We start from the raw sequence: 115,343 nt of genomic DNA, 5'->3' as shown, positions 1-115,343 counted from the left end.
GGAAGTTCTGCCAAAAGTGCGCCACAATGAATTCTGACTACCCTAGCCGTGTCCCGATCGCCAATAAAAACATAAAAGCTATGGAAAAAGAATTTACAATTGGTCAAAAAGTCCGAGTTGTGGCGATGCCGCCATACGTCAAAACTGCCGAACCGATGCCGGTGCTGCGGGCTGCGAATGTAATTGCGATCGGCGCTGAGGGTGTTGTGCTCGATCGGCGTCCCGGCAATTATTGGGGCATTCGCTTTGAAAAAGGTGCTTTTCTCTTAGACAGTCAGTACATCGAAGCTGTGGAAACTACTGTAGAAGGTAATGGGTAATGGGTAATGGGGAATGGGGAATTGATATCACTTTTGATAGGAGCGGGAAGCCCCGGGCTAACTCTATGGGTCGTCTGCGGTTGCGGTTTCAACCGCCTTTAATATACAGGCTCTCAGAAAAATGAGGTGTTGATTAATTAATTAACTATTCCTCAATTCCCAATTCTTTAATCGTTCTCCTCTCTTCGGCTCCACCCTGGCGCAGGCCGAAGTCTCACGCCGAAGTCGCAAATCTAAAATCTAAATCAGTACCTGATATACCTGCATAGCTTGGGTTAGCTAAGGGTGTCCCCATAGAACTCTTTAGCGTTAGCTTTTGCGAGGGACACGGAAAGCAATCGCGGAGACTTTCTTTGGTTCTCAATTAACAGCAGGTGCGGGGGAAGCAATTACCTTTTCAACCCAAGCATCATATTGTCATATACCTGAAAAAGACTATATTCCTTAAATCCTCTTGACAAACCCCGGATTGTTTTGATATATTCTTCCCAAAGGTAGTTTAAACAAGAAAAATTTACTATGAAACCTTCAGAGCAGGAATCAGTACCTTCAAGCATTTTTGATGAAATTTTTAGCGGTTCTGCCGATCCGTGGGGATATACATCGAATTTTAATGAAATCAGTAAATTCCGAGCAACGATCAAAGCTTTGCCAAAAGTCCAATTCAAAAATGCTTTTGAAATCGCCTGTGCTATCGGTGTACTGACAGAGCAACTAGCCAAAAAGTGTGACAGATTGCTCTCAGTAGATTATTCAGAATTAGCATTAGTGGAAGCTAGGAAACGCTGTAGGGATCTCCCACAAGTACGATTTGAGAATATGCAGATTCCCCAACAGTTCCCCACTGAGAGTTTCGATTTGATTTTATTTTCAGAAGTTGGCTTTTTTTTGACGCTCGAAGACCTGCATAAAACCAAAGAAAAAATTATTGCTGGATTAGTTCCTGGGGGTTATCTCTTAATGGTTCATTATCGGTTGACAGCGGGGGATTATTTTATCCTGGATGGGGAGACAGTTCACGATACTTTTATCCAAAATTCTGCATCGTCTTTAAAACATCTTGGCGACCCGCGCAAAAAGTTTTTGATGCTAGATTTGGCCCGTCATCACAAACGCTATCGGATGGATTTATTTCAGCGATTGTAAATGGCGTAAGTAGACAATTGTGAAAAGCGATCGCCTTTAATTATCCGCTTTGCTCTTAGGTAAAAAAGAGCGATCGCATTACCCTCAAGCAAATTCCTCAAAGTCGCATCCTCCCCCAAAACCTTCAACACTTGCTTAATCTCCTGCGTCCACTGTAGAAGGTAATGGGTAATGGAATGGGAAATATCGTGTCCGGTCAATTATCCGACATAAAATATGTTCGATCGTTCGGACGGAGAGTCATTTCTATACTTTGAAGAAGGAGAAGAAGGACTTGCATTCCTTACTACGAACCTGAGAATGGTTAGATATCCACACAATACAATCCGTTAAATCCGTAAAGAATCCGTTGCCGAACTTCCCTCTTCAAGAAGCCAGCTTGGCCTCAAAAGCCAAAGAATTAACCGGAAAATCCCCCAAAACTTCCTCTAAACTAGGATAGCCGAAATTACAAGGTTGAGGCTTTCCTAAATAATAACCTTGGGCATAATCTACCCCAAGTTCCTTGAGTTTATCCATAACTGCTTGACTTCCCACATACTCGGCAATAGTTTTAATTCCCATGACGTGAGCAATTTTGGTAATCGCTTCCACCATTGCGATATCAATAGGATTGTCGGCAATATTTTTAATAAAATTGCCGTCAATTTTGAGATAATCAACCGGCAAACTTTTCAGGTAAGCAAAGGAAGACATCCCGCTGCCGAAGTCGTCCAAGGCAAACTGACAGCCGAGTTCCTTGAGTTTCCAAATTAAGCTGGCTGCCTTGCTGAGATTAGCAATCGCCACGGTTTCTGTAATTTCAAAACAAATTATTTGCGGCGGTATTTGATGGATGGAAAACTGCTCCTGAATAAAGTCGATAAACTTTTCTTCGTTGATGCTGTCCCCAGAAAGGTTGATTGCATAAAGGCTGGGATGTTGGGCAAATGAGGATTGTGAATTAGACAAGGGGCAGCAAGCAGGCAATGTAACTATTTTATCGCTGTCTGCCCCGGGGTTTTGGACTAATAAATTAGTCGTGAAAGTTTTAGATAAATTGCTAAATAAAGTGCCAATTACCCAGCGATCGATCGCGTGCATCAAATTATAGCGTTCGGCGGCCGGAATAAACGCCATCGGCGACACCAACTGACCGTTTGCAAGCTGGAGGCGGAGCAGGATTTCGCAGTGGGTGCCGGTGGTGGGGAGCCCTCGCAAATGTACGATCGGCTGAGAGTACAAGCGAAAGCGATTCTCTTCAAAAGCTTGATTGATTTGTACCACCCACTGGGTTTCGCCGTGCTGTTTGATTAATTCTCGATCGCCCGCTTGATAAACCTGCACCCGGTTGCGGCCTTTATTTTTAGCAGCGTAGCAAGCAAGATCCGCCGCGCTCAAAACCGCAGATGTCGATACTGTTTTGGGATTAATTGCCACCAAACCGATACTAACGCCGATCGAAAAAGTTTTATCCTGCCACCCAAACCGGAATCCCTGAATGCTTTGCAGCAGCAATTCTGCCACCTCTAAGCCGTGTTCGGGGGAACAGTTGTACAGGAGTACGGCAAATTCATCACCGCCCAGACGCGCCAAAATATCGGTTTTCCGGATATTGCTTTTAAATAGCTGGCTGACTTGGCGCAGCAGTTCGTCGCCTGCAACGTGACCGGAAGTATCATTAACGATTTTGAAGCGATCGAGATCCAAGTAAAGCAAAACGTGTTCTTGACCGTAACCTTGAGCGCTGTGCAGGGCGTGTTCTAGCTGGTACTCAAATTCGCGGCGGTTGACCAATTGCGTCAGGGGGTCGTGAGTTGCCTGCCAGGTGAGTTGCCGTGCTTGAGTTCGGACTTTCGTGACATCTCGGAACACAACGACTGCGCCAACAATTTCGCCGTTGCAGGCGTGGATGGGGGCGACACAGTGGTCGATCGCAAATTCGCGGTTGTGGCGGGCAATCAGCAAGCTGTTGTGTCCTTGGTCAACAATCCGACCTTCGTACAAAGCGATTTCGGCGATATTTTCGATCGGCATCCGGGTAGTTTCGTCAACTATTCTCAGCACACCGCCGAGGGGCAAACCTTTAGCTTGCGAGGTACACCAACCCGTGAGTTTTTCGGCAACTGGATTGAGGGTCAAAATGCAGCCGCCACTGTCAGTCGTGATGACTGCATCGCCGATCGATTGTAGAGTCACCTGAGCGAGTTCTTTTTCATCAAAAAAGGCTTGTTCCATGCGTTTGCGATCGCTAATATCCCGCTGCACAGACACCCAGTGCGTGAGGTTCCCGAACTCGTCAGCAACAGGCACGCTGTTGAGTTCCACCCAATAAGTGGAACCATCTTTGCGGTAGTTAATCAATTCCAAGCGCAGCGGTTCTCGGCGAGAGAAAGCGCGGCGAATTTTGGCAACTTGAGCGCCGTCGCTGTGGGGGCCGCGCAGACAACTGGGGGTTTGCCCGATAATTTCTTCAGGGCGATAACCGGTCATTTGAGTAAAAGCTTCGTTGACGTAGATGATGGCGGGATCGGAGATATCGCTGTATCCCGCATCCATAATCACGATCGCATCGTTAGCGTTAACTACGGCAGATTCTAGGAGTTGCAGCCGCACCTCGGCCCGCACGCGGGTAGCGATTTCCCTTTCTAGTCGGGCATTAGTCAAGCTGAGGGAGGCGATCGCTTTTTGCAATTCGCTAGTCTGTTCTTGGACGCTGGCGTGTAAAATGTCGATCGCCCCAGACATTTCTCTGGGATCGAGCACGCGCAGCAAGGTGCTTTGAGTAACTATTCCCAGCAGTTCTCCGCGTTCCCCGGTTACTACCAACCTGCGGACTAAACGCTGCTGCATTTCTTGATGAGCTACCCACAGCGAGTCTTCAGGCTTGAGACTAAATAAAGGGGTACTCATCACAGTTTGGGCGATCGTCTGCGACAAATCTATATCTAAAGCCTGAAATTCCACAATATCCCGTTCCGTGACGATACCTACTGGAATCGGGAACGGCAAATTCATCGATAATTCTGTGGATTCTGTAATTACCACGCAGCTAACGCGGTGCTGCGCCATCAACTCGGCCAAACTGATCACTGACGCGCTAACAGGCGCTTGAATGACTTTTGTGGTCATTACTTCTTGCACGCTGCGCATTTTTAAGATATTTGTCGGTTGCACCATCGCTTGGCGAATGCTTTCCGGCGTAATTACTCCTAGGAGTTGACCGCTACGATCCAATATCGGCAGGTGGTGAATTCTTGGTTGACCCAGCAGAATTATGGCGCTGAAAATGTCTTGCTCTTCACCTTGAGTCAGAGTTGCAGCAGGCTGTTTCATAACTTCTGCGATGGTAACATTTTTTAAGTTTTTGCCCGATGCAATCAAATCGACGAGATCCCTCTCGGTGAAGATGCCTTGCAATTGAGAATTTTGAGCAGATTGCGACTCGGATGTTGCGAGGGATGTTTCGACTACAAAGATGCAAATACCTGTGGCGTCTCTGAGAGCGCTTGAGGTAGGGGGATTTGCGATTTCTGTGAGTTGCTGGTAGATATCCATCCCTGCAAGGTCGGGGTTGAGAGAGCAACTGCTGCGCCGTTGGCCCATCAGAGTAATTACTTCTGCTAGGGGGGTAGCGGGTGCAACTGTCAAGGAGGAGCGGTCAATTACTCTATCTAAAGTTGGCAGGTACTGGGGGGAATCGTGTTTGAACATATTTAATTATTAATTTTTGCGATCGCGTTGACTGTGCGACATTCCTAAAAAGCGCTGCTTTCCTAGCAATACGTGGATTTTTACAGCGTTGCTGAGACCTAATTAAAATTTATTGTTAAAAATGCACCCCGATCTTTGGCTAGGGAACTGGCCGGTGAGGGTTCTCCCTCTACCTATAAAGTTATAACCGGCTCTTGATTTTAAATGTAAAAATTCTGTCCCGTGACAGTTTTATTAAAAAATATGTATTTTTTTTTCACTTTTTGCGCTCAAATCACTTAACATCATCCATCGCTCATCATATCCATCTTTAGAAATAAACTTCAGTTGGCAGTCCCAGCTAACCTAGAAAAGGTAACAGCCAAAAGACACTGTATTAAGTTCGGCAGTGTTAAGTTTTGCGACATTAAGTTTTGCTAGCTTTTCGATACCGCGTGTGCGTTGTCGAAGACAATCAATATCACAGCCGGTCTGTGAATTCGATCGCAACTTGCGAAAACAACAGTGGTAAGATTGTAGATATAAACAGAAGAAATTAAACAGCCAGTCTGCTGAGGAAAAAAGATTATGAAACGCTATCTACTAGCCGCCACTATTTTAATTACTCCCTTACTGTTGGCCAGCCCCGCTCGGGCGGCAAATCCTGTTCAGGTCAAACAGTTACTGTCAACTGGACAATGTTTTCAGTGCGACTTGTCGGGAGCAAATTTGGCCGGGGCTCATTTAATTGGTGCAGATTTGAGAGAAGCAAATTTGCAAGGCGCAAACCTCTCTAACGCCAATCTCGAAGGTGCTGACTTGACGGGTGCTAACTTGACGGGTGCTAACTTAACGGCAGTTTTCCTGACTAACGCCAGTTTAAATGACGCAGACCTCGATCGGGCAAATCTGACCGCCGCCATCATCAACACCGCCGACGTATCCGGCGCATCAATGCAAGATATGACCATCACTGATGCCAAAATCTACAATACCCAAATCGGCGTCGGCGGCAGCTACGACCAATAAACTCTTTTAAATAATGCAAACAGCCAATTTTCAGTTTAAAAACCCGGTTTCTGAGTAGAAACCGGGTTTTTAATTGATACGTCGTATTTGGACTCAGGTGCTAAATTAAAATTAGTATTGCTTTAATGCTCATAATCTTAATTCAAGTTGTACAATACAGCCATGTCCAAACGACTCACCATTGCCCAAGCACAGCAGCAGCTTCCCAACCTACTTCAAGAACTCACTGATCAGCCGATCGTGATCACTCAAGATGGTGTTCCCGTTATGGCGGCAATCAGCTACAACTATTTGACTGAACTCCTCGAAACCTTGGATATTCTCACCGATATTGAATTCGTTACCAAACTTCGCCAAAGCATCACCCAAGCAGACGAAGGAAAAACTGTTTCCTGGGAAAATGCTAAGACCAAACTGGGACTATGAAAGGCGAAGCAAATTCAATCGAATACGACATCCAACTTACGCCGTTGGCACTGGAAATGTTGGCGGAAGTCAAAGATAGACGAGAATAGGAGAAACTGCGCGATCGCATCGATAAACTCAAAATTGAACCAGAGAAGCAAGGCAAAGCGCTTGTTGATAACTTATCTGGATTTCGCAGTATCCGAGCCGTTGGACAGCGTTATCGCATTGTTTACAAAGTCGAGCAAGAGCGAGTTATGGTTGTTGTTGTAGGACTGGGGAGACGTAAAGATGGTGACAAAAAAGACATTTACTCTATCCTAGAAAAACTGTCAGATATATAACAGAATTACCTCCCAATCCATAAGTCCTGAGTTAGAAATGGGGCAACCTGTGTTGCCACATTCCTCCTAGAACCCCAAATCCACAGCAATTCGGTGCGCGCAAGCAAACCCAGAAAACGCCACCGCATTTAAACCCTGTCCCGGAAATGTACTATCGCCCACACAATACAAACCCGGCATAGAAGTTCGATTAAACGGCATTCCCAACAAACCCATTAGCTTCTGCCGAGGAATCGGCCCATAAGTTCCATCTTCGCGGCCCAAAAAGCGGCGGTGAGAACGCGCAGTCCCCACTTCCATATAATCCAAACCAGCATCTAAACCGGGAAAAATTGTTTCTAATCTGTCAATAATTCTCCCTGCCGCCTCTTCCTTTTTATCCTCGTATTCCTGCGGCGAAAGTCCTTCCCACTCTTCCATCCAACTCGAAGTAAAAGCGTGAACGATCTGATATCCTGCGGGAGCTAAATCCGGGTCTAGCATGGTCGGAATTGATACCAAAATAGTTCCTTCTGGCGCTTCCATTTTGTCCCAATCTTCTAACAAAATGTGGTGGCAGGCAGTACCAGCAGGGATGACGCTGGCTTCAACTCCTAAATGCAAACTCAAAAAACTGGGGGCTTTTTGATAGCGCTGCTGCCATTTCTTCTCGCTAGCTGGCATTTCTTCAGCAGGCAGCAATTTCTCGAAAGTATCCCACCGCGTGGCGTTAGAAACTATGCGCTTGGCGCGGTAAACTTCGCCGGTTGTGAGTTCGACTCCGACAGCGCGGCCGTTTTCTGTGATAATTTTTTTGGCTTTAGCTTTGTATTGAATTTTGCCGCCGCATTTTTCTAATCCTTCGACTAATTTTTGGGCAATTTGACCGACTCCGCCTTTGGGATAATTGATGCCGCCGTAATGTCTGTCGGAAAATACCATTCCGGCGTTAATCATCGGCGTTAAGTCTGCGGGTACTACAGACCAGTAGTAGCATTCCATGTCGATAAATTTCAGCAAAGTAGCGTCTTTGATGTAGCGCCGCGCTATGTCGCCAGTATTTTGAGGCAGATATTTGACTAATCCCAAACAGGCTAAAGGATTTTGAAAAAAGACTCGCACCAGATATCCGGGTTCTTCTAGGGATAGCAATTCCATGCCGTTGAGGCAGTTGAAGACGTTCCAGCATTCCCCGTAAAATTTCTGGATGCCTGCGCGCTCATCAGGGAATCTGTCAATTAATTCTTGCAAGTATTTGTCATAAGCTTGGGGTACTTCCAGATCCAAGCCGCTGGGTAGGTGATAGTGAAGCTGTACGGGGTCGGGAATTGTTTCTAGGGTGACGTTGACTGCTTTCAGGGCGCGGGTGAGGAGGTTTGTGGTGCCGCGCTGTCCGAATCCAAATATCATGGATGCCCCGACATCGAATCTGTAGCCTTCTCGATCGAAATATCCAGCACTCCCCCCCGGAATTGTGTAGCTTTCGAGCACTAAAACTTTGGCTTTCTTGGCGGCTAGCTGGGTGGCTGTCACGAGTCCGCCAATGCCGGAACCGATGACAATCACATCAAATTTTTGCTCTGTCGGGCGGGAGTTGGCAGAAAATAACTGGGATTGGGTAGGATCTGACATTAGGTTAAAAATCTTAATATTTCTACAATTTTACAGTCGATCGCCCTCCCTGATCTCTTGCCTCTGCCATTTCCCCTCTGCACCTTGTGCCTTCTAGCTTCTAGCTTATGCCTTCCCAAAAAAAATGCGGGAACAGTCTACCATTGCCGACTGCCCCCGTCTGCCGATCCTTTGAGAGGAGAACACTAAAAATTACTATAGCCTTGTTGCTAATCTATGTCAATACTCTTGAAAAAATATTTCAATAAGCTGACGGAGCTCCGTAAATAAAGAGACTTGTAGGATTTTAGATTTGAGATTAAAGAATAGAAGATTGTGATAAGTTGCACAGAGCGATGGTTAGCGAAGCCCGCCCCTACGGGAGGCTCATCAACGAAGACGATCGCACCGTACAAAATCCCTCAAACCTAGCAATCTCACCAATTTCCTCATGCCCCTGCAACTGCGCGTTTACGTTCCGCCCCACCCGTTAATTAAACATTGGCTGGCTGTCGCCCGCGACGCCGCCACCCCATCGGTACTTTTTCGTTCTGCGATGACAGAATTGGGACGCTGGCTGGCCTACGAAGCAATTCGAGATTGGCTGCCGACAGTGGACACAACGGTGCAGACGCCGATGAGCGAATGTCCGGCGACTTTTATCAACCCAGAAGCTCCGTTAGTTGTGGTACCGATTTTGCGGGCGGGTTTGGCACTGCTGGAAGGAATTCAGACGGTTGTGCCGCTGGCTTCGGTTTACCATCTGGGAATGGGGAGAAATGAGGAGACGCTGGAACCGACTTGTTATTTGAACAAATTGCCGGCACAGTTTAACCCGGAAACGCGGGTGATAATTAGTGAGCCGATGCTGGCGACTGGCGGGACGATTGTGGCGACAATGCAGGAGTTGACTGCACGGGGAATTGACCCGAGTTTGATTCGGATTATCTCTGTGGTGGCTGCTCCTCCGGCTTTGAAGAGGCTGAGTGCAGAGTACCCGAGTTTGATTATTTACACGGCAACGATCGACGAAATAGTCAATGAACAGGGTTTTATTGTACCTGGTTTGGGTGATGCGGGCGATCGAACTTACGGTACTTGAACCGGGCGCAGGTAAAAGCAGGCACAGAGAAAGTTAAAATCAAGACTAGAAGTCAAAAATAAATAGCGTTTAGCACTCATTGCCCGTGAAACTTGATTCTGTACCGAAAAGCTTGTCTGCTTCCGACTCAGCAAACCCCAATTCCGATTTGCCGCCACAGGTACAACTACAAAAACTCACAGAGACTTCTGAGATTTGTGCTGCTTTAACCCCGGAGCAGGCGGAAGTTTCTGTGAGTGCAAATCCTGATATTTGTCAGGAAGAAAAGGGACTGAAGCCGAAGCACTGGGCAATTTTTGCCTCGACTTTTGCAACTATTTTTTTGGCTGAAATTGGAGACAAAACTCAGCTTGCGATTTTGCTGATGACGGCTGAATCTCGGAATCCTTGGATTGTGTTTGCGGGTGCGGGTTCGGCTTTGATAGCAACCAGTTTGCTGGGAGTTTTGCTGGGCAGGTGGCTGGCGACTCGCATTGCTCCGAGAACTTTGGAGAGAGCGGCTGGAGTGATTTTGATGGCAATTTCGGCGGTTTTGCTGTGGGAAGTGCTGGGTTAAACGATTTTAGATTTTGGATTTTAGATTTGGGAATTACTGATTATGTTTGGGTATGTGGAAAGAAACCGGGTTTCTGGCTAGATTTAGCGGTTAAATCCAGGATTTTGGAGAGAAACCCGGTTTCTGGGAGCTTGTGGGTAAGTGGTAGATGTCTGCAATAGCTAACTGATAACTAAAAAAATATGGATTGGCAACTTTTAGGCATAACTTTTATTACGGTGTTTTTGTCAGAATTGGGTGACAAAAGTCAATTAGCTGCGATCGCCCTTGGTAGCAGTTGTGACTCGCCGCGGGCTGTATTTTTCGGCACTGCATCGGCGCTGTTGTTGGCGAGTTTAATTGGCGTTTTGGTTGGACAAGGCACGGCAGAGGTGTTACCAGAGCGATTGGTAAAGGCGATCGCGGCGATCGGATTTGCGGTGATGGGTTTGCGCCTGCTGTGGCCGAAAGCTGAATTATCAGATGTGTCAGAAGAATCCGAATAAGAGGACACGGCAGTGCCGTTTCCCTACCCCAATTCATTGTAGGGAAACGGCACTGCCGTGTCCTAATTTTTATCGTTGATTAAACTTGGTTTTGGTAGCACCAGCCGAGAAGCGTAGCGCCTACAGCCAACTTCAGCGCTTCCAAGAAAAAATATCCTTGGTGGAGTGAATTCATTCCGGCGGGCAATTCCGCTGCGGCATCGAACAGATTTAGCTGCATTCCCAAGGCGCTCATGTGAGGTGTGAGGCCGTAGGTGTCAATCAGGGCGATCGCCAGAAGCACCAATGATAATAAGATTGCTGTATGGCTGCGCTTGCCGAAGTTACCGAGTGAATTGCTCAAAACCATCAAACCCGTTGCTACCAAGCCCGAACAGATTAACTCAACGCGGTTGAATCCCCAGAACATTAAATTTCCGGCTGCTGCAAAATCAGGAGATACCATCATCCCAGATACGTAGAGACTGGGCATGACTAATAGATCCAAAATCACGCTACCGCTGAGCCAGAAAATTAAGGCTACCATGACAATTGCTTGCCAGCGGGGTCTGATTGATTCCACTCTCGATGTAGTAATAGCTGTCATATAATTAGACCCTCTAAAATTTTCTTCTGCGCTTTTCTTGAGCTTAACTAACTTTTTCCTAAAATCGTGTTAAGTATTTTTAAATTAATGGTAACTTTTCTTTAACTGAGTTAGAAGAATTGTTAAGCTTGCGGGCTGTAGGGTGTGTCAGCAGCGGATTGTTCGATAGATCGCTGACGGCTAAAAGCTGAAGCAACTACTACTAAATTAGCTGGTCGGGCGATCGCACAGCAACAGTGTAAAAGTTTTGGCGATCGCCAAAAACTATTGATAATTACTCATGCCAGCGATATACCGATAAAATTTATAGCGGTTCTCAAAAAAGTGAGGAGAGCCTCATGCCCTATGCCCTATGCCCTATGCCCTATGCCCAGTCGTACCTCATCTTTCTGAGAAAGGCTATATGTGTTATTATTACAGTTAAATTGCCAAATATCAAAGATATTAGCCAATGATTGAAATGAACAAAATCCTGGAATTGAGTGCGGCAATAGCCAATCAATTTAAGCCTGAAAAAATTATTTTGTTCGGCTCTTATGCGTATGGAAATCCCACAGTGGATTCGGACGTTGATATGTTGGTAGTTTTATCTTCAGAAGGTAATAATTTTCGCAAAACTTGGGAAATACTAAGTCAAACTCAGCCGAAGTTTGCTGTAGATTTATTAGTGCGAACTCCTGCTGAGATTGAACAACGACTAGCTTGGAATGATTTATTTGTAAGGGAAATCATCGAGAAAGGCAAGGTGATTTATGAATCCGCTGACACTTGAATGGATTGATAAAGCTGAGGGCGACTTTACTACAGCTTTGCGGGAATTGCGAGCGCGAAAATCTCCGAATTATGATGCGGCGTGTTTCCACGCTCAGCAGTGTGCTGAGAAATATCTCAAAGCGCGTTTGCAAGAAGCAGTAATTGCTTTCAGTAGAACTCATAATTTGACGGTATTGTTAGATTTGCTGTTGCCCGTTGAGCCTGGGTGGGACAAGCTTCGCGCAAAACTTTTAGCATTAACCGCTTTTTCGGTTGCCTATCGCTATCCCGGGGCTTCTGCTGATAAAGATACAGCGCGCGAAGCATTAAATTTTTGTCGCGAAGTTCGCGAACAAGTACGGTTGAGTTTGGGTTTGACTCCATAATACAAAATCCGGCTTTAATAATATCCTATTAATTCTTGATTCCCCCTCTGCTGGGACTCTTGGTTTGTGTAGTGGCGGTTTCAACCACCGAGTCTTATAAAGAATAATGCCTAAACTTCAACTATCATCTTGGCTTCCCCGCCTCCCCACTCAAGTCTGGATTCTCGCCGCCGGCAGATTCCTCTCCCAAAGCGGCACCGGTTTTACCTTATTTTACGCGCCGATCTTTTTTGTCGATCGCGTCGGCTTATCTGCAACTGCGGTTGGGATTGGTTTGGGTAGCGGTTCAATTTCGGGAATAATTGGCCGCGTTTTGGGCGGTTCTTTTTGCGATTCCAGATTTTGGGGAAGGCGGCGAACTTTATTGTTGGCGGCAATTATTTCGGCTGTGGCTTCTTTTCTGTTGGCGGCGACTAATGATTTTGCAGGTTTAGTTGCAGCTAATTTACTGATGGGTTTTGGTGTGGGTTTATATTGGCCTCCAACGGAGAGTATGGTGGCAGATTTAACGGAGGGCGATCGGCGACAGGAGGCTTTTGCTTTGACGCGGCTTGCTGATAATTTGGGTTTGCAAGTTGGGATTATTTTGGGCGGTGTTTTGATTGCGGTAACGGGGAATTATCGATCGCTCTTTATTATTGATGGTATCTCGTTTTTAGTGCTGTTTGCGGTGGTGGCGATCGCAATTTCGGAAACTTACAAGCCAGCTAATCCAACGGATACAGGCAAAAAAAGTCTGAAAAATGGCTGGATGGTAGCGCTGGGCGATCGCACTTTGCTAGTCTATGCTTTAGTCAATACTCTGTTCACTCTCTACATTTCCCAAATTCAAACCACGATGCCACTGTATTTTAGCAAGTTCGTGCAGGTGGGGACATCGGGAACAGGCTTTTCTACAGGTACAATTACCGTTTTGTTTGCTTTTAGCACATTTTTAACTGTGGCTTTGCAAATGCCGATTGTTAAGGCTTTGAGGCGGTTTTCCCATCCGAAAGCTTTGATGATTTCGGCGCTACTGTGGGGAATGGGTTTTATTGCGATCGGCTTGACGGGAATGGCTGCAACTGGGAATCTATTTTTAGCGGTTGTTGGGTTGAGTTTTTTGTCGGTTGCTACCGTTGCTTATACGCCTTTTGCTTCGGCTTTGGTGGTGGATTTAGCGCCGGAGTCTTTGCGGGGCGTGTATTTGGCGGTTAATTCTCAGTGTTGGGCGATCGGGTATTTAATCGGCCCACCGCTGGGCGGTTTGGCTTTGGATCAGGGTAAGTGGGCGGCGGATAATTTTTGGTTGGGTTTGGCTTTAAGTGTCAGCGTGGCTGTGGTTATTTTGCAAAAGGTCGATCAAATGTTGAAGAAGAGGACTGAAGTCCTCACTACGAACCTATAATCAATTATTGATTATTTTCTGCGATCGCCCAATTTGCGATAAACTTCTCTCAAATCAACCTGATGGTGAGCCAAAGCAACCAAAGCGTGATAAAATAAGTCCGCAACTTCCCCAGCAATTCCATCTTTGTCGTCATCTTTGCAAGCCATTACAACTTCCGCCGATTCTTCGCCAATTTTCTTGAGAATCTTGTTGTCGCCGCCCGCGAACAATTTACAAGTATAAGAACTTTCGTTCGGATTGTCCCGCCGATCGCAAATCACGTCAAATAATTGAGATAACATATCCCCCGGTGGTGGCGAAATTTCCCCATCAACTTGGTGAAAACAACTTCTTTCGCCCGTGTGACAAGCAATATCTCCCACTTGTTCGACTGTCACCAGCAAAGCATCGCTGTCGCAGTCGTAACGCAGCCCTTTCACATTTTGAATGTGTCCCGAAGTTGCGCCTTTGTTCCAAAATTCGGCGCGCGATCGACTCCAGAACCAAGTTTGACCTGTTTCGAGGGTTTTTTGCAGCGATTCGCGATTCATCCACGCCATCATCAACACTGTACCGTCTAAGTAATCTTGGACGATCGCAGGCACTAAACCGCGATCGTCGTAACGGATCTTTTCAATTGGGATCGATCGGCTCAAACTAGACACATCATTAACAGACATAATTTTATTGCAGCTTTTCATATAAATTAACGCTTTCCTGTCGGATATTTTTTTTTGATTAACCGCAGAGAGCGCAGAGGACACAGAGAGAAGAGAGGAGATTAGGCAAGTGATGGGCAAATTGTCAAGAACTATTTTACAAAATATTACACTTTAGGGCGATCGCTACCAGTGCGATCGAGCCTAAAAAACCCAAGCTAGTATTGCTACTCATTGGTTTGTACCCTAAAATCTATTAACATAGTTTCCTTGAATCGACCTAACCATTATCCTGAAGTCGCTATAAAAGTATCCTACCAACAACAGACGTTCACTAAGGAGAAAACATTGGTTTCCACAACCTTGAAAACGACCAAATCAGAAGAAATCTTTGCCGCCGCCCAGAAATTGATGCCCGGTGGCGTCAGTTCCCCCGTCCGCGCCTTCAAATCCGTAGGCGGACAGCCCATCGTCTTTGACAGGGTAAAAGGAGCCTACATTTGGGATGTTGACAGCAACCAATACATAGACTACGTGGGTACTTGGGGCCCCGCCATCTGCGGCCACGCCCACCCGGAAGTCATCAAAGCCCTTCACGAATCCTTAGAAAAAGGTACGAGTTTCGGCGCACCCTCGCTGTTGGAAAACGTGCTCGCCGAAATGGTCATCGATGCCGTTCCCAGCATCGAAATGGTGCGATTTGTCAATTCCGGCACCGAAGCCTGCATGGCCGTTTTGCGGCTGATGCGAGCCTTCACCGGACGCGACAAACTGATTAAATTTGAAGGCTGCTATCACGGGCACGCCGATATGTTCTTGGTAAAAGCAGGTTCCGGCGTCGCAACTCTCGGCCTTCCCGACTCTCCGGGCGTGCCAAAATCCGTTACCGCCCACACCCTCAATGCTCCCTACAATGACTTAGAAGCAGTCAAAGCTTTATTTGCCGAATATCCGGGCGAAATCGCAGGCGTAATTCTCGAACCAGTTGTAGGGAATGCCGGATTTATTGTACCGGATGCGGGTTTTCTCGAAGGTTTGCGGGAAATTACCAAAGATAACGGCGCTTTGTTAGTTTTTGATGAAGTAATGACCGGTTTCCGCATCGCCTACGGTGGAGCTCAGCAAAGATTCGGTGTCACCCCAGATTTGACGACTTTGGGTAAAGTTATCGGCGGCGGTTTGCCCGTGGGAGCTTACGGCGGACGGCGCGATATTATGGGGATGGTTGCTCCCGCAGGCCCGATGTATCAAGCTGGTACGCTTTCGGGAAATCCTTTGGCGATGACTGCTGGGATTAAAACTTTGGAATTGCTGCAAAAACCGGGGACTTACGAACAGTTGGACAGGATTACGAAAAAACTGTCCGACGGATTGCTGAAAATTGGGAAGGAAGCGGGACACGCGGTTTGCGGCGGACAAATTAGCGGAATGTTTGGCTTGTTTTTTGCGGCGGGCCCGGTGCACAATTACGATGATGCGAAGAAGTCGGATTTGACGAAGTTCAGCCGTTTTCACCGGGGAATGTTGGAGCATGGTATTTATCTGGCTCCTTCGCAGTTTGAGGCGGGGTTCACTTCTTTGGCTCATACTGAGGAAGATGTCGATCGAACTTTAGCAGCCGCCCGCGAAGTAATGGCAAGTATTTAAGGTTTGTAGTGAGGATATTCATCCTTAAAACTCAGGAATAAATAATTAAAGTCCTTACTGTTTTTTGCAGTTAGGACTTTAATTTTTAACTGCTACCCACTCCGGCTTAAAAATCTCTTGATCAGGGCTTATGCAGGGGGCTAGAAACCTAGTTTATACGAGATTTGGCGACGAGTCATATCAATTCCGGTTGCACTTATACTTGATGGGGAGTGGAGGAATATGGAATTATTGACCGAGACTCGATCATTCCCATCCAAGCGGAAACAATATCAAGTAAAGTCCTGAATCATACAGAGTGTTCAGGAGTCGCTTTTAATAAGGCTTACAGGCTTTTTTAGTAAATCTGCACGGGGTAATTTCAGCTTAATGGTGTGAGGAAAATAAAAATTAGTAATTATAGGATATCTCTACTTTGTGGTAGCAATCCCTAACTTAGCTCCCTTAATTCGGCGCAATCGATCCATAACTTCCACAACATTTCCGTGATTGACACCTTTATCCGCGTTCAAAATAATTAAAGAAGTCTGATTTGACCCCATAACCTGCCGCACCGCACTCTCAATCTGCTCTAAGTTGACTGGCTTTTTATCAACCATTAATTTTCCCGATTCCTCAATGGTGATGGTAATTTTAGAAGGCGCTTCCTGAGCCTGAGAAGTTGATGCTTTCGGTAAATTTACCGGCAAACCCTCGGATTTGGATAAAGACAGAGAAGAAATGATTAAAAACGTCAATATAGCGAATACCACATCAATCATTGGCACGATATTGATCTGAGCAATGTTATCGGGTTCATCGGGTAGACGCATAGTTAGATTCTCTCGGTAGTTTTTCGTAGCGGTGACGGTACAATAATTCTAGTTGCCCTCCAGCTTCCTGAATAAAAGCAATTTGTTGTAAGTAAAACCCGCGAAACATATTGGCAAATAGGAGCGTAAAAATTGCCACCACTAACCCCGTTGCGGTAGATACCAGAGCTTCGCTAATCCCACCGGTAACACCTGCTGCATTGCTGCTCCCGGCTTCTCCCAGTTTGAGCGAGCCAAAAGTGGTAATTAATCCCAAAACAGTGCCGAGCAACCCAAATAGTGGGGAAAGGCTGATAATGGTATCAAATATTGTATTGAATCGCTTCAGGATGGGGATTTCGGCCTGAGCGCCACTTTCTAGGGCCAAACGAAATTCTTCGATGTTGGGCGAGTCTAATTCTAAGGCTTCTAAAAAAATCCGGGCCAAGGGCAAATCGGCGTTTACTTGTAATTTTTTGAGGGCGGAATCGGGGTTGTCGCGGTAGAGATTTAGAACTTCTCGCACGACTCGCCGCTGCCGCCGATTTACCCGAAACCAAAAGGCAAGACGCTCTATAATCAACGCGACTGCTGCGATTGACGAGGCAAACAGGGGCCAAGCAACAATGCCTGCGGCGCGAAAAATGTAAATCAAAGTATCCATTAGAAAGTATCCATTAGTTTTTACTCTCGCTAGCTAGCTCCGTCGAGTGATCGCAGGCTGTCTAATGCTGCAACCCCTTGCGACAGAAGGCTGGTAGAGTTTCTGCGTCAAGTCGGCACAAGTGATTCAGACGGAGAATTGTTTCACTCCTTGGCGCGATCGCGATCGCACAAACGCACTACCTGTATGTGAGTATCTTTGCCTGTACTCCAAATGCTCCTAGTGTTATCCCTACCGATTTTTCTGTCAGTGCTTTGTTGCTAAATCTTTGCGTTAGGAGTTGACAATAGTATTCAATAATTAAAAAGATTCTCAACTAGATTTTCACGATTTTTAGGAAATGTCAAGCGATCGCACCTCAAATAACATACAAATAAATTATCGTATGTTAAAAAAAAGATAAATAATATTTATAGTCAAAAAGGCTTGAGAATACTGATTTTTTTTGGTAAAGTATGGCTTAGAGTATTGCGGTTAAGGAATTTTGGAATTTTCTCTGCCAGAATTCGACTGCGGACAGCGCCCGCGTGAGTAACACAGACAGCAAAACAGAATGCTAGGTGATAGGATAAACTCGCTATATAAAAAATAAATAAATGAGAATAATTACAATCTAATGAAGGAGATTCATCAGGCATGAGTTTTTCAAATATTTCGGCGACGCAAAGACAACAAGAAGAAGAGGCTCTCAAAAAATTTCTGGCGATCGGTCTGCTAGCCTCAACCATACTGCACGCTGTTGTACTGCCGTTGAGCCTCAAGTTGGTCAAACCTGCTGAATTTGCAGACGATGCCATCGAAATTGTCATGCTGGATGAACCTAAAGTAGAGGAAATCAAGCCAGAGCCAGCTATTCAAGAAAAGGTATCTCCCCCGCCTGAGACATTCAAACCAGAACCGCCACCAGAGCCAACTCCCCCAGAAGAGCCACCCGTAGCGGTAGCGCCACCGCCGATTGCAGAAGAGCCACCCGTAGCAGCAACGCCACCACCGATTGCAGAAGAGTCACCCGTAGCGGTAACGCCACCACCGATTGCAGAAGAGCCACCCGTAGCGGTAACGCCACCACCGATTGCAGAAGAGCCACCCGTAGCAGCAACGCCACCACCGATTCCAGAGGAAGCCCCGGTAGCAGCAACGCCACCGCCGATTCCAGAGGCTCCTTCTGCGATCGCACCTAAACAGGATTTGACTCCCCCAGAAACTCCTCCAAGCCCGATCGCCAACGAACCCAAAACCCCATCGCCCAATCCTCCCAAAAATGATAGCCCGATCGCCAGTGAGGAACCTCCTAAAAGCGAACCACCCGTTACCCAATCTCGCCCCAAGGGCGCTGAGAGTGCCGCAGATTTTACTGCTGATGCTGGAAATCCCAAGTCCTCGAATAGTCCTGAAAACAATAACTCGCCCTCGCCTTCCTCAGAGCCATTAAATCCTGCTTCTGGCCCCATAGCTCGATCGCCCGCAGCGGGCCCACCAGTCACAGCTACCAGGCCTGGAAGCGGCCGCAATTCGGGAAGTGCGATCGCGGATCTCACAAACCCAGCAGGAAATCCCGCCCAGAGTGAAAGCGAAATATCTTCCTCAGAGCCATTAAATCCTGCTTCTGGCCCCATAGCTCGATCGCCCGCAGCCGGCCCGCCAGTCACAGCTACCAGGCCTGGAGGCAGCCGCAATTCGGGAAGTGCGATCGCCGATCTCACAAACCCCTCCTCTGGCCCCGGAGGCGGAAGCCCCCAGAGTGAAAGCGGAAGCTCTTCCTCAGAGCCATTTGCGGCGGGTTCTGGCCCCATAGCTCGATCGCCCGCAGCCGGCCCGCCAGTCACAGCTACCAGGCCTGGAAGCAGCCGCAATTCGGGAAGTGCGATCGCCGATGCCACAAACCCAGGAGCAAGTCCCTCGAACTCAGCATCCGGTGGGAGTGAAACTGCTGGGGGGGGTTCTTCAGAGCCCTTTGGTAGTGGTTCGCGCTCAGTGCCAAAACCGAAAAACCCTGGTGGAGGGGGGAGTCCTTCCCGTCCTTCGGGCCCTGCACCAGGGACTTGCATTAGCTGCGGTAAACCTGAATATCCCAGCGCCGCCAGAAAAGAAGGGCGGCAGGGTCAAGTGAAAGTCAAGTTTGATATTGACCCCAACGGTAAGGCATTCAACATCGCGATCGAGATTTCTAGCAAATACGACGACTTCGATAGCGCTGCGATTAAAACAGTAGAAAGATGGAAATTTGCCTCATCAGAAAGCGGTATTCAAGGAAAAGTAGCATCCATTACCTTCCGGCTCAATGAGTAGGAATTCTCTGGAAACCTAGCAATTTGACTGGGAATTCAATAGCACCAAGAAAGCAACTGCCAAGTTAAAAATTGAATTTTGTGTAAATTATGAATTTTGGAATGTCGCCAGCAACATTAAGTAAACTTCAGCGATTTGGATTCGCTCTATTACTTGGCTCCAACTTGGGAATGGCTGAGTTATTCGTAAACCCTCACAGCGCAATGGCCGGAGTGATTACTTTACCCGATGGCGGACGTTGTGAGGGAGAATTGAGCGAGGGAAAACTCAGCGGGCCTGGTCTCTGCCAATATGCCAATGGCGATCGCTATGAAGGGCAATTTCTCAACGGCAAACCTCACGGTAAAGGCATCTATACGTTTAAAGAAGAAGGTCGATACCAAGGAGAATTTGCCGATGGTGAATTCAACGGTCAAGGTGTCCGCGAATTTGCTAACGGCAACCGCTACGAAGGAACTTTTAAAGACGGTGAATTCGACGGTACAGGTATTTTTACTTCCACTAACGGCATTCGTTATGAAGGCTCTTTTACCAATGGTTCTCCCAGCGGTAGGGGGGCTTTTACATTCAGTGATGGCACTCGTTGCGAAGGAGATATTAAAGAAGGCAAAGTTAACGGTAAAGGAGTCTGTCAATATGCTAATAAGAACCGCTACGAAGGAGAGTTGCTGAGTAATTTGCCTCACGGACAGGGAACCTATACCTTTGCTGAAGGAGGTAGTTATCAGGGGCTGTTTAGTGAAGGGCAATTTGATGGCAAAGGGGTTCGCGAATATCCGAACGGCAACCGCTATGAAGGAGAGTTTGTCAAGGGCAATGCTCAAGGTCAGGGATTGTTAACTTTTAAAGAAGGGGGACGTTATCAAGGCCCGTTCGAGAATGGAGAATTTAATGGTGAGGGTGTCCGCGAGTTTGCTAATGGCAATAGCTATAAAGGCATTTTTGTCAAGGGTAAGATGAGTGGGAAAGGTGTTTATATTTTTGCCAATGGCGATCGCTGCGAAGGCGAATTTCGCGAGGGTCAGTTTAACGGCAAAGGTGTCTGTACTTACGCCAATGGCGATCGCTATCAAGGTGAATTTCTCAACGGGCAGAAACACGGTCAAGGTTCCTACATTTATGCAGATGGAACTAAGCTAGAAGGAAATTGGCAACAAGGTCAAATTAAAAAATAATTGTTTTTCCTGTTTTGCGCTACTCTTTTTTTAAAGATAAGCGATTGATGGGATTTATACCAATTTCATAAAGTAGTGCTAGATATTAGCCCCCAACCCCCCCGATGCTTTGGGGGGCTAAAACTTCATCAGCACATCTTTAGAAAAATGGTATTATAATTCAGAGATTAGGGACTTTTCAGCAGAAAAATGACACTTGCCTATATCAACAGGTCGAGCTCGTTAAAACCAAGGCCATTGCTGGCTAAGTGGAGATAATTTTTCATATTGCTGTCTCGCATCCTTACGGTAAAATTTCGCCAAATGCCGCTGCCGCCACATCAGTACACCCGTCATAAACAGTACGATCGCTGTTAATCCTGCGATCGCGTGTACAAGTCGCAAGTAAATTCCGCCATAGCTGCCAATATGTAGCGGATAAAGCGAGTTGAGAATTCGATTTGCTACAGAAGCTGAATTTACACTGTCAGCCCGCAATATCTCGCCACTGTATTGGTCGAGATAAATGGTGCTGCTCCCGTTTGGGTGCGGGTCATTGGGAAATTTTTTCCTGACTTTAAAAGTTGCTTCAGGTGTCAAAGGCAGAGAAATAAAAGTGGTTTTAGCTTCTGTCCAAACGGTATTAACTTGCTGTAATATTTCATCAAGGTTTTGCCTTGAACTGCTAGAGTGGGGATGAGAAGTCAATGCTGGCTGTGGCTTTTCATTGGTTAGCCAATACAAAGTCGATTCAACAGGCGCGTAAAAAATTATCGCTGTCCCTGTAGCGGAAATGAGGACAAGAAAAACAACCGATACAATGCCAGAAACGTTATGTAAATCAAATACAGTCCGCTGCCAGTGAGCTTGCCAATTAATAGAAAATCCGCGAGCCAAATTGCGCCAACCAGTCCACAATACCAAACCAGTAAAAGTTAGTCCTAGCATTACCAGACCGCAAATACCGACCACAAGATGACCAAATTCTCCTCCAGCTAATTCCGCGTGTAACGTAAAAATAAAACCTGTAAAAGTTTCTTTATCAAGGCGCGCACCCTTAATTTCGCCGCTGTAAGGATTGACATAAACGCTCACTACTTCCTCACTTTTTGACAGCATCGAAACTTGACAAACTTCCTTCGCTGATCGCGGCAGCAAGATACTAAGAGTTTGATTTTGCGGATAAGCTTTTTCGACAATTTGCAGGACATTTTCCAGCGGTATCCGTTCGGCTTGAGGAATAACTTGCAGGAGTTGGGGATTGAAGAACCGCTCGATTTCGGGACTGAAAACCAGCAAGCTGCCGGTTAAAGCAATTGCTGCTAGAAATATTCCTACCACCAACCCCAAATACAAGTGCAGTTTAAATGCGAATTTGCGGAACTTCATCTCAAAATTTTCCTCGAAGCCGTTAACTGTTCTCATTATCTAACCCAAGTTGCTATTCATAACTAGACGCCCCAACCCTGCAAATTTAGGAGTATTTTAGAGTATTCTTCCCAATTTTCCGGAGGGCTTTTAGAGTTACCCCCAAAGCTTGGGGGCAGATTTGTAACTAGCAACTTGGGTATCTAGAGGGAGAGCCACCTGGTTATTAGTCCCAGAAAAACACCTGATAGATACAGTTAGGTAGCCAGCGCTTCCCTCGCAATTTCCAACTTTTTCATCAGCCTGAAATCCCCAGCCGATAAATAATTACCAGTTAAGGCGGTAATTAACACTGAGAGTCAAACCTCTGCCTGCATAATTAGAGCTGTCCGAGCCAAATCCAGCTAAGTATTGCGACAGCACGGGAAAATATTGATTATTCAATAAATTCTCAACTTTGACTTGTAGTTGCCCCGATCCAATTTTTACCGAGCTGATGTAATCCAATGTGAGATAGCTGCTAATTGGGCCACCATCCGAGCCGTCTTTGAAGGCTATATCGCGATTTCCAGAATATAATAACTGTAAGCGATTGTTCCATCCCTGCAAAGTTTCGTTTTGGACATAAGCTGTTAGCTTGAGCGGTGGAATTCGGCTGCTATCGAGGGCGATGTAACGGTTGTCCTCCTCAAATTCGCCTTGAATATAAGTAGCAGTCCCGCCGATCGACCATGCTCGTGCAGGTTGCCAATCCACAGTCCCTTCTAAGCCGTAAATGCGTTCTGGGGAGCGCTTTAGTTCCAGGCGACCTGTGTTGCCAACTGGTTCAAAACGGACTCCTAAATCGGAGGTATTGTAAAAAGTGGCAAGCGACATTTGCACGGATGGCCACCCTCCTCGAATGCCAATTTCGTAGTTGTTGACTTTTTGCGGTTGAGTTACTTCTAACGAAGATTCAATTCCGACAAAATTCTGGGGGGGTTGGCGGAGGATGCGGCCGAAATCGGGAACTGAGAAACCTTGAGAAAAGTTGCCAAATACGTTGAAGTTGTCATTAATTTTATAGACAGCCCCTGTATTAAATAGGGTGGCGTTAAAATTGCGATCGCCTCCTTGGATCTGGCGCTCATTAAAAGTGGTATAATCATTGACTTCTAACCCGAGGCGTTCGTGACGTATCCCGCCACTTAGAATGACGATATCGTCAATATTCCATTCCAATTGACCGAAAAAGCCAAGGCTGTCGTAAGTGTAAGGAGGGACGAAAGGACGCTCGGAAATTTTCCGGTAAACCCGGCCACCACTTGCGTCAAATCTAGCCGGGTCGTACAGGTTGAAACGCTGTCTGCTATCTTCAGTAACATAGTCAGAACCCCAAGTTAATCGAAGATTTTCGGCACGGGATAAAGGAGTGGCGATCGCCAGTCTACCTCCTATTTGTTCGGTCTGGCCTCGCGAACGAGCAACGCCGATAAATGGGCCAAAGAAAGTGGACGTGCGAAAATCAGAGGGAACACTTGTATTGGAATTCGTTCGATAGTAGATTTGACTTTGAAGGCTGCTGCCAAAAAGGTTTTGGTTGGTGTAACTTAGGTTGACCTGTGTAGTTTTATTTCCCGGTGTTTCCCCGGCAATATCGAAATTTCCGGTTCGGATGGCGCGGGCTTTTTGCCGTCCTTCCTGTTCGTCAACGCTAGAGTCTGCGATTACATTGGGAGCTTGGGTTTCCCAATAGTTATTGACAGTTAGTTGCAGCCGCTGTTGGCTGCTCAAATCTACCCCGACTTTGCCCATCACGTTGAAGAGGGTGCTGCTATCTCCGCCGAGTTCATAAAAGGGAATGCGATCGCCTTTGGCATCGTAAAAAGCTCCACTTCTGGCGAGAGAGACAGTGCCGGTAAAATCGAAATTGCCACTTCGGCCAGAAATCGTCTGCTGAGCGTTAAAGCCTAGAGCATCTTCTGTGTTTGTTAAAGCGCTACTGACGCCCACTTCAGTAATAGCAGTTAGCCTTTCCTCAGTTGGCCGACGAGTAATAATATTAATCACGCCACCTGTAGCCTGAGCGCCGTAGATTGCGGTAGACCCCCGCACTACTTCAATGCGTTCGATCGCGCTGGGATCGATGGTTCTAAATTCTCTGCCATAAGATTGAAGATTGGTCGTTTGCGGCACGCCGTCAATCAGAACGGAAACGTCGCGACCTCGCAAAGTTTGTCCATAAGTGGCAGTCAATTGAGTCGGGGGCGCGAAACCGGGAACCTGCTTTGCCAGAGCTTCCCCGATATTTCTCGATGGCCCTACCTGCTGCTGAAGTTCTTCTGAGTCTATCACCGTTATAGAGCGCGGCACGTTTGTCACTCTTTCTGCGGTTCGTGTTGCAGTGACAACGATTTCAATCGCGTCTCTCCCCACCTGTGGCGTTGCGGGTGGCTGTGTCGGTGTTCCTGGTGGCTGTGCTGTAGGCGGTAAGGGTTCTCCGGGTGTCCCTGGTGGCTGCGCTGTCGGTGGCAAGGGTTCTCCGGGCGTTCCTGGCGGCTGCGCTGTAGGCGGTAAGGGTTCTCCGGGCGTTCCTGGCGGCTGCGCTGTAGGCGGTAAGGGTTCTGCGGGTATTTCTACCGGCCGCCCTGTCGGTGGCAAGGGTGCTGCGGGTGTCCCCGGCCGCTGTGTTCTAGGAGCCGGTGCAGGCGGGCGAGCCGTCGTGTCCGAGGTGGATTTCAAGCTGAGAATCAGACCCGCAGCGTTAGGAATCACCCGTGCCACTGGTTGACCCCTCTCGCCAATGACTTTGATTCGGATGCTGTTGTTATCTAAAGGAGTAACGGTGACAGAAGCAATTCCCGCAGCCGGCTTGTCTTGACGAAACTCATTTCCCCCCGGTAGTCGCAGTTGAGCGGTAATGACATCAACTTGTAAAGTTTCGCCAAAGCTGGTGGTGAAGACTTGCAGGGGTCTTCCATCTTCAGTGTCTAGGATGATTTCAATGCCTTCTGACGTGGGGTTGAGGCGAACGCCCGTCACCTGCGCGATGTTGGAAGCGCACGTCGGCCCAGCGACTAACGCCGATACGATTCCTGCCAGCCCAAGGCTGCTTAATAATAGCTGCGATCTTTTCATTACTTTTGAATCAACAATTAATAGAACTTCGGATATGTGGTTTGCGTTGCTTACACAACACGATTTGTGGCAGCGTTGCTGCTCTTCTGGGCAGGAGTGAAACTGACCTGCGGAAGATCCGGCCCAGTTGTCGGGCGCAGTTCGATCCGATTCTCCCGTCGCTAGCAGCCTTTGTCTGGCAGGAAGCGCGTGAGGGCGAACGCCTCAGTCCGGTGCCAACCGTGGACGATCGCCCACGGTTGGCACCTTCCTCGGTTAAAGGAAGTAGTCGCTGGATGCTTAATGAGAAAGTCCCTTAATTAGATAACAGAGCACTTGCATCTGTCAAGAGTTAACTAATGAAAACTTATTGCATTTCAAGATAGGGGGTGTCACCCCTCTATCTAGTTAGGCACCACTTGCCTATTATGGTTGCTTGTCAGGGCTAGACAAACGATCGCCTAAAATGCTATGGCAAGAGTTAAAAAAATTGTCATATAGGCAAGGAAAGGAGTCAATAAATTCTCTCAACAACTCTTGACAATAAATATCATCTAGCCTACTATGCTTAAAGTCGATAGCCGTAAAGCCCCTGAAGCTGATATCAAAGCTGGCTCGGACTGAAATCGCTCCGGAGCCATTGCCGAATAGCGCGATCGACAACCAAACGTGAAAAGCAGCGCTAATACCCGGATTGAAGACTCAAACGCGCTGATAGGAGACTCGTAACGCCCGAAAACTGTTCACAGAACGTCTATGTGGAAAGAATTTGGCGGAACTGGTTGGCGTACTGCAAACAAGATTTATAGGTAAAAAAGAATCGATGAGTGACGCAAACATTAAGGGAAACCAACTCACCGAAAGTTGTACCAATTTAGTAGAACTTCTACAAAACAGAGCGTTACACCAACCTGAGCAGAAATATACATTTCTGTTAGATGGAAAAACTGAAACCGCCTGTTTGACTTATCGAGAGTTAGATGCGATCGCCCGATATTATGCGGCGCGGCTTCAGACATTGGGCCTGGGCGGCGAACGAGTCTTACTGCTTTTCCCACCAGGATTGGACTATCTCGCTGCCTTTTTCGGATGTTTGTACGCCAAAGCGATCGCGGTTCCCCTCTATCCGCCGAAGCTGAAGCGGAATTTAGCGAAAATTAGTGCGATCGCCCAAGACGCAGGAGCAACAGTTGCGATCGCTCCCGCACGACACTTGGAAAATTTAGAACAGCTATGCGAGCAAGCGCCGGAACTCAAAGGGCTGCATGGAGCGCGTCGCTTTTTCTAATACCGGCACTGAAGCGGTGATGGCAGCTCTACGATTAGCTAGAGCGGCAACTAAACGCAATAAAATTGCTTTGTTTTCTGGTTCTTATCACGGTCATTTTGACGGAACTCTCGCAGTTGTAAAAAAGATAAATGGCGATTTACGCACCATTCCCAAAGCGCCAGGAATTCCCGCTAATTTTATTGAAGATGTTTTAGTTTTGGATTACGGAAGCCCTCATGCCCTGGAAATTATCAAAGCTCATCAGCACGAATTAGCGGCGGTTCTCGTGGAGCCGGTGCAAAGCCGCCGTCTCGATTTGCAACCCAAAGAATTTCTCCAGCAACTCCGGCAATTAACAAAAGAATCAGAAATTGCACTGATTTTTGATGAAATGGTCACTGGTTTCCGAATTCATCAAGGTGGCGCGCAGGCGTGGTTTGGCATTGAGGCAGATATTGCAACTTACGGTAAAATTGTCGGCGGTATGCCCATTGGAATTATCGCTGGAAAAGCTGCTTATATGGATAAAATTGACGGCGGTTTGTGGAACTACGGTGATGATTCCTACCCCCAGGTAAAAACAACAATTTTTGCCGGCACTTTTTGCAAGCACCCACTTGCTCTGGCCGCTGCGCGTTGCGTGCTGCGCTATCTTAAAAGTCAAGGCCCAGCCCTTCAGCAGCAGTTGAATCAGCGAACTTCGCAGCTAGTTGAAACCCTGAATGCTTATTTAAAAGAAAATGAAGTTTCTGTCTCGCTTGTAAATTTCGGATCGCAATTTCGCGCTGTTGCCTCGGTTGAGATAGATCCGCTACTTTTTCACTTACTCGAAAAGCGTATTTTCATATGCGAAGGTCGTAGCTGCTTTCTCTCCACCGCTCACACTCATGAAGACACAGAGCGCATTATTCAGGCGGTTAAAGAGAGTATTCAAGAAATGCGCGAAGGAGGCTTTTTCCCGATTCAGCAATAAACTTGGTTTTTGATCTCGCGCATTTTTAACGGAATTAGATTTAACTCACCGCCGAACCTCAATTTTTAGGAAGGGACAACTGGGTGATCCTTAGGGACAGAAATTATTGAATATTTCTACTTACCATTGTCTCGGAGGATTCACTTTGATCTACTCAATCGGTGTATGCTGCCCGTTGGGGGGTGCGAAATGTGGGTTTAAATGCCTGTGCGTTGCATCTGCAGTTTCCCTGTCGCTCAAAGATTTATGCCATAAGTCTAAGGACTAATGGCAACTGACTACTGACAAATTTACTCGTTGAGAAATTCACCTTCACATATAATCGAGTCTCGGTTCTCCAAATCTTCTTGATTCCAGACCGCGTTTAATGCTGCGGAACTTAAGGAAGTTGACATTGTATTTAATGTTGTGTTGTAGTATTCGACAGCATTATTATGTTCCATCTGCGGCGCTTCCTTGAAGTAGGAATTAATATCAGGCGTGCACCGCTGGGCTTGATAGTATAGATAAGCTTCCGCATTAAGGCACATTACGTGGTAAAAATCCTTGTTTGCTGTCGCCACATCTCCGAGTTTGTACAGCGCTAAACCCCGATTGAGATACGCTTTAACGTAGTTCGGATCGAGTTCCACTGCTTTGTTAAAGTCCTCAATTGCCAACTGCATTTGTTTTAATTTATAGCGAACGCATCCTCTGTTATAATAGGCATAAACATTGTTTGGATCGATGCCGAGTGCTGTGTTGTAATCGGAGATCGCCTGCGTATTGTCTCCTAGTTGGTGGTAAGAGAGACCGCGATTTATGTAAGCTTTGATATATCTAGGATTCAACCGCAGCGTTTCGTTAAAGTTCTCCGTTGCTGCCTCTTTTTCTCCCAATAGGTAGTAAGCGCGACCCCGGTTGTAATAGGTTTTATAATTGTTGGAATTGATAGAGAGAGCTTGATTGTAGTCTTGAATTGCTTCTTCGTAGTGTCCTAAATTAGCAAGTACGAGTCCCCGGTTGTTGTAGATAGCGTGGCTGTCAGGCTTGCTTACTAAAGCGCAGTTGAGATCGTCAATGGCTTTGTCGTTTTCTCCGAGATGGCGCCAAGCATTGCCTCGATTCAAGTATGCCTCGAACAAATTAGGATTGATATCTAGGGCTTGGCTGAGGTCGGCGATCGCTTTCTGGTAGTCTTTCATGTAATAGTAAACCAAGCCGCGATTGTTATAGGCTTTGGCATCGGCGGGATTGACTTGGAGTATCTGATCGAAGTCCTGAAGTGCTGCTTCGTAGTTGCCTTTCTTGGCGCTGTGCAAACCGCGCTTGTAAAAATGCTTGAGGTTCAATTCTGTGAGGTTCATAGGTCAACTTTCATTCCTTGCTTGATTCTGGGGATTGATTTCTTTGCACTCAGTGTTGAGTTCGACAGCAGTTAATCTGTGGAAAGAGTATCTACCTGCACTCAGGCTAACTCTAGACGTATTCGAGGGAAATCTACCCGAAACAGGATTTTAGGTTGATCTTAACAGCAGTTGAATCCTGTGGAAAGAGGCTGAATCTCGGCTGGATTTACTTCGTCTGTTCGATTGTTTACCCGATCGACTTTCGCTGAAAAATCAAGTTTTGGTTGGTACTCTGTGTCTCTCAATGCGGATGCGACACGCTCGATAGCCAAATTCAGCTTGACGCAGCTACGAGCGCATACATTTTTCACGTACTCCGCCAGAGTAAAAATTATATCTTGATGGTCAAACTTCGTCTCAGTATTTACCGCAGCACGTCTCTACAAAATTTTGTTGCCTAATTACCGATTACCGACGATAGATTACCAATTATCGATTGATTTCCTCTTCCACATATACAGTCAATTTTTCCAAATCTGGAAGTTCGATCAATTCTTGTTCCTTTTCCTTAACAGAGATAGGCATCATCACAGGTTGACGCTGTTCTATCCAGCAACTCGCCAGCGGCAAAGTTTGTTCCAAATCTTCCAAAGGCCTCGGAATTACCATCACCGCGTTCAACTCGCCAATGCGCTCAGCTTCGTACATCCCCGCTTCTACCGCTACTGCGACATCTGCGACTGCACCGCGAATAATTGCCGTGCACAAACCTGCGCCAATTTTCTCGTAGGCGGCCAAGTGTACGTCTGCGGATTTGAGCATAGCATCGCAAGCACCGACCATTGCCGGAAATCCCCGCGTTTCGAGCAAACCGATCGCCTGATTGCTCAGCCGAGAAAAACTGCCGCTTTCCGACAGTTGAGTCAGGCGAAAGCCGATCGGCAAAACCACTTCCAAATTAGCCAAAGGTCTAGCAATCACCAACTTAGAAACAAACTGTCCGAACTGTTCAGCAGTCTGAGCTCCGGCTTCCACAGCCAAACGCACGTCGGAAATTCTGCCGCGGACAATAGCCGTACAGTGACCGGAACCAATTTTTTCGTATCCTACTAAAATCACCCCTGCCGACTTCAGCATCATGTCAGCAGTCCCGACAATTGCCGGAAAACTCTTGGTTGATACCAAACCCAAAGCAGTGTCTTTGAAGTATTCCTGATGCTGCGAATGCGATTCGCTACTATGATTATCTGTTTGTCCGTCCATCTTCTATTACCCTTAGAAACTTCCAAAAATAAAAATTTGTTGATAGTTTTAGTTTCTCAGATGAGAAGACAGACTGCACGAGCTGCAAGACACACATTTCTGCTGCAAGGTATTAAAAATTGTTGAGCTACCAATAATATCAGATTACCTATTTATATTTTTCGATTCTGCCTTCAGCATAGCTGCCTTTTGCTGAAATGACCGCTACCCGGAACCGCCCGAGAGAGTTTGACCGTTTTCTTGCGATCGATTAAAAGCTTGCCGGTGCGGAAACAGCGTTCCCAGCAACTGATTGATGTGAGCTTGGCCGTACAAAATAGTTGGCGTCTCCCCTGGTTGGGTGGGCGGCGGTGCGGTGTCTGACGGCGGCTCTGCGGGAGTCTCCGGCGGTGTTTGGGCGGTGTCTGACGGCGGCTCGATCGGTCGATCGACCGATGGGGCAGTAGCGGACGGAGTTTCCGCTTCTGCGGTTGTTTCTGCTGCAACTTGGCGGCTGCTATCTCCCATCACAGAGCCTGCTGGCAAAATTTGCATTTGAGGAATACAAGGATTAATCAGCGTCGCCGCCGAGCCAATACAGGCATTGGCACCGATCGTCCCCGCACCTACCACCAACACTCCTGCACCCAGAATCACGCCCGCCTCGATGTCCAGATTACCTTCGCGGGCGTGAAGGATAACTCCCATGCCGATGCAGGCACCGGCGGCGATCGAGATCCGGCTGCCCGGATCTGCTTGCAGGATGACTCCTGGGGCGATCGCCGCACCTTCATTTACAACCACATCGCCACTCATCAAAATCTGAGAGTTGCTACTTAATTGCAGTGGCGATAAATACATTCAACTTCACCATGAAAAGATCTATGATTTTAGATTAAATGACTTTAAATTATCCGTTTTCTAGACTGATAAAATTAAACCATATCCATCTAAGAAACGAGAATTTACTAATACTGAAAAGCTCGATCTGAACTTAGGATCAACCTAATTACGTAGGGCGAAGCACACCGCACCTTACCCACATAAGTAACGCATCCAACCAGTTTTTGAATAAGTTTTGTTCATGCTTTAAGATTTTCTCTAAAGTTTCCGAAAATCATAAATTTTGACCAAAAGTTCTCAATCGAAGCTTCTAACTATCTAAAATCCAACTTAAATCGCAGGGCTGATTCTCCCGCCAGCCCAACGCGAGAACTTAACGGGAGAAACCATTTAATTACCAGGCCTTCTTAAGGGCGCTGGATAATTTCTTCGAGCACCCGGCGCTTGGCCTTAGAGTCGATACCGAGCAAGCGGACGTACTCGCCGCTGTGTTCTTTGAGACAGCTTTCGAGAGCCGAAATTACTTCGGATTCGCGGTTGGAGGCGATCGGCGCGCAACTACTCCAAGAACCGGTACGGAAACGGCGCGCGTCGGCGTGTTCCGTGCCAATTTTGTAGCCTTGGGAGAGCAGGTTGCGGATTTGGTCGATCGTCTTGCCGGTCAAGATGCCGCTGCTGGCGACCGAACCTGTGTAAGCTTCTTTAATTTTCCCTGCTTTGAATCCCGAGGTTGCAGCCGGCTGAGCCGATTGAGCAACCGGGCCGTCGGGACGCTGAATAATTTCTTCAACTACGCGCCGCTTGGCTTTCGGGTCAATCCCGATGAAGCGCACGTATTCGCCTGGGTACTGGTTCATCACAGATTCTAAAGCGGCGATCGCCTCAGATTCGTTTCTGGTTTGCACCGAAGCCCCGCTTTGCCAAGAACTGGTACGGAAGCGGCGCGCATCGGCGTGTTCCGTCCCCACCTTGTAGCCTTGAGCTAGCAAGCCGCGAACCTGAGCCACTGTTTCGGCACTCAATTTTCCGCTGGACACGGAACCGCCATTGTGGTTGGCAGCTTGTGCAACTTTACCGTTAGATTGGTGAGTTTTCGCACCGTTAGAGCCGTTAGAGCCGTTGTCTCCCGGTCTTTGGACGATTTCTTCTAGTACGCGGCGCTTGGCTTTGGTGTCAATCCCGATCAAGCGGACGTATTCTCCTTGGTGGTCAGCCATGCAAGCTGACAAAGCCGCGACTACTTCAGATTCGCGGGTTGAGGAAATCGGGCCGCAAGTGCGCCAAGAACCGGTGCGGAAGCGGCGCGCGTCGGCGTGTTCTGCTCCCACGCTGTATCCTTGGGCTAGTAAATTGCGGATGCTATCGGCTAGAGAAGAACTCAATTGGGTGCCGGTTTGGGTAGAATAATTCATTTGAGTGATATTTGGGTTTTTAGCTTGCTCGTTGCGAATTGGTGCTAGACAAGCGATGTTGTCAGCGCAGCGATAACCCGTTCTTAGAGCGTCATTGATGCCGATGACGTGGGTCGCAAATTTAACATCTGAATCTTGAACGTCAGGCAGGCGATCGGCTTGCTGCTGATTAGTGATGATGGCTCCCGAAGGTATGTACTTACCGGGGGGAATCTCCACATCTTTAATTAGCACGTGCATCATGACAATGCAGCCGTTTCCTACTCTGGCGTTGAACACCGTAGAGCGAAAGCCGATAAAGCACTCGTCGCCCACGTAGGCCGGGCCGTGAATTAAACTCATGTGAGTGAGGGAAGTATTTTTCCCCACCCACACGGAATAGGATTTGTCGTCGTCTCCTTCGACTCTGCCTTGTTCTAGGCCGTGAATCACTACTCCGTCTTGAATATTGGTTCCCGATCCGATAAAAAACGGAGTGCCTTCATCGGCGCGGATAGATGTCCCGGGGGCAATCATCACATTTGAACCGATATGCACATCCCCAATAATGTTAGAAAAGGAATGTACGTAGGCGGTGTCGTGAATTTTCGGCTCAGCCAAGTTTTTCGACCAAGGCGTCGGGGGAGCCGCAACGCTGCGGGCTGCCATAAATTAAGTTCTCCTAAGCTGAAAATTTTTTTTGTTAGTTGTTAGTTGTTAGTTGTTAGTTGTTAGTTGTTCACTGTTCACTGTCAACTGTTCACTGTTAGCTGTTAGCTGTTCACTGTTCACTGCCAACTGTCAACTGTCAACTGTCAACTGTCAACTGTCAACTGTCAACTGTCAACTAGCGGTATGGGTCGTCTTTTTTACTGTAAATGAGGCGATTTTCTACATTGACAGTATCTATAATGCCTACTACTAGAGCATCGATCGGACGGTTTTCGCTCCCCGGCGCGATCCGGGCTGCGCTGCCGCGGGTCACTAAAACCCATTCATCTATACCAGCGCCCACACAGTCAGCGGCTACCTCATAGCCGGGAACTGGCGAACCTTCTTCATCGATGAATTGCAGCAGTAGAAATTTCGATCCTCTCAGCGTCGGCTCTTTTTGGGTACTGACAACTGTGCCGAGAACTTTGGCCATTTGCATTTTAGGTAATTGGTAATTGGTAATTGGTAATCGTCATTTTTTCACCGTCACTTGTCTTTTTTTTATGAGCTTTATTCAGTCCCATGTCTTCATTTTAGAATTTTTCGTCTAGTAACTAATGACTAATGACTAATGACTCGTGACTCATGACTAATAACCAATATCCCATGCCCGCCTTAATTAAAAATTAAAAATGCTAAATCAAAAACATCGCGATTTTTAATTTGTGATTTTTAATTTTTAATTACCAAATGCCCCTAACAGCCTCGATCGCGTATTAAGATCTGTTGAGGGGGCGAATGCCGCTCACGCCTTCGCGGAACTGTTCTACAGCTTCGGTGTAGCGAATGGGTAGCACGTACTCCAAGTTTTCGTGAGGGCGGGCGATAATGTGGGTGGACATCACTTGTCCGCCGTTAACGCGCTTCACTGACTCTACTCCGGCGGCGACGGAAGCTTGCACTTCCGAGACATCTCCTCTTACAATGACCGTAACGCGAGCGCTACCGATTTTTTCGTAGCCTACTAAGGTGACGCGGGCTGCTTTGACCATCGCGTCAGCAGCTTCTACCACTGCGGGGAAGCCTAAGGTTTCGATCATGCCAACTGCAATTGCCATTGGTTTTACTCCTGATTGAATATTTGGGGAACTAAAGTGTTAATGTTTGACGATCGCACTGCTTTTCGTCAAACATTTCGTCAAACGAAATTTCAGTGTGCTAAAAACTTAGTAGCCTCGGAACTGTTCTACTGCTTCTGTATAACGAATCGGCAGAACGTATTCTAGGTTTTCGTGGGGGCGAGCGATGATGTGGGTAGAGACGACTTCTCCGCCGTTCACCCGCTTGACGGACTCCACTCCTGCTGCAACTGAGGCTTGAACTTCCGACACGTTGCCGCGCACAATTACGGTGACGCGGGCGCTGCCAATTTTTTCATAGCCCACGAGGGTAACGCGAGCAGCTTTGACCATAGCGTCGGCAGCTTCCACAACAGCGGGGAAACCTTTTGTCTCAATCATTCCCACGGCAATTGACATTTTTGAATCTCCTTTGAGGATTAGTGAAATTACCGTTACAAATCTTTCAGAAATCTAAAAATTTGGACGGGGAGGCCCACATTATTTAGGAATGCAGTGTAAAGCTTCCTATACTATAAGAATAGGGCAAGCTGTCCACCTTGACAATATAAACTAACATCATAATGTTTAATAACAAAAATTAAAAAATTTTATGTTACTTAAAATAATTTAATATTTATTTAATAATCTTAATATAGAGCGGAGTAGATGCGGGCGGCGCTCGGGGAGTCAAGTAAGTACAAATACCTGTAAACTAGAGTTCGGTGGGTGAAGGCGGGGGATCTCGCTGTCGGGAAACTTGGGGATTTCAAGGGGGGGGATCGCGGGGAAACTGGCAAAAAAGGCAGTCTTGGCCCAGCGGCGGGCGTTTTTTTTCAGTGAGTGCCGATTCTGAGAAAGATGTATTTTTCTAGGGAGAAAATTATCAGTTTTGATGCTTTAATGTATAGTTAATTTTAGGTGCAAATTATTTTGCCAGAACTATTAAGGTCTGGTTTAATCAAAGTTTTAGAGTGTGGCGCGATCGCACGACACGACTGCTTTTCTATAAAGACAGCCAGTAATTTGAAGTTTCAGGGATAAATTAAATGACTGAATTTCTCCTCCAAGCCTGTTGGTGGGTACCTTTATATGGCTTAATAGGCGCAATTTTAACTTTGCCATGGTCTACCGGAACCGTTCGTAGAACAGGGCCCAGACCAGCGGCTTACTTCAATTTGCTGATGAGTGTGTTGGCTTTCATCCACGGGTCAGTTATTTTTACAGCAACTTGGGATCGACCACCCCAACAGTTGCTGGTGCACTGGGTGCAAGCAGCAGACTTAGATTTGTCTTTTGCCATAGAAATCTCCACGACCAGCGTCGGAGCAATGGAGTTAGTTTCTGTTCTGAGTTTGCTAGCACAAATTTACGCTCTCGGCTACATGGAAAAAGACTGGGCGCTAGCTCGATTTTTTGGGCTGCTCGGTTTTTTTGAAGCGGCAATTAGCGGCATTGCGATTAGCGACTCGCTGCTGCTAACTTACGCTTTGCTAGAAATGCTGACGCTTTCAACTTACCTGCTAGTCGGGTTTTGGTACGCTCAACCGCTGGTAGTAACAGCGGCTAGAGATGCGTTTTTAACAAAGCGTGTCGGAGACGTGCCGCTGCTGATGGGAGTAGTGACGCTTTCCACTTTAGCCGGAAGTTTGAATTTTTCCGATTTGGAAGCATGGGCGGAAACTGCAACGTTGTCTCCTTTAGTTGCAACTCTTTTAGGTTTAGCTTTAATCGCCGCACCTACAGCCAAGTGCGCTCAATTTCCGTTTCACTTGTGGCTCGATGAGGCGATGGAAGGGCCCAACCCGGCTTCGATTATGCGGAATACGGTGGTTGTGGGCGCTGGGGCTTATGTTTTGATTAAACTTCAGCCTGTTTTAGCGCTGTCGCCGGTGACTGATGCGGTGCTGGTGGTTTTGGGTGCGGTGACGGCGGTTGGCGCTTCATTGGTGGCGATCGCCCAAATCGACATCAAAAGAACACTATCGCATTCTACCAGCGCTTCAATGGGTTTAGTGTTTATCGCCGTGGGGCAGAATCACACTGACATTGCTTTGCTGTTGCTGTTCGCGCACTCGATCGCCAAAGCACTATTATTCATGAGCGTAGGGTCAATTATTACCACAACTCAGACTCAAGATTTAACAGAAATGGGTGGGCTGTGGTCGAAGATGCCTGCCACCACTACGGCTTATTTAGTAGGCGCTGCGGGGATGGTAGCGCTATTGCCGATGGGCAACTTTTGGGTAATGCGGCGCTGGCTCAACGGTTTTTGGACAGTGCCTTTGTGGCTAGTAGTTGTGCTGCTTTTAGTTAACGGTTTGACGGCGCTAAATTTAACTCGCGTATTCGGTTTAGTGTTTGTCGGAAAACCGCAGCCCAAAAGTCGCAGAGCTCCAGAAGTCGGTTGGCCGATGGCTTTACCGATGGTAATTTTGACGGTGATTGGGCTGTTGGTGCCTTGGATTTTGCAGCGGTGGCAACTGTTAATTAGTTGGACTGGGCCTTGGGCGACAACTGGGGATTTTGATACTTTAAATTTGCTGTTGAAGACTCTGGATACTCCGCTGTTGGTGTTATCTGGGTTGATTGGCGTTGCGGTTGGGGTGGCGATTTATTGGTACGGTGTTTTACCTAGACCAGTACGGCTGCCGATTCCAGCGGTGCAGAATTTGTTTGCTTACGACTTTTATATCGATCGAGTTTACCGCTTGACTGTGGTTTGGGCGGTGGCTTCTATTGCTAAAATCAGCGCTTGGACTGACAAGTATGTGGTAGATGGGGCGGTTAATTTGTTCGGTTTTGCCACAATTTTCAGCGGCGAAGGGTTGAAGTACAGCGGCACCGGTCAGTCGCAGTTTTATGTGTTGACTATTGCGGGCGGGGTTGCTGGGTTGTTGGGGCTGATTATTTGGCAGTTTTGAACCGCAGATGTTGGCAGATGAACGGGGATAAACGCAGATGAATTTCTTTGGGGTTTGTCTGCTTTTCTCGGATTTTATTCAAAGTCTATCGGCCATAATTCCACAACCGGAACTTCCCAACCGGGTAAAAGTTCGGGTATTGAAATCATGTCGCCGTCTCTCAATACAACTGGCTCGGCTGTCGGAGTGTAAATGGTTACGGTGTGTTTGTCTGGATCGATTAAAATTCCTACTTTCGCTCCGTTTTCGATAAATGATAGAATTTTGTCTCGGAGGGGTTTGAGGCGATCGGACTGAGACTTGATTTCTACAACTAAATCTGGAACCATTTCGGCAAAATACCGTTTGCTTTGTTTGAGACGTTCCGCTAACACAAAAGAAACATCGGGTGCTGTAAGGTTGGAATTGGGAAGAATAAACCCGCCACTCGACTCAAAAACTCGTCCGAGTTTCCGGGGCTTGACCCAGTTGAGTAAAAGACTGGCAAACTCGGCCCCTATTTCGCTCGATACAATGTCTGATGGGCCCGTAACGATAATCTTCCCGTCTACCAGTTCGAGTTGGTAGTCTAGATGTGCTTCCGAGAGTATAGCTTGCACTTGTTCCAAGTGGGCAACTGTGAGGCGCGTGGAAGGAGAACCGGATTGAATTTGCAAATTTTCTCGATCGGTAATAATTGAGGTCATAGGACGATTCCAAAGACATTTGCATCTATGTTAACAAGAAAATGGGCCGATCGCTTTTTTATGCAGTTGGTTTGCGTTAAGGTTAAATATAGTTCTAAAAACTGTGTAATAAAGGAAAGTTTTAATTGATGCTCAGTGCTTTAATCTGGATACCTATGTTAGCGGCTGCTCTGATTGGGTTTTGGCCCGGTGCGATCGGTTCTAAAATAGTTCGGAATGCTGCGATCGCCATTGCGGGCGTAACTTTTATTCTCTCGGTGATTTTGGCAGCTCAGTTTGATGCCAGTACGAGTCAGTTGCAGTTCTCGGAATTTATTCCTTGGATAGATACTTTGGGATTGAATTACAATCTCGGCGTTGATGGTTTGTCTCTGCCTTTGGTAATTTTAAATACTCTACTGACAGGGGTAGCTATTTACGCGACGGATGAGTCGATCCGCAGACCTCGACTTTATTATTCTTTGATGCTGTTAATTACTGGCGGTGTCACAGGAGCTTTCTTATCTCAAAATTTGCTGCTATTCTTCCTGTTTTTCGAGGTAGAATTGATTCCGCTTTACCTGTTAATTGCGATTTGGGGAGGGGAGCGTCGGGGTTATGCTGCTACTAAGTTTTTAATCTATACTGCATTTTCAGGGATTGTCTTGCTGGCTGCTTTCTTGGGTGTGGTTTGGCTCAGTGGTGCTTCTAGTTTCGATATGGTTGGTGCAGCCGGTGCATCGCATTTGCAAGGAGGCTCGCCATTACCTTTGGTAAGACAAATTGTGTTGCTGGCTGGGGTGTTGCTGGCTTTTGGAATTAAGATCCCTTTGGTGCCTTTTCATACTTGGCTGCCGGATGCTCACGTAGAAGCTTCGACTCCTGTTTCGGTGCTGCTGGCGGGGGTGCTGTTGAAGCTGGGAACCTACGGGATGCTACGCTTTGGTTTGGGTTTGTTTCCCGATGCGTGGGCGGTGGCGGCGCCTTGGTTGGCGAGTTGGGCGGTGGTGAGTGTGCTTTACGGGGCTAGTTGCGCGATCGCCCAAAAAGATATGAAAAAAATTGTAGCTTATAGTTCGATCGCTCACATGGGCTACATTTTGTTAGCCAGCGCCGCCGCGACTCCGATTAGTATGCTGGGAACAGTATTGCAAATGATCAGCCACGGTTTAATCTCGGCGCTACTATTTTTGAGTGTCGGCATTGTTTACAAAAAATCCGGCAGCCGCAACATCGATGTGCTCAAAGGTTTGTTCAATCCCGATCGCGGTTTGCCGATGATTGGCAGTTTAATGATCCTCGGCGTGATGGCGAGTGCCGGCATTCCGGGTTTGGCGGGATTTATTGCTGAATTTTTGATATTTCGGGGCAGTTTACCAGTGTTTCCCGTGCAAACTTTGCTCTGCATGATCGGCACTGGTTTGACTTCAGTTTACTTTTTAATTATGGTCAACCGCGCCTTTTTCGGCCGCCTTTCCGATTTGGTGGTGAATTTGCCGCAAGTCCGCTGGGGCGATCGCATTCCTTCGCTGGTTTTAGCAGTAATTATCGCCATCATGGGAATACAGCCGGGAGTTTTAATTGGCTTGAGCGAGAAAACTGCGATCGGTTTAGTATCGAATGTGCCAGCGCAAGTTCAACAACTTGCTCAAAACTTGGAGTGAAATATTCCATAAGTTTGTAGTGAGGACTTTAGTCCTTATAAACTTCTGAGGACTAAAGTCCTCACTACAAACATTACTCTGAATTCTGACTTTTTTGGTAAGAAAATAGTTATTCAATTAAGGTTGAACTAAAATGACAAGTACCGTATTAAAACCGTCTACCCATCCCCTGGCCGCCTACATTGACATCTTGGAATCAGGCAAAGCTTTGCTACCTGAATCTCCGGAAAATGTAGTAGAAGTTGTCGGCGTTCTCAAAAGTTACGCTATAGTTCTCGATGCCTACTCCCGCAATCTTAACTACATCGCCCAAGAACAATTTTTAGTGCTTTTCCCGTTTTTTAAATATTTCAACGGCGAGGTGACGCTGCCGAAATTGCTGCGCCATTTGTCCCATGACCGGATTAATTTTGAGTATGCTGAGTATTGCATGAGAACCATGCTTTGGCACGGCGGCGGCGGTTTGGACAGTTATTTGGATTCCCCGGAATTTAGCAGTTTGGCCGAAAAGGCGATCGCAGCTAAATTGAAAGGCGATTTTATGATGCAGGGACTCCACAAAATATTTCCTAATTTTTTGCCGGAACAAGTGCGGATGCTGGCTTATTACACTGGTTTGGGGCAGTTTTGGCGGGTAATGAGCGATTTGTTTATTGATTTATCCGATCGCTACGAAGCCGGGACAATTAAGTCGATCGCAGATATAGTAGATTTCGTCTTAGCAGGTTTGGTGGGCGCCGCCAGTCTACCAATTACCTACACCGTCAAGATTAGCGGTCAAGTCTACGATATCATTCCGGCGGCGGCGGGCTTGACATTTTTACCAGATGTAGCAGTGCCTTATGTAGAGTCAATTTTCTTTCGTGGAACAGCGTTTTTTGGAGTAGTTTCCTACAACGCCCAAGCGCATCAAATCCCCGAAAACCAGGGAGAATTTAACTATGGGGCTTTATTTGCCGATCCTTTGCCGATCGGAGGTGCAGGGATTCCCCCAACTCAATTGATGCAAGATATGCGGCATTTTCTGCCAGATTATTTGCACGAAGTTTACCGCAGTAACTGTCGCGGCGAAGATGATGTGCGGGTGCAAATTTGCCAGAGTTTTCAGAAGTCAATGTTTTGCGTGACGACAGCGACTATTTTCGGTCTAGCACCTCATCCAATGAATACCTCCGATCCAGAGGAGAAAAAGGCTAATCGGGCTTATTTAGAAGGTTGGATGGATCGATTTAGCAATTCTCGATTAGATTGGGCAAATCAGCCAACTATCATGGCTTGTCAGTTGTTCCCGGAACGTTAGTCAGTTGACAGTTGACAGTTGACAGTTGACAGGAAAGCAGTAGTCATTGGCAGCAATTACCAATTCCCAATTACCAATTCTCAATTCCCAATTCCCAAAGTATTTCGTAGGGTGTGTCGCTACTAAAAATCTGTGAATTTAATCGACAATCTCATAGCGACGCACCTTACACATCTTATGGTGCGATCGCCTCCTGCTTCGTTATTCCCGAATTATCTAGATTCGGACTAAAAGACTCAGGCCATGAGAATCAGTTCCGCAAGTTCCCAGCAAACCATAAGTTTCTGCTAAGTCTTTAACTAAAGCAGTTTGTTTGGGACTCGGTTTCCAAGGATTGGGATTAGTATAAGCATAGTAAGTTTCTACGCCGTCAATGCCGAGACAGGCTGCTTGTGGGATGAGTTTATCTGCGGTCGATCGATAGCGGCAAGGATGTGCTAGAACTGCTAAACCTCCTGCTTCGTGAATCGCTTCAATTACCCTGGCTGCTGCATAATAAGCGCTACCTTCAGTAGCTTTACCACGCAAGTAAGGTGTGAGACTGGGATGTTGCGGATCGAAGGCGTAAGCGAGAATGTGTACCTCGTTGTTGAGCAATTCAGCATTGAATTCAGCGCCTGTCCAAAGACTTGGTGCTGCGATGTTGCTGTCGCGATTGTTTAATTTCCAATTATCCAGCCAAATTTGAGCTTGAATGTAGCCTTTGGCGCTGTGGTGGTCGGTGATAGCGAAGCCTTTGAGGCCTCCGGCTATGGCTTGTTCCATCAATTTCTCTGGCTGCAATCGCCCGTCGGAGTAGACTGTGTGCAGGTGGAAGTTATAGGAACCCGGACAGCTATCGGCATCAATCGTCTGCAAGACTTGTTTGAGTGCTGAGATATTTTGGGCTTCTGGTTTGAGGCTAGAACTTGTTGAGGAAGCGAGATTGACCGTCATAAGCATTATTATAAAAAAAACTAGCTTTGTTCACTATATCTAATTTTTTATTGAATTGTTGGGGTCTGATACCCACACTACAAAGCGTTAGTCGCATTTTAAACCTGCGGCTGCGGCTGTGGGAAATTCGATCGGCACAAAAGTCAGGCCAAATTGTTCTCTAGCACAAGGCACAATGTGCGCCACTCGTTTAGGAGGGTTTTTCCGATTTCCCGTTGTCGAGTCAAATTCAATTATACCGGTGGCTCCATCAGCTTTAAAATCAGGAGAGGCTAAGGTTTTTTGCATTCCTTCGCGGCTGGGTTCTGGCTGGATTTCTAGGGCTTTAATCAGGGTTTTGGCAGCATCGTAGGTTAAAGCCGATCGAGTATTGACCGGGCCTCCCCACAATTTTTCAGCGTTGACCGGAAACTTTTGGTCAAAACTGATTGTCGGATGCCAAAACACGGATATGCCGAGCTTTTCAACGGATTTTAGCTGTTTTGCTACTTCTAAAGTTCTGGGTTCGTACAGCGTCCAAGGCCCGACAATCCAATTGCGATCGCCGTTAGCTTTAATCATTTCTAGCGCATTTTCTACAGCCTTAGTAACTTGACCATCGGGAAAGACAGCTATGGCTGTTTTTCCGGCTTTCTCAACTTCTTTCATTGCTGCTTCGGCGTTAAAATCATTTTTGGATAAGTCGTAATTACTGGTTCTAAAAGTCGAGCCTCCTTTGGCTTCAAATTGCTTTTTGAATTCTTCCCATAAAGAAGCGCTGAAGGGACTGTTGGGATTGTAAAAAACGGTAACTTTTTTCTGACCGACTGACAGCAGTTGATTTACTAAACCTTCAGCTTCTATACTGGTTGTCGGAGCCGTCCGAAAGAAGAATTTTCGAGGTTTGCGCGTTAGTTCTTCTGTTGTACTTCCTGGAGAAATAGCGACCAGTTTATTTTGATTGTAAATATCTACTGTTTCCACTGTCATGTCGCTGGTGTAGTGTCCGATTACTGCTATAATATCGGGTTGAGCCACCAGAGAATTTGCTCTTTTCACAGCGTAGGATTTGATATTGCCATCATCCGCGATGATGACTCTGAGACCTTTTCCTTTAATAGCTTTTGGTTCGAGAAAGCCTTGACCTGGAAAATCTTTATTACTGTCCTTGGCGGGAAGGAGACCTAAATTAACTTCGGTTTGAGCTTGAGCAAGGCCGCGCAGCAGTTCTTCGGCTAAATTTGCGTTGAGAATGCTACCGTCATCCTTTCTGCGGATGGGAACAACAATTGCGATCGTGTAATAGTCTGCATTGATTGATTTCAGCAGAGCATTGTTCATGTAAATTAAAGTTTCGGGGTCTCTGCGGTCGTCTCGCCAAGACTGCTTGAGCAATTTTAAAGCTTCTGAATAATTTGATTCCGCAAACTCATTAATTCCCCTTTGTTTTGACCAAAGGGCGGAGGTTTGTACTAGGAGTTTTTCGCCGGAACTTACACCATCTGGAGAGGGTGTGCGCTCGGAGATTGGTGTTTTTTCGCCGACAATTTCTGGAGAGGCTTTAGGCGTGGCGGGTGGCTGGGAAAGTATGCGGATTAAAAGTACGATCGCCAACCCTGCCGCAATTCCCGCAACGCCTAACAGCGCAGGCCTGCGATTGTGCTGGCGCAACATCCGCCCAGCTTTGAGTAACCGGGGGTTTGGGTTTGTCGGCGACGAATTCGACTCTGGCAAAACTTCATCAGCCGCATCCAATTCTTGCAAAACTTCAGAAACAGATTGGTAGCGCTCTTTAAAGTCGAAGCGTACCATCTTGGTTAAAATAGTTTTGAGACGGTCGCTAACTTGTACCGCAGGGCGATCGGGCGTCGAATAATCCCAGACAATTTCACAAGTTTCGGGGTCTTGTGGCAGATTGGTGGGACGTTTGCCGGTGAGAGCTTGGATGGCGATAATTCCTACGGCGTAAATGTCGTTGTAGGGTTGCGGGACTGACCGGGGATTGTATTGTTCCGGAGGCATATAACCGCTGGTGCCGATCGCCTGCGATGTTAATATTTCACCCGTAGAGTTAGCCGTAAAAGTGCTGATTTCTTTGACCGCCCCAAAATCAATCAAAACAATTTTTTGATCTGTTTCTCGCCGAATTAAGTTAGAAGGTGTAAGATCGCGGTGAATAATATTTTCTTTATGGACGGACTTTAAAATTTCCAGAATTTCTCGCAACAAGGCAACAGTTTTTTTCTCACTCCAGTGATCGCCCGCCGCGAGTTCTTGACTGAGCGGATGTCCTTGAACGTATTCTTGAACTAAGTAAAAATGGTCATTTTCTTCAAAGCAAGCGAATAATGCGGGAATGCAGGGGTGATTGCCGAGACGGCGCAAAGCGCTAGCTTCCCTTTCAAATCGCCTCCTTGCCATCTCCAAAACGCGCGGATCGTTCGATCGGGGAAAAGGAATTTCTTTAACAACGCACAGGGGATTTCCCGGTCTGCTGAGATCGTTAGCCGTGTAGGTGATCGCAAACCCTCCGCATCCCAACGGAGCGATAATTTGGTAGCTTTCGCGCAGGATATGCCCTAAGTTGACACACATATATTTCCCAACTCCTCTTGACAGGCTGCGATCTTTAATGTTAATTATACGCTTTTTCGATTCCAGATACAGCTTGGCAGTAGATCATATTTGTCTGGAGCGATATCAAAAACATTATAAATGTATTATTATAACTGTGACTAATTCCTCATTCCCTATTCTCCATTACTAATGACTAATGATTGGTGACTGATGACTGGTGACTTCTGCTATGTCAATCGCATTTTAATCCTGCGGCGGCGGCTGTCGGAAATTCGATCGGCACAAACGTAAGACCAAATTGTTCTCTAGCACACGGAACAATGTGCGCTAAGGCTTTCGGAGTGTTTTTCCGATTTCCAGTTGTCGAGTCAAACTCAATTATACCCGTTGCTCCGTCAACTTTAAACTCTGGAGATGCTAAGGTTTTTTGCATTCCTTCGCGGCTGGGTTCTGGCTGTATTTCTAAGGCTTTAATCAGCGTCTTGGCGGCATCGTAGGTTAAAGCCGATCGAGTATTGACCGGGCCTCCCCACAATTTTTCAGCATTAACTGGAAATTTTTTATCAAAACTGATTAACGGATGCCAAAACACGGATACGGCGAGCTTTTCAATAGACTTTAGTTGTTTTCCTGCTTCTAAAGTTCTCGGTTCGTACAGAGTCCAAGGCCCAACAATCCAATTGCGATCGTCATTTGCTTTAATCATTGCGATCGCATTTTCTACAGCCTTACTAACTTGACCATCGGGAAAGACAGCTATGGCTGTTATTCCGGCTTTCTCAACTTCTTTGATTGCTGCTTCGGCGTTAAAATCATCTTTGGATAAGTCGTAATTACTGGTTCTAAAAGTCGAGCCTCCTTTGGCTTCCAATTGTTTTTTGAATTCTTCCCACAAAGAAGCGCTAAACGGACTGTTGGGATTGTAAAAAACAGCAACTCTTTTCTCACCGACCTCAATCAGTTTATTTACTAAGCCTTCAGCTTCTGTGCTAGTTGTTGGTGCTGTCCGAAAGAAAAATTTTCGAGGTTTGCGTGTCAGTTCTTCTGTTGTACTTCCCGAAGAAATAGCTAGCAGTTTATTTTGATTGTAAATATCTACTGTTTCTACAGTCATGTCGCTGGTGTAGTGTCCGATAACTGCTAGAATATCTGGCTGAGTGACTAGGTAATTTGCTTTTTCCTTTGCGTAGGATATGACATTTCTGTCATCAGCAATGATGACTTTGAGACCTTTTCCTTTAATCGCTTTTGGTTCGAGAAAGCCTTGACCGGGAAAATCTTTATTGCTGTCCTTGGCGGGAAGGAGACCTAAATTAACTTCGGTTTGAGCTTGACCAATGCCACGCAGCAGTTCTTCGGCTAAACTTGCGTTAATCATGCTACCGTCCTGATTTCTGCGGATGGGAACAACGATCGCGATCGTGTAATGTTCTGCCTTGATTGTCTCCAGCAGAGCATTGTTGATGTAAATTAAAGTTTCTGGGTCTCTGCGGTCTTCTCGCCAGGACTGTTTGAGCAATTTTAAAGCTTCTGAATATCTTAAGTCGGCAAACTCATTAATTCCTCTTTGTTTTGACCAAAGCGCAGACGTTAGGAGTTGTTCGCCGGAACTTATACCCTCTACACGATGCCGAGTTGGTGATGGGCAACTTTTCGGGCTTAGCCGGCAAAAAATTATCGGTAAAAGTACGATCGCCCCTGCCGCAATTACCGCAATCACTAATAGCAGCCAGAGAAAGCGCGATCGTGGAGGTGTAGGTGGCAATGGAGGTGTGGGTGGCAATGGAGGTGTAGGTGGCGATGGAGGTGTTGGTGGCGGTGGAGGTGTTGGTGGCGATGGAGGCGATGTTACGATCGCATCCAAGTCTCGCAAAACCTCAGTCACAGATTGATATCGATTTATATAGTGGAAGCGAACCATCTGATCGAGAATATTTTTTAGACCATCACTCACTGGTAGCGGAGTGCGATCGGACGTGGAGTCATGCCAGATAATTTCACCAGCACAATCGTAGTTTCTGAGCTCTGTCGGATACTTCCCGGTGAGAGCTTGAATCACGATCATCCCTACGGAGTAAATATCATTACAAGCATGGGCAGTACGCCCATTTGATTGTTCGGGAGACATATAACCGCTGGTGCCGATCGCCTGCGATGTGAATATTCTACCTGTAGAGTCAGCCGTCAAAGTGCTGATTTCTTTAACAGCCCCAAAATCAATTAAAACAATTTTTTTATCTGTTTCGCGCCGAATTAAGTTAGAAGGTGTAATATCGCGGTGAATAATATTTCTTGCATGGACGAACTGTAAAATTTCCAGAATTTCCCGCAACAAGGCGATCGCCTGATCCTCATTCCACTGTTGACCTGGAGTAAGTTTTTGCTTGAGCTGATGTCCTTTAATATATTCTTGAACTAAGTAAAAATTGTGATTTTCTATAAAATAGGCGAATAATTGGGGAATGCACGGGTGATTACCAACAATAGACAAAGCGCTAGCTTCCATTTCAAATCTTGCCGTTGCTCTGTCCAAAACACGCCGATCATTCGGAAAAGGAATTTCCTTAACAACGCATTCGGGATTTCCGGGTCTGCCTAGATCGTGAGCCGTATAGGTTATCGCAAACCCTCCGTGTCCCAACCGATCGATAATTTTGTAGTTTTCGTGGAGGATATGCCCTGACTCTAGACACATATATTTTTCAACACCTGTTGACTGGCTCCGGTCTTTGATGTTGATTATACGCTTTTTCGCGACCAGATACAGCTTGACAATATATCAAATTTGTCTGGGTGTATATCAAAAACACTATAACTGTCACCAATTCCTGATTCAGCAAGCAATTTTTGAAATTATCTGTAAAGTGTCTGAATTTGAGAAATATTTTAATCCATACTCCGAGACTAGATACTCACGCACCGCGACGATATTAGTCAGGTGCGTCAGTTTGTGATTTGCTCGATTAGTACAGAAGATGGCACGAGCTGACGCACCCTACAGATTAAACTAATAAAAACAAATTCCCAGGCATAACCTGGGAATGAAAAATATTAAAAATAATGTTGTTTTAATAAATTGACTTTGCCGGAAAGCGGCGATAATTTGGGTCATAATTGAGCAGCGCTGGTAGATTTGAGAGCGGAGGCCGGGGCGGGCATTCCGGTTCCGGTGCCGCACCCGATCGCATTTCCCGAACTCAAGAAAACAGTTGCGTTCATGTTGGATCACCCGTTAAGCTTGGCTGCTGTTGCGAGTCTGGCTTGCCAGATCCAACAGTTGCGCCCAACGTTTTTGGACTTGTTTGGGAGTGCAGTTGAGCGCAGTGGCGATCGCCTTATCGCATTCTTGATTCCGCTTCATTTCCAACAGTTGCTGCATTTGGGGCGACAGTTGAGCGCGAAATGCTTCCCATTTGTCGGAAGTCATGCCCAGCTTTTGATCGACATCAGCACCCAGCCATTCGTGTACCAGTTTCCAATTTTGAGTGCGGGAAAATTTTTCGACGTGGTACTTAAACCGTTGTTGCAAGTAGTCGCGCTGGCGGGAAGACAAACCGAGAACGCGATCGATTTCCGAAGCCGAAAGGTCTTGCAATTTTAAAGTTAAGTAACTCACGCATTCGGGCTGATTTTGGGCTTCCAGATAAGCGATCAATTCGGCGACAACTCGATCGCGCAGCACTGCATCAGCCGGATCGACAGTATCCGAAACCATTTGTTCGCGGACTTGTTGCAGCGCCGGAGAGCGGCTGTAAATTTCCGCATCTTCTCCCTTGCCCGACTCTACAGCCATTTCAATGTCGATCGCAGTTTCTGGAGGCTGGCCCTTGGCAAATCCTTGAGCGCGAAGCACGATCAGGCGCTGGCGGTTGCGGCCGGGCAAACCGATTTGGCGCTTGGCGTAGTGTTCAGTGAAAGCCATGTACTCAGCCAATTCTATCTGCGTGCGGGGCGTGTAGTTGAGATCGAGTTGGTGTTCGCGGCGGAAGGCCCGCAGAGCTTCGATGTAAAAGCCTTGCAAAAAGTCTTCAATCATGTTGTAGCGAGCTTGGAAGTTCAAGTTCGATCGGAAGGAAGCAACATGGCGGTAAATCATTGCCGCGAGGTGAGAGTGCAGTTCGACGCGGCCTTGTTTGGAACCGAGGCGGTAGTATTGCAGGGTTTTTTGCAACCGGTGCTCGGCCAAGGTGATTTGCCAAGCTTCAACTTCGCCGGAAATTTGGATGCGATCGCTTTTTTGGCAAATCCGTTCGACTTCCTTAGCAATCCGCATCGCCACTGCTTGAGCGCTGCGGCTGGCAGTTTTCATGGACGCTTCCAATTCTTTGAGGGCGAATTGGGCCAAAGCCAGGATATTGATGCTAGGAACAGTATTGATTTCGGCGGTTTGTTCGGTGGAGGTGGCGGGAATGAAGTTGAGGGCAGAAGCGGTGTTGCAGTTGACGGTGTTGGTGGCAGTTTTGACAGTCATGGCGTTTATCGGGTAGTAGCGTAGAGTGGGCGAGGAGAACAGTTGCTGGCGGTTTCGCTTGCTGTGCTGATTCAACTCTCTATACATTGAATATAGGGAAGTAGAGATAATCGCAGTGATGTCAGTGTTCCACTCTCTCATGCAACAGTTTTTGGCTGCTGAATCTGATTCTAAGCGCTGGCTGTGGAAGATTAGTTTTATTAGGCTTCAACCCTTACTGTACAAGCATTCTGAGCTGTAATGTTGGTAGGGCGATCGCGACAAAGATGGACGGTGTTCCGGGGCCGCTGAGTGGACAATTTACCAACTGGCCCTTTGAGGTGGTTTTGGGCGTCGCAGATTGTGGAATCGAGAGTCGGCAGAGTGTAGCGAACTGCTTTATCTTCAAAGCCTACGCCACAGCAGTTGGGAAACCCGGTGAATCTGCAAATTTGCTCTTGGTAAAACGCCCAACGGCTTTTTTTTGAACGAACCGCAAAGACGCTAAGAACGCGAAGGAAGATCGGAAAAGTAGGGTGTGCACCGCGCACCGCCTGGGCTGTCTGCCAACAATTCAAGCCGATTCTCTCTCTAATACCAAAGTCACCGGGCCGTCATTCTCTATAGAGACTTGCATCTGATCTCCAAACAGCCCTGTTTCAACTTTTAAGCCGCTCTGGCGCAACTTTTCGACAAATTTCTCATAAAGAATGGAGGCTCGCTCAGGAGCCGCTGCTTGGTCGAACGAAGGGCGTCTACCTTTGCGACAGTCGCCGTAGAGCGTAAACTGACTGACAACCAGCAACTCGCCGCCGATGTCTTGTACGGACTTGTCCCAGCGGCCGATATCCCTGGCTGTGTCGGGAAACAAACGCAATTCTAGGCATTTGCGAGCCATCCAGTCGAGTTCTGCTTCGGTGTCGGTGTTTGCAATACCTACAAGCAAGTTGAGTCCGCAGCCGATTTTGCCGATAATTTCACCATTAACTTGGACTTGAGATGATTTGACTCGTTGGATGATGACTCGCATTTGAAATCTGAAGAGGAATTATGAAAAGAAACCCGGTTTCTCGGATAAATCTTGGTTTTGGCCGCGAAGTCTCGACGAAACAAACCGGGTTTCTAGCTAGCGCACGTTTGTTCTGCTTAATTTTCAACCTTTAGTTTTTCCCAAAACCTTTGCCGCGATTTGTGGAAGGCGTAGAAAGACAGTTTTCGATTTGCGATCGCAAAGTCTCGGTATCCAAGCCCTGACCGATCATCACAAGTTGATTTTTCGGCTCACCTTTCCACTCGTCATCGTCCATCGAAAATCGTTTGCCGCTCAGGTGAAAAATATGCCGTTTGGGACTTTCTTCAAACCACATAATCCCTTTCGCACGAAACACGTTTGTTGGTAGTTGATTGTCTAAGAAATATTGAAATTTTCTTAGAGAAAACGGCTGGTCGCTTTGGAAAGAAATTGAGGTAAATCCGTCATTTTCTAAATGGTCGGAGTGGTCATGATGTTCGTGTCCGTGAGCGCTATGATCGTGAGCGCTATGATCGTGAGCGCTATGATCGTGAGCGCTATGGTCGTGATGTTCGTGTCCGTGAGCGCTATGGTCGTGGTGGTCGTGCTCGTGATGATCGTGAGCGCTATGATCGTGAGCGCTAGGAGTTTCCTCAGAGAAATATTTTCCCGATTCAAACAATCCTATACTGAGGATAAGCGGTAGGGGAACTTCCGATTTTACGGCTCGCAGAATTCGAGCACCTTCTTTGACATCGCGAATTTTAACTTCCAACAAATCTAACTCTGCTTCTTCAACCAAATCTGTTTTGTTGAGGACAATAATATCGCCGTAAGCTATTTGACTGTAAGCTGCTTGAGAGTTAAACAAATCTAAGCTATAGTTGGCTGCGTCTACTACTGTAACTATCGAATCGAGACGGGTCAGGTCGCGCAGTTCTGTGCCTAAAAAAGTTAGAGCAACTGGCAGCGGGTCGGCGAGTCCGGTTGTTTCTACTACTAGATAGTCGAGATTTTCTTGACGTTCTAAAACTTTGTAAACTGCATTAACCAAATCTTCATTAATTGTGCAGCAGATGCAGCCGTTGTTCAGCTCAATCATGTTGTCGTCGCTGGTGACAATTAGTTCGTTGTCGATGCCGATTTCGCCAAATTCATTGACCAAAACTGCTGTTTTCAAACCTTGCTGGTTGCTCAGGATGTGGTTGAGCAGGGTTGTTTTGCCGCTGCCGAGAAATCCTGTAATGATGGTAACGGGTAAGCCGTGTTTGGGAGCGTCCATCGCCGTTTCTGTCTCGGACTGAGTTGTAGATTGCATAGCTTGACTGTCAAATAATGTCGATCGCACTTTCCTTGTGCTTCTCATTCTATCTTACTTAGGATAAAGCCTCGTAAACCCGGTCGAGCGGATAAATTTTGGGTTTGGCGATATGGCATCTACGCATCAAGCGCAAATCAGCCCAACAGTGCAAAGGCAGTTGGCTTGCAGCCTGTTTTCCCCCTAAATCCAGCAGGGACAAATTTGGGGCAGACTTTTGCGAGTGCGATCGGCCAATTCCCGCTGCTCTAGAATAGTTTTAAAATTATTTTAATTATCAAGCTGCCTAAAATATTTAAATTTCAACTAATTTAAACTAAAACAGGGCGGTGGCTAACAACAGCCACCGCCCTCAAGATAGTATTGCACTATCTAAGTCTGTCCTTACGCAGGAAGCAAGACTGAATCGATGATGTGGATGACGCCATTATCAGCAACAACGTCGGCTGTGGTAACGGTAGAATCATTGATTTTGACGCCACTGGAAGCATCAATTTTCACTTCAGAACCTTCAACTGTCTTGGCAGATGTCAGCTTGACTACATCAGCAGCCATGACTTTGCCAGCAACGACATGATAAGTCAAGATTTTTGTGAGCTTAGGAATGTCCTTAAGCAGTGCTTCTACAGTACCTGCGGGAAGCTTAGCAAAAGCTTCGTCTGTAGGAGCGAAAACTGTGAAGGGGCCGGCGCCTTTGAGAGTATCTACTAAACCAGCAGCTTTGACAGCAGCAACTAGGGTTGTAAAAGAGCCTGCCGAAACGGCGGTATCAACGATGTCAGCCAAGTGAGTCACCTAGGTTTTGTATTCTGTAAACTACTATAACGCTAAAAAGTTAATTTAGCTACATATTTTTTTTTCGTTCAGTTTAGTTTTTTTATATAAGATAGAACATTTTTTTATAGCTTATTCCAGTAAATACCTATCTAAAGATAGATGAAAATTAACAAATTTTACTGTATTTTAAGGCAATGTGATCCTAAATACATTGAGCGGTCGATCGCCGTCGTGGTGTTGAAAGTAAACCCAAGGGCGATGGCGCCCGGCCCCGCCAGCTACGAGATTTTGATTAAATTGACAAAACATTCAACATCAAGCTCGGCGCTAACGCGCAAAAAGCCACCACCTACTTATGGCAACAGTTCGGCAAATCCCGATCTAGACTGTTAACAGCCATTAACTAACGGATGGGTGACATGAGATATAAACTACTAGGTCACAGCGGACTGCGCGTTTCCGAAATCTGCCTCGGAACCATGACTTTTGGGGAAGACTGGGGTTGGGGCGGTTCCTACGAGGAAAGCCGTAAAATGTTTGATTGCTTTGCAGAAGCAGGCGGCAATTTCATTGATACCGCGAATCTCTACACCAACGGTACCAGCGAAAAATATGTCGGCGATTTCATCGGGGGCGATCGCGAAAAATGGGTAGTTGCCACTAAGTATAGCCTGAACATGAAGAATGGCGACATCAACGGTTTCGGCAACCACCGCAAAAATATGGTGCAATCAGTAGAAGCAAGTTTGAAACGGCTGCAACTTGAATACATAGATTTGCTGTGGCTGCACGCTTGGGATTTTACCACACCAGTCGAAGAAGTAATGCGCGCCTTTGACGATTTGGTACGCGCCGGCAAAGTTCTTTACATCGGCATTTCCGATACACCAGCTTGGATTATTTCTTCTTCAAATACGATCGCCCAACTGCGCGGTTGGACACAATTTATCGGCTTGCAAATCGAGTATTCTTTAAAAGAGCGAACTCCCGAACGGGATTTGCTACCGATGGCAAAAGCCTTTGATATTGGCGTGACAGCTTGGAGCCCCCTAGCCGGCGGTTTGCTGACCGGAAAATATAACATTTCAGAAACTGCCGGCGAAGCCAAACGGCTTAACTCACCTGAATCTGGAAAAATTAGCGAACGTGACCTCAATATTGCTGCTGAAGTTAGTAAAATAGCAGCCGAAATTGGCAAACCTGCTTCTCAAGTAGCCCTGAATTGGCTGCGCCAGCAACCAATCGATGTGATTCCAATTATTGGTTCGCGCAAACTCTCGCAACTTCAAGAAAATATCGCTTGTTTGGAATTTGAATTAACTCCCGAACAAATGCAGCAGTTAGATGCAGCAAGTGCAATTGAATTGGGTTTCCCCCACGATTTCTTAAACAGTTCGACTATCCAAGATTTTGCCTTTGGAGGGGGAATCGCCAAAATTGACAGCCACCGACTTTAACGTTGCTGCTATCTTCTAATCGCGGGTTTACCCAGATATTGGTGAACCCTTCCTGAGACGGATGATTGAGATTGGTGCTCTCGGGGTCAGTTTACCCTCACATTTTGCACCAATCTCGTCACCTTGGTTTCTGGCCGCAGACTCGCGTAAAATCCTAGGTTTATCCTGGCTGTTACCTGGTTTCTCTCGTATTGTTGAGAATGGTGTCCGATGTGAGTTTAACCCGAATTCATAAACTGTTATTTTTTCATCTATCGAAAGTCAGAATTTTCTAACTAAAAAATGTATATTAGGATACAAAGTTTTGAAACCTGCGATCGGGTAAGTTTAAAAAAGGCGAGGTTTGTCAAATCAAAGCGCAACAAAAGCACGGGCGGCGAAGCTATCCCGAACGCGCGTGCGTTCCCGTTCCCCGGAGGGGTTCCCGAAGGGTAGGGTAGGGAATCGCAAATTTTCTCTACTCTACCAAATACAGCCATAAAACTCGATCCATTTTCATCCCGTACCTGCCAGTTAAGAGTCATTTTACAAGGTCGATCGGCATTTTAACCGCTTTTCAACCAAGCGTGCAAGCTAGACGCGCCCTGAGAACGAAGTCATCCTTCAGATAGAAGTAATGGCAGAAAAACTGAGTTAGATTTAACAACAATAGCAAGTCTAACAATATTAACTGCATCTCCAGTTTCAATTCTGAAAAAAGCAGATAAGCGTGTTTTTCCGCAGCTAAGCAGTTGCTTTGTTTAGCCCAATGAATGCGGCGCTTGCTCGTCAATAAAACTTCTCAGATTTATGCTTGCAACTTTCAGTAAGACACTGCTGAGAACCATACCCTATTGACAAATTTTAATTGACAAATTCCCGAGGCTAATTATGTCCCCCCCAGCAAATTCAATCAACAGTAATTATAGCAATAAAGGTCGAGCATGGGAGATCCGATTTACCTCAATAGACCCAGCAAAATCGCCGTCTCAATTCGCTCCCTCCGGCGCATTGCGCTTATCAAAAGCTGCTGCTTTAGATGCACCGGATTTAGTTTGCCTGTCTCATTTGCGATGGAATTTCGTCTATCAGCGTCCGCAACATCTCTTGGGGCGCTGCGCCCAAAAACGCCGCGTATTTTTTATAGAAGAACCGATTTTTAGCGCTGCAACAGATTGGTGGCTTGATGTCAGCATTCACGAAAGTGGAGTCTGGGTAATAGTACCGCACCTGAGTGAAGGAATCAGCGAAGAAACAGCACAAACTGCTCAGCAAGCCATGCTAGATGATTTGTTGCAATCAGCAGAAATTAGCCAATACATCCTCTGGTATTACACACCAATGGCTGTCAGTTTCACCAACCACTTAAAGCCGCTAGCTGTAGTCTACGACTGCATGGATGAACTGTCAGCATTCCAAGGCGCGCACCCGGATTTAAAAGCAAATGAAAAACAACTATTAAAGCGCGCCAGCGTCGTTTTTACAGGCGGACACAGCCTCTACGAAGCCAAACAGCACCAGCACCAAAACATTCATGCTTTCCCGAGCAGCATCGAAAAAGAACACTTTGCTAAAGCCCGGAATCTTTCAGAAGAACCGATGGATCAAAAAGATATTCCTCACCCGCGTTTGGGATTTTTTGGCGTCATAGACGAACGCATGGATATCGAACTGCTGGGCGGCATTGCCGAAGCAAGACCGGACTGGCATTTAGTCATCATTGGCCCGGTGGTGAAAATCGATCCTGCAACTCTACCAACTCACCCAAACATACACTATCTCGGTGGCAAATCTTATCAAGAACTGCCAGCATATTTAGGCGGGTGGGATATAGCAATGCTGCCTTTTGCAATTAACGAATCGACTAAATTTATTAGTCCGACGAAAACTCCCGAATACCTCGCTGCCGGCAAACCGGTGATTTCTACTCCGATCCGCGACGTGGTGCGGCCCTACGGAGAAAACGGCTTGGTTCGGATTGCGAGCAATGTTGCAGAATTCGTTGCTGCTGCTGAAGAAATTATGGGAGAAAGTTCGGAGGCTCGGATTAAGTGGCTGGGCGAAGTTGACGCCTTTTTAGCAGACAATTCTTGGGACAATACCTGGGGCGAAATGCTGGGGTTGATCGAAAGTGCGATCGCAGGCACAAGACAGAAAGCCGAAGGCAGGATGAAAGTCTTAAGTTAGAAATGTTGATGTTTAACACTCAACAATACTAGCTTACCACTTACCAATTACAAATTACCAATTAGCAATTACCAATTACCCAAAATCAGAGGTGTTTTAATGTTTGACTATTTAATTGTCGGAGCCGGATTTGCAGGTAGCGTCATTGCCGAAAGACTAGCAACTCAGGCGGGCAAAACAGTCTTGATAATTGATACCCGCAACCACATCGGCGGTAATGCCTACGACCACTACGACAACCACGGCATCCTGGTACACAAATACGGCCCCCACATTTTTCACACCAATTCGCGCCCAGTTTTCGAGTACCTTTCGCAGTTCACCGAGTGGCGCCCCTACGAACACCGCGTCCTCGCCAGCGTGGACGGTCAACTGCTGCCAATTCCCATCAATCTCAACACAGTAAACAAACTTTACGGACTGAATCTCACATCATTTGAAGTTGAAGATTTCTTCGCGAAAGTAGCTGAACCAAAGGATTATATTCGCACTTCCGAAGATGTCGTTGTCAGCAAAGTCGGCCGCGAACTTTACGAGAAATTCTTCCGCAACTACACCCGCAAACAGTGGGGAGTTGACCCGTCGGAACTTGACAAATCAGTGATTGCGCGCGTGCCCACCCGCACTAACCGGGACGATCGCTATTTCACCGATACCTATCAAGCAATGCCCCTGCACGGCTACACTCGGATGTTTGAAAAGATGCTGTCTCACCCAAACATCAAGGTGATGCTGAATACCGACTACCGCGAGATTGAGAGTTTTATTCCTTACGGGGAAATGATTTACACCGGGCCGGTCGATTCCTATTTCAATTATTGCTACGGTAAACTTCCTTACCGTTCCTTAGAATTCAAGCACGAAACGTTGAATGTACCCGTACACCAAGCAGCACCAGTGGTAAATTACCCGAACGAGCATTTATATACTCGCTGCACCGAGTTTAAATACCTCACCGGACAAGAGCATCAAAAAACTAGCATTGTCTATGAATATCCCCAAGCTGAGGGAGACCCTTACTACCCGGTTCCGCGTCCAGAGAATGCTGAGATTTACAAGAAATATAAGGCTTTGGCTGATGCAACTCCGGGAGTTTCTTTTGTGGGAAGGCTGGCGACTTACAGGTATTACAATATGGATCAAGTTGTCGCTCAAGCTCTGACAACTTACACTCAAATTACTAGCAAGCCGGTGATTGAATTTGTGGAAAATCTTAACGGTTCTGCCTCTAATTTAAGCTCGTCAAAGGCAGTTTCCGAGATGCCAGCCACAGCTTCTGTCGAAGTAGCGGCTGTCAACGGCAACGGCAAATCTGCTACCAACTAAGTGGTAGCTGTGATTTGGTAAGGGCAAAAAGGTAAGGTGCGGCCGCGCGCACTTTACTCGGCTTTACTCAAAAGTTATGTAACAATTAAAATCAGGGTTGAGGTGAAAATGAGCGTTATAGTTAAAATAGTTTTGTCTCATGATGTTTTGGAAAAATCTCAATTTCCTCAGTTTCAGAAAGAAATAGAGCGCCTAATTGAAAGCGGTGGCAAAATTCTGATGCTGGATTTCTCAAATATCAATTTCTTAAAAAATGCGGAGTTGATGGCTGTAGTGGCGATCGTGAAATTAGTTAGAGACAGCGAATGTATACTTTTGATATCGGCGATGAGCGAACAAGTTAGAATGCTATTTGAACTGACGGGACTACAACAAATATTTCAGTGTTTGCCGCCGGAGGAAGAAGTTCCTCTCAAAAGTGACCTAGCTGAACCGTTAGGAGGTTTGCAAAGTGTTGCTAGCTAGGGGAGAGTGTGAGAGAGTGAGAGTGTCGGAGTGTCGGAGTGGGGGATGGTAAAAATCTTCCTTCTTTGTGACTCAGGACTCAGGACTCAGGACTCAGGACTCAGGACTTCAGCAGGAGAGAGCTTTCAGATGAGGCTGTTTTAAGGTGCACAACTTTTGCAAATTAATCAGCAAAAAAAACTTGTGAAAGTCGGGGCAATTGTCGCTAACCTATAAATATAACTTCGGGTAGATGTGCCGATGAGTTGGTTAGGTAGAGAACTAGAAAATTGCGATATTGAAGAGTCTTTCAGTCTAGACAGCAAGGTGACAGTTCAAGGGCGCAAAACAGGTTATCCGCGCCCGCAATTGCGCCGGAGCAACTGGATTTGTCTGAACGGTCAGTGGAGGTTTGCTTATGACGACGCGGGACGCTGCGTGCAGCCGATCGACATTACCGACTGGAGTCACACTATAGAAGTGCCGTTTGTTCCCGAGTCAGCAAAAAGCGGGATCGGCGACACGAATTTTCACGCCAACTGCTGGTACGATCGCGAATTTGAGATACCCCACACAGAAAGCAGAGTTCTCCTCCACTTCGGCGCCGTAGACTACCGCGCCCGCGTCTGGGTAAACGGTCAGTTTGTCATGGAACACGAAGGCGGGCACACTCCTTTCAGCGCAGACATTACAGCAGTTATTAACCCCATCGGCCCGCAGCGGGTGACAGTCTGGGCCCAGGATGACCCGCAAGATTTGGCAAAACCGCGCGGCAAGCAAGATTGGCAAGTGCAACCGCACAGCATTTGGTATCCGCGCACGACGGGCATTTGGCAGACAGTCTGGGTAGAATTGGTACCTCACACTTATATCGATCGCATCCGCTGGACTCCGCAGTTTGAACGCTGGGAAATCGGTTTTGAAGCGTTTGTGGCGGGCGATCGCCAGTCAGGAATCCAGATTAAAGTTAAACTGTCGATCGGCTGTTTGCTGCTGGTCAACGACACCTACGAAGTCATCAACGGCGAAATCCACCGCCGCATCGCCCTCTCAGACCCGGGTATCGACGACTACCGCAACGAACTGCTGTGGAGTCCCGAAAAACCGACATTAATTAACGCTCAAGTGGAGTTGTGGGCCGACGGCAAACTGCTCGACGAGATTAAATCTTACACCGCGATGCGGACTGTCAGCATCCAGCGCGATCGCTTCATGCTCAACGGCCGCCCCTACTACCTGAGACTGGTGCTCGATCAAGGTTATTGGCCCGACACCCTGATGACGGCCCCCTCCGACGAAGCCTTGCGCCGCGATGTCGAATTAGTCAAAGCCATGGGTTTCAACGGCGTGCGCAAACACCAAAAAATCGAAGATCCGCGATTTTTGTATTGGGCCGACGTGCTGGGGCTTCTAGTTTGGGAAGAAATGCCCAGCGCCTACCGCTTCACTCCCAAGGCCGTTGACAGGCTGACGCGGGAGTGGACGGAAGCGATCGACCGCGACGCCAGCCATCCCTGTATCGTAGTCTGGGTGCCCTTCAACGAATCTTGGGGAGTTCCCAATTTAGTGGAAGCGCCAGCCCACCGCCACTACGTGCAAGCGCTGTATTTCTTGACAAAAACCCTCGATCCGACTCGCCCGGTAATTAGCAACGACGGTTGGGAAAGCACCGATACCGACATCCTGGCGATTCACGACTACGACAACAACTCGCAAACTCTAGCCAAGCGCTACGGGCCCGAAGTCCAGTTAGCCGATTTGTTCAATCGCGGGCGTCCGGGAGGGCGCATCCTCACCTTGGACGGGCACCCGCACCAAGGACAGCCGGTGATGCTGACCGAATTCGGCGGCATCGCCTGCGCGGGCCGCGAAAACCCTGATTTTCACAGGGTTTGGGGCTACGTGCGCGCGTCGGATACATCTGAACTGCAAAAGCGCTATACGGCGCTGCTGAAGGTGGTAAACCGAGTGGAAATGTTCAGCGGATTTTGTTACACGCAGTTGACTGATACTTTCCAAGAAGCTAACGGTTTGCTGTATGCCGATCGCACTCCTAAGTTTCCCCTAGAGGCGATCGCGGCGGCAACTCTCGGCTGGGATATTCCCGAAAGTTCGCCGGAATCTGTCACTCAGTGCTAATTGGGAATTGGGAATGGGCCAAACAGGGCATTGGCCAAACAGGGCATCGGTTATTAGTTATTAGTTATTAGTTGACAATTCCCAATGCCCAATAACCAATAACCAATAACCAATAACCAATAACCAATAACCAATAACCAATAACCAATAACTAATAACCAGTAATGTTTCAAAGTTTTTTCATGGGCGGTTTTGAATGTTCCACGCACAAATTGCGATCGGGAAAACGCCTCGATGTCACAGCGGCCACCGGCCACGATAAATTCGCAGTCGCCGACTACCAACGCTTGCAACAGCAAGGCATTTACACAGTCCGCGAAGGCCTCCGCTGGCACTTGATCGAACAGTCGCCCGAACAATACGATTTTTCCAGCGCCCTGCCCATAATTCGCGCCGCCCGCGACACCAAAATGCAGGTAATTTGGGATTTGTTTCACTACGGCTGGCCCGACGATATTGATATTTTCAGTCCCGAATTCGTGTCCAGATTTGCCAAGATGGTGCGCGCTTTTATGCAAGTGCTAACTGACGAAACAGACCAAACACCTTTCGTGACACCTGTCAATGAAATTTCATTTATTGCCTGGGCCGGCGGTGATGTCGCCTACATCAATCCCTTTGCGGAGGGGCGCGGAGACGAACTCAAAATCCAGTTAATTAAAGCAGCGATCGCAGCGATAGAATCAGTTTGGGAAATCAATCCCCGCAGCCGCATAGTTCAAATCGACCCCGTAATTAACATTATTGCCGATCCTGACAAACCGCAGGATCGAGACGCGGCGGAAGGTTATCGTTTATCTCAATATCAAGCATGGGATATGTTGGCGGGACGCTTTCGCCCCGAACTCGGCGGCCAGGAAAAATATCTCGATATTATTGGGTTGAATTATTACGATCGCAATCAGTGGATTCACAATGAAGATCCGATGAAATACACCGATAAGCTGTACCGCCCGTTTCGCGAACTGCTGCGAGAAGTGTTCGATCGCTACGGCCGCCCCTTATTCGTCGCAGAAACAGGCACTGAAGACGATTTTAGACCTGTCTGGTTTAATTATGTGTGCACTGAGGTAGCGGCAGCGCTGAAAGCAGGAGTTCCGGTAGAGGGAGTCTGTTTGTATCCGATCGTCAACCATCCGGGTTGGGACGACGATCGCCACTGTTACAATGGTTTGTGGGATTATTGCGATGAAAAGGGCGATCGAGAAATTTATCAGCCTTTGGCGGATGAATTGCAGTTTCAAAGACAGCAGATTGAACCGTTGGTGAAGTTGCGAGATTGATGATTGCTTCTGTAGGGTGCGCTTCGGCGCACCTTATACTAAATCTGCGTTAACAATACTAAATTTGATTTTCTTTGTATTCGCTCAACCCAGCATAAAAGAGTCAAGCTCATCTACATTGTGAATAATCTTGGAATCAGAAACGCCATAAGCTTCAGCTAATTCGATACTAGCTTGCAATCTCAATTCAAGGTTTAAGTTAGAGTCAAAAGCTGCTTCCGCTAAGTTACCTAGTCGTTCATAGGTAGCAAGAAGATTAGCAACGGCTGTCTTGTAAGCTCGGTCAATTTTAGCGAGGGACTGTTGATAATATTGTTCCACTTGTCGAGCAAGATGAGTATCTTGTCCCAATAACTGCTTGCAAAAACCAGTCACCATTCGACCCGCGATCGCACCAATGACAGCGCCAACAACAGGAATCGGAATCAAAGCTTGTCCGATAGTAGCTCCAGCAGCAACAATGGCTGAATCAGCACAAGCAAATAAACTTAATTCAACGAATTGATCGCCAGTAATTTCCCCTCGCTTCAAACTAACGACTAAACTAGCAATTTCCATACCTGCACTAACAAAAGCACCAGCTAAAGGAGCAGACATTTGGGCAAAATTGGTTAACCCATAAATAGCCGTTGCCGATATACCACTGAGCGCTGCTCCTTTTGCGGTATCAATTCCAATTTCTTGCCAGTCTTCGGGGGTTAACTCACCCTTAAAAACGTTTTTACCTTGCTTATGCTTAGCATAAAGCTTAGTAGCAAATCGAATACTACCACCAATAACCGCGCCTTTAACAGCAACGTTACCAAAATCAGCCAGAGTAGGTTGAGCCTCGTCGCGTATCCCATCCTTAATTTGTTTGTGTTCTTGCTTTAATTCATGCTCTTTGCGGTCTAGCGTATCGTCAACTTTGCCTATTTGCACATCTTGATAGTTAGACGATCCAGCTTGAACAGTCTGACTGAAAGGACGACCAGACATCTGCTCTATTTCTTGAGCTTTTTCTTGTATTTTTTGAGCAGTACGACTTGTTATTCCCTCGACTTGTTGCCCTTTCAATATTTTATCAATAATTTCATATTGGTTTTTAGGGATATGGTAATATGACTCATCTCTGCCAAAGTTTTCGTATTTGTTCATGTGGTCGAGAACGTGGTCTAAATTATTGCCAATCCCATTCACAAATTTAGACTGTACTTTAATACCATCAATTAAATAATCTTCCGGTGCTGTTCTACCCACTCCTTCAAAAGTAGCGCGAGTTTCAGAGGAGTTCAAAAGAGATTTTGCATTGCGAATACCAACTTCCACTTGCTCAGCTATTTCACCGTGTTTTGTGCTTGTGTTTCCCAGAATTTTTTCGGGGCTACCTACAAAATCACGAACTTTATCAATCTCCCCGACCGCTGCAAAAAAAGCTCGGTCTTGTTTACTGAGTTCCCTTGCAAGCTGTTCTGCATGGCGCAGATTTTCCTCGGCTACTATTGCAGCAACGAATTGAGTTGTCAGATGTCTATCTTCTGTTTTTTCCATATTTAAAAAATTGCAGCATTGCTCCCCAATTGCTAGAAAACAATGCTGCACTCCAAATTTTAATTACATTTTAAGGTCTACGGTCTTTTTAAGCGACTCGCTCAGGGAATTAATGGAATTGATTAAAGTCGCTATCCTTTGTTTGAGAGATTGACTAAAATCCAAATAATTCAAAGGTGCATTCTTCTTAAAGAATTGCAGTTCACTTTGAATAAAGTTAGCTAGTTTGACGGTTTCCTCTTTCAGAAAGTTTACTTCTTTCTTGGTTATGTTGACTTTAGCTGTATCACCTTCAATTTCAATAGCGCGTTTGTTGGCTTCGTCACCAATTTTCTCATTCTCGTTACTTTTCCACAAAGCACTACCAGCCAAAGCTACACCACCAATCCCCCAGCCAATGGGCCCTGCTAGTGCCAGCAGCGCATTTCCAGCCACCATACCGCCACCACCCACAGTAAGAGCGCCACCTCCTAACCAAGCTAAAGCCGCATTCACAGCCGCCGCACCGGAAAGGGAAGCAATCGCAGTACCCGTTGAGGCTGTTCCGAAAGTTGTGGCAATTGCCATCGCTGCTGTTGGCCCCAAAAGGGCAACTCCTGCTCCTGCCATGACTCCTGCACCACCTGCTGCGGCTACATTGCTGTTATGAGCCGAATAAATTAGATCCCAATCTTCGCCAGTAATTTCCTTGAGCTGAAACTTCAGTTTTGTAACGACTTTGCTAAACTCTTTTGGCGAGTTTGCCAACGTGTTAATGTAATTTTCGCATAGTTGGATAATCTCAACCCCACGATTGACTCGGTTTTGATAAAGACTGCCAGCAGCCTTTTGTAAATACTCACAATCTCTTTGGTACTTTTCTACTGCACGGCGCAGCTTCTCTTGTGCCTCTTTTTTGTATTCGTGGTTAAACATTTACGGGTAAATACCTAATTATGAGGAGTTTGTGTTGATAACTCTGTCGAGCAGAAAACGGTACCTCGCAAGAAGTGAGCCTTCCCCGGATTTTAGGTGTAAAATTAATCACGATCCTGCTTTTTTTGATACTAACCTAACCAAGCTTAACAAAGAAACTAATAAGCACTAGGAATTGTGTTAGACTTTGATTAGGAAAAATCCAAAAACCTATCTCCTCCAATGGCATCCTCTAACGATCGCTTCCCCGAAGCTGCCCGCGACTGGGACTTAGAAACCCTCTACACAGACCTCGCATCCGCCAAGGGAAAGCGGCTCACGCCCACAGAGAAACAACATCTACGGGGCCTACTCTGCGGCCACAGTCCTACCGAAATTGCCGAAACGCTCAGTAAAAACCCCAAGGGAATTGCCGTAGATTTTTGTAATACTTTATACCAATATGTAAAAAATCTTGTAGGCAAAGCTGATGAAAAGGTAGAAAACTGGAGGAAAATTTGTGAATGGCTGGAGGACGCAGGATATAAAACTCAGCCGTCTCCCGAACCTGAATCAGGCGATTGTTTACCAATAAAATTCTTAATAAAAAAAGCAAATGTAGTTGTTGATAAAAATCAAATCATAGTTGATATCAACCTGCGAATCGTAGCTTCCTCACCTTCAGAAATTCCCATTATAGAAAACTTCGATATCAATGGCAATGGTGCAAACTAACGAAAAGGCGATCGCACGCATCATACCAAATCATGCTTAAATACTCCACTTTATTCTTCAGTCCGCGCAGGCGGACTTTGTTTGTGTAGACGCGGTTTCAACCGCCGAGTATCTTTTTAACATAATTTGCGACTTTAGATAGGGGCGAATTCTCAAAGCACGAAGCTATACTTCTGAAATCTCTCAAAACACATCGCCCGCCCCAACCAAAATGCACTCCCAAATATTGCAAAAACCAGACGGCCGCCCCCTGACACTCTACAGCCGCTACCCAATCCCAGAAGGCATCGCGGCAGTAAGTCCCAGCAACGAGCCCGTACAAGCAAACCCGCATTTTCGCTGGCATCCTTTGCGGGGGGAATGGGTAGCTTATGCCAGCCACCGCCAGGGCAGAACATTCATGCCGCCGCCCGAATACAACCCGCTGGCTGCGACAATTAACCCCAAGTTTCCCACGGAATTACCCCAAGGAAAATACGACGTAGCTGTTTTTGATAACCGCTTTCCATCGATGACTTTGCAGGCAAATAATCCACCTACAAGTATTGTGGAAACTTTGCCAGCTCATGGCATTTGCGAAGTGGTAGTCTTTACTCAAGATCCGCTGGCTTCGTTGGGTTCTTTGGAGTTAAGTCACTTAGAATTGCTGTTAGAAGTATGGGCCGATCGCACTTCAGTTATCGGCAGCAATCCCGAAATTCAATACGTCTTGCCTTTTGAAAATCGCGGCGTCGAAGTTGGAGTAACTTTGCACCATCCCCACGGTCAAATTTACGCTTATCCGTTCGTGCCTCCGGTGCCGGCTCGGATGTTAGAATGTCAATCGGTTTACTATCAAAAAAACAGCAGCGGTTTGCTGCAAGATTTGATTCAAAAAGAGATTGCTGACCAACAGCGAATTCTGTATTTAGACGAAGATGCGATCGCCTTTGTGCCCGCTTGCGCCCGCTACCCTTACGAAGTGTGGATTGCGCCGATCGCACCAACTGCCACATTTATCGATCTTACCGAAAAACAGCGTCAATCACTTGCCAAAGCCTTAAAAACAGTCGCCCTTAAATATGACGGTTTGTGGCACCGCCAATTCCCTTATTTGATGGCTTGGTTTCAAGGCCCCACAGACGGAAAGCCTCACCCAGAGGCGCATTTGCACGCTGAGTTTTATCCGCCCTATCGATCGAGCGATCGGCTAAAATACCTAGCAGGAACCGAACTGGCGGCGGGAATGTTTGCCAACGATGCTTTACCCGAAGAAAAAGCTAAAGAATTGCAAGCAGTATCCGTCAATCTATTTTAGATTTATGATTTTAGATTTTAGAGATTGTAGCGATTTACCGTGGAGGGGCGGGTTTACGAGACGAGCGTTTTTAGGCAATTATTGTTGGTAAACCCGCCCCTACAAGATTGCGGTTAATCGACCAGACATGATATTACATCCGTTACATCCGTTACACAATCCGCTGCCGAACTTTCTTCTTTCATATATGATAAACTCATTAAATGCAGAAGTTGACTGCAAACTCGAATTCATCCGCAAAGCCTTAATCGAAACAGGAGCCACCGCCCTGCGGTTGCGGGGCACAGATTGGTTTGCTTGGGCCACAGCCGGCGCTTCCCATACAGTATTGCTTACCGCAGAAACCGGAGTTGCAGAACTTTTGATCGCCGCCGATACCGCTTGGGTGCTGACAGATGAAATCGAAGCCCAGCGCCTGCAAGACGAAGAACTTCCAGCCAACTTTCAAATGCACATCTATCCTTGGGCAGATGTTGCAAAGCGCGAAGCTTTTGTTAAAGAAATTACTGGTGGCGGTAACGTCATGAGCGATCGACCAATTCATCCCCAAGAAACTGCGATCGTCACATCTTTACAATCGCGCAAACAGACAATGATGTCAAGCGAATTAGAGCGCTACCGGCGAGTCGGGCGTTTAGCCAGCGAAGCGATGACAGAGGTACTTTCGGCCGCCAAACCTGAATGGACAGAATATCAATTAGCAGGTGCCGGTGCAGAGGCTTTGTGGGCGAGAGGTTTGCATCCAGCCCTGACATTAGTGGCTGGAGAAAGGCGTTTGCCGCTATACCGCCACGCCACCGCCACCGCCGAACAAATCGGGAAGCAAGCCATGTTAGTATTCTGCGCTAGGGGAAACGGTTTGTATGCAAATTTAACCCGATTTGTCTATTTTGGTTCTATTGAAAAACAGCATTCAGAGTTGCACCGACAAGTTAGAGAAATCGAAGCCACCGCCTTGGATTTGTGCCGCCCTGGAGTCTCGCTGAATGCGGTTTATTATACGCTGAAACAAGCTTACGAACAGCACGGATATCCTCAAGCAATTCGCGAACACCATCAAGGCGGAACTACTGGATATTTGGCGCGAGAAGTTGTGGCGAATCCGGCTACTTCAGATATTTTAGCAGCAAATATGGCTGTGGCTTGGAATCCGAGCTTGTCGGGAGCAAAAATTGAGGATACGTTTGTAATTGGTAGCGATGGGAAGTTGGAAAATTTGACTTTCGATCCGAATTGGCCGAGTGTAGAAGTATCGGGAAGATTGCGGCCTGTGCCGAAAATAGTTTAGAGTTTGAAGATTGCTTAAACTCTCAAAACAGCTCTTTCGGGATTTTCGGGATTGGGAACTAAACGCTGATTTTTGCAATCTACCAGCAAATCTAAAGTTTCTAACACAGTTTGACCGATTAGTACGATATCGCCTAAAACCATTGCCGCCTCGATCGTCTCGCGCCCTTCGATTTCAATGATAATAGGCCCAGTCAATCCTACTGTTTCTTGTCGGCCATCAGCATACTTTGCTATTTCCTGACTCCGAATTCTTAAACCAAGGTGTTCGCAAACTTCTACAGGAATTGCTGTGCGTACTGCGCCAGTATCGATCAGTGCTTCTGCTTCGCAAACTCGCAGAAGATTTGGGTTGAGCAATCCTCTCTTGACTAACTCTTCATCAATGGCATTCGTTAGTTTGACTTTGACTCGAACTGCACCCATATTGTTGCTAAGTTGAATTTTATCGCGATCGATATTTATCATACCGCCTCTCTTTGCGTATAAAAAGTATGCGTTCAATTATAGCTTGAAATGCGTGCAGCCACAGGTTAAAACCTGCGACTGCAACCAAACGCCAATTATCGCTAAAGATTACTCATCTTCAGCATAGATAAACCGATACAAATCCTTCGGATCTGGCTCGGGGCTTTTCTCTGCAAAATCTACCGCATCATCAATTACTGCTTCGATCTTCTTCTCGATCGCCTTTAACTCTTCAGCAGTTGCTAAAGTGCGATCGATCAAATCAGCAGCCAACTTCTTAATCGGATCGCGGGGGAACCAATATTCCTTCTCTTCCTTCGATCGCAATTCGTCAGGATCGGCCAAAGAATGTCCGCGAAAACGATAAGTCAAAGCCTCGATTACAGTCGGCCCTTCGCCAGCCCGTGCCCGCGCTACAGCTTCCTTCGCGACTTCCCGTACCGCCAAAACATCCATCCCGTCAACCTCAACCCCAGCCATGCCAAAAGCATGAGCTTTCTTGAAAATCAAGGGGTCAGAAGTAGCTCGCTCGTGGGCCATGCCGATCGCCCATTTGTTGTTTTCCACAACATAAAGAATCGGCAACTTCCACAAAGCAGCCATATTCAAACACTCGAAAAACTGCCCGTTATTTGCAGCACCATCGCCAAAAAAACAAGCAGTCACGCCATCGGAACTTTCATCCCCCAAAGCTTCGCGCCGATACTTCGATTGAAAAGCCGCCCCAGTAGCTACAGGAATCCCCTCAGCCACAAAAGCATAGCCTCCCAACAGCCGATGTTCTGCCGAAAACATATGCATCGAACCGCCGCGGCCCTTCGAGCAACCGGTTTCCTTTCCGAACAACTCCGCCATCACTTCCCGCGCCGGTACGCCCGCGCTCAAAGCGTGAACGTGATCGCGGTAGGTGCTGCTGACATAATCCGTACTATCGCGGCGCATCGATCGAATGATTCCAGTAGAGACAGCTTCCTGGCCGTTGTACAAGTGGACAAAACCAAACATTTTGCCCCGGTAGTACATCTCAGCGCACTTGTCCTCAAAGAAGCGCCCCAAAACCATATCCTCGTAGAGCATCAAGCCCTCATCCCGAGAAATAGTTACGCTTTGCGCGTCAAAAACTGGTAGAGTCCGTTCCATAAAAAATTAATACCCGATCGGCGAACTAGACAGGTTAAATCGAACCATACTCAAATCACTGTAAACCGAGATTGGACACAACCGCAGCAGAAAATGGTCGCCCATTTTCACAGCAGTCGATCGCAAATTGTTAAAATCACAGAAGCTGGGAGCCAAATGGCGGGACTGGCAGAACCGACTCCGATCGATCCCTCCTCAAGTTATAACTAATGCTTTTGTTACAAACCAACCTTAGCTAAGATAGGCTAATTCAGTTGCTAGCGCTTTTGGGGAAGTGGACGCTGTGTTAATTCCACTAGATTACTACCGTATTTTGGGTCTACCGATTCAAGCTACTGCCGAACAGTTGCAGCAGGCTCATCGCGATCGAACTTTACAGCTTCCGCGTAGGGAGTATTCCGAAGTTGCGATCATCGCCCGCAAACAACTGCTCGATGAAGCCTGCGCCGTTCTGTCAGACTCAGACGGGCGCAAAGCTTATGATGTCAGTTTTTTAGCCAAAACATACGATCGAGAGTCGGAAGCAGCAATTGCTGCCAAGCAGAGATCGAAAACCTCATCAGCTCAGCAGGCCACAGTCCTGCAAGACGCAGAAGAAACCGTACCGTTCGAGTCCAAGGCTTTAGACGCTGCTCCCGACCCCCACACTCCAAGTATTGAAATCGATGACAACCAATTCGTAGGAGCCCTGCTCGTACTGCAAGAACTGGGGGAATACGAACTCGTACAGAAGCTGGGGCGCCCGTATCTCAACAATGGCAGCATCGCGATCGCCGAAGGTCGCTTCGGCGATCCACAGCTCGTGCGGCCAGATATAGTTTTAACAGTAAGCCTTGCCTGTCTAGAACTCGGCCGCGAACAGTGGCAGCAAGGCCAATATCAAAATGCCGCCAAATCATTAGAAGCAGGTCAAGAACTGTTGCTGCGCGAAAGCTTATTTCCAAGCGTGAGGGGTGAAATGCAAGCCGACATATACAAACTCCGTCCGTACAACATTTTAGAATTACTATCGCTCCCCGAAGAAAAAGTCGCCGAGCGCCGCCAGGGACTGCAAATCCTGCGAGAAATGCTGGAAGAACGGGGCGGCATCGACGGCTCCGGGGACGATCGATCGGGTTTAGGAATAGAAGACTTCCTCCGCTTTGTCCAGCAACTGCGCAAACACCTAACCAGCAGCGAACAGCAGACCCTATTTGAAGTCGAAGCCGGCCGCCCCTCAGCAGTCGCCACTTACCTCTCGGTCTACACCCTGTTAGCCCAAGGATTTGCCGCCAGACAGCCCTCAATGATCCGCCGCGCCAAGCTGATGCTGATGCAGCTCGGCCGCCGCCAAGACGTTCACCTCGAAAAAGCCGTGTGTTCCCTGCTGCTGGGCCAGACAGAAGAAGCCAGCAGAGCCCTCGATCTCAGTTCGGAAAAAGAACCCCTCGCCTTCATTCGCGAGCATTCCCAAGATTCTCCCGATTTGTTGCCCGGACTGTGCTTGTACGCCGAACACTGGCTGCAAGAAGAAGTTTTTCCACACTTCCGCGACTTGGCAAACCAGTCAGTCTCCTTGAAAGATTACTTTGCTGACCCGAAAGTCCAAGCTTACCTAGAAGCTTTGCCCTCCGACGCCGAAACCGCTAACGAGTGGGTCGTCGTGCAGCCGCGTTCCGGCAAGCCCCAGGGGAAACTGCCACCAGCGGGCGATCGCCCGCCCGCACCCCCACAGCCACCCGCAACCAAGCAGGGAGCCAGTACCGTCACCTTGACCCCCGTACCGGCCGACAGCTCTACCGCAGCCTCAGGCCCCAAAGACCACTCAAGGGCGGCAGCACTAGGCGCGATCTCCGCCGTCCCCAACCAGACAGCGGAGGCCAGACGCCCCGCAGCCTCGACCCCCAAACACCGCCGGCGCCCCCATTCAACCGGGGGCAGCGGAGCGATCGGTCAAGGGCTAACAGGCAGTTTTGCCGATCGGGCGCGCACCCTAGCCGCCCAAATTTCCGCCCAAGTCAAGTCCATGCCTCCAAACAAGCTGGCTCTGCTTGTAGTCGCAGCCGTCCTCAGCCTCTTAATCCTGTGGTGGATACTCAGTCTGTTCGCCAGTGCAATCCAAGCCCTCTCAGGCCCATCCCTGCAAGGAGAACAAGCCCGCGTCAGCCTGGATGAACCGCCCTTAGAAATCCCCGCACTAGCCCCGACCCCAGAACCCAGCGCCCCCGCCGCCTCAGTCTCTGGAGCAATTACCGACGAAGCAGCCGGACAAATCGTTCAAAGCTGGCTGTCGGCGAAAGCAGCGGCTTTGGGCCCCAACCACGCCGTCGAAGAATTAAAGCAAGTTCTGACAGAACCGGCTTTGTCTCGCTGGGAATTGATGGCACAAGCTCAACAGAAAAACAACGCCCACCAGCGTTACGTACACAAGCTGCAAGTTAAAGGAGTTAAGACGAATCCGACTAATCCCGATCGCGCCGAAGTAGAAGCCCAAGTCAGCGAAAAGGCCGAAGTGTTCGATCGCGATCAGCTAGTTACTTCGCGCAACGAAAACCTGCGCATCCGCTACGACTTGATCCGCCAAGACGGACAGTGGCGGATTATGGACTGGCAAGTGATGAAGTAAGGAATTGGTAATTGGTAATAGGGAATTGGGCATAGGGCATAGGGCATAGGGCATTGGTGTCAACTTAACGTTAAACGTATTAGGGATCTACTGTTTGACGATTAGGCCCCGATCCCCCCTAGCCCCCCTTAATAAGGGGGGGATAAGAGTCTGCTCTTGCGTCAACCCCTACTCCCCGATATTTTGGGGAGTAGGGGTTGAGTAGGGGGTATGCGAGGGGGAGCGAAATTCCTCATAGGTTTCATACTTAAGTTGATACTAATGGGCATTGTCAGCCTCCATCTAGTAACCAATAACCAGTAACCAATAACCAATAACTAATAACCAATAACTTCCTTTTGCTATGACTTTAAATTATTAGATCGGAGTTGTGAGTTGCAGATAATTGTTGAAGGCTGGCGTTTTATTTATCATTCCTATTGCGTAGCAAATCAATTTCAACTACTAGAAATGATGAATCGCCCGCGAGGAGAAATAGAACTTTTCCACCGGGATATGCCCTACATAGACGCAGCTTGGGAGACGAAAATTAGTTTGTTCGATCGCCCAAATCAAGCATTACTCCGCAGCATTCCGGGCCCGGCGGTAAATCAGTCAGCCGATGTGACGCTGCGAATGCACTGCCCGTGGGACTTTTCAGCATCCAGCAGCGCCGAAACTTGGGTATTTGCAGCGACAGAATGGGGAGTTATTACTCGTAGTGTATTGGATGCGATCGGCGTGAGGTCGATCGTCCAAACCCCGGTTAACTCACAAGTAAAAATTATCACACCTTCAGCGTGGTCAAAGGCGGGCTTAATTCGCAGCGGCGTTGAGGCCGATCGCATAGCCGTTGTACCTTTGGGAGTCGATCCTCAGATTTATTATCCGGCGGAGGGCGATCGGCGTCAATCGCTCAGGGACAGCTTCGGCTGGTCAAATTATTTTATATTTTTAAACATCGGCGGACAAACGGATCGCAAAGGCATTCGCCCTTTATTAAAAGCCTTCGCTGCGGTAGTTGACAAATATCCCCATGCGAGATTGGTTTTAAAAGGTTCTGAACTGCTTTATCCTTCCAGAGACGAGATTGCGGAAGCCTGTCGAGTGGTGCTCGATGATGCCGAAAGAGCGAGGGTTTTACCGAGATTAATTTATACTGGCACGCAGCTATCTTTTGCTCAAGTAGCTGAGTTGTACCAAGCTGCGGATGTTTATGTTTCTCCCTATTTGGCGGAAGGTTTTAATCTGCCGGTGTTGGAGGCTGCGGCTTGCGGTTTGCTGGTAATCTGCACTGCGGGTGGCCCAACTGATGATTTTACGCGATCGGACTTTGCACTGCGGATCGAGAGTAAATTTACGGCTGTGGTAATTGAGGGCGAAACCTTATTTATGTTAGCTCCTGAGTGGGAACATTTGACTGATTTGATGCAAAGTGCGATCGATCGGCCTGAAATAGCTGCAAATGCTAGGATTGCGGGCCCGGCTTTTGTGGCTGAGCATTTTTCTTGGAGGCGTGGAGTCGATCGATTGTTTGAGGTTATTGGGGGGGATAAACAGAGTGAGGATCAATCTATTTTTGAGCCAATAATTTTATAGTTTGGGCGTTTCAATCCCTAATAGGGTTTTAGTTTGATTGCGGCAGGCGATCGTGCATTACCGTTTCAATCCCTGATAGGGGTTTAATTTGATTGCCACTTGCTGCTGAGAATCACCCATCGAGTAATACCAAGCGTGAAAAATTAATGCAACAATATTTGTAGGGTGTGTCGCCATCGATAGTATCCGAAAAAAACGAAAAATTTAGCGATCGACGCACCAGCCACAATATTTGAGTAAACAAACTCAACTAAGAGTATTGTAGCAAGGATTTTTAAAATTGGTATAACCAAACTTGAACGCCAGACCAGATATCTCCCACTCACTGTAATTGCAGCTTTATTTTTGGGCTGCGCTGCGGGGAAATTCCCTAAGCCAGATTTAGCAGCATTAGCTGTGGCTTGTGGTGGCGTGGGGATGATAGTAGCGATGGCTTTAAATCGAGGCGAACGCCCCGCTTTAAATCGAGGCGAACGCTACGCACGTCAATGAAACGAATAGCCCTACTATAATGTAATACGCAGAATCAGGAAAATTTAGATGTCTTACACTGATTTTACTTTAGAAAAAGTCCAAAAAGCTTTTGATTTGACTATTTCAGAAGACGTAGACCTTTTTGCCAACGTTCCTCAGTTGGAGCCTAGTGCGTTACTCGCGGAATTTTTACAAGACAATGCACAATTGGCTTTAAAAATCAATACTGAGAAAGCGCGATCGGAAATGATTATTGCACCGATTTTGCTGGATTTGAGAAAACAGCTTGGCTCAAAAATCAGCTTGTTTTCGGGAGTTGATTTTAATGTAGACGTTGAACGAGGGTTAAACGGAACCTGCGACTATATCATCAGTAAATCTCCCGAACAATTATTTCTAAAATCTCCTGTGATTGTTCTGGTGGAGGCTAAAAAAGAAAATATTGGGGCGGGAATTGGTCAATGCGCCTCAGAAATGTTAGCCGCTCAATTTTTTAACGATCGGGAGGGAAATCAAATTCCAGTTATTTTAGGAGTAGTTACTTCGGGGAATATTTGGAGGTTCTTGGAATTATCTGAAAAACACCTCAAAGTGGATGCGACAGAGTATTACCTGAAGGATATCAATAAAGTTTTAGGTATTTTTGCAAACCAAATGCAATAGGAAAATCTTGAACAAGTGATTCATGTTTCAATCCCTAATAGGGTTTTAGTTTGATTGCGGCTTGACAGATCCGCACCCCAGTTTGTGGACGCGGATTAGGGTTTCAATCCCTAATAGGGTTTTAGTTTGATTGCGGCTTGGGGCCCGCTTCGGTGTTTATTCGCGAAGGAGCCACAGTGTTTCAATCCCTAATAGGGTTTTAGTTTGATTGCGGCAGTACAAGATTAGTCATTAGCCCTCCTTAAATCGGCGTTTCAATCCCTAATAGGGTTTTAGTTTGATTGCGGCCAACGGCAACAAAAACAGCTTTAAGCAGAAACTTAGTTTCAATCCCTAATAGGGTTTTAGTTTGATTGCGGCACGATCAAAGGAGATAAGTTGCTGGAGTGATAGCGAGTTTCAATCCCTAATAGGGTTTTAGTTTGATTGCGGCTGATTATGCCCGCACTAGCTATAAGCGCCCCAAACGTTTCAATCCCTAATAGGGTTTTAGTTTGATTGCGGCGGGCTGAAGGGGTAACAAAAATGCTTTTAGAAGCAGTTGTTTCAATCCCTAATAGGGTTTTAGTTTGATTGCGGCATTGACAAACCCAGAGGATGAAGATGATGTATTTGAGTTTCAATCCCTAATAGGGTTTTAGTTTGATTGCGGCCTGGGTTGATATTGCTGTATTCGCCCCAAAAGGTTTCAATCCCTAATAGGGTTTTAGTTTGATTGCGGCCGAATTCCATCACTCCTGGACTGACTCCGACAGGTGGGTTTCAATCCCTAATAGGGTTTTAGTTTGATTGCGGCTTCATCGTCCTCGCGCCCAAAATCGAATTCATAGTTTCAATCCCTAATAGGGTTTTAGTTTGATTGCGGCCTTGTCAATACCCAGTCCCAGTCGGGCATAACCGGGTTTCAATCCCTAATAGGGTTTTAGTTTGATTGCGGCGAGTATTTTGAGCACTGCCGCGTCGTATCAAATCGTTTCAATCCCTAATAGGGTTTTAGTTTGATTGCGGCGGTACGCTTCGATCGGAGTGCTTAATTAATTCCGTGTTTCAATCCCTAATAGGGTTTTAGTTTGATTGCGGCTGAGCCATCGGGCCGCAGAAATACCGAGGCAGTGCCAATGTTTCAATCCCTAATAGGGTTTTAGTTTGATTGCGGCCCGATCGCCTCCGCTACAACTTCAACACTGGATAAGTGGTTTCAATCCCTAATAGGGTTTTAGTTTGATTGCGGCTGGGAAGTGTTAGCAAAAGCGCTGTTAAATTCTTCGTTTCAATCCCTAATAGGGTTTTAGTTTGATTGCGGCCAACACTTAAGCAGCAAGCATCAGATTTGGGCCTGTTTCAATCCCTAATAGGGTTTTAGTTTGATTGCGGCTGGATGCAGAAGCCGAAATTAAGCGGGCTGTTTCCGTTTCAATCCCTAATAGGGTTTTAGTTTGATTGCGGCTGGCGTTTTTTCATTCCCAATTCTCGCTCTAAGTTTCAATCCCTAATAGGGTTTTAGTTTGATTGCGGCTAGGTCAATCATAGTTTTTCCTGTACTTTTGCTTTCGTTTCAATCCCTAATAGGGTTTTAGTTTGATTGCGGCGCTTCTATCCTCAGCATTGCAGCCCGGTCTTTAGCGTCGAGTGTTTCAATCCCTAATAGGGTTTTAGTTTGATTGCGGCAAAAGTCTAGTTTCGCTATTAGAGTCTCCTAGCAAGTTTCAATCCCTAATAGGGTTTTAGTTTGATTGCGGCTTGATGTTCTTCATTTTTCAAGGTTCAGGTAAGGTAAGTTTCAATCCCTAATAGGGTTTTAGTTTGATTGCGGCGCGATGGGCTCGGACGGTACGATTGGCGATCGCATTCGTTTCAATCCCTAATAGGGTTTTAGTTTGATTGCGGCGTTAACGTATTAACCTATTCTCATATCAGCTACCAGTTTCAATCCCTAATAGGGTTTTAGTTTGATTGCGGCTGGTCTTTCAACTCCCGAATTACGGAAAGTTGTGTTTCAATCCCTAATAGGGTTTTAGTTTGATTGCGGCGGTTTTTGACGAATTAGCCAATCTGTCGCCACAAGTTTCAATCCCTAATAGGGTTTTAGTTTGATTGCGGCGAAATTTGGGGGAGGGAGTCGGGGTGCGATCGGGTTTCAATCCCTAATAGGGTTTTAGTTTGATTGCGGCCCCGGATATCTCAGTCTTGACTACACCGGAAAACTGTTTCAATCCCTAATAGGGTTTTAGTTTGATTGCGGCTTGCGGCAATTGCCAACGGCAAAGGATTCAACCTGCTGCGGTTTCAATCCCTAATAGGGTTTTAGTTTGATTGCGGCCGCCGATGTCTGGGAGGCTTGAACTATAAGGTTTTCAAGGTTCATTTGCGTCTGAATAAAATCAATATACCATTTCACCGATCGCCCTGTCAAGGGGGCAAAATTCAAATAGACCTCAAACCCAGTCCCAGTAAAGTTTTCAGCATTTGCGTCTGACCACTTACAGGTACAAACCACCGCAAACCCAGTCCTAGTAAAGCTCTCAGCCATTAAAATTCACCCCCTCCCTTCAACACCCATAGCCAGACGCAAAATCAGACCATAAAGATCGTAGTATCCAGCGGGGCCCGGCCCCCAATCCGCTCAATCTTGCCCTGACAGCAAGCGCACAAAAAATGAAACAGAATACTATCCTCATCAGACTTAATCACCCGGCCCAGACGTTGACGCATCCGGGCATACTGAGTATCCGTCACATCGCAATGAAACACCGAATACTGCTTCCATTCCCCATAAGACTTGAGAATCTTGTGAATCTTAGTGCGACGGTTGTCCTCAGATATATCGTAGCAAACCAAAACAAACATAACTTGATTGTCTCCCTATTTCAAAAACAAAGGTGGATACTTATCAACTTCACCCATCAAATACTTAGCCATCAGCCGCCCTTGAATTTCAAAAGCTTCTTGATAGGTGCACAGCTTTCCCATAACTGGATGCTTGAACTTTGACTGTTTCTTTTGCTCGTAAAGTCGCAAAAAATTGTGCAACCCTTCTTTTGTCAAAGAAACCGCGCCACTCAAAGGTTCAGCAGTAAAATCACTAGGAGAAACTTTCTGCAAATTGATCGCTGCCAACACCACAGCATCAACTACCAAAGGTCTAAATTCTTCCATCAAGTCCAGCGCTAAAGAAGGACGCCCATAGCGCTCAAAATGCAAATATCCCAAATACGGATCGAACCCGATAATATTCACCGCACTTTGAACATCGTGTCGCAACAGAGAATATCCCAAACTCAACAGAGAATTTACCGGATCGGTAGGGGGACGGCGGCGGCGAACTTCAAAGCTAAATTCCGGCACCCGAATCAGCCGATTGAAACAGCCGAAATAAGTCGCACTACCCGCCCCCTCTAATCCTCGCAGCGAATTAATATTTGAAGTTTTATCAACCGATGCAATTACTTCTTTCAATTGTGCGATCGGTTTTTCAAAATCTGGTTGAGAATATTTGCGCTGACACTCTAACAATGTAGTCCGGTAATTCTTGAGCTTTCCCCGTACAAACCCCCTGACTAAATGCACCGCTTGTTCCGATTCACCAGCAGCTTTCCACTGAGCTTTTCGTACAAAGATATTCTTAGTCATTTGCGGTTCCAGCCTCCCTAAATAGCGTCCGTTTGCCGTCAAAAAGCTTAACGGTATGTGACGTTCCAACAATTCCCTAACAACAGCCGGAGAAACCGTAGCGCGTCCCAATACAACAACACCGTCAATTCTAATTAATGGCACGTCGATCAGAGTTTTTTTGTCGGCTTTAACGGTAAGGCGTTCGTCTAATTTGCCGATAAAAGCATCTTCTGGCGTAATGTAAACAGTTCCCATTGTGAATTTTCCTAATTGCAGGTTAACTTGCTTCTTGATAGCGGTTGACTTTGGTAGCAGCTTGGGGCATACATTGCGAAGAAAGACTGCATCCCGAACACCGAGCGGTGTAAACTGGTAACGGTATATTTCCCGATCGCCAAAGAGCAGCGACTTTTTCAATAGTTGCGATCGCCTCCCGTCTCAATTGCTCAGAAATCTCCACTAATTGCCGCTGGTGCGACTGCGCGTAATACACATATCCAGTCGCAATACTTTTCCCCGTCATCTCCTCCAAACACAGGGCTTGAGCGCAAACTTGCAACTCATCATTATCCCATTCCCCCTTGCGCCCCCGCTTGTACTCCACCGGATACAACTCACCATTCTCCGATTCAATCAAATCCGACTTACCAATCAGCCTGTAGCGCTCCGACTTCAGCCAAATGGCCCGCACCTGCCAAGTGTCATCGCGGTTGATCTCGCCCATAGTGTGAACGCGATCGTGCAAAGTCGTCCCTTCTATGGTATACTGGTTGTCCGCAAATTCTCCCGCGCAAGACATTCGCCAGCAGCGGTGGGGACAGTAGGAGTATTGGTTCAGAAGTGCGATCGAAATGTAGTCATCAGTATCATTCATAATCTTGATGGTTTGTAGAAGATTTGTAATTAGGAATTAGTGATCTGCTAGACTCCCGGCGATTGGAAATCGCGACTACACAAACGATGTCCGCCTCCGCGGACGAAGAGGGTATTCGGAGATCAGAAATCATCGGGTGGAATCTTCAACCCGCTTGGAGTGGGTTTTGTTTGTGTAGCCGCGGTTTCAACCGCCGGGTGGAATCGATGGGTTTTACGTTAAACTCCTATTAACAACAATCCGCCGTGTCATCCCCATACCCATCGGTGTTTTCCTCCCCAATCCGCAGTACAGCGCAAAATCAGCCAAAGCATTAATTTGTTTAATCGCCAACGGCTCCACATCCCCTAAAATGCGATAGCTAACCTCCCCAACAATCCCGACAAAACTGCTGTGATAGTTAGTCAATATTTCAGTTTTGATATTGACAAAACTAGAAAAAACTGCATCCAGCAATAGCGGCGAAAATTCAATACCACTGTACTTATTCCAGCGACTGAGGAGACTGTTAAACACACATTCTCTCGTCGGCAAAACTGAATCAAATTTGCCCTGACGAAAAGCCGCCGGAGTAGCAAAACTGAAAGCAATCAATCGATTGGTTTCCGATGCTTGCTGGTACAATTGAGAGTAATCGCAAGCATTCGCCCAAGGCTGGTCTACTTGAGGTGTTCCGAGAATCTTAGTAATCATCAAATCAGCCGGGCCAAGGTGCCACGGACGGGATGGATTGAGATTCAGCCAAAGGTGAGTTAATTTGCTGAATAAAGTGTCATCAAGCAGACTAATTCGCCACCAACAGAGGGTATGTTCTGGAATTGGTTCTGTGTGTTCCCATTGGAGGGAATGGTGTTTTTTGAAAGGGCATTTTTTAGTTTGTAAAGGGCTGAGAGTGAAGGATTTTTGGGCTGTGGCATCGTGGAGGCGATCGCCGAGTTCTTTGTCAACGGAGCTCACGAGGGTGAGGAAGAGGGCGTGCAGGTGTCTTCCCGTTAGGTATCCGGGGGATATTGGGGAGAGGGGGAGGAGGTTGAGGACTAGGCTGTGCGGCATGATTGTTAATGGTTGGTTGTGTTGATTGTTTAGATGATGAAAGGCTCATCATCGGGAAGCCGTAGCTGCTTGCTTTTCATTGCCATAGTTAAGATTCCTGCTAATCCGGGTAAAAATCTGTAATGGTCTTTTTCAGCATCGTCACAAGCAATGACGATCGGATATGACACAATTCCTTGATTTCGGAGTTGGAAAATAGCAGCAGCATTTTTGATTCCGCAAACTATTACTCCCGGTAGCAAGTGTTTTTCCAACACTTTCAGCAAAGGAGTTGGTGCGATCGCACTTCCCAGCCGCCGTTCTATTCTACAATTTGGAAAAGCCGTTAACTTGTTGAGTTCTTTGTTGACAAACTCTTGCCAACTGTCGCGATACCGCAACCTAAAATTCAATGTATAGGTCGCTTGAGCGCGTGCTGTTACCACCACAAATTCGCCATCTTCAGCAAATTCGTAATAACGTAAGAGATGGAGAGGGTCTAAAATTGTTTCTTCCGAATCATCCAGCAATAAGCCTTGAGGGTCGCGAATCGGGAGACTTTCAAACAAGCTGGAACGAAATTGAAACAGCGGTGCATAGCTAGCACTCCAAATCTCAGCAAAGTCTTTTAATTCTTTCCCAGCATCAGCATCTTCTTGAAACAACTTTTCAAATTGTTCTATGCTAGCCCTTTTTGCTTTTAGTTCCTCAACTTCAAACGGATAGTGAACCTCTAAAAACTTTTTGACAAAAGCTTGACCGCCTTTGATGTATTTCCACTGGCTTTTGAGAGTGAGTTTTTTCGCAGATACTTTGACAATATCTTCTGCCCCGCGCAGAGTTCGCATTCGGCGGCGGTAATAGTCCCAGTCGCGATTTCCTCCGAGTGTTTCTTTCAGAGTATTGAAAAGTTGCGGTATTAATTCGCTACCGGGTAAATTATCAAATTTTTCTTCGAGTTCTAACAGAGGACGGGCAATTTCTAGAAATGCTTCGGAACGCCAATAAACATCTAAAAAAGGTTTGTCGAGACACGGAATACTGTCTAGCATTTGTTTGAGTGCTGCGCGTCCTCCTGTACAATCTAGGGTGGATAAACCTTGCTCCCAAGCCTTATCTGGTAAATAGGCGATCGCCTCTGAATCAATGTTAGTTTCAGACTTACCTAATACCCGTCCAACTCGTCCCAATCGCTGCCAAAACGAGAAGCGATCGCGACTGGAAAAAATCAACCAATCCAAATTTTGCCGCGTCGGTGCAGGATTTCTTTCAAAGTTAAATCCGACATCTACAGTGCTTGTTGCTAAGATAATCGGGCACTGCATTGCTCGTTTCCTATCTGCAATGGGTGCAGGGCCAGTAATTCGACCGATGACATTACCAAGTCCTCTTTGTTTCAGCAAGTGGTATAGATCGTTGATGTTAACAAGAGCATCCAAAATTACAGCACCATTTTGATCGGGATTTTCTCGAAAACGGTTGACAACTTCCTCTGCTAATTCTAGTAAAAACTGGTCTCTTTCAGGTTGCAATCGCAATTCAAGATTAACTGCTGTTTGCGATGGTAAAAGATGAGAATTGTCTGTTTCTCCATTAATCCAGGCTATTTTGACACCCTTGAATTCTAAATTTTTCAGTGCTAACTCACAAGCTGGTTCTGGTGTTGCTGTCAACAAAACTACTCGCCGCCCGTATTCAAAAAAGCCGAAAACGTAAGAATAAGCTAGATAAAACAGCAAACTAACCAACTGTTTAGCGTCATATAGATGAAATTCATCAAAAATGACCGTACCAAACTTTTGGTAAAAAGCACTGGCGATGTTAGTGCGATCGTTCTTGTTGTACGCAAAGAAAGTCGCGTAGTAAAAAATATCAGGATTTGTCACCAAAATAATTGGTCTATTAGCCCCGACATCTGAAAAGATTGTAGCAGGATTCCGCAGCACATTGTACAGCTTCTCGCCCGGACGATTGCCAACTTTATCATTAGGCCATTCCCTAACTTCTCTAGCAGAAGCAGATTTCACAACGTGACGCAAACCTGCGGCCCGGACAAACTTTTCTAAAGCTTCCCGCTGTTGTTCTACTAAGGCATTAGTCGGCGCGACATAAACAGCACTTTGAGTGGGATTGTGCAGTAATACTGTACAACTAGCTTCTGTTTTTCCTGTGCCAGTTGGCGACCAATTGAGAGTAATATCGGCATTCCGAGACTGTTCAAATACATCAACTTGATGCTGAAGGGGATTTTTCATAAAAGCCAACTCAGGCGGCAGCGATGCACAAGCTGAAATACTTCGAGGTTCTAGCTTAATAAGTAATCTTTCATTAGCCATTTTGTCTGCCTCCGCAACAAAAATATAAATTGGCTGGAACAATCATTTCACCAATCTGCCAAGCTGCACCTCGAAAGGAAAGATTTTTCAGCAAAGGTGCTGGTGGCATCGAAATTAAATCGAATGACAAGAGTTCTAGATTAGGGGGCAAATCAGCTACACTTAAATAAGCTTGACTTTGATAATCGCCGCTCGGCAAAAGAGTTATTTCAAGTTCAGATAAAACATTCACTTTGACTTTACTCATGAATTTACCCACGCGAATATAATCGGGCAATTCGTAATTTCCAAACACCACAGTTTGAAACTTATTGCCCCGTTCAATCATCCGCAACCGCCCGGTTTGAGGAAAATTACTGGCTCTAAATGAACTCGGTTTTTTTCCTTGTCTTTGAATTGGTAAATCTTCACGGGCTGTAGCGACGCGGTTATTAGTCATCGCGTACCAATAAGCATCAGAAAGTGCGTTGAACCGCTCAAATCTGAATGTTACTCTGCCGTTGATTGGGGAAGCTGGCAATACATAACAAGCTTGTGCGATCGGTTCTAAATCTTCTTTGTAGGTTGGTCGTCCGGTTGCCTCACCTTGAAGGCGATAGGGGGAACGTACCCAGCCAAAAGCATAGGCAAGAGCATAGTTCCCGATCGCACCTTCAGTGTAATAGGTATCAGACAACTCCCTAGAGGCAAAAAAGACTGGTTCTGCACACCACAGTTCGACTATTTTTGCCTTTTGAAAAGGAAGTGTTGACATAGATTAACTCTCTGTTTCTACAGGTGTTTTTTTGCTTTTGGCTTTGCCTTTTTTCTCAGCAGGAGGCAGACGGAAAGGTTGGTAAGATTTATCCAATCTCTTCAGAAATTCATCGCGTTCTGTTTCAGACCAATGGTGGTCTACGTCGGCGATTAAACTATCTAGTTCATCCTGAGAAAGCTGCATCGAAACTCCACGCTTGTTAGTCCAAGTTGCAATGACTTGCTTGATTGCTGCACTCAAATCATCAGTGTCGAAAGGATGCTCTAAAGGCTTTGGCAAAATATCGTAAGTAGCTTGTACCAATTCTAGAGAACTAGGAAGTTCTGCTATGCTGCCAAAGACTCCTAATATCTGGTTTTCCATCCGTCCAACTCGGCTGGAAACAGCGCCGTAGCGACTTGTTAGCAGAATATTGCCGATCGCATAACGCAACTCGTCAGCCGTAACATCTTTGAGGGTGACGACATCAATAAAATGCACTCCTGGTTTGATATATTCACTGGTATTTAAAGCAGTTGATGGTTTGCCATTTTCGTCGCGCATTGTGCCGTTTTCAAAGATAGCATTGATTGTGCGATCGCCTACAGCCTGACCAGCAGTCAAAATACTAAAAGCATCTTCAGTCCAAACCCGGCTTTTTTGAGCGCCGCCGCCTCCAGCAGCAAAACCGTAAAAAAAACAATCCACGCACATTTCGCAAGGTGCATTTGTGTTTAGCGAACAAAGAGTGCCTTCTTTTGGACTTGTATAAAGAAGTTCGTGAGCTCTTAAAAACTCGCGCCCCCTGCGCCTTTCTGGTGCTACCTGTTTGCGCTTAGTCATCACCAAACGTTGCACGATTGTCTTTTTATCTTCTAAACCAGCAGGTACAAATTCGCTGCACATTGGTTCGCCAGAACCTTCTGTGCGAAAGATAGTTTCTGAATGGGTTGTCCTGAGAACAACTAAAGTGATAATTCGCCCCTTGGGAAAATTTTCGTAAGTGGGAGCAAGAACAGGACTTAGTTTGTTAATTGACATGGGAACCTCCTAATTAATTAAACAGATGTGGTGGTTTCAACAGAGTCATCAGAGTTATCTTCAGACTTTCTTTTGGGAAGCTGCTGATATGCTTCTTGCCAGAAAAACAAATATGCAGCTTCAAGTTTGTCTTTATCGGCGAGAAGTTTCTCTGGACGCGCTTGATAAACTTCCTCGTAAAGCTTTCGCAAAATGTCGTAATATTGCTTGATTTGTTCGCGCTTAGTTACACCGACAACGTGATCGCGAATGCGATCGAGGCGAGTGTGGTACTGCTGCACTAGAGAGGCAAACATAAACTCTAAATCCATGTAAGGCTTTTGGGAGCGCACTGCTGCTGTAAAATCAGTGAATGGTTCTGCTAAAGACGTGCGTTTGAAAGAACTTCCCTTGAGGTTAGCAGCCGCCGCAATTTGAGCTGCTTCTTTAAGGTATTTCGTTAAAAGCGTGTTTTCATTGGGCATAAGACTCTCCAGTAAACTATTCAATGGGTCGCGAATGCGACTCCAAATTACACTCAGATTGGGTTCGTCTTGTTCTCGTAAAGTCCAGCGCAGCAGTACATAATAAAGGTCAAGAGGTTGTGCTGCTGCACGGGCTAAATCGTATAAACAATCATCGGCTTTCTGAATGCTGGCAACTGCGATCGCTAGTTGGCCGATACAGCGCAGCCGCTTGAGAATTTCCTCGGCTTCTTGACGGCTGTATTGTCCGCTTCCTAGCAAAGTTTGGAGTGCAGCCGGAATTCCCTCTACTCGCCCGTAAATATCTGATGATATTTCTACTTCTAAGTTGCCGCTGAGGGTAAAGGGAAAGCCAAACTCTAAGGATAAGGATAATTCTAAAGCTAGTCGGAGTGACTTGAACAAGGCAACAGAAGCATTAACATTTGCCCAGAACACCGGAATAATGACTGTTGTATGGGTAAATTCAGGACGAGTAGGCACTGCTAAGCCAATCTTTTTATCTGATTTGAACTCTATTATGTTGTCCCGATATAGTTTGAGTTCATCAACATAAATAGGCTCATCTTCTGCACCTATTCTAGCTAAGCCAAGTAGATATTCTCGCCAGATTCTCAGAAGTTCAGGGCAAGAGCCTTTAGGCAATGATATGTGCAAGTAAAAAGGAGCGAGTTTCTTGTCTTTTGGACTAAAGACTCTCGGAAAATGTGAACCAACAGCCATTAGCTGATACGACAAACTTGCGATTAACTCAGCTTTCCGTGCAGGTTCTGCGCTGCTCCCACCAGGCAGGCGATTCGAGAAAACCTGGACTTTTGTGCCTGGGGGCATATTGGGAGCACTTAGCTTCTCTGTGTCACCACAAGTAGAGCCAAGAGAACAACGCTTCTCTGGATTAGCATCTATATAAGCATTCAGCTCATCAATACCATTAAAATGATTAGCAACAGGCAAGTTCAACATTCTGGCAACTGCTGCCACGATTTCTTCTGAAAGCTCAACTTCTTGTTCTTGTTGTTCACTTCTCCTTCTCATTTGGATAGATTCACGAAGCGCTTCTTTGATGCCCTCAAAACTATTTGCCATCGCCTTAGCAGCAAACAGTGGTCGTCCAAACTGTGAATCAAAAGGCTCAAGTGCAGCCCGTTGAGTGTCTGACAGACCAACATGGCGAGCAATAATATCCCAAACTTGATTGGGAGTTATCTCAGGTTTGACCTTGCGATAGCTTAGATAGGCAGCTTTTAATCCTTCGGAGATAGCAAATTCTTCTGCATTGGCGATCGGGAGTAAACCAACACCGGCAGCACTAGAAACTGCAACTGAACCTGCTTTCTCATCTCCCCATTTGGATATAGTTGTCTGAAACTTCTTGTCTAGCTTAAATCCAGCCTTTTTTTTCTCAAGGCAAGCTTCAACTACTGTCAGGACTGTTTCAGTATCATGCCCAATAGCTTGGTTAGAAATTTTAATGCCGTCCTTAAGTGGCTTAACAAGTTGTTCGATATTATTGCCAAAAACTAGGTCAATTTTTGCTTGCCAACAAGCGGCTATCTCTGTTGTTAAATCAACTGTTGGCAAAGTTTCTCCTTCAAACAGTTCTCCATCTGGAAAAATTGCTAAAGGAGTCAACCCGTATTTTTGCAAAACTTCTTCGCAAGCCCCCAGCAACAAAGCTGTGATGTAACCTCTGTCTTCAGATACGCGCACTCGAAAAAGTTTACTGGGGCGATCGAAGGCAACAGTTAATTCTTTTTGAACTTTCCGAAAACGTTCGGATTCTGCAATTCCTAAATCGAATAAATCCGCCCCTGTTAACATTGCGGCCCAGCGATCGATCGCTGGATCTTCGGGTAAAAATATGGCCGCATCGGTGCGGTTGTGCCCTGAGTGCCGTTCTATCAATTTTCTGGCTAGTTCAAAGTCATTTTCTGTGACAACAAAGCTGAGTACGCAAGCTTTTTCTAACTGTTCTTGCAAAAATTCCCGATTTCTAGCGAGAGTTTGTACATTGCGTTTTTGTCCTGATAAATCGAGTTTGTTGAGGTCGTGAACGGCCGTTGCTGCTAGCAGTACAGGTCGTTTGTCTTCGGGGACTCCCCCGATGCGACTGACTGTCAACATGAACTGACAGGCGGAGTCGAGATGTTCTGCAAGGGTTGTCCCTTCCCTGACGCCGTACTGGTGATGGGCTGCGTGACGTTTGTAAAGCTGGGGTCGAATTTCGCTGAAATACCGTTCTTCTAAGGTTTTGGGAGGACGGTTCAACAGTCGGCGCTGGTTTGACACGATCAATTCCTCATGTAAAATTTCTTGCTTGGGACAAGTTTTTGAGTTGCCAACAACTTCTGTAAGTGCAATGATTGTACTTTATGGGTTTGCAGGCAATTGCTGTTTACAATAAAATCAATATAGCACGTATTTTTATAAGTGCAAGTATATTTTGATAAATGCCACGAAAAAAAGAAGCACTCACCCTTTCAGTCCCGCCGGAAACCAAAGAACAGCTAGAGGCGATCGCCCTTCGCCTCGGTATCAAATGGGGCAAAAGTCCCAGCGTATCGGGGTTACTGGTGGCGATCGCCCAACACCGACTCGATGTAGGTGAACCATTCGCCCTCAATTCCAGCGAAGTCGCAGCCTTACAACAAGCCATCAGACTCCTGATCGACTCAGGCTATGTTGAGCAAGCCCGATCGGTCTCACAACTTCTGATCGGTCGAGGAAACCTCGCAGCCCCTCTGCGCCAGTCCCTCCTCCAACAAGCCATTCAACCCACCGCAGCGTGGCGCATTCAAGCCGAAGAATACATCAACGACGGACAACCCTTTCTGGTTCTGTACCGCAATCCCAAAGGAGAGGATTTGGCATATACAGCGCGCTATGCCGAGATTTCTTTTGAGGAAAAGCGGTTTTACCTAGAAATTTGGTGCGAAGAGACCGATGACATCAAAAATCCCGATTATCCCGAACTGATCCACAATCGCTGTCTGCGGTTCGATCGCATTCAGTCGATCGTCAAAACGGACGGAAAGTGGCGCAATGAAGGCTTGGATTATTTAAAAGTGTACTTACACTTTTATCGTGGCATGGTCAACGCCTACGATCCGAGGGCAAGAGATATCAGCGATCGAGTTGTGGGAGATATCCGCGAAGTTGTGCGGAATGTCTCTAATCCTTTTTGGCTGATACGGGAAGTATCGCGGTATTGGGAAGATTGCGTGATTGTCTCGCCCCAGAAATTGCGCGATCGCTTCCAACAAAAACTGATCGCCCTCTGCCGTCAGTACAACCTCGAAATCCGCGATTAGCCGTTCCCCGAAAAACGCACAGGGGCTCAAGAAACCGGGTTTTTTCTGAGATTAAGGGTTAAAATCCAGTATTTTGGTAAAAAACCCGGTTTCTGACAACCCCTGTGTCAGCCCAAAAAAAAGCAGCCCGTAACAGGCTGCACATCGAAAAAAACCGTTGCTTAGTTGGAGGATAAAACTTTAAATCGAATTCAAGTCGCCGTTATATCAAGTCTCAGGGACTCCGGCGGGGCGATCGACTGCCAATCAATTTCGCCATCTTTAGCTACCGCTGACTCACCTTACATTGCTGCTGAAAGTTCGTTCACCATTCTTACCCGGCCTCTGAGCACTGCCCGCAACAAGCGGTTGACACAGCCTCTATCTTCGTCATTCAGCGACTCGTCGAAGGTGGCGGCCATCAAACCGTAGCGATCGGCTAAAGTCAAAACACCTGTGTCGCTTACAGAAGCGATGATTTCAGAGATAGCGCCGGGGAGGAGTTGTAAAGGGTTCATGGCAGTGCGGTTGAATTCGATATGTACATCATCCGCTGGTTTCCTCAAAAGATCAGTGATATTAATGAGGTTCCGAACGTGATTATTGTGGGTGTACGTAAGTGATCCGAGTAGAGTCAAGGTGTGACTCGAATCACTGTGCGATCGACCTACACCTCAAAACTAACCTCTGCCGAATCCGCCTACAGCACGGGAATTTATAGATTTGGTATGATTTCTAAACCAGTTAAATCCTTATTCCGGTACTAAAAATGCTTGACTTTCTCAATCCCATTTTGGGCCGATCGCCCGATCGCATCAAAGCCCATGTTGAAATTTACACTTGGCAAACCTGCCCCTACTGCATCCGCGCCAAAACCTTGCTGTGGTGGAAAGGCGTAAATTACACGGAATACAAAATTGACGGCGACGAGGTGGCTAGAAATGCGATGGCCATACGCGCTAACGGAAAGCGCAGCCTGCCCCAAATCTTTATTAACAACCAACACGTCGGCGGCTGCGATGACATTCACAAACTTGATGGAAATGGAGAGTTAGATTCGCTGCTAGCCCAAGCAACAGTCTAAATTAGTTAGTTCGCGATCGCACGGATGGTCAGAAACCGGGTTTTTTCCGAAACACGCGTTGCAGCCCGCAGATTCGGTAAAAACCCGGTTTCTTTAGTCGCGCCGTGCGTCATTCCTAAAAATTACAAACCTTTGGCAAATTTACTTAGGTTATCTTGCCGCCATTTAGCATCGGCACGCCTATCTGTTTGCAATTCTAAGACCCGAATCCCATTATTTGGTAGAAAACTTAATTTTTCTTTTAACTGTTCCCAATCGTCAATTATCTCATGTTCCACGCCATAAGTTGCACACAACTGAGCAAAATTTATATGCTGCGGCGTGGCAAAAAACTCTTCAAATGGCGGGTCAAATTTGGCAACAGGCAACATTTCAAAAATTCCGCCGCCGTTGTTATTGATTAAAACAATTGTCAGATGACCGACAAATTTATTGGTAATTAAAAAACCGTTCGTGTCGTGCAAAAGTGCTAAATCACCTGTTAACAAAATACTGCTTTGATTCCGGTGTCCAACTCCCAAAGCTGTTGACAATGTGCCATCTATGCCGTTAGCGCCGCGATTGACAAAAGGTTTGATTTCTAAGTTGTTCGGTTTCCAGAAAAACTCGACATCTCGGACGGGCATACTGTTAGAAATAAATATCGGTGTTCCTGCTGGTAATATTTGCGAAAGCAGCCAGGAAACTTTGGGTTCGATGATGTTATTAATTGTTGATAGTTTTTGGTCTATTGTTTGTCTGACTTGGGTTTCGGTGTTGCGCCAAAGTTGGAGGTATTCGTTTGTGGCTGAGGTAAGAACCCCCCCTAGCCCCCCCTTGCTAAGGGGGGGGACAAGAGTTAAACCCGCCTTGTTAAGGGGGGGGACAAGAGTTAATTTAGTTGCGAGATTTTCTACGGAGGTTCGCAGGTGAATTGTTTTGCCGTGTAAGGGATCGAAATTGTGGTGACTGGGGTCGATTATATAGCGTTTTGGTTGGGTTTTGTCTAACCAGTTTCGGAGTTCTTTGCTTGTGGGTAAGTCTCCGATTTGAATGGCAATTTCTGGGGTTAATTTATCTGCTAGTTCGCGGTTTCGTAGGATTAAATCGTAGGTGGAAATTAGATGGGGGTTGAGTTGGGCGTAGTTTCTGAGTGGGGAGAGTCCTTCTGCTAAGACTGGCCAGTTTAAGAATTTTGACATTTGGCCGATCGCACTGCAATACTTTTCGGGAAATTGAGGTTGTGCAACTCCAGCTATAATTATCCCTCTGCTGCACTTCTGCCATTGTTCTATTGCACTTCCTACTCCCCCCCTTAGCAAGGGGGGGCTGGGGGGGGTAGAGGTTTCTCCTATAATAATCGGTTCTAATCCTGCAAAGAAATCTTCTGAATCAAATTCTGTTTCTAAAGCTTCTACAGAAATATCTGAAATAGGTATAAGTGGATCTCGAAAGGGAATGTTGAGGTGGACAGGGCCTGGTGTCGGAAATTGCGATCGATCCCAAGCATACATTAGAGTCTGTCGCAAATAGCCTAACATTGCTATTTCCGCAGAAGGTATGGCTAATTCGACTTGCCAGTTGAGATAATTGCCATACATTTTTACTTGGTCAATCGCTTGTCCAGCATGACAATCCCGGAGTTCTGGAGGTCGATCGGCTGTGAATATTAGTAACGGAATTCGACTTTCTCTGGCTTCTATGATAGCAGGATAAAAGTTAGCTGCGGCGGTTCCAGATGTACAAATCAGTGCGGTTGGTAAACCAGATTTTTTGGCGATTCCTAATGCAAAAAAGCTGGCTGAACGTTCGTCTAGTATGGGAATAGTTTCGATTTGGTTATTCTGGGCAAAGGCTATTGTTAATGGTGCCGATCGCGAACCGGGACAAATTACCGCTGTTGTTAGTCCCAGTCGCTGCAATGTCTCGGCTATTATCGAAGCCCAGAGGGTGTTTGTGTTCCGAAAGTCAAGCATTTTGTTGTTTTGGCGATCGATGATATTTTTATGAGATATAGCGGTTTTCAATCAAAGCTCAAGAAACCGGGTTTTTTCTAGATTGAGGGTTTTTGGCTAGTATTGAGTAAAAAACCCGGTTTCTGGCTACCCTTATATAAGTCTTAAATTACCAAATTTGTAGCCACCTACTTATGAGTTATTCCTAAACTAAAGCATTTAAAAGTGCTTGTAATTTTAGTTGAATTTCTGCTAGTTCTTTCTCTGGTTCCGAACCAGCGACAATACCAGCGCCAGCATACAGTATAGCCCGAGATCCATTGATTAAAGCAGAACGAATGCCGACGGCAAATTCGCCGTTACCAGTGCGATCGATCCAGCCCAGGGGCGCTGCATACAAAGAGCGATCGCAGCTTTCGCAGCCCCGAATTTGCTGTAAGGCAATATCTCTCGGTACGCCCGCCACCGCTGGCGTTGGATGCAGTTGTGCTAAAATTTTCAACAAATGAATGTCTGCGGGAATTCGAGCCGTGATTGGTGTCCATAAATGCTGAATGTTGGATAGTTGCAGCAGTCTCGGTAGCGGGGAAAAGTCGGGATTGATGCCGAGACTCGAAAGGCGATCGACGATAAAATCAATCACAACTTGATGTTCTCGAATATCCTTTTCACTGTTCAGTAAACCTTTCCCTAAATTCACATCTTCCGCCTCAGTTTTGCCCCTCGGTGCGGAACCCGCTAGGGCATCTGTTACTAACTGATTGTTGTGAATACTGATTAAGCGTTCTGGACTGGCACCGATAAAATTTTGACCTTTGCCGTTACTCGTCGAAAATACGTAGCAACCTGGATATGTGAGGCGCAAGTTATTTAAGGAATCTATTAAACTAAAAGGGGTTTTGGAAATAACATTTATGGCTTGGGACAAAACAATTTTACTGAAATATTGAGACTCAATTAATTCTAAGGCAGACTTTACTGATGTTTTAAACTCAGTACCATCATTCACAGGTATTTGTTTGAAAAATATCGAATTGTTGCTATTATTGGCAATTTTTATGTGTTCATGAGATGCAATTATATCAAATTTTTGCCAAATATTGTCAGTGATAATTTTAACATTTATATCTCGGTTGATGATAGCATTGGCGACAAGCGTGCAGCTATCTTTCAGGCGAGTAATCTGCCATTTTGGTAAAAATATGGTTCCTGGTGGAAAGTAAGAATTAGTGGCGACATTCTCATCAAAAAAGGCAAAGCTACAAAAAAAGTGTGGGCCGCTAAATGGCAAGCGTTCCGTACCAATGGTAATTGTTTGCGCCAGACATGATTGAATGAAATTTTGAGCGAGGACAAATCGCTCGCTTCCTGCTACTGTGAGATCGATCGCCGAATCTAGGGCGGCGATGGCAAAACTGTTGCCGACAATCGGGTCTCTTTTTTCAAAATAAAAGTGTCTGTCATCGGGTTCGGAAATTTCTTGTAGTACCGCTAGCGGATCGACGGGGGAAATCTCCTGAGAAATACTAACTATTTTTGTTTGATCTTTTTCGGTTAAAGACTGCTGGCAATCTAATAGCAACTGATGCAGTTGATTGCGGTCTTGTAAAATATTAGGGCGGTGCGGTATTACTGTCATGAAATCGAGAATAGCAGATTTGTCAGAAAGAGTGCGAGTTTGTCCCGCTAGAACCCCTATTTCGATCTAACCACGCTGCGGCCGATCGCAAAACATGACCTTTCGAGTTTCCCGACAGTTTGGGCACGCTGCGGGCAAAAAAACAGACAATCCTCTTCGTTGATCAGCCTCCCGTAGGGGCGGACTCCGCCAACGCGCGATCGCCCGAAACATTTAGACATAAAACTTTAAGATTGAGAGGGCGAGTTTCGGTAAAAGGCGATCGACCCCGCAGACGCTTGCAGGCGGGCATTCCCGGGCGTGCCAGAGTCCGCAAAGGCTATCAGCGGATGCCGGAGGCGCACTCAAGCGGAGACAGAGCAGACATTCTTCACCAATAAAATTGTAAAATTACCAAGCTGCTATCAATTGAATCAAGTTTGTGTAATGACAACAAAGTTAATTGAGCGTTCAAATAGTAAATTGTGGCTGGCGGCAATCAAGCCGCCCATGTACAGCGTTGCCGTGATTCCTATTTCAGTAGGAACTGCAATTGCTTTTGCCGAAACTAAAACGATTAATTCGTCAATATTTTCGACATTTTTAATCTCAGCCATTTTAATTATAGCATGGCTGAATCTCACGAATGATGTATTTGACTCCGAAACAGGGATAGATAAAAATAAAGCACATTCCTTGGTCAACTTAACCGGAAATAAAGCTTTTATTTTCTGGCTGGCAAATCTGTTTTTAGCAGTCGGAGTGTCGGGAATCTGCGGTATTTCCTGGTGGCAAAAAGACCCAACAGTAATTTTGCTAGTAGTTTTGTGCTGCGCCCTCGGCTACACCTATCAAGGCCCGCCCTTTCGTCTTGGCTATCAGGGTTTAGGCGAAATTATCTGCTTTTTCACCTTCGGGCCGCTAGCTTTAGCTGCTGCTTATTACAGTCAAACTCAAACTTGGTCTGCGACTAATTTTGCGGCTTCGGCAATCGTGGGAATTACTACGAGTATCATCTTATTTTGTTCTCACTTCCATCAAGTTGAGGACGATTTGGCAGCGGAAAAAAAATCGCCGATTGTCCGAATTGGTACGAAAAAAGGTGCGCGGTTGTTGCAGTGGTTGTGCGGCAGCATTTATGCTTTGACTGTGCTGTTTGTGGCGTTGCGAATGTTCCCAATTTGGACGCTGTTGATTTTTGGGAGTTTGTCATTTGCGATCGACCTTTGTCGCCATGTCACAGACTATCACGACCAACCAGCCAAAGTCAGCAACTGTAAGTTTATCGCAGTCGCGCTGCATTTTTCGAGCGGATTGCTGCTGGCGCTGGGGTTTGTTTTGTAGATTTGGCGATTATCGAAAATTTCGGTAAAATAGAAGTACGGTTCGTAGTGAGGACTTTAGTCCTGTTTCTAATATTTTAGTCAATCAGGACTAAAGTCCTTACTACAAACAGTTTGATCTTGAATCACCAACATGGAGAAGCAAATCATGAGCACGCCAGTAGAAATTAGCCAAATCCTAACCCTAGAAGAAATTTTTAGTCTGTATCCTGATGAGTGGGTACTCATCGTCAATCCTGAATTAGACGAAGAATTAAGTGTAATTCGAGGTGAAGTTTTAGCCCATGCAACAGAACGCGATGAAATTTATAGTAAGCTTTCATTAAGGAATGGAAAATCTGTAGCCATAGAATATACTGGACTGATACCTGACAACCTAGCAGTGATGTTATGACGAAAATGCCCAATTATCAGAAAGCCTACCGTTTGTTGCGTTATGGGCAAAATTTGCTAGCCGTGCAAGCAACTATTGGCAGTAGAGAAGGGGGCGATTTTCTGCGGGTGCGTTTATTGGTAGATACGGGATCTAGCTTCACAATATTGCCAGTTGAAGTGTTACAAAATTTGGGTTATGATACTGGCAATCCTTTACGCAGACAAGAATTAGTTACAGGTCAAGGAAGAATTTATGCTCCTGTAATTAATGTATCTTGGTTTAATTGTGTGGGTCAACTAATAGAAGATTTTGAGATAGTTGCCCATAATCTACCACCAAATATTCGTATAAATGGTCTTATTGGTATGGATTTTCTCACTCGTTTTCAAGCAGTCATATCTGTTGGCGATGCGGAAATTAGATTTCAGTAAATATGGAAAAATCTAAAAATTATCAATTTCACTATTCCTTAACTGGTAACAAAAATCAGTCACTAATTTTATTACTCCACGGATTTACCTGCAACAGTCAAGACTTTGACCAAATCATTTCCTTACTATCTCAAAGTTATTGTTGTCTCGCTGTTGATCTTCCCGGTCACGGAAAAACCAGAGTTAGTGGCGATGAAAGTTGCTACAATATGTCAAATATAGCCCAAGCATTGATCGACTTATTAGAGCACTTACAAATAGACAAATGTTTTTTATTAGGCTATTCAATGGGCGGGCGATTGGCGCTGTACATGACATTACATTTTCCTGAAAGATTCGAGAAAGTCGTGTTAGAGTCCGCGTCTCCCGGATTGAAGAGTGAAAAAGATCGATCGCACAGACGACAAGCCGATTCACAAACAGCACAAAACCTCGAAAATAGCAACATCAAAGATTTTATCTTAAACTGGTACGATCGCCCTTTATTCAAATCCTTAAAAAAATCTCCCCAATTTCACCAACTCATCGAAGCCCGCTTAGCAAACAATCCCTTAGAATTAGCCAAATCTCTCCGCAACATGGGAACCGGCAACCAGCCCTCACTCTGGGCACAACTAGCACAAAATCAAATCCCTCTTCTCTTGCTAGTGGGAGAATACGATAATAAATTTACAACTATAAATACCGAAATTGCCAGTTTATGTCCCGCAGCCAGTCTCAAGATTGTACCAAAAGCCGGTCACAACATCCATTTTGAAAATATTGATGAATTTGTCGAAATAGTGAGACAATTTTATGATTCACGGGTAGTCAGAAACCGGGTTTTTTACGAAAATTATTCGTCATAACCGACAAATTAAGTAAAAACCCGGTTTCTTAGGCCTTAACGGATAGTCAGAAACCGGGTTTTTTACGAAAATTATTCGTTTTCACCGACAAATCAGGTAAAAACCCGGTTTCTTAGGCCTTATTCATGATTAACTAAAACACAAATGTTATATAAATTTGAGTTTCGCGCCTATCAGCGAAAATTTAAGCGTCCACTGCAAACAAGTCACGGCATTTGGGATATTAGATCAGGAATTATCCTGCGGCTTATTGACGAAAATGGTCGAATTGGTTGGGGAGAAATTGCCCCGCTGAGTTGGTTTTGTTCCGAAACCTTTGACCAAGCTGTAGATTATTGTCACCAACTACCTGCTAATATTTCATCAGAGATGATTTTCGCCATTTCCGCTGAATTACCAGCTTGTCAATTTGGCTTTGAGTCAGCTTGGGAAAATCTCACCGAAGCAGTCGGAAATGCACTCCGTCAAGACAAAATTCCCAAAAATCTGTGCAGCGGTTTATTACCTGCTGGTGAAACAGCTTTGCAGGTTTTACCAAGGCTTTGGTTACAGGGATTTCGGACGTTTAAATGGAAAATTGGCGTTGCTGCTATTGAGGAAGAATTAAAGGTTTTTCAGCGGTTAATTAAGGAAATGGATGATTTGGGCGATCGCAAAAAAGCACTTTTGCGATTAGATGCTAACGGTGGACTCAATTACTCACAAGCTGAAACATGGCTAAAAACTTGCGACAATATTTTAGAGATTCCCGACTTTTCGGTAAAGATTGAATTTTTAGAACAGCCGTTATCTGTACCACAATTTGATGAAATGCTAGCATTGAGTGCTGTGTACAAAACTCCAATCGCCCTGGATGAGTCAGTCGCCAATCTCGATCGCATCCAAGAATGCTACAATCAAGGCTGGCGCGGAATTTTCGTCATTAAACCTGCGATCGCTGGTTCCCCATCCCAACTACGGAAATTTTGTCAAACCCACAATATAGACGCTGTTTTCTCCTCAGTATTTGAAACCCAAATAGGCAGACAAGCAGCATTAAATTTAGCAACAGAATTATCTCTTAATTCTAGAGCATTAGGCTTCGGTACCGATGACTGGTTCGACGACAAAAATCAAGAAACCTGGTTAAAGCATCTATGGCAATAAATGTAACAACAAATATTCTGGATATCGCATCCAAATTACCCGATAATTGGCTAATTGGTGATGATAGTTGCGAAATTGGTCGAATAGTCGATCGCACATTTCAGCAATTAACCCAAAATCAATCACCGCAAACACCGCAAACAATCTTCATAGCAGAATCAGAACCAGTCCAATTTATTGCCAGTTTCATCGCAGCTTGTGCCACCAAATCCCAGATTTTTCTCTGCAATCCCAACTGGGTACAACAAGAATGGGAACAAGTCTTTAATTTAGTCCAACCAGACATAATTTTAGGACAAAATACTGACTTAAAAAAAAGATTTCCCTCTCTCCCAGTCCGCGGAGGCGGACTTAGTTTGTATAGCCGCGAATTCCATTCGCCGGAATTCCATTCACCCGAATTCCATTCGCCGGAATCCCATTCACCCGGTAAAAACGGTTTTGATACGATCATGATTCCCACCGGCGGTTCGTCGGGAAAAATCTGTTTTACCATCCATACTTGGGAAACACTCACAGCCTCAGTCCAAGGTTTCCAACAATATTTTGAACTTGAAAAAATTAACTCATTCTGCGTTTTGCCATTATACCACGTCAGCGGTCTAATGCAATTTATGCGTTCCTTTACTACCGCAGGAAAACTGGCAATTAAGCCATTCAAAGAATTAGAAAATGGTAAAAAAGCCCATATTGAACCAGAACAATTTTTCATTTCCTTAGTTCCAACTCAACTGCAACGCCTGCTACAAAATCCCGATACAGCTAATTGGCTTTCCCGATTTCATACCGTACTTTTGGGCGGTGCTCCCGCTTGGCAAGAACTTTTAGACATAGCTAGAAAGTATCAAATCAAATTAGCTCTAACTTACGGCATGACAGAAACCGCCTCGCAAATTGCTACACTCAAAGCCGCAGATTTCCTAGCAGGCAATAATAGTTCTGGTCATATTTTGCCCCATGCTCAAGTAACAATTCGTGGTTCAAAGGGCGAGATATTGTGTTGTAATCAAGTTGGGAATATTGCAGTAAATGCTAAATCATTAGCCTTGGGTTATTATCCAGACAAATTTGGCGATTCCCTGCGGGATAGCTTCGCTTCACGCAAATACTTGCAATTAGACGACTTAGGATTCTTTGATGAAAACAATTACCTAAATATTGTCGGACGCAACAGCGACAAAATTATCACTGGTGGCGAAAACGTATTTCCGGCGGAAGTCGAAGCAGCTATTAAGTCTACTAATTTAGTGACTGATGTTTCTATAATTGGTTTGCTAGATAAAGATTGGGGTCAAATAGTAACAGCAATTTATGTCCCCACAAATCCCGCAGTTACTGTCACAGCTTTACAAGCAGGAATAGAAGATAAGTTGAGCAAATTTAAGCGGCCGAAAAAGTGGATTGTCGTCGAACAATTGCCCCGGAATTGTCAAGGAAAAGTTAATCTAGAACAATTGCAACAAATTGCGATAAAATATCAATAAAGGAGGACACGGCAATGCTGTTTCCCTACCCATCCGTTACATCCGTTACATAATCCGTTGCCGAACTTCCTTCTACTTACAAGCCCAACAGCCTTCTCGTCCTTTCTGCTTCTTGCCTTTGAACATCCACAAACTTCAACATTCGGTAAAGTACCTCTATTTGTGGCAACTTAATACCTGCTTGTTGGGCCACCCGTATCGGATTACCAAAAATCGCCTCAACTTCCAGGGGCCGCGATTCATCGTAATCGATTTTCATGCTGGTGCGGTAAGGCTTCATTTTGTGAGTGTGTTCCAGCATACTTTGGATAAAGTCATCGGGAATAATGCGATCGCAACTTTTGGCCCCCGCTATCACTTCCCCCATGATTTGCTCGACTAAAATCAGAGTATCCCGATTCGCCATAAGTTCGTCGGTTCTCGCATCCAAAATCACAGACAGCCCGTTATAAGGAATATTCCAAACCAGCTTTTTCCACCTAGATAACAGTAAATCTTCGCTCATTTTAATATGAATTTTAGCGCGTTTAAAATCCCTAGCAATTTGGTGCAATCTATCAGTAATACCGATGGGTTTGTAGTCTTGGGCATATTCGCCCAGCGTGATCGTACCGTAATCTAGGTGGCAGATGTGACCGGGCCCAACTTTATAAGAACACAGAAAACATAGTCCGCCAACTACTCGCTCGGCACCGACAATTTTAGCGACTTCCGGTTCGGTATTCAATCCGTTTTGCAATACTAAAACCACGCCGTTATCCTTTAATAAAGTCGGCAAAATTTTCGGCAACAAGTGATTTTGTGTGGTTTTCAGCGCCACAATTACTACGTCGCACTGAGGCATTTTGTGCGCGTCGTGGTAGGCGCGCACGTGGGCGAGGGTGAAGTCGCCCTCGGGAGACTCGATCGTCAAACCGTGTTTTTTGACGATCTCGTAATCGCTGCGTAGCAAAAAATTAACTTCTAAACCTGCTTTTTGCAGCCGAGCACCGTAGAATCCGCCTAAAGCTCCCGTGCCGACGATGGCATAATTGCGATTTGTCATAATATCAAAAAGTTAGAATAAATTATCAACAAAACTGAAATTTGACGGTCATTCCCTGCTATTATTTAAAGATAGAAGTTATCGGAAATATCAAATCTAAAATTGCCTCATCCACTGCATTAAGTCTTCAGATAGCTGTTTTCTAGTTCGCGTCACTGCATCAATGCAGACGTGCTTAGTAAGAGCTTTAGCCGCGCTTCTTGCTGCAACTTCCTCCGAAAATACTTGATAGGCAATTTCAAATTCATCGCCAGCAACTTGTTTGGGTGTTAGTTGAATCGTCAGCCGATCGCCCGCAAACATTGGGCGATAAAAATCTACACTAGCATGAATTATGGGAAAGGCAACAGAAGGATTGCTGAAAAATGCTTTGAGATTGATTCCCGATGCTGCTAGAGATGCCTCGTAAGCTTCGTGGCACATTGCCAAAACGTTAGCGAAGTAAACGACTCCAGCAGCATCGGTATCTTGAAAGCGCACAGTGCGGGTGTAAGAAAAAGGCATTTGAGGTAGTAGCGGGCGATCGCCAATTAAAGCTAAATTTTACCAACCATCATATCGGTAAACCCGAACTTTTGGAAAGGCGATCTGCTAACTAAGCAGCCGCTAATTTTTTATCTTCTCAAACTCGCCCTCCTCACTCCTTCCCCTGATGTCTTAACCTTTGTTTTTAATCAACATTACGTCTATAATTTTCAGCGCAACTTCTTCGGAAAGATCCAATGCACAGTAAAGATCGTTCAAAAGTTGTTCTTCTTCTTCTGAAACCTCGCCATCTGCTAAAGCGATATCAGTTGTCACAGCAAAAACTGTTTCTTTAAGTTCGTCAGGAAGCGTTGCCAAAGCCGCATTAAACAGTACCTGAACTCCTTGCCGTTGCAGAATAGTCAGGAGACGATCGAGCATTTTTCGCATCACATCATCTGGATAGCTGCGGAACAATTGCATCCGAGATAGCGTCATGCTAATCGCTTTACTTTCGCTGTCGTTGATGTAACCATCGGCTGCTACGGCAATTAGCGCGATCGCCGCAAATGCTTCAGCAGGCCCTAACGTTACGTCAGTTTGTTGGCGAGTCTGCGATACTTTGTCAAATAAACCCATGATATTTTCCTCATTATGTAGTGGTGGATTCATGGAGTCCCGACGGGCTTGGACTCTGGAGGTTTCTGCGGGATTTCGCCAATTATATCAAATCTTGTTAGTTATTTCTTCTCAATAAAATTATGAAAAAATTAAGATTTTTTATTTAGCCCTTCGGCGCTGCAAGGGCGGGTTGATTCAGAGCCTGAATTGCCTTGCAATATCTCAGGTAAAACCCGCCCACAAGAGCGCAGACGATCTACTTATCAAACAAAGCTAAATCTGCTTTTAGGAAATCAACAAACTGTCGCGCAGTGCGCCCCGATCGCCCGTTGCGACGAGTTGCCCATTCCTTAGCGCGGTGATCTAAATCCTCAACAGCGAGTTTGATGCCAGCAAGTTCAGCCAGATGTCGCACAATTGTTAAATAAGTGTTTTGATCTGCCGGTTCAAAAGTTAAAGTCAAGCCAAAGCGATCGCTAAATGAGAGTTTTTCCTGCACAGTATCCCAAGCGTGAACTTCATCACCGTCGCGGGGGCGAGGCCTGTCATCAAAAAACTCTCGAATTAAATGCCGCCTGTTAGATGTGGCATAAACTACCACATTTTGAGGCCTGGCGGTGACATTTCCTTCTAAAACCACTTTCAGAGATTTAAAAGCATCGTCATCTTCCTCAAAAGAAAGGTCATCCACAAAAATGATAAACTTTTGAGGAACTCCGCGCAACTGCTCGACAATTAGCGGCAAATCTTGCAAGTCAGATTTAGATACTTCAATCAAGCGCAAATTGCGAGATCCAAATTCATTTAACAGCGACTTCACCAAAGAAGACTTACCCGAACCGCGACTCCCGTACAGCAAGACGTGCAAAGCCGGATAACCAGCCAGCAAAAACTCCGTATTTTTCACCAGAGCATCCCGCTGCCAATCGCAGCAAACTAACTCTTTCAAGTTTATGCGATCGGGATGCGGAATACTCGCCAACTGCCCAGATCGCCACCCAAAAGCGCGATATTCGGCAAACAAACCCGTACCAAACTGTCGGTAATAAACTGCCAAAGATTCCGCAGCGAGCGACCATTTTTCGAGTTTCTCGTACAGCGGTAAATTGGCGTTTTCTGCGACAATTTCGGAATGCCAAATCGGAGGCACTGCGTCAAGTTGACCTGCTACCCGCAGCCACTTGCTCAACTGTTCGCTGCTGCATTCGTAAATATTTTGCAGCACTTGTAAATCATGGCGGGCGGCTTCCACCAAAGCGGGCGGCAAACTCGCAAAATCTGTTTGTTGAGCTCGGCGAGAAAAGGGGTTTTCGTCTTTGAGAATTTCGGAAATCAGCGAATCTTGCCAACTCAGATTTTGAGCAGCCTGAATTTTGAACCAGTTTCCGTAGGCTACCTGACAGTCAAAACCGCTGACTTCGCTGTGGTGGAGAGCTTGCAGCAAGTCGAGAAAAGCTTGACCTGCGGGGCTTTTGATCACCGATTGATACAGCAGCAGGGATGCTGCTTGGCGTTGGAGGTAACGGATTTGGGCGATCGCGCCAGAAGTTAGGGCTGACATAATGGCAATTCTATAACAGTTAGATACTCTGACTTGGTTTAATAAATTTTCTAACAATTTGTGACCGCAATTGCAGGTATCGCTGTATAAACTTAGATGCAAAGAGTGAAATTTGGGGCATTAAAAATGAATTTAGGTACAGCAGCGGCGATCGGCTACGGCGTTTTGACACTGGTTGGCGGCATCATGGGTTACATCAAGGCCAAAAGCCAAGCCTCGCTGATTTCAGGCTTGATTAGCGGTTCGCTGCTAATTTTTGCCGGCACCGCACAACTCATGGGACAAAGTTGGGGTTTAACATTAGCAGCAGCTATCTCCGCTGTTTTAGTAGTAGTTTTTATTTTACGGCTGGTCAAAACTCGCAAGTTTATGCCCGCTGGAATGCTGATTTTAGCTAGTTTGGCGTCTTTGGGCGCGATCGTTTACGAACTCAGCGGTCAATATCAATAATCAGTTAACTGTTAACTGTTAACTGTTAACTGTTAACTGTTAACTGTTAACTGTTAACTACTGCCCTGTTTGGCCAATGCCCAATGCCCTGTTTGGCCAATGCCCTGTTTGGCCAATGACCAATGACCAATGACCAATGACTAATGATTAATGACAGCTTCAATATACTGCTCAACTTCCCTGAGTTGCTGCCGCTGGTATTCAATCCAATCTTTTTCCGCCGCTCGCTGTTGCGGTGTCTCTTGCTGGTACCGCGCCTGCTTCTCTAAAAACTTATTGTAGAACATCATCGCTTTTTCAACTGTTTGAATTGCCAGTTTGATCCGGTCTTCAAAGATTTCTAAAATCAAATTATCCAGGATTGACCCAATCACTTTACAAGACTCTTCAAAATCGATCAAACTGATTCCCATTTTGCTTTTATGAACCAGAATTTCTACAGGAGCTTTCAGCGTTTCTTTAAAAGTCTTCAAATACGACTCCGGCAAATATTTTAGAGGTTCCGTAAACTTCGACACAATCTCGCCACCTATTGATTGCAGTCGCTCTCTAAATCTCGATTGACTCTTGGGGTCGAAGCATTCAATACAAAATTCAACTTTTTCTATATCAATTGATTGTAATTCTTTGAAAATTAAATTCAGTTCATTTTCCACAATCAAAATCACTCGCTCTGCCTGGTAGTCAACTTCATTCCGCAACTCTTTGTGCAAATTCTCTTTTTCAAAAAAACCGATATTATCTCTTTGAAACACTTGATGGTTTTTATCCCACAAAAACCACTGATTTTTTAACTTTGTAGCTTTGTCGCTCCAGGATTTGCGAACTTTAACAACAGTATCGTATTTGCCCTGTTTTCCTAAACTGCGAATTCTCACATCGCAGCCGCTTAGTTCGCCAATTTGCTCCCAGACTTCAACAGCAGATGAAGAAGCAATTCTCGGCTTGCTATTCCAGACATCCTCAGCCTGAGATACATCTTTGAAACATACCTGAAGTAACTCCTTGAGTCTGAGGGCAGACTGCTTAATTTCCTCAATACAAGGTTCCACATCTAAGCTGAGGTGGGTAGCTGACTGTTTAATCTCCACGGATTGATATTCGTCTGCGAGTAATCGATCGCTAAACTGCGAAATAGCCTGAAATACCTTGAGATACTCATTCATTTCCTTTGATGCCTCCTTTCCCTAAATAGCATACAATACAGAACATCTGCCTTTTTGAATGCAAACTCAGTCACAACATGGATTATGTATTCACCCCTGCAACTCAGGATCGACTCAATACTGGCAACCTGGTACAGCCTGCCACCAAAACAGGAAAATTGCTCCCTGCTGCTAGAGATCCGGTGACAGGGGAGTTTGTGGAGCTCGCAAAAATCTTTTATCAATCAACAACTGCAACTAAATCCGAGCGCGGAGTTCTAGGATTGCTCGCACAGTTAGCCGGAGGCGGGCCCGTACAGCCCCTCGTAGCTCCCGTGTACGTGACAATCGCGCCGTTGCAGGTTGCTCAAACTCATCAGGGGTTTCAAAAAATATACAGAATGCTTAACTGTCTGAAAATTAATTTGGCTGTGATGCAAGCGACTGCTGCTGTCATTGGTATTGGCGCTGTATCGAGCACAGTTTTGTCAGCAGTAAACTTCGACCAAGTATTAAAAATCAGAGAAGAAGCAAAGCACCAGAAGCTAAAAATTAAAGATGGGTTTATCGATCTCCGACACATCCTCAAAGATCGGGGAGTAGACGTGATCCAGCAAATTTTTAAGGTGGCTCATGACTCTAGTTTTGAAATGCACCGCCAGAAACTGGTTAACGGTTACGATATTTTTTCTAAAGCTATCAAACGCTGCCAGTCAGCCCTAACATTACCCGATATCAAACTTCGGAATTCCGAAATTAATAGCGGGCGGGATATGCTGTTTGAGGCTTTGAAAATTTATGATAATCCGGGTTTGTTGGAGGGGCTGTCTTCTGCCGGACAGATCCGGCAAATGGAATGTGTTTGGGCGATCGATCTGGCGATAGGTGTCACGTTTCAGTTGCAGCGGGCCTACGATATGGTGAGTTCGCGGCTGCTCGAACTTCAATCAAAAATTCGTCAAGATCTTCTAACTGTTGTTAAAGGATGTCAATCGCAATCAGAACTAGATTTTTTATTCCCAGAAGTTACCAGGATTCTCGGTCACGATCTAAGTGTAATAGAATTTTGGCAAAATGAGGTAGATTGGATGCAAACTTTGTCTCCCAAAGAGCAGCACCAGTTAGCTAGTTTAGATAAACTCAGCGGCGATAATTTAAAAACCAGCATTCACACTACATTTGCGGTATTAGCTGCGGAACCTTCACTTTATGAAAATTTAAAGCAAAAGTCTCACTTTCTCTCCTTGCGCGACCAGCTAGCCTTCGCCCTGAAGCCGGAACTGCGCCGGGGATACGAATTTTATGTTGGCCAGCAGGCGATCGCCACTGGCTATCCAGCTTTAGCTGCCTCGAATTGGCAAGAAATATCAGATTTAACTGTGGCTAATCTCTACTACTTTTTTCAAAGTCGAGAGGATTCAACTGAAAATTATCCTACTGAGGACGAGTTAGAAACACCTGCTTGGCACTTTCCCAAATCCTTAGAAAATGAGCTTAATTACTGCAATTAAATGACAGGTGATAATGACAACTGTTAACTGACTTCTTCGTTCTTTTGATACCAATTAAAAAAAGTCTTGCTACAATCCTCAATCTTATACTAATTATTAAAAGTCGCAGATTCCAGTGCCGGACTTAGGCAATACCCATTATTGTCAACTTAAGCCTAAAATCATTGATAAATCTCGTTTGTAGCCGGGGCCAGATCCCCCTAAATCCCCCGAAAGCAAGGGGGACTTTGAAAAGATTCTTGTCCCCCCTTGCTTTCGGGGGGCTAGGGGGGATCAGACCTCGGGGGCAAACAGCTGTCTATGAGTACGTTTGACGTTAAGTTGACACGCCTTGGGCGAAGCGAAGCGGAGGGATTGCCGTGTCCCTACTGTATCAATACTTTTGATGATTGGTATTACATCCGTTACATCCGTTACATCCGCTACAAAATCCGTTGCCGAACTTCATTCAGATTATCTCAGCCACAACTTAATAGTATTGTCTTTAGAACCGCTAGCAATAGTTTTGCCATCGGGACTAAAAGTTACCACATAAACCTCATCGGTATGTCCCGTCAAAGTATTCAGCAATTCTCCGGTAGCAAAGTCCCAAATTTTAATAGTTTTATCCTTGCTCCCGCTGGCAATAAAATTCCCGTCCTGGCTGATAGCAACCGAGACAATATCGTCAGAATGTCCCTTGATCGAGCGAATTAAATCTCCTGTTTCGAGATTCCAGATTTTAATACTTTCATCGTAGGAACCGCTGACAATTGTCTTGCCGTCTGGGCTAATTGCAACCGACCTCACCTGGTCGCCGTGTCCCTCCAGAGTTTTGAGCAACCTCCCCGTTGCTACATCCACAATTGTAATTTTTTTATCCTTAGAAGCGCTAACCAAACTTTTGCCATCGGGAGTGAAAGCAACAGAATAAACAAAATCTGTATGGTCTGGCAAATTCTGAATCAAATTGCCAGTTGTCGCATCCGAAATCTTGGTGGTTTTGTCGCCGCTGCCGCTAGCAACGACCTGTCCGTCGGGGCTGAAAGCGACAGACCAAACAGATGCAGTGTGGTCGAGACTGCGAGTAACTTGCCCTGTTTTCAAATCCCACAACATGACTCTCCAAAAACCTGTTCCTGTCGCAAGTTTCGTACCCTTTGCGTCGAAAGCAACCGACCAAATGGTGGATGAATCTCCGGGGAAAGTGCGGATCGATTTGCCTGTGGCTAAATCCCAAATTTGGATGGTTTTGTCTTTGGAACCGCTGGCTAACATTAAGCCGTCTGGACTGAACGCAACAGCTCCGACGGCATCTGAATGCTGAGCGAAGTTTTTGACTTTGGCGTTTTTCCAGCGCCGGCCTGCTTGGCACTGTTGCTGTAAGTTTTGAGCGGACGTATAGGTGCTAGAAGTGTTGGCAATTGTGGGGATTTGGCTGATGCAGCCTTCATAATTGCTTTCTTTATAAAGTGCATCGATTTGATTCAATTGTTGGGCTTCTTGCTGCACTCGCTGCTGCCATTCTTGCCATTTGAGATATCCGTAAATGCCGCCGATCGCAGTTAAGAGGGCTGCAATTGTTGCTCCGGCGAGATAAGGATTGAATTTGCGAGGTTCTTTGGGGACAATTGCTGGGCCGCTGGCGATCCTCTCCGTTGGCGTAGTCCCCGTAGGGGCGGGCTGCGCTAACGACAAATCGGTTTTTCCGTTCAAATGTACCTCCGGGGATACCGCCGAACTTGCCTGCACCCCGAGTGGAACAGCGCTGCTGGCTGGTAACGGGTTGGGGTTGCGGTGTCCCTCCAACACTGTGGCGATCGCCTTGTACAATTTAGCGAATAAAGATTTAGGAACGACTAATTCTTCGATTCTGGTGGCATCTTCGTCGGTAAGCCCTAAAACTTGCTGCAAGCGTTTTAATTCCTCGCGAGTTTCCAGAGAAAAGGGATATTCTTGCTGCATTGCTTCTTGCAGCGATTGTTCGTAGCGTTCGCCTTTTTCCCTGTATTTGCGGTAAGGATTCAATACCTCATCTTCGATCGCGTCTGCTTCTTCTGGCATCAATTCCAAACTGACGCGCAATTCTTCCAATATTCTCCGACCGACGACTGTAATGTCACCGCGACTGCTGCTGCGCCGATCGACTTCTTCGCGATAGATTGTGAGTTTGGGAATCCGCGCGCGCGATCGATCGCCAATTTTCCGCAAATCTGCCAAAGCCTCCGCCGCCGACTGGTAGCGCTCCCGAAAATCGTAGCGCACCATATTGTCCAAAACATCGGCCAGCGCTTGAGAGCAGGTAGTTAAATGCCGCCAAACAATTTCGCCTCGATTAGAATTTTTCAAATCCCGCAGTTTCGGCAAATCGTAAGCCGGCAAACCCGTCATCGCTTGGATGCCAATCATTCCCAAGGCGTAGATATCGCTGTTGAGTTGCGGGTTGTATTGAAATTGCTCGATCGGCATATATTCCAGCGTACCAATCCGCACAGTTACCGGCGCTTGTCTTTGAGCGATGTGAATCTCTTTCACCGAGCCAAAGTCGATCAAAACTAACTTGTTATCCGAATAGCGCCGGATTAAATTAGCTGGTTTAATATCTCGGTGAATTACGCCCTGTCCGTGTACAAACACTAAAATTTCTAACAGTTCCTTCAGCAAAGGAATGATTTTTTCTTCAGTTACCGGTTTCCCCGGTACAATCTCAGTTGATAGCGAGTGACCCGCAATAAACGATTCAACTAAGAAGAATTCTTCGTTTTCTTCAAAATAAGCGAATAGCTGAGGGATTTGGTCGTGTTGACCGAGCTTTTCTAGAACTTCTGCTTCTTTTTGGAAAAGACGGCGCGTAGTATTAATTAATTTCGGTTCGCTAGTACCGGGACGCAGGTGCTTAACAAAACACTGCGGTTCCCCGGGACGGCGAGTATCTTTGGCCAGATAGGTTTGTCCAAATTCTCCTGTTTCTATGACTTCAATGATTTGATAGCGTCCATCTAAAAGTTGGCTCACCATGATAATAACGCAGCCTTTTTTTGGTTGATTTTCGCAAGAAACAGTTTCACAGCAGGCAGTTTTGAGTTGTAAGTTTGTCAGATTTTTTACATTTAAATTGCAGATTTTTGGCGAGCCCTCCGGCCCACCCCACAAGCATTTAACTGTATTCCACCATAACGGCTCGCCGAATGCTCAATTGACTAATACTTTATCTTTTCAACATCTGCAAAGCTTGATATCCTAAAAAGAAAAAACCCAAAGCGCCGAGTACCGCTATCGTGTCCGCCAACACATCGACTGTCAGAAATTCGCCCATTGCAATATCCTCTCTTAACTGATATCTATCCTCGGCTTTTAGGTCGCTGACCGGGTGAGGGGTAAGACCCCTTGCTGCGGGCGAGCCGAAAGATGCTCACAAATTATAGCAAAGGAGGTCGCCAAAATAACTTTTCGGGCGATCGACTAGCTTTTTGTTTTAATATTTTTTAATATTTAAGGAGACAAACTGTGCACCAAAATTTTGAGGTCAGTTCGCTTTGATATTGTTAACCCTGGTAATTTTTTCTCTCATAGTAAGTAGAGCTTACACTAAAAATTTGCGCCTCAGCGTCAAAAATGCGCCTCGCACCGACAGCAGTTCGGCTCAGCAGTTACTGCCGTCTACCGGACTCTTCCCCAAAGTTTCGGTAATCGTACCAGCATACAACGAAGCTGAGAATATTCGGGATTGCGCGATCGCCATTTTGGAGAGTACACCGCCCTCAGTGGACAACCTAGAGGTTTTGATTGTAGACGATCGCTCGACAGACGACACATTGGCGATCGGGCAAACCCTGCAACAGCAGCTCAATGACCCCCGCCTCAAAATATTAGCAGGTCAGCCGCGACCTGCCAACCAATATTGGGCGGGCAAAAACTGGGCCTGCGCCCAAGCCGTGCCCGAAGCAATCGGAGACTTCCTATTATTTATCGATGCCGACGTGCGGCTCAAACCGGGGGCGATCGAAACCGCGATTGCCACAGCAGAAGCTGAGAAAATAGACTTGTTTACCTGTATGCCAGCCCTCGTTTGCGAGTGTTTGGCCGAGTGGTTGGTGCAGCCGTTAATGTTCAATCACCTAGCAGTTTGCTACGACTTTACCGCCGTCAACGATGCCTCAAAAACAGACACTGCTTTTGCAGGCGGGCCGTTCATGCTGTTTAGGCGATCGGCCTACGAACAAATCGGCGGACACGAAGCAGTTGCAGGCGAAATTGTGGAAGATGTGGAATTAGCTAGACGCATCAAACGTGCGGGTTTAAAGCTCGGGCTTTATTCGGGTTCAAATTTGGCATCCGTGCGGATGTATCGGTCTTGGAGCGCATTGTGGGAAGGCTGGACAAAGAATTTGTATCTCGGTGCTAACCGCAGTTGGGGCTTGATGATTTACATGGCCGCCATTATGTTCTTTCTTTATCCGATGCCGTGGTTGGCATTAGGTATTTTGCTGGCTAACGGCGAAATCGCCAACCTAATTACCAATCACCAATTAGCAATTAGCAATTACCAATTGCCAATTACCTTGTTAACTATTTGTTTATCTGCGATCGTAATTTGGCACCAATACAATTTGCGCCGCTTGGGTGCCCAGATTTCTGACTGTTCGACGAAATACTGGTGGTTGGGAGGTTTGGGAGGTGCGTTAGTGGCGGCAATTGCGATCGGTTCTGCGATCAAAACCGAAACCGGTTGGGGATGGACTTGGCGTGGGAGAGCTTTGCAAATCAACAATTAATCCCTGATTTTTGGTTGACAAGAATTAGTGGTAGGGTGCGTCAGGTTAGACATTTTAAATCAGCACGAAAAGTCTAATTATGACGCACCATTTATTTCCTGGTGCCCGTGTGAGATTGTTGGTTTGTTGTGAAAATAATGAGAGCTGACGCACCCTACTTTTACCCTAAACCTTTCGATGATAGCTGTTCGACAAAAGCTTGATGTTCCGCTGTATCCAAACCTTGCTGCAAAACAGCTAAAACCTCAGCTAAATTTCCTGCTAACAAAGCTGATACAGACAACTGCAATCCCGGAAAAATTTCACTGGAAATTACACCATCAGCATTAGGTTCCAATGCAATATATTCACCTTCCCTCAACCTCAGCCAATCAAATCTTTGCTGGTAAGTTCTCCAAACCAAATATTCTTGGACTCGATGACGGCGGTAAATTCTTAACTTGTCGTGCAAATCGTAGGAAGCGCTGCTTGCAGCAATTTCTACAACCAACTCCGGCGCCCCTTCCAGATAATCGTCATCGCTAACAGTAGATTGTCCGCCGACATCAATTCGCAGCAGGGCATCCGGTTGCGGTTCGCTATCTTCATCGAGACGCACTGTAGCAGCATCTGACAAGTCTACTCCCGGCGTTGCAGCGTAGTAAACCCCCAACCAACCCATAATCAAACTGTGAGGTTTCCCGTGGTTTCTATGTCGCACCGCTGCTGCCATATAAACCACTCCTTCGATCAATTCTGCTTTCTTCCCCTGCGCCATCATCTCATAGCGGCGCTCAAATTCGTGTCGTGTCAATCTGTCGCCGCTTTCTAACGGAATTAGATCGATCGCACTTTTCCCATTTTCCCGTTTTTCTGAATTGGCGATCGCAATTTTTCGATCTGATTGCATCACTTTCTCCTTGGCTCAATTAGTCGTCTGGTGCGCAGTGCGCACCCTACATTAGTCGTCTAAAACTCTTGTGGGGTGGGCTTCTAGCCCGCCCCAAACGCAAAAACTAAATGACCCTACAAATAGATGCTTTCGCAGCAAACATCATGCTTGTGCGTAGACAAAAGCAGGTACACGCTTGTAAGCAGGCGTACCCGATCGCTTTTCAATTTCCGGGTGAAAAATCACATTCACTTCAGGATAAAACATCAAAGCAGCACCCACACGAACCGCCCCGTAAATCACCTCAACATTTTCCATTTTTCCCACATTTCCCTGCACACTAACCCGCTGATGTTCTTGCAAACCCGCGCTTTCTGCATCCGCGCGGTTCATCAAAATGCAGTTGCGGTGCGGCATTCCCCGGTACTTGTCATCAATTTTGTAAACCACAGTATTATGCTGAGAATAGCTGCGTCCCGTCATCAATGCCACAACTAAACCCCGCGCCGATTCCGGTGCACCAAAATCTTTGATTTCTGGTAAATTTAGCACTGGTAAAGGTGCCACAAACATTTTGGCTTTGCCGGAATCTGTGGGGAAATTAGGTTCGGTAAAAATCCGCCCGCTGATGGTGAATTCCTCTTGGGTTTCATCAATTGTTGCTATATTTTCATAGCCAGGAATCGTTTTAGCAATCAATTGCCTCACGTACTTGGTGTCTTGAAGCTGGCGCCAGTCTACCGGATAAGTGCCGTGAATTCGGCTCGCCAATTCTGTCAAAAAATAAACTTCTGGAATTAAATCAGAATCTTTGAGATGAGTTTCGCCCTCATCATTTAAACGCACAAAGTTATTACCCGATTCCACCGTTGTTTTGTATGGATTTTCAAAGCGATTCAGCACCGGCAGCACAATTGTATTGTACTTTGCTAATCCGCTAAAATGTCCCAAATTTGGTTTAGTTGCGAGGTAAATAATAGTTTCTATCTTACCTAAAGCGCGTTTTGCTTCAGTTGAATCCGGGTTCGCCCCGTACAAGTTGCCGCCCAAACAGATTAGCGTATCGACTTTGCCTGCATCTGCTGCTTCAATGAGCGATCGAGTATTGTAACCCTTAACAGCGCTCAGGGGACGCCCCAACAACTGTTCGAGAGTATGTTGGATTTCTTTTTTCAGCTCCACAGTCACGCCCATAGAGCCGAATCCTTGGACATTTGAGTGTCCTCTGACCGGCATTAATCCCGCCCCTTCTTTGCCGACATTTCCCGTCATCAAAGCAGTGTTGGCGAGGCTGAAAACATTATCTACGCCGTTTTGTTGTTGGGTGATTCCCATCGCCCAACCGAATACAACCCGTTTTGAACTGCCGATAATTTTGGCAGCAGCCTCAATTTCTGCTTGGGAAACTCCGCAGGTTTTAGTAATAGTTTCCCAGTCAGTTTCGCGGGCGTGCTGCACTACTGCTTCCCAGCCTTCTGTGTGGGCTTGCAAATATGTTTCGTCCAGCAATCCTTGTTCGATTACAGATTTTTGAATTCCGACAAATAGCGCCGTATCGCTGCCGGGAATTGGTTGCAAGTAGAGCGATGAAATATCTGAACCGGGGATGAGCGACTTGACGGGAAATGCCGGAGAACCAAACTTGACTAACCCAATTTCCATCACCGGGTTAATTACAATTATTTTGCCACCTTTGTCGCGAATTTTAATCAATTCGTTCATCAAGCGAGGATGGTTGTAGGCAGAATTCGCGCCCGCGAGCACCACGCAATCTGCTTGCTTCAAGTTTTCGAGACTGACTACCGAAGTGCGGGTGGCAAACATTTCATTTAGCCCGGTTGTTGAGGGAGCGTGGCAGAGATCCGAACAATCTGCTAAGTTATTGGAACCCATCGCGCGCATCATCAATTGCAGCAGAAAAGCCGCCTCGTTGGAAGAGCGGCCGGAACTGTAAGATGCCACTCGTTCCGGGGTTTTGCGAAACGCAGCCTCGGCAATTTCATAGACTTCTTGCCAAGAAATGCGATCGTAATGAGACGAACCAGCCCGCAAAATCATCGGAAAACTCAACCTTCCCAGCCTGTCTGCTTCCATGGAAGTTAATCGCTGGAGTTCTTCAATTCTGTGCTGTTCAAAATAGTGACTCTTGACAGCAGGTTTAATTTCAGCCGAGATTGCTTCAACGCTTTTCATGCAGCGCTGAAGTTTTTCGCCCTCTTCATTCGTAAAACCTCCTTTCTGCCCGCCAGTGCCCCAAGAACAGGACAAACAAGCACTTTTGTGCAGCAAAGTCTTCCAAAGTTTCGGGCCTTCCGGCGACAAAGTATGTTCTGCCCAAAACTCAATTACGGGCAAACCGCCGCCGATGTCTGGCGTTTCCTCGTTTTTCTCGCTGAATGGCGGAACGGGTTGGATATTTTGGGAGTTGGTGTCCATGCGGTTTACCTTTTATTTGAATTGCGAGTTAATGTGCAATTAAGTTTATTAGTCTAATTTACCGCAAATTCATAGCACAAAAAATTAGTCAATAGATAGATGTTTTAATCTAAATTTAACTCCAGGTTCGATCGTTCGGACTTCAGTCCTTCTTCATTAGGTTCGATCGTTCGGACTTCAGTCCTTCTTCATCCACAAAGAGAGGACTGAAGTCCTCACTACAAACCTGGCTTATTTCCTGTTATTGTTTTACGAACCTGGTTTACTTCTTCTTATTTAACGCCTGCTTCCCAAAGCCAAGACAAAGCAGCCGATCGCCCTCAGCAACATTCGGGTCATTCTGCAAATAATTTCCCAACCACTCGCAACTCCGAGCAATCATATTATTCAGTTCCAAATTCTCCACAGGCAATAGAATTACAGTCCGATCCCTGCTAGCAAAAGCCAGAGTTTTGCTGTCAGAACTAAAAGTAACGCTCAACACCCGATCGCTCGATTCCAAAGTCTTCGATAGCAGCGCCTTCTTGCCGTCAAAATTCCACAGCTTAACCGTATTTCCCGCACTCGCCGCCGCAATCAACTTGCCGTCAGGACTGAAACTCACGCTTTCCACAGTATCGCTGTGGTCTAGTTTTTCAGTTAAATTTGCCGCCTTGCCATCAAACGCCCACAAGTAAACTTTTTTGTCAGCGCAAGCAGCAGCAATAGTCTTACCGTCTGGACTGAAACTGACATTTCTGACGCTATCCGCGTGATCGAGAGTTTTCAGAATCTTCGCCGACGTACCGTTAAATTGCCAGAGGTAAACTCTATTTTCTCGGGCAATTTCAAAAGCATTTTTCTTGTCGCTTGCCTTGTCGTCAGTAGCAGTAGCAGTAGCAATAGTTTTGCCGTCGGGGCTGAAACTAACGCTAATTACTGGATTGCTGTGATCGAGTTTTGCCAACAAAGTTGCTTTCGCACCGTTCCAGCGCCAGAGGTATAATTTGCGATCGGCACTGGCGGCGGCAATTATCTTGCCATCTGGACTAAAACTCACGCTTCTCACAATGCCACTATGGCGCAGAGTATCTAACAGTTTCCCGTTTAAACTCCAGACTTTCACCGTTTTGTCATCGCTGGCAGAAGCAACAGTTTTATTGTCCGGCGAAAAGCTCGTCCAGGTAACAGAATCCTTGTGACCTGCTAAGGTTTTAATTAAACTGCCATCAGGGCGCCAAAGTCTCACCGTCTTGTCACCGCTAGCAGAAGCAATTGTTTTGCCGTCCCCACTAAAACTGACTTTATAAACCCAGTCTTCATGCCCCGATAAAATCTTATTCAACGGAGTGCTGTTTGGTTGCCAAATTTTCACCATTTTGTCCTTACTTGCGGAAGCAATCGTGCCATCTTTGCTGAAACTTACGGCCCTCACGTCATCTTGATGTCCTCGAAAAGTGTTGAGCAAAGTCCCGCTGCGACTCCAAACTTTTACCGTATCGTCGGCGCTGCCGGTGACAATTTTTTCGCCGTCGCGACTGAAATTCGCGCTAACAACTGCATCGTTGTGTCCTTTGAGAGTTTTGATTTCTTCACCGTTGCGGTTCCAAATCTTGGCTGTGGTGTCGGCACTTGCTGAGACGAGTTGTTGGCTGTCGGGACTGAACTTAACGCTGTAAACAATGTCAGAATGTTTGGTTAATGTTTTGGGATTAATTTGAAATTTCTGGGTTTTACCTTTGCGATTCCAAAGTTTAATAGTTTTGTCAACACTTGCTGAGGCAATTGTTTTGCCGTCGGGGCTGAAACTGACGCCCAGCACCCAATCTTTGTGTTTGGTTAAGGTTTGCACCAATGTTTTTGTTTCCAGGTTCCAGATTTTGATGGTGTTGTCGTGACTCCCGGAGGCTAGGGTTTTGCCGTCGGGGCTGAAACTGACGCTGGTGACGATATCGCGGTGGCCGGATAAAGTCGCCATCGCACTTTTGTCATTATCCACTTGCCAAATTCTAATTGTGCGATCGGCACAACCAGTTGCGATCGTTTTCCCATCCGGGCTAAAACTAACACTCGTCACGCTATCGCCGTGCTTGAAAGTCTTTAATAACTTACCTTCTTTGCTCCACAATTTAACAGTTTTGTCAGCACTTGCCGAAGCAACTGAATTGCCGTCGGGACTCACACTCACATCCAAAACAAACTTGCTGTGCTGCTCGAAACGGTTGCCTTCTTGCACGCCGGAAACAGCTTGTCTGAGTCTCTCAGCAATTTTATTTTTAGTATCCACAGGCAGCGCTGTGCTTTTCAGGGAATCACGACCGATTTTGATACTATTTTCTAACACTCCTAATTGATCTTTTTCATTAGAAAGCACCAAAGCTTCCGACGCCGAATTTAGGGCGTCAGTCCGACTTGTTTCTGCTTCTTGCCGCGCCTTTTCTGCTAATTTTGCTTGCTCGAATGCCATCCCCGAAACACCTCCGAGTACCAGCACTCCTAAAACCGCCGCCCGCAATTGCCATCTCCGACTTTTGTAAAGTTGAGCTTCCGCTTGGTGCTGTTTGTCTCTAGCTAACCGCTGGTTTTCTCTAGCTTCCGACAACAAAGCATCTCGCTCTCTGTCTTGGCGAATTTGTTCAATTTCATCTCGGTTAATTTGGTTTTGCTTTCGCAATTCCTCGAATTCTGCCTTTTTATCTAATTCCTGCTGCTGGCGGATGAAGCTAACTAGATAGTCGTGAACGAGCTGATAAAGCTCTGCCGGCAGTTCCGTCCACCGAAAAACCAAACCCGAGTTCACTAACAGTTCTAAGACTAAATCTAATTGGTCAGCTTCGGCAAATGTAGCTAAATTCGAGGCTAATTCGGCACGGGTTTTGAGGGGACGGATCTCATCTTCATCTGTCAGCAAATACAAAACACGGCGCGCCGCTACTTCATTTTCCGGGCCGCAATCTTTGATGACTTCTTCGAGAAATCTTTCGACTAATTTTTGTTGCGGATTGTTGCCTAGTTCCTGATATTGAGTTAAAGTTCTAATATCCTCTTGTTGCAGTTGAGCGCCGACAAGTTGCAGTTCGATCGGGCGAACCTCTCCCAATTCTCCAGCTAAATCTTTGACTAATTCTTCGATCAGCTCCGGTTCTAAGTAAAACTGCGATCGTTCAGTTAAAGTGCGAATTACCGATCGCGCATCGCCCATCGAAAAATTTCCCAAATAAAACAAAATATCTTTGCTGAGAATGTCCCCCAAAATATCATTTTTGATAAATTTTGTCTCGTTTTTGGCTCGGGAAAATTCCAGCAAATAGTGCAGGTAATCTTCCCGCAAACACAGGACGACTTTTAAATACTTGATTGTCAAGCATTCCCGCAAAAAATCAAAAAATATTTGCCTTTCTACGGGTTCTTTCCACACGGAAAAGAATTCTTCAAATTGGTCAAATATCAGAACAGTCACTAGATGTTCTGAATTAATTTGCAATTCCTTGATAATTTTTTCGTATTCTAGCGCCTGTTTTTCTACAATCACTTCTAC

93 protein-coding genes and 1 CRISPR repeat array (1 of these 94 only partly in view) are annotated in these 115,343 nt (G+C 46.1%); of the genes, 43 read left to right on the top strand and 50 right to left on the bottom strand.

Features of this window, described 5'->3' with window-relative positions:
• The first annotated feature begins 80 nt into the window (after nt 1-80).
• Nucleotides 81-320, top strand: coding sequence for a regulatory protein SipA (gene sipA / locus QUB68_RS13890; RefSeq protein WP_332993240.1), 240 nt, complete (start codon nt 81-83; stop codon nt 318-320).
• Nucleotides 321-839: 519 nt separating this feature from the next.
• The gene (locus QUB68_RS13885) at nt 840-1,466 is read left to right on the top strand and encodes a class I SAM-dependent DNA methyltransferase (protein ID WP_332993238.1); all 627 of its coding nucleotides are present in this window, start codon (nt 840-842) and stop codon (nt 1,464-1,466) included.
• Here QUB68_RS13885 and QUB68_RS13880 read toward each other — a convergent pair.
• Together QUB68_RS13880 and QUB68_RS13875 are read right to left on the bottom strand one after the other, a co-directional pair.
• Complete coding sequence (locus QUB68_RS13880) at nt 1,454-1,597, bottom strand: hypothetical protein (RefSeq protein ID WP_332993236.1); 144 nt, start codon at nt 1,595-1,597, stop codon at nt 1,454-1,456. The two genes, QUB68_RS13885 and QUB68_RS13880, sit on opposite strands and share 13 nt — an antisense overlap.
• A gap of 235 nt (nt 1,598-1,832) precedes the next feature.
• A complete protein-coding gene (locus QUB68_RS13875; protein WP_332993234.1) occupies nt 1,833-5,159 on the bottom strand; it encodes an EAL domain-containing protein in 3,327 nt (1,108 codons plus the stop codon).
• 567 nt (nt 5,160-5,726) lie between these two features.
• Between QUB68_RS13875 and QUB68_RS13870 the strand changes: the two genes are divergently transcribed.
• The 3 genes from QUB68_RS13870 to QUB68_RS29960 all read left to right on the top strand — a co-directional run bounded on the left by QUB68_RS13870 (nt 5,727) and on the right by QUB68_RS29960 (nt 6,916).
• Nucleotides 5,727-6,167 (top strand): pentapeptide repeat-containing protein, encoded by a 441-nt coding sequence (locus QUB68_RS13870; RefSeq protein WP_332993232.1) that lies wholly within the window; start codon nt 5,727-5,729, stop codon nt 6,165-6,167.
• A 162-nt stretch (nt 6,168-6,329) separates the two neighbouring features.
• On the top strand, nt 6,330-6,593 hold the full coding sequence (locus QUB68_RS13865) for a type II toxin-antitoxin system Phd/YefM family antitoxin (RefSeq protein WP_332993229.1): 264 nt from the start codon (nt 6,330-6,332) through the stop codon (nt 6,591-6,593).
• Between the two features lie 95 nt (nt 6,594-6,688).
• Nucleotides 6,689-6,916: a type II toxin-antitoxin system RelE family toxin gene (locus tag QUB68_RS29960; RefSeq protein ID WP_442923086.1), complete on the top strand. Its 228-nt coding sequence runs from the start codon at nt 6,689-6,691 to the stop codon at nt 6,914-6,916.
• 66 nt (nt 6,917-6,982) lie between these two features.
• Here QUB68_RS29960 and crtH read toward each other — a convergent pair whose 3' ends face one another.
• Nucleotides 6,983-8,527, bottom strand: a complete 1,545-nt coding sequence (gene crtH / locus QUB68_RS13860) for a carotenoid isomerase (protein ID WP_332993227.1) — start codon at nt 8,525-8,527, stop codon at nt 6,983-6,985.
• Nucleotides 8,528-8,957: 430 nt separating this feature from the next.
• Between crtH and upp the strand changes: the two genes are divergently transcribed.
• The 3 genes from upp to QUB68_RS13845 all read left to right on the top strand — a co-directional run bounded on the left by upp (nt 8,958) and on the right by QUB68_RS13845 (nt 10,649).
• Entirely contained in the window at nt 8,958-9,608 is a 651-nt protein-coding gene (gene upp, locus QUB68_RS13855; RefSeq protein WP_332993226.1) for a uracil phosphoribosyltransferase, read from the top strand.
• Between the two features lie 85 nt (nt 9,609-9,693).
• On the top strand, nt 9,694-10,164 hold the full coding sequence (locus QUB68_RS13850; RefSeq protein WP_332993222.1) for a TMEM165/GDT1 family protein: 471 nt from the start codon (nt 9,694-9,696) through the stop codon (nt 10,162-10,164).
• Nucleotides 10,165-10,346: 182 nt separating this feature from the next.
• Nucleotides 10,347-10,649, top strand: a complete 303-nt coding sequence (locus QUB68_RS13845) for a TMEM165/GDT1 family protein (protein ID WP_332993219.1) — start codon at nt 10,347-10,349, stop codon at nt 10,647-10,649.
• A 79-nt stretch (nt 10,650-10,728) separates the two neighbouring features.
• Here the strand turns inward: QUB68_RS13845 and QUB68_RS13840 are convergent, their stop codons facing one another.
• Nucleotides 10,729-11,235 (bottom strand): hypothetical protein, encoded by a 507-nt coding sequence (locus QUB68_RS13840; protein ID WP_332993216.1) that lies wholly within the window; start codon nt 11,233-11,235, stop codon nt 10,729-10,731.
• Between the two features lie 460 nt (nt 11,236-11,695).
• Here QUB68_RS13840 and QUB68_RS13835 point away from each other — a divergent pair, with 460 nt between their 5' ends.
• From QUB68_RS13835 to QUB68_RS13825, 3 genes are all read left to right on the top strand, one after another.
• A complete protein-coding gene (locus tag QUB68_RS13835) occupies nt 11,696-12,007 on the top strand; it encodes a nucleotidyltransferase domain-containing protein (RefSeq protein WP_332993214.1) in 312 nt (103 codons plus the stop codon).
• Nucleotides 11,988-12,374: a HEPN domain-containing protein gene (locus QUB68_RS13830; RefSeq protein WP_332993212.1), complete on the top strand. Its 387-nt coding sequence runs from the start codon at nt 11,988-11,990 to the stop codon at nt 12,372-12,374. Before QUB68_RS13835 ends, QUB68_RS13830 begins: the two co-directional genes overlap by 20 nt.
• 106 nt (nt 12,375-12,480) lie before the next feature.
• On the top strand, nt 12,481-13,761 hold the full coding sequence (locus tag QUB68_RS13825) for an MFS transporter (protein WP_332993211.1): 1,281 nt from the start codon (nt 12,481-12,483) through the stop codon (nt 13,759-13,761).
• Between the two features lie 11 nt (nt 13,762-13,772).
• Here the strand turns inward: QUB68_RS13825 and hisIE are convergent, their stop codons facing one another.
• Entirely contained in the window at nt 13,773-14,423 is a 651-nt protein-coding gene (hisIE, locus tag QUB68_RS13820) for a bifunctional phosphoribosyl-AMP cyclohydrolase/phosphoribosyl-ATP diphosphatase HisIE (RefSeq protein WP_332993207.1), read from the bottom strand.
• Nucleotides 14,424-14,750: 327 nt separating this feature from the next.
• Here hisIE and hemL point away from each other — a divergent pair, with 327 nt between their 5' ends.
• Nucleotides 14,751-16,049: a glutamate-1-semialdehyde 2,1-aminomutase gene (gene hemL / locus QUB68_RS13815; RefSeq protein ID WP_332993205.1), complete on the top strand. Its 1,299-nt coding sequence runs from the start codon at nt 14,751-14,753 to the stop codon at nt 16,047-16,049.
• Nucleotides 16,050-16,459: 410 nt separating this feature from the next.
• Here hemL and QUB68_RS13810 read toward each other — a convergent pair whose 3' ends face one another.
• Nucleotides 16,460-16,861 (bottom strand): ExbD/TolR family protein, encoded by a 402-nt coding sequence (locus tag QUB68_RS13810; protein WP_332993203.1) that lies wholly within the window; start codon nt 16,859-16,861, stop codon nt 16,460-16,462.
• On the bottom strand, nt 16,845-17,504 hold the full coding sequence (locus QUB68_RS13805) for a MotA/TolQ/ExbB proton channel family protein (protein ID WP_332993201.1): 660 nt from the start codon (nt 17,502-17,504) through the stop codon (nt 16,845-16,847). Before QUB68_RS13805 ends, QUB68_RS13810 begins: the two co-directional genes overlap by 17 nt.
• Before the next feature lie 636 nt (nt 17,505-18,140).
• Between QUB68_RS13805 and QUB68_RS13800 the strand changes: the two genes are divergently transcribed.
• On the top strand, nt 18,141-19,793 hold the full coding sequence (locus tag QUB68_RS13800) for a TonB family protein (RefSeq protein WP_332993199.1): 1,653 nt from the start codon (nt 18,141-18,143) through the stop codon (nt 19,791-19,793).
• A gap of 170 nt (nt 19,794-19,963) precedes the next feature.
• Nucleotides 19,964-20,968 (top strand): hypothetical protein, encoded by a 1,005-nt coding sequence (locus QUB68_RS13795; RefSeq protein WP_332993196.1) that lies wholly within the window; start codon nt 19,964-19,966, stop codon nt 20,966-20,968.
• 222 nt (nt 20,969-21,190) lie between these two features.
• Here QUB68_RS13795 and QUB68_RS13790 read toward each other — a convergent pair whose 3' ends face one another.
• Together QUB68_RS13790 and QUB68_RS13785 are read right to left on the bottom strand one after the other, a co-directional pair.
• A complete protein-coding gene (locus tag QUB68_RS13790; protein WP_332993192.1) occupies nt 21,191-22,372 on the bottom strand; it encodes a PepSY-associated TM helix domain-containing protein in 1,182 nt (393 codons plus the stop codon).
• A 270-nt stretch (nt 22,373-22,642) separates the two neighbouring features.
• On the bottom strand, nt 22,643-25,432 hold the full coding sequence (locus tag QUB68_RS13785; protein WP_332993190.1) for a TonB-dependent receptor domain-containing protein: 2,790 nt from the start codon (nt 25,430-25,432) through the stop codon (nt 22,643-22,645).
• An 802-nt stretch (nt 25,433-26,234) separates the two neighbouring features.
• Here QUB68_RS13785 and QUB68_RS13780 point away from each other — a divergent pair.
• Both QUB68_RS13780 and QUB68_RS13775 read left to right on the top strand, forming a co-directional pair.
• The gene (locus tag QUB68_RS13780) at nt 26,235-26,699 is read left to right on the top strand and encodes an AMP-binding protein (protein ID WP_332993187.1); all 465 of its coding nucleotides are present in this window, start codon (nt 26,235-26,237) and stop codon (nt 26,697-26,699) included.
• Nucleotides 26,677-27,654 carry an aminotransferase class III-fold pyridoxal phosphate-dependent enzyme gene (locus QUB68_RS13775; RefSeq protein WP_332993186.1) on the top strand — a complete coding sequence of 326 codons (978 nt, stop codon included), beginning with the start codon at nt 26,677-26,679 and terminating at the stop codon, nt 27,652-27,654. Before QUB68_RS13780 ends, QUB68_RS13775 begins: the two co-directional genes overlap by 23 nt.
• A gap of 290 nt (nt 27,655-27,944) precedes the next feature.
• Here QUB68_RS13775 and QUB68_RS13770 read toward each other — a convergent pair whose 3' ends face one another.
• From QUB68_RS13770 to QUB68_RS13740, 7 genes are all read right to left on the bottom strand, one after another.
• The gene (locus tag QUB68_RS13770) at nt 27,945-29,000 is read right to left on the bottom strand and encodes a tetratricopeptide repeat protein (protein ID WP_332993183.1); all 1,056 of its coding nucleotides are present in this window, start codon (nt 28,998-29,000) and stop codon (nt 27,945-27,947) included.
• Nucleotides 29,001-29,471: 471 nt separating this feature from the next.
• A complete protein-coding gene (locus QUB68_RS13765) occupies nt 29,472-30,245 on the bottom strand; it encodes a carbon dioxide-concentrating mechanism protein CcmK (RefSeq protein ID WP_332993181.1) in 774 nt (257 codons plus the stop codon).
• A gap of 204 nt (nt 30,246-30,449) precedes the next feature.
• Complete coding sequence (locus QUB68_RS13760) at nt 30,450-31,085, bottom strand: carbon dioxide concentrating mechanism protein (protein WP_332993180.1); 636 nt, start codon at nt 31,083-31,085, stop codon at nt 30,450-30,452.
• 389 nt (nt 31,086-31,474) lie between these two features.
• Nucleotides 31,475-33,127: a ribulose bisphosphate carboxylase small subunit gene (locus QUB68_RS13755; protein WP_332993178.1), complete on the bottom strand. Its 1,653-nt coding sequence runs from the start codon at nt 33,125-33,127 to the stop codon at nt 31,475-31,477.
• Between the two features lie 178 nt (nt 33,128-33,305).
• A complete protein-coding gene (locus tag QUB68_RS13750; RefSeq protein ID WP_172186882.1) occupies nt 33,306-33,611 on the bottom strand; it encodes a EutN/CcmL family microcompartment protein in 306 nt (101 codons plus the stop codon).
• Nucleotides 33,612-33,888: 277 nt separating this feature from the next.
• Nucleotides 33,889-34,230 carry a carbon dioxide-concentrating mechanism protein CcmK gene (locus tag QUB68_RS13745; RefSeq protein WP_006635058.1) on the bottom strand — a complete coding sequence of 114 codons (342 nt, stop codon included), beginning with the start codon at nt 34,228-34,230 and terminating at the stop codon, nt 33,889-33,891.
• A 108-nt stretch (nt 34,231-34,338) separates the two neighbouring features.
• Complete coding sequence (locus QUB68_RS13740; RefSeq protein ID WP_006635059.1) at nt 34,339-34,650, bottom strand: carbon dioxide-concentrating mechanism protein CcmK; 312 nt, start codon at nt 34,648-34,650, stop codon at nt 34,339-34,341.
• 629 nt (nt 34,651-35,279) lie between these two features.
• On the opposite strand from QUB68_RS13740, the gene QUB68_RS13735 reads away from it, so the two are divergent.
• A complete protein-coding gene (locus QUB68_RS13735; protein WP_332993175.1) occupies nt 35,280-37,154 on the top strand; it encodes an NAD(P)H-quinone oxidoreductase subunit F in 1,875 nt (624 codons plus the stop codon).
• 74 nt (nt 37,155-37,228) lie between these two features.
• Here QUB68_RS13735 and QUB68_RS13730 read toward each other — a convergent pair whose 3' ends face one another.
• The gene (locus QUB68_RS13730; protein WP_332993173.1) at nt 37,229-37,840 is read right to left on the bottom strand and encodes a Uma2 family endonuclease; all 612 of its coding nucleotides are present in this window, start codon (nt 37,838-37,840) and stop codon (nt 37,229-37,231) included.
• A gap of 128 nt (nt 37,841-37,968) precedes the next feature.
• Here QUB68_RS13730 and QUB68_RS13725 point away from each other — a divergent pair, with 128 nt between their 5' ends.
• Nucleotides 37,969-39,483 carry an NADH-quinone oxidoreductase subunit M gene (locus tag QUB68_RS13725; RefSeq protein ID WP_332993170.1) on the top strand — a complete coding sequence of 505 codons (1,515 nt, stop codon included), beginning with the start codon at nt 37,969-37,971 and terminating at the stop codon, nt 39,481-39,483.
• A gap of 133 nt (nt 39,484-39,616) precedes the next feature.
• Nucleotides 39,617-40,783 (top strand): CO2 hydration protein, encoded by a 1,167-nt coding sequence (locus QUB68_RS13720; RefSeq protein ID WP_332993168.1) that lies wholly within the window; start codon nt 39,617-39,619, stop codon nt 40,781-40,783.
• A 216-nt stretch (nt 40,784-40,999) separates the two neighbouring features.
• Here QUB68_RS13720 and QUB68_RS13715 read toward each other — a convergent pair whose 3' ends face one another.
• The 8 genes from QUB68_RS13715 to QUB68_RS13680 all read right to left on the bottom strand — a co-directional run bounded on the left by QUB68_RS13715 (nt 41,000) and on the right by QUB68_RS13680 (nt 51,841).
• A complete protein-coding gene (locus QUB68_RS13715; RefSeq protein WP_332993166.1) occupies nt 41,000-41,719 on the bottom strand; it encodes a PHP domain-containing protein in 720 nt (239 codons plus the stop codon).
• An 87-nt stretch (nt 41,720-41,806) separates the two neighbouring features.
• The gene (locus QUB68_RS13710) at nt 41,807-44,293 is read right to left on the bottom strand and encodes a bifunctional serine/threonine-protein kinase/ABC transporter substrate-binding protein (protein WP_332993165.1); all 2,487 of its coding nucleotides are present in this window, start codon (nt 44,291-44,293) and stop codon (nt 41,807-41,809) included.
• Nucleotides 44,294-44,507: 214 nt separating this feature from the next.
• Complete coding sequence (locus QUB68_RS13705) at nt 44,508-46,970, bottom strand: bifunctional serine/threonine-protein kinase/ABC transporter substrate-binding protein (protein WP_332993163.1); 2,463 nt, start codon at nt 46,968-46,970, stop codon at nt 44,508-44,510.
• A gap of 537 nt (nt 46,971-47,507) precedes the next feature.
• Nucleotides 47,508-48,746, bottom strand: a complete 1,239-nt coding sequence (locus QUB68_RS13700; protein ID WP_332993161.1) for a HetZ-related protein — start codon at nt 48,744-48,746, stop codon at nt 47,508-47,510.
• A gap of 200 nt (nt 48,747-48,946) precedes the next feature.
• Nucleotides 48,947-49,303, bottom strand: coding sequence for a hypothetical protein (locus QUB68_RS13695; protein ID WP_332993160.1), 357 nt, complete (start codon nt 49,301-49,303; stop codon nt 48,947-48,949).
• On the bottom strand, nt 49,300-49,755 hold the full coding sequence (dtd, locus tag QUB68_RS13690) for a D-aminoacyl-tRNA deacylase (protein ID WP_332993157.1): 456 nt from the start codon (nt 49,753-49,755) through the stop codon (nt 49,300-49,302). Before dtd ends, QUB68_RS13695 begins: the two co-directional genes overlap by 4 nt.
• A 130-nt stretch (nt 49,756-49,885) precedes the next feature.
• Nucleotides 49,886-51,055, bottom strand: coding sequence for a CobW family GTP-binding protein (locus tag QUB68_RS13685; protein ID WP_332993399.1), 1,170 nt, complete (start codon nt 51,053-51,055; stop codon nt 49,886-49,888).
• A 384-nt stretch (nt 51,056-51,439) separates the two neighbouring features.
• Nucleotides 51,440-51,841, bottom strand: a complete 402-nt coding sequence (locus QUB68_RS13680) for a fasciclin domain-containing protein (RefSeq protein ID WP_332993155.1) — start codon at nt 51,839-51,841, stop codon at nt 51,440-51,442.
• Between the two features lie 410 nt (nt 51,842-52,251).
• Between QUB68_RS13680 and QUB68_RS13675 the strand changes: the two genes are divergently transcribed.
• The 6 genes from QUB68_RS13675 (at nt 52,252) to QUB68_RS13650 (ending at nt 60,647) form a co-directional block, all read left to right on the top strand.
• Nucleotides 52,252-53,289: an aldo/keto reductase gene (locus QUB68_RS13675; protein WP_332993151.1), complete on the top strand. Its 1,038-nt coding sequence runs from the start codon at nt 52,252-52,254 to the stop codon at nt 53,287-53,289.
• Between the two features lie 870 nt (nt 53,290-54,159).
• On the top strand, nt 54,160-55,455 hold the full coding sequence (locus QUB68_RS13670) for a glycosyltransferase family 1 protein (protein WP_332993149.1): 1,296 nt from the start codon (nt 54,160-54,162) through the stop codon (nt 55,453-55,455).
• Between the two features lie 99 nt (nt 55,456-55,554).
• Nucleotides 55,555-56,781, top strand: coding sequence for a UDP-galactopyranose mutase (gene glf / locus QUB68_RS13665; RefSeq protein ID WP_332993147.1), 1,227 nt, complete (start codon nt 55,555-55,557; stop codon nt 56,779-56,781).
• 108 nt (nt 56,782-56,889) lie between these two features.
• Nucleotides 56,890-57,246 carry an STAS domain-containing protein gene (locus tag QUB68_RS13660; protein ID WP_332993145.1) on the top strand — a complete coding sequence of 119 codons (357 nt, stop codon included), beginning with the start codon at nt 56,890-56,892 and terminating at the stop codon, nt 57,244-57,246.
• A gap of 240 nt (nt 57,247-57,486) precedes the next feature.
• A complete protein-coding gene (locus QUB68_RS13655) occupies nt 57,487-59,364 on the top strand; it encodes a glycoside hydrolase family 2 protein (protein ID WP_332993144.1) in 1,878 nt (625 codons plus the stop codon).
• Between the two features lie 164 nt (nt 59,365-59,528).
• Nucleotides 59,529-60,647, top strand: coding sequence for a beta-glucosidase (locus QUB68_RS13650; RefSeq protein WP_332993143.1), 1,119 nt, complete (start codon nt 59,529-59,531; stop codon nt 60,645-60,647).
• Nucleotides 60,648-60,731: 84 nt separating this feature from the next.
• On the opposite strand, the gene QUB68_RS13645 is transcribed toward QUB68_RS13650, so the two are convergent.
• Both QUB68_RS13645 and QUB68_RS13640 read right to left on the bottom strand, forming a co-directional pair.
• The gene (locus tag QUB68_RS13645; protein WP_332993141.1) at nt 60,732-62,177 is read right to left on the bottom strand and encodes a hypothetical protein; all 1,446 of its coding nucleotides are present in this window, start codon (nt 62,175-62,177) and stop codon (nt 60,732-60,734) included.
• A 63-nt stretch (nt 62,178-62,240) separates the two neighbouring features.
• Nucleotides 62,241-63,092 (bottom strand): hypothetical protein, encoded by an 852-nt coding sequence (locus QUB68_RS13640; protein ID WP_332993139.1) that lies wholly within the window; start codon nt 63,090-63,092, stop codon nt 62,241-62,243.
• Nucleotides 63,093-63,314: 222 nt separating this feature from the next.
• On the opposite strand from QUB68_RS13640, the gene QUB68_RS13635 reads away from it, so the two are divergent.
• The 3 genes from QUB68_RS13635 (at nt 63,315) to QUB68_RS13625 (ending at nt 66,391) form a co-directional block, all read left to right on the top strand.
• Nucleotides 63,315-63,806: a helix-turn-helix transcriptional regulator gene (locus QUB68_RS13635; protein WP_332993137.1), complete on the top strand. Its 492-nt coding sequence runs from the start codon at nt 63,315-63,317 to the stop codon at nt 63,804-63,806.
• A 211-nt stretch (nt 63,807-64,017) separates the two neighbouring features.
• Nucleotides 64,018-65,103, top strand: coding sequence for a galactose-1-phosphate uridylyltransferase (galT, locus tag QUB68_RS13630; protein ID WP_332993136.1), 1,086 nt, complete (start codon nt 64,018-64,020; stop codon nt 65,101-65,103).
• Between the two features lie 187 nt (nt 65,104-65,290).
• Complete coding sequence (locus QUB68_RS13625; RefSeq protein WP_332993134.1) at nt 65,291-66,391, top strand: M24 family metallopeptidase; 1,101 nt, start codon at nt 65,291-65,293, stop codon at nt 66,389-66,391.
• A 14-nt stretch (nt 66,392-66,405) separates the two neighbouring features.
• On the opposite strand, the gene QUB68_RS13620 is transcribed toward QUB68_RS13625, so the two are convergent.
• The gene (locus QUB68_RS13620) at nt 66,406-66,858 is read right to left on the bottom strand and encodes a clan AA aspartic protease (RefSeq protein WP_332993132.1); all 453 of its coding nucleotides are present in this window, start codon (nt 66,856-66,858) and stop codon (nt 66,406-66,408) included.
• A 108-nt stretch (nt 66,859-66,966) separates the two neighbouring features.
• A complete protein-coding gene (gene pdhA, locus QUB68_RS13615) occupies nt 66,967-67,998 on the bottom strand; it encodes a pyruvate dehydrogenase (acetyl-transferring) E1 component subunit alpha (RefSeq protein WP_332993130.1) in 1,032 nt (343 codons plus the stop codon).
• Between the two features lie 283 nt (nt 67,999-68,281).
• Between pdhA and QUB68_RS13610 the strand changes: the two genes are divergently transcribed.
• From QUB68_RS13610 to QUB68_RS13595, 4 genes are all read left to right on the top strand, one after another.
• Entirely contained in the window at nt 68,282-70,603 is a 2,322-nt protein-coding gene (locus tag QUB68_RS13610) for an IMS domain-containing protein (protein WP_332993127.1), read from the top strand.
• A gap of 450 nt (nt 70,604-71,053) precedes the next feature.
• Nucleotides 71,054-72,181: a glycosyltransferase family 4 protein gene (locus tag QUB68_RS13605; RefSeq protein ID WP_332993125.1), complete on the top strand. Its 1,128-nt coding sequence runs from the start codon at nt 71,054-71,056 to the stop codon at nt 72,179-72,181.
• 345 nt (nt 72,182-72,526) lie between these two features.
• A complete protein-coding gene (locus QUB68_RS13600; RefSeq protein ID WP_332993123.1) occupies nt 72,527-72,673 on the top strand; it encodes a hypothetical protein in 147 nt (48 codons plus the stop codon).
• Nucleotides 72,674-72,721: 48 nt separating this feature from the next.
• The gene (locus tag QUB68_RS13595) at nt 72,722-73,318 is read left to right on the top strand and encodes a hypothetical protein (protein ID WP_332993121.1); all 597 of its coding nucleotides are present in this window, start codon (nt 72,722-72,724) and stop codon (nt 73,316-73,318) included.
• Nucleotides 73,319-73,342: 24 nt separating this feature from the next.
• Nucleotides 73,343-75,638: a CRISPR direct-repeat array (repeat unit 37 nt; unit sequence GTTTCAATCCCTAATAGGGTTTTAGTTTGATTGCGGC).
• Nucleotides 75,639-75,892: 254 nt separating this feature from the next.
• Here QUB68_RS13595 and cas2 read toward each other — a convergent pair.
• The 8 genes from cas2 to QUB68_RS13555 form a co-directional block, all read right to left on the bottom strand.
• Nucleotides 75,893-76,165, bottom strand: coding sequence for a CRISPR-associated endonuclease Cas2 (gene cas2 / locus QUB68_RS13590; RefSeq protein WP_265239885.1), 273 nt, complete (start codon nt 76,163-76,165; stop codon nt 75,893-75,895).
• Between the two features lie 15 nt (nt 76,166-76,180).
• Nucleotides 76,181-77,185, bottom strand: a complete 1,005-nt coding sequence (cas1d, locus tag QUB68_RS13585; protein WP_332993119.1) for a type I-D CRISPR-associated endonuclease Cas1d — start codon at nt 77,183-77,185, stop codon at nt 76,181-76,183.
• Nucleotides 77,186-77,207: 22 nt separating this feature from the next.
• On the bottom strand, nt 77,208-77,804 hold the full coding sequence (gene cas4, locus QUB68_RS13580; RefSeq protein WP_332993116.1) for a CRISPR-associated protein Cas4: 597 nt from the start codon (nt 77,802-77,804) through the stop codon (nt 77,208-77,210).
• 213 nt (nt 77,805-78,017) lie between these two features.
• On the bottom strand, nt 78,018-78,857 hold the full coding sequence (cas6, locus tag QUB68_RS13575; protein ID WP_332993113.1) for a CRISPR-associated endoribonuclease Cas6: 840 nt from the start codon (nt 78,855-78,857) through the stop codon (nt 78,018-78,020).
• Between the two features lie 29 nt (nt 78,858-78,886).
• Complete coding sequence (gene cas3, locus QUB68_RS13570) at nt 78,887-81,172, bottom strand: type I-D CRISPR-associated helicase Cas3' (protein WP_332993111.1); 2,286 nt, start codon at nt 81,170-81,172, stop codon at nt 78,887-78,889.
• Nucleotides 81,165-81,926, bottom strand: coding sequence for a type I-D CRISPR-associated protein Cas5/Csc1 (cas5d, locus tag QUB68_RS13565; protein WP_332993109.1), 762 nt, complete (start codon nt 81,924-81,926; stop codon nt 81,165-81,167). The genes cas3 and cas5d overlap by 8 nt, the downstream gene beginning before the upstream one ends.
• 3 nt (nt 81,927-81,929) lie before the next feature.
• On the bottom strand, nt 81,930-82,949 hold the full coding sequence (gene cas7d / locus QUB68_RS13560) for a type I-D CRISPR-associated protein Cas7/Csc2 (RefSeq protein WP_332993108.1): 1,020 nt from the start codon (nt 82,947-82,949) through the stop codon (nt 81,930-81,932).
• A 17-nt stretch (nt 82,950-82,966) separates the two neighbouring features.
• On the bottom strand, nt 82,967-85,702 hold the full coding sequence (locus tag QUB68_RS13555) for a CRISPR-associated protein Csc3 (protein WP_332993106.1): 2,736 nt from the start codon (nt 85,700-85,702) through the stop codon (nt 82,967-82,969).
• 161 nt (nt 85,703-85,863) lie between these two features.
• Here QUB68_RS13555 and QUB68_RS13550 point away from each other — a divergent pair, with 161 nt between their 5' ends.
• On the top strand, nt 85,864-86,724 hold the full coding sequence (locus tag QUB68_RS13550) for a helix-turn-helix transcriptional regulator (protein ID WP_332993104.1): 861 nt from the start codon (nt 85,864-85,866) through the stop codon (nt 86,722-86,724).
• 281 nt (nt 86,725-87,005) lie between these two features.
• Here QUB68_RS13550 and QUB68_RS13545 read toward each other — a convergent pair whose 3' ends face one another.
• Nucleotides 87,006-87,221 (bottom strand): hypothetical protein, encoded by a 216-nt coding sequence (locus tag QUB68_RS13545; RefSeq protein WP_332993101.1) that lies wholly within the window; start codon nt 87,219-87,221, stop codon nt 87,006-87,008.
• 251 nt (nt 87,222-87,472) lie between these two features.
• Here QUB68_RS13545 and grxC point away from each other — a divergent pair, with 251 nt between their 5' ends.
• Nucleotides 87,473-87,787, top strand: a complete 315-nt coding sequence (gene grxC / locus QUB68_RS13540; protein WP_332993098.1) for a glutaredoxin 3 — start codon at nt 87,473-87,475, stop codon at nt 87,785-87,787.
• Nucleotides 87,788-87,909: 122 nt separating this feature from the next.
• Here the strand turns inward: grxC and menD are convergent, their stop codons facing one another.
• The 3 genes from menD to QUB68_RS13525 all read right to left on the bottom strand — a co-directional run bounded on the left by menD (nt 87,910) and on the right by QUB68_RS13525 (nt 91,581).
• Nucleotides 87,910-89,742: a 2-succinyl-5-enolpyruvyl-6-hydroxy-3-cyclohexene-1-carboxylic-acid synthase gene (gene menD / locus QUB68_RS13535; protein WP_332993096.1), complete on the bottom strand. Its 1,833-nt coding sequence runs from the start codon at nt 89,740-89,742 to the stop codon at nt 87,910-87,912.
• Between the two features lie 184 nt (nt 89,743-89,926).
• Nucleotides 89,927-91,360: an isochorismate synthase gene (locus tag QUB68_RS13530; protein WP_332993094.1), complete on the bottom strand. Its 1,434-nt coding sequence runs from the start codon at nt 91,358-91,360 to the stop codon at nt 89,927-89,929.
• Between the two features lie 56 nt (nt 91,361-91,416).
• Nucleotides 91,417-91,581, bottom strand: a complete 165-nt coding sequence (locus QUB68_RS13525) for a hypothetical protein (RefSeq protein ID WP_332993092.1) — start codon at nt 91,579-91,581, stop codon at nt 91,417-91,419.
• Nucleotides 91,582-91,786: 205 nt separating this feature from the next.
• Here QUB68_RS13525 and menA point away from each other — a divergent pair, with 205 nt between their 5' ends.
• From menA to QUB68_RS13495, 6 genes are all read left to right on the top strand, one after another.
• Nucleotides 91,787-92,683, top strand: coding sequence for a 2-carboxy-1,4-naphthoquinone phytyltransferase (menA, locus tag QUB68_RS13520; protein WP_332993090.1), 897 nt, complete (start codon nt 91,787-91,789; stop codon nt 92,681-92,683).
• Between the two features lie 147 nt (nt 92,684-92,830).
• A complete protein-coding gene (locus QUB68_RS13515) occupies nt 92,831-93,076 on the top strand; it encodes a hypothetical protein (protein ID WP_332993088.1) in 246 nt (81 codons plus the stop codon).
• Nucleotides 93,073-93,489 (top strand): retropepsin-like aspartic protease family protein, encoded by a 417-nt coding sequence (locus tag QUB68_RS13510; protein ID WP_332993085.1) that lies wholly within the window; start codon nt 93,073-93,075, stop codon nt 93,487-93,489. Before QUB68_RS13515 ends, QUB68_RS13510 begins: the two co-directional genes overlap by 4 nt.
• A 2-nt stretch (nt 93,490-93,491) precedes the next feature.
• On the top strand, nt 93,492-94,337 hold the full coding sequence (menH, locus tag QUB68_RS13505; RefSeq protein WP_332993082.1) for a 2-succinyl-6-hydroxy-2,4-cyclohexadiene-1-carboxylate synthase: 846 nt from the start codon (nt 93,492-93,494) through the stop codon (nt 94,335-94,337).
• Nucleotides 94,338-94,481: 144 nt separating this feature from the next.
• Nucleotides 94,482-95,483: an o-succinylbenzoate synthase gene (locus QUB68_RS13500; RefSeq protein ID WP_332993079.1), complete on the top strand. Its 1,002-nt coding sequence runs from the start codon at nt 94,482-94,484 to the stop codon at nt 95,481-95,483.
• Nucleotides 95,474-96,967 carry a 2-succinylbenzoate--CoA ligase gene (locus QUB68_RS13495; RefSeq protein ID WP_332993077.1) on the top strand — a complete coding sequence of 498 codons (1,494 nt, stop codon included), beginning with the start codon at nt 95,474-95,476 and terminating at the stop codon, nt 96,965-96,967. Before QUB68_RS13500 ends, QUB68_RS13495 begins: the two co-directional genes overlap by 10 nt.
• 76 nt (nt 96,968-97,043) lie before the next feature.
• Here QUB68_RS13495 and QUB68_RS13490 read toward each other — a convergent pair whose 3' ends face one another.
• The 4 genes from QUB68_RS13490 to QUB68_RS13475 all read right to left on the bottom strand — a co-directional run bounded on the left by QUB68_RS13490 (nt 97,044) and on the right by QUB68_RS13475 (nt 100,659).
• On the bottom strand, nt 97,044-98,012 hold the full coding sequence (locus QUB68_RS13490; protein WP_332993075.1) for a putative 2-dehydropantoate 2-reductase: 969 nt from the start codon (nt 98,010-98,012) through the stop codon (nt 97,044-97,046).
• A 96-nt stretch (nt 98,013-98,108) separates the two neighbouring features.
• On the bottom strand, nt 98,109-98,516 hold the full coding sequence (locus tag QUB68_RS13485) for an acyl-CoA thioesterase (protein ID WP_332993074.1): 408 nt from the start codon (nt 98,514-98,516) through the stop codon (nt 98,109-98,111).
• A 153-nt stretch (nt 98,517-98,669) separates the two neighbouring features.
• Complete coding sequence (locus QUB68_RS13480) at nt 98,670-99,116, bottom strand: tellurite resistance TerB family protein (RefSeq protein WP_332993397.1); 447 nt, start codon at nt 99,114-99,116, stop codon at nt 98,670-98,672.
• Between the two features lie 238 nt (nt 99,117-99,354).
• Nucleotides 99,355-100,659 carry an ATP-binding protein gene (locus QUB68_RS13475; protein ID WP_332993073.1) on the bottom strand — a complete coding sequence of 435 codons (1,305 nt, stop codon included), beginning with the start codon at nt 100,657-100,659 and terminating at the stop codon, nt 99,355-99,357.
• A 126-nt stretch (nt 100,660-100,785) separates the two neighbouring features.
• Here QUB68_RS13475 and QUB68_RS13470 point away from each other — a divergent pair, with 126 nt between their 5' ends.
• Nucleotides 100,786-101,109, top strand: coding sequence for a TMEM14 family protein (locus QUB68_RS13470; protein ID WP_332993071.1), 324 nt, complete (start codon nt 100,786-100,788; stop codon nt 101,107-101,109).
• A 140-nt stretch (nt 101,110-101,249) separates the two neighbouring features.
• On the opposite strand, the gene QUB68_RS13465 is transcribed toward QUB68_RS13470, so the two are convergent.
• Nucleotides 101,250-102,275, bottom strand: a complete 1,026-nt coding sequence (locus QUB68_RS13465; protein ID WP_332993069.1) for a hypothetical protein — start codon at nt 102,273-102,275, stop codon at nt 101,250-101,252.
• 77 nt (nt 102,276-102,352) lie between these two features.
• On the opposite strand from QUB68_RS13465, the gene QUB68_RS13460 reads away from it, so the two are divergent.
• Nucleotides 102,353-103,765: a hypothetical protein gene (locus tag QUB68_RS13460; RefSeq protein WP_332993067.1), complete on the top strand. Its 1,413-nt coding sequence runs from the start codon at nt 102,353-102,355 to the stop codon at nt 103,763-103,765.
• A 453-nt stretch (nt 103,766-104,218) separates the two neighbouring features.
• On the opposite strand, the gene QUB68_RS13455 is transcribed toward QUB68_RS13460, so the two are convergent.
• Entirely contained in the window at nt 104,219-106,762 is a 2,544-nt protein-coding gene (locus tag QUB68_RS13455; protein WP_332993065.1) for a protein kinase domain-containing protein, read from the bottom strand.
• 518 nt (nt 106,763-107,280) lie between these two features.
• Between QUB68_RS13455 and QUB68_RS13450 the strand changes: the two genes are divergently transcribed.
• Nucleotides 107,281-108,519: a glycosyltransferase gene (locus QUB68_RS13450; RefSeq protein ID WP_332993063.1), complete on the top strand. Its 1,239-nt coding sequence runs from the start codon at nt 107,281-107,283 to the stop codon at nt 108,517-108,519.
• Nucleotides 108,520-108,679: 160 nt separating this feature from the next.
• On the opposite strand, the gene QUB68_RS13445 is transcribed toward QUB68_RS13450, so the two are convergent.
• The 3 genes from QUB68_RS13445 to QUB68_RS13435 form a co-directional block, all read right to left on the bottom strand.
• A complete protein-coding gene (locus tag QUB68_RS13445; RefSeq protein ID WP_332993061.1) occupies nt 108,680-109,408 on the bottom strand; it encodes a Uma2 family endonuclease in 729 nt (242 codons plus the stop codon).
• Between the two features lie 144 nt (nt 109,409-109,552).
• Nucleotides 109,553-111,826 carry an FdhF/YdeP family oxidoreductase gene (locus QUB68_RS13440; RefSeq protein WP_332993059.1) on the bottom strand — a complete coding sequence of 758 codons (2,274 nt, stop codon included), beginning with the start codon at nt 111,824-111,826 and terminating at the stop codon, nt 109,553-109,555.
• Nucleotides 111,827-112,088: 262 nt separating this feature from the next.
• Nucleotides 112,089-115,343, bottom strand: the 3' portion of a protein-coding gene (locus QUB68_RS13435) for an nSTAND1 domain-containing NTPase (RefSeq protein ID WP_332993057.1). The gene runs 1,947 nt beyond the window's last position; only the last 3,255 of its 5,202 coding nucleotides appear in the window; the start codon falls outside the window, past its right edge; the stop codon is at nt 112,089-112,091.

This window comes from Microcoleus sp. A006_D1 (genome assembly GCF_036702805.1).
In the GTDB taxonomy this organism is placed as follows: Bacteria; Cyanobacteriota; Cyanobacteriia; order Cyanobacteriales; family Microcoleaceae; genus Microcoleus.
This window is presented reverse-complemented; position numbering and strand designations above follow the sequence as displayed.

Bases quoted from the DNA above. Each gene is read 5' to 3' on its own strand.
- sipA (WP_332993240.1), top strand. From the start codon at position 81: ATGGAAAAAGAATTTACAATTGGTCAAAAAGTCCGAGTTGTGGCGATG.
- QUB68_RS13885 (WP_332993238.1), top strand. From the start codon at position 840: ATGAAACCTTCAGAGCAGGAATCAGTACCTTCAAGCATTTTTGATGAA.
- QUB68_RS13875 (WP_332993234.1), bottom strand. From the start codon at position 5,159: ATGTTCAAACACGATTCCCCCCAGTACCTGCCAACTTTAGATAGAGTA.
- QUB68_RS13870 (WP_332993232.1), top strand. From the start codon at position 5,727: ATGAAACGCTATCTACTAGCCGCCACTATTTTAATTACTCCCTTACTG.
- QUB68_RS13865 (WP_332993229.1), top strand. From the start codon at position 6,330: ATGTCCAAACGACTCACCATTGCCCAAGCACAGCAGCAGCTTCCCAAC.
- crtH (WP_332993227.1), bottom strand. From the start codon at position 8,527: ATGTCAGATCCTACCCAATCCCAGTTATTTTCTGCCAACTCCCGCCCG.
- upp (WP_332993226.1), top strand. From the start codon at position 8,958: ATGCCCCTGCAACTGCGCGTTTACGTTCCGCCCCACCCGTTAATTAAA.
- QUB68_RS13845 (WP_332993219.1), top strand. From the start codon at position 10,347: ATGGATTGGCAACTTTTAGGCATAACTTTTATTACGGTGTTTTTGTCA.
- QUB68_RS13840 (WP_332993216.1), bottom strand. From the start codon at position 11,235: ATGACAGCTATTACTACATCGAGAGTGGAATCAATCAGACCCCGCTGG.
- QUB68_RS13835 (WP_332993214.1), top strand. From the start codon at position 11,696: ATGAACAAAATCCTGGAATTGAGTGCGGCAATAGCCAATCAATTTAAG.
- QUB68_RS13830 (WP_332993212.1), top strand. From the start codon at position 11,988: ATGAATCCGCTGACACTTGAATGGATTGATAAAGCTGAGGGCGACTTT.
- QUB68_RS13825 (WP_332993211.1), top strand. From the start codon at position 12,481: ATGCCTAAACTTCAACTATCATCTTGGCTTCCCCGCCTCCCCACTCAA.
- hisIE (WP_332993207.1), bottom strand. From the start codon at position 14,423: ATGTCTGTTAATGATGTGTCTAGTTTGAGCCGATCGATCCCAATTGAA.
- QUB68_RS13810 (WP_332993203.1), bottom strand. From the start codon at position 16,861: ATGCGTCTACCCGATGAACCCGATAACATTGCTCAGATCAATATCGTG.
- QUB68_RS13805 (WP_332993201.1), bottom strand. From the start codon at position 17,504: ATGGATACTTTGATTTACATTTTTCGCGCCGCAGGCATTGTTGCTTGG.
- QUB68_RS13800 (WP_332993199.1), top strand. From the start codon at position 18,141: ATGAGTTTTTCAAATATTTCGGCGACGCAAAGACAACAAGAAGAAGAG.
- QUB68_RS13795 (WP_332993196.1), top strand. From the start codon at position 19,964: ATGGCTGAGTTATTCGTAAACCCTCACAGCGCAATGGCCGGAGTGATT.
- QUB68_RS13790 (WP_332993192.1), bottom strand. From the start codon at position 22,372: ATGAGAACAGTTAACGGCTTCGAGGAAAATTTTGAGATGAAGTTCCGC.
- QUB68_RS13785 (WP_332993190.1), bottom strand. From the start codon at position 25,432: ATGAAAAGATCGCAGCTATTATTAAGCAGCCTTGGGCTGGCAGGAATC.
- QUB68_RS13780 (WP_332993187.1), top strand. From the start codon at position 26,235: ATGAGTGACGCAAACATTAAGGGAAACCAACTCACCGAAAGTTGTACC.
- QUB68_RS13775 (WP_332993186.1), top strand. From the start codon at position 26,677: ATGGAGCGCGTCGCTTTTTCTAATACCGGCACTGAAGCGGTGATGGCA.
- QUB68_RS13770 (WP_332993183.1), bottom strand. From the start codon at position 29,000: ATGAACCTCACAGAATTGAACCTCAAGCATTTTTACAAGCGCGGTTTG.
- QUB68_RS13765 (WP_332993181.1), bottom strand. From the start codon at position 30,245: ATGGACGGACAAACAGATAATCATAGTAGCGAATCGCATTCGCAGCAT.
- QUB68_RS13760 (WP_332993180.1), bottom strand. From the start codon at position 31,085: ATGTATTTATCGCCACTGCAATTAAGTAGCAACTCTCAGATTTTGATG.
- QUB68_RS13755 (WP_332993178.1), bottom strand. From the start codon at position 33,127: ATGGCAGCCCGCAGCGTTGCGGCTCCCCCGACGCCTTGGTCGAAAAAC.
- QUB68_RS13750 (WP_172186882.1), bottom strand. From the start codon at position 33,611: ATGCAAATGGCCAAAGTTCTCGGCACAGTTGTCAGTACCCAAAAAGAG.
- QUB68_RS13745 (WP_006635058.1), bottom strand. From the start codon at position 34,230: ATGGCAATTGCAGTTGGCATGATCGAAACCTTAGGCTTCCCCGCAGTG.
- QUB68_RS13740 (WP_006635059.1), bottom strand. From the start codon at position 34,650: ATGTCAATTGCCGTGGGAATGATTGAGACAAAAGGTTTCCCCGCTGTT.
- QUB68_RS13735 (WP_332993175.1), top strand. From the start codon at position 35,280: ATGACTGAATTTCTCCTCCAAGCCTGTTGGTGGGTACCTTTATATGGC.
- QUB68_RS13730 (WP_332993173.1), bottom strand. From the start codon at position 37,840: ATGACCTCAATTATTACCGATCGAGAAAATTTGCAAATTCAATCCGGT.
- QUB68_RS13725 (WP_332993170.1), top strand. From the start codon at position 37,969: ATGCTCAGTGCTTTAATCTGGATACCTATGTTAGCGGCTGCTCTGATT.
- QUB68_RS13720 (WP_332993168.1), top strand. From the start codon at position 39,617: ATGACAAGTACCGTATTAAAACCGTCTACCCATCCCCTGGCCGCCTAC.
- QUB68_RS13715 (WP_332993166.1), bottom strand. From the start codon at position 41,719: ATGACGGTCAATCTCGCTTCCTCAACAAGTTCTAGCCTCAAACCAGAA.
- QUB68_RS13710 (WP_332993165.1), bottom strand. From the start codon at position 44,293: ATGTGTGTCAACTTAGGGCATATCCTGCGCGAAAGCTACCAAATTATC.
- QUB68_RS13705 (WP_332993163.1), bottom strand. From the start codon at position 46,970: ATGTGTCTAGAGTCAGGGCATATCCTCCACGAAAACTACAAAATTATC.
- QUB68_RS13700 (WP_332993161.1), bottom strand. From the start codon at position 48,746: ATGACTGTCAAAACTGCCACCAACACCGTCAACTGCAACACCGCTTCT.
- dtd (WP_332993157.1), bottom strand. From the start codon at position 49,755: ATGCGAGTCATCATCCAACGAGTCAAATCATCTCAAGTCCAAGTTAAT.
- QUB68_RS13685 (WP_332993399.1), bottom strand. From the start codon at position 51,055: ATGCAATCTACAACTCAGTCCGAGACAGAAACGGCGATGGACGCTCCC.
- QUB68_RS13675 (WP_332993151.1), top strand. From the start codon at position 52,252: ATGAGATATAAACTACTAGGTCACAGCGGACTGCGCGTTTCCGAAATC.
- QUB68_RS13670 (WP_332993149.1), top strand. From the start codon at position 54,160: ATGTCCCCCCCAGCAAATTCAATCAACAGTAATTATAGCAATAAAGGT.
- glf (WP_332993147.1), top strand. From the start codon at position 55,555: ATGTTTGACTATTTAATTGTCGGAGCCGGATTTGCAGGTAGCGTCATT.
- QUB68_RS13660 (WP_332993145.1), top strand. From the start codon at position 56,890: ATGAGCGTTATAGTTAAAATAGTTTTGTCTCATGATGTTTTGGAAAAA.
- QUB68_RS13655 (WP_332993144.1), top strand. From the start codon at position 57,487: ATGAGTTGGTTAGGTAGAGAACTAGAAAATTGCGATATTGAAGAGTCT.
- QUB68_RS13650 (WP_332993143.1), top strand. From the start codon at position 59,529: ATGTTTCAAAGTTTTTTCATGGGCGGTTTTGAATGTTCCACGCACAAA.
- QUB68_RS13645 (WP_332993141.1), bottom strand. From the start codon at position 62,177: ATGGAAAAAACAGAAGATAGACATCTGACAACTCAATTCGTTGCTGCA.
- QUB68_RS13640 (WP_332993139.1), bottom strand. From the start codon at position 63,092: ATGTTTAACCACGAATACAAAAAAGAGGCACAAGAGAAGCTGCGCCGT.
- QUB68_RS13635 (WP_332993137.1), top strand. From the start codon at position 63,315: ATGGCATCCTCTAACGATCGCTTCCCCGAAGCTGCCCGCGACTGGGAC.
- galT (WP_332993136.1), top strand. From the start codon at position 64,018: ATGCACTCCCAAATATTGCAAAAACCAGACGGCCGCCCCCTGACACTC.
- QUB68_RS13625 (WP_332993134.1), top strand. From the start codon at position 65,291: ATGATAAACTCATTAAATGCAGAAGTTGACTGCAAACTCGAATTCATC.
- QUB68_RS13620 (WP_332993132.1), bottom strand. From the start codon at position 66,858: ATGATAAATATCGATCGCGATAAAATTCAACTTAGCAACAATATGGGT.
- pdhA (WP_332993130.1), bottom strand. From the start codon at position 67,998: ATGGAACGGACTCTACCAGTTTTTGACGCGCAAAGCGTAACTATTTCT.
- QUB68_RS13605 (WP_332993125.1), top strand. From the start codon at position 71,054: ATGATGAATCGCCCGCGAGGAGAAATAGAACTTTTCCACCGGGATATG.
- QUB68_RS13595 (WP_332993121.1), top strand. From the start codon at position 72,722: ATGTCTTACACTGATTTTACTTTAGAAAAAGTCCAAAAAGCTTTTGAT.
- cas2 (WP_265239885.1), bottom strand. From the start codon at position 76,165: ATGTTTGTTTTGGTTTGCTACGATATATCTGAGGACAACCGTCGCACT.
- cas1d (WP_332993119.1), bottom strand. From the start codon at position 77,185: ATGGGAACTGTTTACATTACGCCAGAAGATGCTTTTATCGGCAAATTA.
- cas4 (WP_332993116.1), bottom strand. From the start codon at position 77,804: ATGAATGATACTGATGACTACATTTCGATCGCACTTCTGAACCAATAC.
- cas6 (WP_332993113.1), bottom strand. From the start codon at position 78,857: ATGCCGCACAGCCTAGTCCTCAACCTCCTCCCCCTCTCCCCAATATCC.
- cas3 (WP_332993111.1), bottom strand. From the start codon at position 81,172: ATGGCTAATGAAAGATTACTTATTAAGCTAGAACCTCGAAGTATTTCA.
- cas5d (WP_332993109.1), bottom strand. From the start codon at position 81,926: ATGTCAACACTTCCTTTTCAAAAGGCAAAAATAGTCGAACTGTGGTGT.
- cas7d (WP_332993108.1), bottom strand. From the start codon at position 82,949: ATGTCAATTAACAAACTAAGTCCTGTTCTTGCTCCCACTTACGAAAAT.
- QUB68_RS13550 (WP_332993104.1), top strand. From the start codon at position 85,864: ATGCCACGAAAAAAAGAAGCACTCACCCTTTCAGTCCCGCCGGAAACC.
- QUB68_RS13545 (WP_332993101.1), bottom strand. From the start codon at position 87,221: ATGAACCCTTTACAACTCCTCCCCGGCGCTATCTCTGAAATCATCGCT.
- grxC (WP_332993098.1), top strand. From the start codon at position 87,473: ATGCTTGACTTTCTCAATCCCATTTTGGGCCGATCGCCCGATCGCATC.
- menD (WP_332993096.1), bottom strand. From the start codon at position 89,742: ATGCTTGACTTTCGGAACACAAACACCCTCTGGGCTTCGATAATAGCC.
- QUB68_RS13530 (WP_332993094.1), bottom strand. From the start codon at position 91,360: ATGACAGTAATACCGCACCGCCCTAATATTTTACAAGACCGCAATCAA.
- QUB68_RS13525 (WP_332993092.1), bottom strand. From the start codon at position 91,581: ATGTCTAAATGTTTCGGGCGATCGCGCGTTGGCGGAGTCCGCCCCTAC.
- menA (WP_332993090.1), top strand. From the start codon at position 91,787: ATGACAACAAAGTTAATTGAGCGTTCAAATAGTAAATTGTGGCTGGCG.
- QUB68_RS13515 (WP_332993088.1), top strand. From the start codon at position 92,831: ATGAGCACGCCAGTAGAAATTAGCCAAATCCTAACCCTAGAAGAAATT.
- QUB68_RS13510 (WP_332993085.1), top strand. From the start codon at position 93,073: ATGACGAAAATGCCCAATTATCAGAAAGCCTACCGTTTGTTGCGTTAT.
- menH (WP_332993082.1), top strand. From the start codon at position 93,492: ATGGAAAAATCTAAAAATTATCAATTTCACTATTCCTTAACTGGTAAC.
- QUB68_RS13500 (WP_332993079.1), top strand. From the start codon at position 94,482: ATGTTATATAAATTTGAGTTTCGCGCCTATCAGCGAAAATTTAAGCGT.
- QUB68_RS13495 (WP_332993077.1), top strand. From the start codon at position 95,474: ATGGCAATAAATGTAACAACAAATATTCTGGATATCGCATCCAAATTA.
- QUB68_RS13490 (WP_332993075.1), bottom strand. From the start codon at position 98,012: ATGACAAATCGCAATTATGCCATCGTCGGCACGGGAGCTTTAGGCGGA.
- QUB68_RS13485 (WP_332993074.1), bottom strand. From the start codon at position 98,516: ATGCCTTTTTCTTACACCCGCACTGTGCGCTTTCAAGATACCGATGCT.
- QUB68_RS13480 (WP_332993397.1), bottom strand. From the start codon at position 99,116: ATGGGTTTATTTGACAAAGTATCGCAGACTCGCCAACAAACTGACGTA.
- QUB68_RS13475 (WP_332993073.1), bottom strand. From the start codon at position 100,659: ATGTCAGCCCTAACTTCTGGCGCGATCGCCCAAATCCGTTACCTCCAA.
- QUB68_RS13470 (WP_332993071.1), top strand. From the start codon at position 100,786: ATGAATTTAGGTACAGCAGCGGCGATCGGCTACGGCGTTTTGACACTG.
- QUB68_RS13465 (WP_332993069.1), bottom strand. From the start codon at position 102,275: ATGAATGAGTATCTCAAGGTATTTCAGGCTATTTCGCAGTTTAGCGAT.
- QUB68_RS13460 (WP_332993067.1), top strand. From the start codon at position 102,353: ATGGATTATGTATTCACCCCTGCAACTCAGGATCGACTCAATACTGGC.
- QUB68_RS13455 (WP_332993065.1), bottom strand. From the start codon at position 106,762: ATGGTGAGCCAACTTTTAGATGGACGCTATCAAATCATTGAAGTCATA.
- QUB68_RS13445 (WP_332993061.1), bottom strand. From the start codon at position 109,408: ATGCAATCAGATCGAAAAATTGCGATCGCCAATTCAGAAAAACGGGAA.
- QUB68_RS13440 (WP_332993059.1), bottom strand. From the start codon at position 111,826: ATGGACACCAACTCCCAAAATATCCAACCCGTTCCGCCATTCAGCGAG.